This is a genomic window from Moorena sp. SIO4A1 (genome assembly GCF_010672065.1).
Lineage (GTDB): Bacteria > Cyanobacteriota > Cyanobacteriia > Cyanobacteriales > Coleofasciculaceae > Moorena.
Genome location: NZ_JAAHHX010000024.1, coordinates 1 through 115,343, shown reverse-complemented (window position 1 = coordinate 115,343; position 115,343 = coordinate 1). Strand labels below are relative to the sequence as shown.

101 protein-coding genes, 1 tRNA gene and 1 pseudogene are annotated in these 115,343 nt (G+C 43.1%); 53 read left to right on the top strand and 50 right to left on the bottom strand.

All coding sequences use genetic code 11. The features are described from left to right. Positions 1-79: 79 nt before the first annotated feature. The 5 genes from glk to F6K53_RS17645 form a co-directional block, all read right to left on the bottom strand. Positions 80-1,057: a glucokinase gene (glk, locus tag F6K53_RS17665; RefSeq protein WP_293045807.1), complete on the bottom strand. Its 978-nt coding sequence runs from the start codon at positions 1,055-1,057 to the stop codon at positions 80-82. A gap of 317 nt (positions 1,058-1,374) precedes the next feature. Then, on the bottom strand, positions 1,375-2,424 hold the full coding sequence (locus tag F6K53_RS17660; protein ID WP_293045803.1) for a zinc-binding dehydrogenase: 1,050 nt from the start codon (positions 2,422-2,424) through the stop codon (positions 1,375-1,377). A 730-nt stretch (positions 2,425-3,154) separates the two neighbouring features. Next, positions 3,155-3,823: a hexitol phosphatase HxpB gene (gene hxpB, locus F6K53_RS17655; protein ID WP_293020654.1), complete on the bottom strand. Its 669-nt coding sequence runs from the start codon at positions 3,821-3,823 to the stop codon at positions 3,155-3,157. Positions 3,824-3,834: 11 nt separating this feature from the next. Beyond that, entirely contained in the window at positions 3,835-4,812 is a 978-nt protein-coding gene (locus F6K53_RS17650; protein WP_293081483.1) for an alcohol dehydrogenase catalytic domain-containing protein, read from the bottom strand. Beyond that, entirely contained in the window at positions 4,812-6,353 is a 1,542-nt protein-coding gene (locus F6K53_RS17645; RefSeq protein WP_293045796.1) for an aspartate aminotransferase family protein, read from the bottom strand. The genes F6K53_RS17650 and F6K53_RS17645 overlap by 1 nt, the downstream gene beginning before the upstream one ends. Positions 6,354-6,776: 423 nt before the next feature. Here F6K53_RS17645 and F6K53_RS17640 point away from each other — a divergent pair, with 423 nt between their 5' ends. From F6K53_RS17640 to F6K53_RS17625, 4 genes are all read left to right on the top strand, one after another. Continuing rightward, positions 6,777-7,496 carry a class I SAM-dependent methyltransferase gene (locus tag F6K53_RS17640; protein ID WP_366511354.1) on the top strand — a complete coding sequence of 240 codons (720 nt, stop codon included), beginning with the start codon at positions 6,777-6,779 and terminating at the stop codon, positions 7,494-7,496. 399 nt (positions 7,497-7,895) lie between these two features. Continuing rightward, positions 7,896-8,105 (top strand): hypothetical protein, encoded by a 210-nt coding sequence (locus F6K53_RS17635; protein ID WP_293066401.1) that lies wholly within the window; start codon positions 7,896-7,898, stop codon positions 8,103-8,105. Between the two features lie 875 nt (positions 8,106-8,980). Beyond that, positions 8,981-9,361 (top strand): hypothetical protein, encoded by a 381-nt coding sequence (locus F6K53_RS17630; protein WP_293081480.1) that lies wholly within the window; start codon positions 8,981-8,983, stop codon positions 9,359-9,361. 2 nt (positions 9,362-9,363) lie between these two features. Then, positions 9,364-14,793: a non-ribosomal peptide synthetase gene (locus tag F6K53_RS17625; RefSeq protein ID WP_293081477.1), complete on the top strand. Its 5,430-nt coding sequence runs from the start codon at positions 9,364-9,366 to the stop codon at positions 14,791-14,793. 51 nt (positions 14,794-14,844) lie between these two features. Here the strand turns inward: F6K53_RS17625 and F6K53_RS17620 are convergent, their stop codons facing one another. The 5 genes from F6K53_RS17620 to dxs all read right to left on the bottom strand — a co-directional run bounded on the left by F6K53_RS17620 (position 14,845) and on the right by dxs (position 21,203). Further along, positions 14,845-16,263: a cytochrome c biogenesis protein gene (locus F6K53_RS17620; protein ID WP_293081474.1), complete on the bottom strand. Its 1,419-nt coding sequence runs from the start codon at positions 16,261-16,263 to the stop codon at positions 14,845-14,847. 62 nt (positions 16,264-16,325) lie between these two features. Next, complete coding sequence (locus F6K53_RS17615) at positions 16,326-17,066, bottom strand: cytochrome c biogenesis protein CcdA (protein ID WP_293020632.1); 741 nt, start codon at positions 17,064-17,066, stop codon at positions 16,326-16,328. Positions 17,067-17,432: 366 nt separating this feature from the next. After that, positions 17,433-18,050 carry a L,D-transpeptidase gene (locus F6K53_RS17610; RefSeq protein WP_293041402.1) on the bottom strand — a complete coding sequence of 206 codons (618 nt, stop codon included), beginning with the start codon at positions 18,048-18,050 and terminating at the stop codon, positions 17,433-17,435. A 90-nt stretch (positions 18,051-18,140) separates the two neighbouring features. After that, positions 18,141-19,202, bottom strand: coding sequence for an S-methyl-5-thioribose-1-phosphate isomerase (mtnA, locus tag F6K53_RS17605; protein ID WP_293020624.1), 1,062 nt, complete (start codon positions 19,200-19,202; stop codon positions 18,141-18,143). A gap of 93 nt (positions 19,203-19,295) precedes the next feature. Then, positions 19,296-21,203: a 1-deoxy-D-xylulose-5-phosphate synthase gene (gene dxs, locus F6K53_RS17600; RefSeq protein WP_293020622.1), complete on the bottom strand. Its 1,908-nt coding sequence runs from the start codon at positions 21,201-21,203 to the stop codon at positions 19,296-19,298. A gap of 89 nt (positions 21,204-21,292) precedes the next feature. On the opposite strand from dxs, the gene F6K53_RS17595 reads away from it, so the two are divergent. The 4 genes from F6K53_RS17595 (at position 21,293) to F6K53_RS17580 (ending at position 28,000) form a co-directional block, all read left to right on the top strand. Next, positions 21,293-22,888 (top strand): histidine kinase dimerization/phosphoacceptor domain -containing protein, encoded by a 1,596-nt coding sequence (locus F6K53_RS17595; RefSeq protein ID WP_293081471.1) that lies wholly within the window; start codon positions 21,293-21,295, stop codon positions 22,886-22,888. Continuing rightward, the gene (locus F6K53_RS17590) at positions 22,888-24,450 is read left to right on the top strand and encodes an ATP-binding protein (protein ID WP_293081468.1); all 1,563 of its coding nucleotides are present in this window, start codon (positions 22,888-22,890) and stop codon (positions 24,448-24,450) included. The genes F6K53_RS17595 and F6K53_RS17590 overlap by 1 nt, the downstream gene beginning before the upstream one ends. A 110-nt stretch (positions 24,451-24,560) precedes the next feature. Next, positions 24,561-26,171: a DUF2079 domain-containing protein gene (locus F6K53_RS17585; RefSeq protein WP_293081465.1), complete on the top strand. Its 1,611-nt coding sequence runs from the start codon at positions 24,561-24,563 to the stop codon at positions 26,169-26,171. A 197-nt stretch (positions 26,172-26,368) separates the two neighbouring features. Continuing rightward, positions 26,369-28,000, top strand: coding sequence for an Hsp70 family protein (locus F6K53_RS17580; protein WP_293081462.1), 1,632 nt, complete (start codon positions 26,369-26,371; stop codon positions 27,998-28,000). Positions 28,001-28,220: 220 nt separating this feature from the next. Here F6K53_RS17580 and F6K53_RS17575 read toward each other — a convergent pair whose 3' ends face one another. Both F6K53_RS17575 and F6K53_RS17570 read right to left on the bottom strand, forming a co-directional pair. Next, positions 28,221-28,454 (bottom strand): DUF433 domain-containing protein, encoded by a 234-nt coding sequence (locus F6K53_RS17575; protein WP_293058233.1) that lies wholly within the window; start codon positions 28,452-28,454, stop codon positions 28,221-28,223. A gap of 56 nt (positions 28,455-28,510) precedes the next feature. After that, positions 28,511-28,726, bottom strand: coding sequence for a hypothetical protein (locus F6K53_RS17570; RefSeq protein ID WP_293081458.1), 216 nt, complete (start codon positions 28,724-28,726; stop codon positions 28,511-28,513). A gap of 241 nt (positions 28,727-28,967) precedes the next feature. Between F6K53_RS17570 and F6K53_RS17565 the strand changes: the two genes are divergently transcribed. Further along, on the top strand, positions 28,968-29,579 hold the full coding sequence (locus F6K53_RS17565; protein ID WP_293081504.1) for a Uma2 family endonuclease: 612 nt from the start codon (positions 28,968-28,970) through the stop codon (positions 29,577-29,579). Between the two features lie 34 nt (positions 29,580-29,613). Continuing rightward, complete coding sequence (locus tag F6K53_RS17560) at positions 29,614-29,748, top strand: hypothetical protein (RefSeq protein WP_293081455.1); 135 nt, start codon at positions 29,614-29,616, stop codon at positions 29,746-29,748. Between the two features lie 45 nt (positions 29,749-29,793). On the opposite strand, the gene F6K53_RS17555 is transcribed toward F6K53_RS17560, so the two are convergent. Together F6K53_RS17555 and F6K53_RS17550 are read right to left on the bottom strand one after the other, a co-directional pair. After that, positions 29,794-30,837, bottom strand: coding sequence for a hypothetical protein (locus F6K53_RS17555; protein WP_293068528.1), 1,044 nt, complete (start codon positions 30,835-30,837; stop codon positions 29,794-29,796). Positions 30,838-30,868: 31 nt separating this feature from the next. Beyond that, on the bottom strand, positions 30,869-32,890 hold the full coding sequence (locus tag F6K53_RS17550; RefSeq protein ID WP_293081452.1) for a pentapeptide repeat-containing protein: 2,022 nt from the start codon (positions 32,888-32,890) through the stop codon (positions 30,869-30,871). A 460-nt stretch (positions 32,891-33,350) separates the two neighbouring features. Between F6K53_RS17550 and F6K53_RS17545 the strand changes: the two genes are divergently transcribed. After that, positions 33,351-33,494, top strand: coding sequence for a hypothetical protein (locus tag F6K53_RS17545; RefSeq protein WP_293081449.1), 144 nt, complete (start codon positions 33,351-33,353; stop codon positions 33,492-33,494). A 61-nt stretch (positions 33,495-33,555) separates the two neighbouring features. Here the strand turns inward: F6K53_RS17545 and F6K53_RS17540 are convergent, their stop codons facing one another. After that, positions 33,556-33,687 carry a hypothetical protein gene (locus tag F6K53_RS17540; protein ID WP_293081446.1) on the bottom strand — a complete coding sequence of 44 codons (132 nt, stop codon included), beginning with the start codon at positions 33,685-33,687 and terminating at the stop codon, positions 33,556-33,558. A gap of 147 nt (positions 33,688-33,834) precedes the next feature. On the opposite strand from F6K53_RS17540, the gene F6K53_RS17535 reads away from it, so the two are divergent. Together F6K53_RS17535 and F6K53_RS17530 are read left to right on the top strand one after the other, a co-directional pair. Then, positions 33,835-34,107 (top strand): type II toxin-antitoxin system Phd/YefM family antitoxin, encoded by a 273-nt coding sequence (locus F6K53_RS17535; protein ID WP_293058220.1) that lies wholly within the window; start codon positions 33,835-33,837, stop codon positions 34,105-34,107. Between the two features lie 43 nt (positions 34,108-34,150). Beyond that, a pseudogene (locus F6K53_RS17530) lies at positions 34,151-34,360 on the top strand (Txe/YoeB family addiction module toxin); the annotation flags it as partial. Between the two features lie 481 nt (positions 34,361-34,841). Here the strand turns inward: F6K53_RS17530 and F6K53_RS17525 are convergent. Then, complete coding sequence (locus tag F6K53_RS17525; RefSeq protein ID WP_075904992.1) at positions 34,842-35,051, bottom strand: hypothetical protein; 210 nt, start codon at positions 35,049-35,051, stop codon at positions 34,842-34,844. A gap of 362 nt (positions 35,052-35,413) precedes the next feature. Here F6K53_RS17525 and F6K53_RS17520 point away from each other — a divergent pair, with 362 nt between their 5' ends. Together F6K53_RS17520 and F6K53_RS17515 are read left to right on the top strand one after the other, a co-directional pair. Next, complete coding sequence (locus F6K53_RS17520; RefSeq protein WP_293081444.1) at positions 35,414-36,133, top strand: Uma2 family endonuclease; 720 nt, start codon at positions 35,414-35,416, stop codon at positions 36,131-36,133. A 19-nt stretch (positions 36,134-36,152) separates the two neighbouring features. Further along, positions 36,153-36,296: a hypothetical protein gene (locus tag F6K53_RS17515; RefSeq protein WP_293036800.1), complete on the top strand. Its 144-nt coding sequence runs from the start codon at positions 36,153-36,155 to the stop codon at positions 36,294-36,296. On the opposite strand, the gene F6K53_RS17510 is transcribed toward F6K53_RS17515, so the two are convergent. Continuing rightward, the gene (locus F6K53_RS17510; protein WP_293081441.1) at positions 36,266-38,071 is read right to left on the bottom strand and encodes an ABC transporter ATP-binding protein; all 1,806 of its coding nucleotides are present in this window, start codon (positions 38,069-38,071) and stop codon (positions 36,266-36,268) included. The genes F6K53_RS17515 and F6K53_RS17510 overlap by 31 nt on opposite strands. A 667-nt stretch (positions 38,072-38,738) precedes the next feature. Beyond that, positions 38,739-39,809: an ABC transporter permease gene (locus F6K53_RS17505; protein WP_293081439.1), complete on the bottom strand. Its 1,071-nt coding sequence runs from the start codon at positions 39,807-39,809 to the stop codon at positions 38,739-38,741. Between the two features lie 253 nt (positions 39,810-40,062). On the opposite strand from F6K53_RS17505, the gene F6K53_RS17500 reads away from it, so the two are divergent. Next, the gene (locus tag F6K53_RS17500) at positions 40,063-40,218 is read left to right on the top strand and encodes a hypothetical protein (RefSeq protein WP_293068544.1); all 156 of its coding nucleotides are present in this window, start codon (positions 40,063-40,065) and stop codon (positions 40,216-40,218) included. Here F6K53_RS17500 and F6K53_RS17495 read toward each other — a convergent pair. Next, positions 40,176-41,051, bottom strand: a complete 876-nt coding sequence (locus F6K53_RS17495) for an Npun_R2479 family HD domain-containing metalloprotein (RefSeq protein WP_293020595.1) — start codon at positions 41,049-41,051, stop codon at positions 40,176-40,178. The two genes, F6K53_RS17500 and F6K53_RS17495, sit on opposite strands and share 43 nt — an antisense overlap. Positions 41,052-41,466: 415 nt before the next feature. On the opposite strand from F6K53_RS17495, the gene F6K53_RS17490 reads away from it, so the two are divergent. Next, positions 41,467-41,538, top strand: a tRNA-Gly gene (locus F6K53_RS17490). A gap of 13 nt (positions 41,539-41,551) precedes the next feature. Here the strand turns inward: F6K53_RS17490 and F6K53_RS17485 are convergent. Both F6K53_RS17485 and F6K53_RS17480 read right to left on the bottom strand, forming a co-directional pair. Then, entirely contained in the window at positions 41,552-42,637 is a 1,086-nt protein-coding gene (locus tag F6K53_RS17485) for a glycerate kinase (RefSeq protein WP_293020593.1), read from the bottom strand. 89 nt (positions 42,638-42,726) lie between these two features. After that, the gene (locus F6K53_RS17480) at positions 42,727-43,077 is read right to left on the bottom strand and encodes a DUF565 domain-containing protein (protein ID WP_293020591.1); all 351 of its coding nucleotides are present in this window, start codon (positions 43,075-43,077) and stop codon (positions 42,727-42,729) included. A 101-nt stretch (positions 43,078-43,178) separates the two neighbouring features. Between F6K53_RS17480 and F6K53_RS17475 the strand changes: the two genes are divergently transcribed. Then, positions 43,179-45,140: a glycosyltransferase family 39 protein gene (locus F6K53_RS17475; protein ID WP_293081435.1), complete on the top strand. Its 1,962-nt coding sequence runs from the start codon at positions 43,179-43,181 to the stop codon at positions 45,138-45,140. Positions 45,141-45,249: 109 nt separating this feature from the next. Here F6K53_RS17475 and F6K53_RS17470 read toward each other — a convergent pair whose 3' ends face one another. Then, a complete protein-coding gene (locus F6K53_RS17470; protein WP_293068550.1) occupies positions 45,250-46,287 on the bottom strand; it encodes a DUF2235 domain-containing protein in 1,038 nt (345 codons plus the stop codon). A gap of 685 nt (positions 46,288-46,972) precedes the next feature. Beyond that, on the bottom strand, positions 46,973-50,635 hold the full coding sequence (locus tag F6K53_RS17465) for an ATP-binding protein (RefSeq protein WP_293068553.1): 3,663 nt from the start codon (positions 50,633-50,635) through the stop codon (positions 46,973-46,975). A gap of 316 nt (positions 50,636-50,951) precedes the next feature. On the opposite strand from F6K53_RS17465, the gene F6K53_RS17460 reads away from it, so the two are divergent. The 4 genes from F6K53_RS17460 (at position 50,952) to F6K53_RS17445 (ending at position 55,194) form a co-directional block, all read left to right on the top strand. Beyond that, the gene (locus tag F6K53_RS17460) at positions 50,952-51,872 is read left to right on the top strand and encodes a circadian clock protein KaiA (RefSeq protein WP_081431403.1); all 921 of its coding nucleotides are present in this window, start codon (positions 50,952-50,954) and stop codon (positions 51,870-51,872) included. A gap of 127 nt (positions 51,873-51,999) precedes the next feature. Continuing rightward, positions 52,000-52,314, top strand: a complete 315-nt coding sequence (kaiB, locus tag F6K53_RS17455) for a circadian clock protein KaiB (RefSeq protein ID WP_008182352.1) — start codon at positions 52,000-52,002, stop codon at positions 52,312-52,314. Between the two features lie 103 nt (positions 52,315-52,417). Beyond that, positions 52,418-53,977 carry a circadian clock protein KaiC gene (gene kaiC, locus F6K53_RS17450; protein ID WP_143727893.1) on the top strand — a complete coding sequence of 520 codons (1,560 nt, stop codon included), beginning with the start codon at positions 52,418-52,420 and terminating at the stop codon, positions 53,975-53,977. A gap of 149 nt (positions 53,978-54,126) precedes the next feature. Further along, a complete protein-coding gene (locus F6K53_RS17445; protein ID WP_075904972.1) occupies positions 54,127-55,194 on the top strand; it encodes an LOG family protein in 1,068 nt (355 codons plus the stop codon). A 105-nt stretch (positions 55,195-55,299) separates the two neighbouring features. Here F6K53_RS17445 and F6K53_RS17440 read toward each other — a convergent pair whose 3' ends face one another. Continuing rightward, complete coding sequence (locus F6K53_RS17440) at positions 55,300-56,199, bottom strand: DUF928 domain-containing protein (protein ID WP_293058143.1); 900 nt, start codon at positions 56,197-56,199, stop codon at positions 55,300-55,302. Between the two features lie 396 nt (positions 56,200-56,595). Between F6K53_RS17440 and F6K53_RS17435 the strand changes: the two genes are divergently transcribed. Both F6K53_RS17435 and bioF read left to right on the top strand, forming a co-directional pair. Next, positions 56,596-57,039 carry a hypothetical protein gene (locus F6K53_RS17435; protein ID WP_293020574.1) on the top strand — a complete coding sequence of 148 codons (444 nt, stop codon included), beginning with the start codon at positions 56,596-56,598 and terminating at the stop codon, positions 57,037-57,039. A gap of 8 nt (positions 57,040-57,047) precedes the next feature. Further along, entirely contained in the window at positions 57,048-58,217 is a 1,170-nt protein-coding gene (gene bioF, locus F6K53_RS17430; protein WP_293068563.1) for an 8-amino-7-oxononanoate synthase, read from the top strand. Between the two features lie 19 nt (positions 58,218-58,236). Here the strand turns inward: bioF and F6K53_RS17425 are convergent, their stop codons facing one another. Continuing rightward, entirely contained in the window at positions 58,237-59,910 is a 1,674-nt protein-coding gene (locus F6K53_RS17425) for a CocE/NonD family hydrolase (RefSeq protein ID WP_293068606.1), read from the bottom strand. A 37-nt stretch (positions 59,911-59,947) separates the two neighbouring features. On the opposite strand from F6K53_RS17425, the gene F6K53_RS17420 reads away from it, so the two are divergent. Further along, a complete protein-coding gene (locus F6K53_RS17420; protein WP_293068566.1) occupies positions 59,948-60,169 on the top strand; it encodes a hypothetical protein in 222 nt (73 codons plus the stop codon). A gap of 7 nt (positions 60,170-60,176) precedes the next feature. Here the strand turns inward: F6K53_RS17420 and F6K53_RS17415 are convergent, their stop codons facing one another. The 5 genes from F6K53_RS17415 to F6K53_RS17395 form a co-directional block, all read right to left on the bottom strand. Then, complete coding sequence (locus tag F6K53_RS17415) at positions 60,177-61,667, bottom strand: SLC13 family permease (protein ID WP_293068569.1); 1,491 nt, start codon at positions 61,665-61,667, stop codon at positions 60,177-60,179. 193 nt (positions 61,668-61,860) lie between these two features. After that, positions 61,861-62,313, bottom strand: a complete 453-nt coding sequence (locus tag F6K53_RS17410) for a cupin domain-containing protein (protein WP_293020568.1) — start codon at positions 62,311-62,313, stop codon at positions 61,861-61,863. A gap of 683 nt (positions 62,314-62,996) precedes the next feature. After that, the gene (locus F6K53_RS17405) at positions 62,997-63,416 is read right to left on the bottom strand and encodes a S16 family serine protease (RefSeq protein ID WP_293068575.1); all 420 of its coding nucleotides are present in this window, start codon (positions 63,414-63,416) and stop codon (positions 62,997-62,999) included. A gap of 70 nt (positions 63,417-63,486) precedes the next feature. Further along, a complete protein-coding gene (locus F6K53_RS17400) occupies positions 63,487-63,963 on the bottom strand; it encodes a nucleoside deaminase (RefSeq protein WP_075904737.1) in 477 nt (158 codons plus the stop codon). Positions 63,964-64,121: 158 nt separating this feature from the next. Next, positions 64,122-64,265, bottom strand: a complete 144-nt coding sequence (locus F6K53_RS17395; protein WP_293027367.1) for a hypothetical protein — start codon at positions 64,263-64,265, stop codon at positions 64,122-64,124. A 406-nt stretch (positions 64,266-64,671) separates the two neighbouring features. On the opposite strand from F6K53_RS17395, the gene F6K53_RS17390 reads away from it, so the two are divergent. From F6K53_RS17390 to F6K53_RS17380, 3 genes are all read left to right on the top strand, one after another. After that, positions 64,672-65,298 (top strand): Uma2 family endonuclease, encoded by a 627-nt coding sequence (locus tag F6K53_RS17390; protein WP_293027370.1) that lies wholly within the window; start codon positions 64,672-64,674, stop codon positions 65,296-65,298. A gap of 218 nt (positions 65,299-65,516) precedes the next feature. Beyond that, the gene (murD, locus tag F6K53_RS17385) at positions 65,517-66,974 is read left to right on the top strand and encodes a UDP-N-acetylmuramoyl-L-alanine--D-glutamate ligase (RefSeq protein WP_293068582.1); all 1,458 of its coding nucleotides are present in this window, start codon (positions 65,517-65,519) and stop codon (positions 66,972-66,974) included. A gap of 120 nt (positions 66,975-67,094) precedes the next feature. After that, on the top strand, positions 67,095-70,403 hold the full coding sequence (locus F6K53_RS17380) for a patatin-like protein (RefSeq protein WP_293068585.1): 3,309 nt from the start codon (positions 67,095-67,097) through the stop codon (positions 70,401-70,403). On the opposite strand, the gene F6K53_RS17375 is transcribed toward F6K53_RS17380, so the two are convergent. The 4 genes from F6K53_RS17375 to F6K53_RS17360 all read right to left on the bottom strand — a co-directional run bounded on the left by F6K53_RS17375 (position 70,400) and on the right by F6K53_RS17360 (position 73,063). Continuing rightward, the gene (locus tag F6K53_RS17375; protein ID WP_293081432.1) at positions 70,400-70,555 is read right to left on the bottom strand and encodes a hypothetical protein; all 156 of its coding nucleotides are present in this window, start codon (positions 70,553-70,555) and stop codon (positions 70,400-70,402) included. The two genes, F6K53_RS17380 and F6K53_RS17375, sit on opposite strands and share 4 nt — an antisense overlap. Before the next feature lie 212 nt (positions 70,556-70,767). Beyond that, a complete protein-coding gene (locus F6K53_RS17370) occupies positions 70,768-71,175 on the bottom strand; it encodes a metalloregulator ArsR/SmtB family transcription factor (RefSeq protein WP_293068588.1) in 408 nt (135 codons plus the stop codon). A gap of 917 nt (positions 71,176-72,092) precedes the next feature. Beyond that, positions 72,093-72,398, bottom strand: a complete 306-nt coding sequence (locus F6K53_RS17365; RefSeq protein WP_293027385.1) for a hypothetical protein — start codon at positions 72,396-72,398, stop codon at positions 72,093-72,095. A gap of 161 nt (positions 72,399-72,559) precedes the next feature. Beyond that, the gene (locus F6K53_RS17360; RefSeq protein WP_293027387.1) at positions 72,560-73,063 is read right to left on the bottom strand and encodes an RNase A-like domain-containing protein; all 504 of its coding nucleotides are present in this window, start codon (positions 73,061-73,063) and stop codon (positions 72,560-72,562) included. A gap of 190 nt (positions 73,064-73,253) precedes the next feature. Here F6K53_RS17360 and F6K53_RS17355 point away from each other — a divergent pair, with 190 nt between their 5' ends. Continuing rightward, on the top strand, positions 73,254-73,637 hold the full coding sequence (locus F6K53_RS17355; RefSeq protein ID WP_293027390.1) for a pentapeptide repeat-containing protein: 384 nt from the start codon (positions 73,254-73,256) through the stop codon (positions 73,635-73,637). 9 nt (positions 73,638-73,646) lie between these two features. After that, positions 73,647-74,828 (top strand): endonuclease/exonuclease/phosphatase family protein, encoded by a 1,182-nt coding sequence (locus tag F6K53_RS17350; protein WP_293068593.1) that lies wholly within the window; start codon positions 73,647-73,649, stop codon positions 74,826-74,828. On the opposite strand, the gene F6K53_RS17345 is transcribed toward F6K53_RS17350, so the two are convergent. After that, complete coding sequence (locus tag F6K53_RS17345) at positions 74,761-75,027, bottom strand: hypothetical protein (RefSeq protein ID WP_293068596.1); 267 nt, start codon at positions 75,025-75,027, stop codon at positions 74,761-74,763. The genes F6K53_RS17350 and F6K53_RS17345 overlap by 68 nt on opposite strands. Before the next feature lie 110 nt (positions 75,028-75,137). Here F6K53_RS17345 and F6K53_RS17340 point away from each other — a divergent pair, with 110 nt between their 5' ends. After that, positions 75,138-75,281, top strand: coding sequence for a hypothetical protein (locus F6K53_RS17340; RefSeq protein WP_293041350.1), 144 nt, complete (start codon positions 75,138-75,140; stop codon positions 75,279-75,281). Between the two features lie 434 nt (positions 75,282-75,715). On the opposite strand, the gene F6K53_RS17335 is transcribed toward F6K53_RS17340, so the two are convergent. Further along, positions 75,716-76,288 carry a PEP-CTERM sorting domain-containing protein gene (locus F6K53_RS17335; RefSeq protein ID WP_293068598.1) on the bottom strand — a complete coding sequence of 191 codons (573 nt, stop codon included), beginning with the start codon at positions 76,286-76,288 and terminating at the stop codon, positions 75,716-75,718. A gap of 732 nt (positions 76,289-77,020) precedes the next feature. Here F6K53_RS17335 and F6K53_RS17330 point away from each other — a divergent pair. The 3 genes from F6K53_RS17330 to F6K53_RS17320 all read left to right on the top strand — a co-directional run bounded on the left by F6K53_RS17330 (position 77,021) and on the right by F6K53_RS17320 (position 80,450). Then, positions 77,021-78,730 carry a GspE/PulE family protein gene (locus tag F6K53_RS17330; RefSeq protein WP_293068601.1) on the top strand — a complete coding sequence of 570 codons (1,710 nt, stop codon included), beginning with the start codon at positions 77,021-77,023 and terminating at the stop codon, positions 78,728-78,730. 418 nt (positions 78,731-79,148) lie between these two features. Next, on the top strand, positions 79,149-79,367 hold the full coding sequence (locus F6K53_RS17325; protein ID WP_293041359.1) for a hypothetical protein: 219 nt from the start codon (positions 79,149-79,151) through the stop codon (positions 79,365-79,367). A 15-nt stretch (positions 79,368-79,382) separates the two neighbouring features. Then, positions 79,383-80,450, top strand: coding sequence for an adenosylhomocysteinase (locus tag F6K53_RS17320; RefSeq protein WP_293081428.1), 1,068 nt, complete (start codon positions 79,383-79,385; stop codon positions 80,448-80,450). Here F6K53_RS17320 and F6K53_RS17315 read toward each other — a convergent pair. The 3 genes from F6K53_RS17315 to F6K53_RS17305 form a co-directional block, all read right to left on the bottom strand. Continuing rightward, entirely contained in the window at positions 80,374-80,583 is a 210-nt protein-coding gene (locus F6K53_RS17315; protein WP_293081425.1) for a hypothetical protein, read from the bottom strand. The two genes, F6K53_RS17320 and F6K53_RS17315, sit on opposite strands and share 77 nt — an antisense overlap. Before the next feature lie 115 nt (positions 80,584-80,698). Further along, on the bottom strand, positions 80,699-80,848 hold the full coding sequence (locus F6K53_RS17310; protein WP_293029632.1) for a hypothetical protein: 150 nt from the start codon (positions 80,846-80,848) through the stop codon (positions 80,699-80,701). Positions 80,849-81,475: 627 nt separating this feature from the next. Then, on the bottom strand, positions 81,476-82,498 hold the full coding sequence (locus tag F6K53_RS17305; RefSeq protein ID WP_293072011.1) for a glycosyltransferase: 1,023 nt from the start codon (positions 82,496-82,498) through the stop codon (positions 81,476-81,478). Positions 82,499-83,136: 638 nt separating this feature from the next. Here F6K53_RS17305 and F6K53_RS17300 point away from each other — a divergent pair. The 8 genes from F6K53_RS17300 (at position 83,137) to F6K53_RS17265 (ending at position 93,230) form a co-directional block, all read left to right on the top strand. Further along, positions 83,137-84,417, top strand: coding sequence for a transposase (locus F6K53_RS17300; RefSeq protein ID WP_293081423.1), 1,281 nt, complete (start codon positions 83,137-83,139; stop codon positions 84,415-84,417). A gap of 104 nt (positions 84,418-84,521) precedes the next feature. Further along, complete coding sequence (locus tag F6K53_RS17295; RefSeq protein ID WP_293072009.1) at positions 84,522-87,446, top strand: tetratricopeptide repeat protein; 2,925 nt, start codon at positions 84,522-84,524, stop codon at positions 87,444-87,446. A gap of 327 nt (positions 87,447-87,773) precedes the next feature. Further along, positions 87,774-88,298 carry a hypothetical protein gene (locus tag F6K53_RS17290; protein ID WP_293025465.1) on the top strand — a complete coding sequence of 175 codons (525 nt, stop codon included), beginning with the start codon at positions 87,774-87,776 and terminating at the stop codon, positions 88,296-88,298. Between the two features lie 275 nt (positions 88,299-88,573). Beyond that, the gene (locus tag F6K53_RS17285; RefSeq protein WP_293072008.1) at positions 88,574-90,031 is read left to right on the top strand and encodes a tetratricopeptide repeat protein; all 1,458 of its coding nucleotides are present in this window, start codon (positions 88,574-88,576) and stop codon (positions 90,029-90,031) included. Positions 90,032-90,039: 8 nt separating this feature from the next. Next, positions 90,040-91,689, top strand: a complete 1,650-nt coding sequence (locus F6K53_RS17280) for a tetratricopeptide repeat-containing sulfotransferase family protein (RefSeq protein ID WP_293081420.1) — start codon at positions 90,040-90,042, stop codon at positions 91,687-91,689. A 308-nt stretch (positions 91,690-91,997) separates the two neighbouring features. Then, entirely contained in the window at positions 91,998-92,576 is a 579-nt protein-coding gene (locus tag F6K53_RS17275) for a Uma2 family endonuclease (RefSeq protein WP_293081418.1), read from the top strand. Positions 92,577-92,663: 87 nt separating this feature from the next. Further along, positions 92,664-92,798 (top strand): hypothetical protein, encoded by a 135-nt coding sequence (locus F6K53_RS17270; RefSeq protein WP_293081415.1) that lies wholly within the window; start codon positions 92,664-92,666, stop codon positions 92,796-92,798. Between the two features lie 207 nt (positions 92,799-93,005). After that, positions 93,006-93,230, top strand: a complete 225-nt coding sequence (locus F6K53_RS17265; RefSeq protein ID WP_293081413.1) for a hypothetical protein — start codon at positions 93,006-93,008, stop codon at positions 93,228-93,230. A 223-nt stretch (positions 93,231-93,453) separates the two neighbouring features. Here F6K53_RS17265 and F6K53_RS17260 read toward each other — a convergent pair whose 3' ends face one another. After that, positions 93,454-93,795 (bottom strand): helix-turn-helix transcriptional regulator, encoded by a 342-nt coding sequence (locus F6K53_RS17260; RefSeq protein ID WP_293072130.1) that lies wholly within the window; start codon positions 93,793-93,795, stop codon positions 93,454-93,456. 64 nt (positions 93,796-93,859) lie between these two features. On the opposite strand from F6K53_RS17260, the gene F6K53_RS17255 reads away from it, so the two are divergent. After that, positions 93,860-94,003, top strand: a complete 144-nt coding sequence (locus tag F6K53_RS17255) for a hypothetical protein (RefSeq protein WP_293072131.1) — start codon at positions 93,860-93,862, stop codon at positions 94,001-94,003. Here the strand turns inward: F6K53_RS17255 and F6K53_RS17250 are convergent. After that, the gene (locus F6K53_RS17250) at positions 93,989-94,408 is read right to left on the bottom strand and encodes a DUF29 domain-containing protein (RefSeq protein WP_293025475.1); all 420 of its coding nucleotides are present in this window, start codon (positions 94,406-94,408) and stop codon (positions 93,989-93,991) included. The genes F6K53_RS17255 and F6K53_RS17250 overlap by 15 nt on opposite strands. Positions 94,409-95,031: 623 nt before the next feature. Here F6K53_RS17250 and F6K53_RS17245 point away from each other — a divergent pair. The 4 genes from F6K53_RS17245 to F6K53_RS17230 are packed head-to-tail and all read left to right on the top strand — an operon-like array spanning position 95,032 to position 99,775. Beyond that, on the top strand, positions 95,032-95,145 hold the full coding sequence (locus F6K53_RS17245) for a helix-turn-helix domain-containing protein (protein ID WP_293072134.1): 114 nt from the start codon (positions 95,032-95,034) through the stop codon (positions 95,143-95,145). Then, complete coding sequence (locus tag F6K53_RS17240) at positions 95,096-97,687, top strand: dynamin family protein (protein WP_293072132.1); 2,592 nt, start codon at positions 95,096-95,098, stop codon at positions 97,685-97,687. The genes F6K53_RS17245 and F6K53_RS17240 overlap by 50 nt, the downstream gene beginning before the upstream one ends. After that, positions 97,680-98,744 carry a diguanylate cyclase regulator RdcB family protein gene (locus F6K53_RS17235; protein ID WP_293040999.1) on the top strand — a complete coding sequence of 355 codons (1,065 nt, stop codon included), beginning with the start codon at positions 97,680-97,682 and terminating at the stop codon, positions 98,742-98,744. Before F6K53_RS17240 ends, F6K53_RS17235 begins: the two co-directional genes overlap by 8 nt. A gap of 5 nt (positions 98,745-98,749) precedes the next feature. Further along, the gene (locus F6K53_RS17230) at positions 98,750-99,775 is read left to right on the top strand and encodes a patatin-like phospholipase family protein (protein WP_293072133.1); all 1,026 of its coding nucleotides are present in this window, start codon (positions 98,750-98,752) and stop codon (positions 99,773-99,775) included. Between the two features lie 128 nt (positions 99,776-99,903). On the opposite strand, the gene petA is transcribed toward F6K53_RS17230, so the two are convergent. Both petA and petC read right to left on the bottom strand, forming a co-directional pair. After that, positions 99,904-100,893 carry a cytochrome f gene (gene petA / locus F6K53_RS17225; RefSeq protein WP_293072135.1) on the bottom strand — a complete coding sequence of 330 codons (990 nt, stop codon included), beginning with the start codon at positions 100,891-100,893 and terminating at the stop codon, positions 99,904-99,906. A 114-nt stretch (positions 100,894-101,007) separates the two neighbouring features. Continuing rightward, positions 101,008-101,550: a cytochrome b6-f complex iron-sulfur subunit gene (petC, locus tag F6K53_RS17220; RefSeq protein ID WP_293025481.1), complete on the bottom strand. Its 543-nt coding sequence runs from the start codon at positions 101,548-101,550 to the stop codon at positions 101,008-101,010. A 239-nt stretch (positions 101,551-101,789) separates the two neighbouring features. Between petC and F6K53_RS17215 the strand changes: the two genes are divergently transcribed. Then, on the top strand, positions 101,790-102,107 hold the full coding sequence (locus F6K53_RS17215; RefSeq protein WP_293057168.1) for a DUF3067 family protein: 318 nt from the start codon (positions 101,790-101,792) through the stop codon (positions 102,105-102,107). Positions 102,108-102,298: 191 nt separating this feature from the next. On the opposite strand, the gene F6K53_RS17210 is transcribed toward F6K53_RS17215, so the two are convergent. Further along, positions 102,299-102,463, bottom strand: a complete 165-nt coding sequence (locus tag F6K53_RS17210) for a hypothetical protein (RefSeq protein ID WP_293025485.1) — start codon at positions 102,461-102,463, stop codon at positions 102,299-102,301. A gap of 1 nt (position 102,464) precedes the next feature. Here F6K53_RS17210 and F6K53_RS17205 point away from each other — a divergent pair, with 1 nt between their 5' ends. Beyond that, complete coding sequence (locus tag F6K53_RS17205) at positions 102,465-102,596, top strand: hypothetical protein (RefSeq protein ID WP_293081409.1); 132 nt, start codon at positions 102,465-102,467, stop codon at positions 102,594-102,596. Between the two features lie 63 nt (positions 102,597-102,659). Here F6K53_RS17205 and F6K53_RS17200 read toward each other — a convergent pair whose 3' ends face one another. Continuing rightward, entirely contained in the window at positions 102,660-108,593 is a 5,934-nt protein-coding gene (locus F6K53_RS17200) for a translocation/assembly module TamB domain-containing protein (RefSeq protein WP_293081406.1), read from the bottom strand. Between F6K53_RS17200 and F6K53_RS17195 the strand changes: the two genes are divergently transcribed. Next, a complete protein-coding gene (locus F6K53_RS17195; protein WP_293025491.1) occupies positions 108,586-108,936 on the top strand; it encodes a hypothetical protein in 351 nt (116 codons plus the stop codon). The genes F6K53_RS17200 and F6K53_RS17195 overlap by 8 nt on opposite strands. A 40-nt stretch (positions 108,937-108,976) precedes the next feature. Here the strand turns inward: F6K53_RS17195 and F6K53_RS17190 are convergent, their stop codons facing one another. The 3 genes from F6K53_RS17190 to F6K53_RS17180 form a co-directional block, all read right to left on the bottom strand. Beyond that, the gene (locus F6K53_RS17190; protein WP_293071708.1) at positions 108,977-110,656 is read right to left on the bottom strand and encodes a glycosyltransferase family 39 protein; all 1,680 of its coding nucleotides are present in this window, start codon (positions 110,654-110,656) and stop codon (positions 108,977-108,979) included. Positions 110,657-110,670: 14 nt separating this feature from the next. Then, complete coding sequence (locus F6K53_RS17185; protein ID WP_293025493.1) at positions 110,671-110,811, bottom strand: hypothetical protein; 141 nt, start codon at positions 110,809-110,811, stop codon at positions 110,671-110,673. Between the two features lie 275 nt (positions 110,812-111,086). After that, entirely contained in the window at positions 111,087-112,022 is a 936-nt protein-coding gene (locus tag F6K53_RS17180) for a phosphorylase (RefSeq protein ID WP_293040986.1), read from the bottom strand. Positions 112,023-112,525: 503 nt separating this feature from the next. On the opposite strand from F6K53_RS17180, the gene F6K53_RS17175 reads away from it, so the two are divergent. Both F6K53_RS17175 and F6K53_RS17170 read left to right on the top strand, forming a co-directional pair. Further along, the gene (locus F6K53_RS17175) at positions 112,526-113,173 is read left to right on the top strand and encodes a Uma2 family endonuclease (RefSeq protein ID WP_293047990.1); all 648 of its coding nucleotides are present in this window, start codon (positions 112,526-112,528) and stop codon (positions 113,171-113,173) included. A 347-nt stretch (positions 113,174-113,520) separates the two neighbouring features. Beyond that, a complete protein-coding gene (locus F6K53_RS17170; protein ID WP_293047995.1) occupies positions 113,521-114,438 on the top strand; it encodes a Uma2 family endonuclease in 918 nt (305 codons plus the stop codon). On the opposite strand, the gene F6K53_RS17165 is transcribed toward F6K53_RS17170, so the two are convergent. Next, on the bottom strand, positions 114,410-114,586 hold the full coding sequence (locus F6K53_RS17165) for a hypothetical protein (RefSeq protein ID WP_293047998.1): 177 nt from the start codon (positions 114,584-114,586) through the stop codon (positions 114,410-114,412). The genes F6K53_RS17170 and F6K53_RS17165 overlap by 29 nt on opposite strands. Between F6K53_RS17165 and F6K53_RS17160 the strand changes: the two genes are divergently transcribed. Beyond that, positions 114,574-114,828: a hypothetical protein gene (locus F6K53_RS17160; protein WP_293081404.1), complete on the top strand. Its 255-nt coding sequence runs from the start codon at positions 114,574-114,576 to the stop codon at positions 114,826-114,828. The two genes, F6K53_RS17165 and F6K53_RS17160, sit on opposite strands and share 13 nt — an antisense overlap. Here F6K53_RS17160 and cutA read toward each other — a convergent pair. Further along, entirely contained in the window at positions 114,818-115,138 is a 321-nt protein-coding gene (gene cutA, locus F6K53_RS17155; RefSeq protein WP_293026556.1) for a divalent-cation tolerance protein CutA, read from the bottom strand. The genes F6K53_RS17160 and cutA overlap by 11 nt on opposite strands. Positions 115,139-115,343: the final 205 nt, after the last annotated feature.

Here is a 115,343-nt window from a genome sequence, read left to right as displayed (position 1 = left end):
TAATTGGTAATTGGTATAGCAGTTCTCAATCCAGTGAGAACTGCTATAACATACTTACATACTAATAAATAAAGATTAGTTATGTTGAAGATAGACTTCTATGAGCATACCAAGCAGCACCCTGCAAAGCGGCCTGGTCATTAAGAATCACATAGATAGGAATAGACTTCAGCAAATCAACCATCTTATCCTTATTAATAAAATGTTCCATAAACAGAGGTTCATGCAGCTTATCCAGAATGCGAGGGGGAATTCCTCCACCAAGATAAACACCCCCAGTTGCGAAAAACTTAAGAGCAGCATTTCCGGCTTCAGATGCCAAAATTGAGACAAACATCTCTAAAGCTTGCACACAAAGGGGACATTTATTGGCCAGAGCTGCATTACTAATTGCTGCGGCTGGCTCTCCTTTGCTCATTTCTTCTGCTAACCATTCAGGGGTGTTGCCATGACCGCTATCCCGCAAATAATTATACATACGAACCAAGCCAGGACCTCCTAGAAGAATCTCGTAGCTAACCCGTTTGTATTCTTGCTGAACATAACGCATCAGTCCCACTTGAAGCTCATCTAAAGGACCAAAGTCAGTACTCCCACCTTCAGATGCGATCGCATGAACTCGACCTTCCACCTCAATGCTTGCTGCTTCTCCCAAGCCAGTACCAGGTGATACTACTGCTCGATTTCCCCCTGGTATTTTAGTGCCGACATTAAGAGTAACTAAGTCATCATCCTTTAGGGTTTCTATGCCATAAGCATTGGCTTCTACATCGTTGAGCAAGCTAACCGGAACACCGGTAACTGAAACTAATTTAGCGGCTTCTACTTTATCCCAGGGTAAATTAGTCAATTTACACACACCTTCCTGGATTGGACCAGGTAAGCCGAAACAAGCAATTTTAATGGGATGCTCACAGCTTTTAACGAAAGCCCCAACCATATCTTCAAAACTATGATAGTCTTTACACTTATAAGTGCTTTTTTGGACTATAGAGAGGTTCTCGTCAAATACTGCTAATCGGCAATTTGTTCCGCCTAAGTCACCTGCTAATATCATAAGTAATTCAAAATTACAAATAAAAAAATGCTATCAACGTTTTAAGTTAATTATACCTTAATCAGTAAGCATTCAGCCGTGAGCCAAAGGCTCACGCTACTTGAGGTGCCGTCAGCCGTCAGCTTTTAGCTCACGCTACTTGAGGTGCTTAAAATAAATCTAGAACGATAGAATTTAATAGTTCCAGAGTAATGAGAATTGAAAGTCTGGGAAAAATCCATGACTCGTGGCACAGACTTTGACGCTGATAGCTGATAGCTGATAGCACCTCAAGTAGCGTGCGCGTAGCGCTAATCGCTGTTCGCTGATAGCTTACCTTAATCAACCTCTGCAAAATCAATTACTAAGGCTCGGCAATGCGGTTGATTGTGAATATCAACTGCTTCTGTTGTTAATTTTGAAAAGGGAACAGTATTGGTAATAATCGGTTGTAGATCAATCTTCTTTGTGCAAATTAGTTCTATGGCCTGACGAAAATGCTCTGGAGTATATCGATAGCTACCATAAATCTTGAGGGAACGATAATGAATTAAATTAGGATTGCCCGGAAACTCAGTTCCCGGGGGTGTTCCACCAAACCCAACTGCGGTACCGCCACACCTGAGCAGGGTTAATGCCTGTTCATAGGTTTCCCCAGAGCCAACGGCTTCAATAACGACATCAGCACCATAACCGTCGGTTTGGGCCATAACTATGTCTTTGAGAGACTCTCGGGTAACATTAACGGTACGATCAGCACCCAAGGCTGATGCCTGTTCCAGAGAATCATCATGTTTGCCAGCTAGAATAATTTTGGTAGCACCTCTCAAGCGCGCTAGCTGAAGGAAGCTCAGTCCGACACCGCCATCACCAATAACTACCACACAATCGGACAAACCAATATTAGATAAGTCAATACCCTGAAGGATACAGGCTAGTGTTTCTGTAAAGGCAGCAAACTCGTAGGGAATTGATGAGGGCAGCTCAACGATTCCGCTAGCCAGGGAAGCCGGAACGCATACAAATTCAGCCATGCCACCGGGTTGTAACTTAGTTGGGTTGAGGCAATGGCCTAATGCTCCTCGCTGACAGTAAAAACACTCTCCACAGGGTTTTTCTGGGTTGACGGTAACGCGCATCCCTGGTTTGACTTTGGTAACACCCTCCCCTACAGCAACAACATCTCCCGCCAGCATCCTACCAAAAATGACTGGAGGATTATGTTTGGCGTGTCCCACTAATACCGCCCGTGCGTGCATCGCACAAAAGAAACACTTCTGAACCTGTATCAAAACTTCCCCTGGGCTAGGTTCAGGTCGGTCTATTTTTTCTAAGCGAAAGTTCTCACGTCCTGGACCATACCAGACCGCAGCCTGCATGGTTGTCATAATCTCTTGCTCCAATGTTGTTTACCAAAAAGTTTGGGTCATTAGCCCCGTCCTTCGCTGGATAGAAACCTTAGACAGGGTCGCCAAAATCGGCAAAGAAAGTTTTAACCCTTATATGCATAGCCTGCCAACCATCAAGGCTCCACTGTCTTACGGTAACTTGGCCATAGGCCACGCCAAAGGCGAACGCGAACAACGGACGGCTTTTCCAGCCGATGTGATAGAATAAAAGCATAAGCAATAAACTTGCATGTCAGATAGGTACTATCTAATCATAAGTAGACAACGTAAAAAATATGTATGAGATACGTATTGCGTAATTTGGTCTAACGACTACAACGTCTATGAAAAACTTAGATAAAAAAGTATCTGTCCCAAAATAAAAATAAAAAAGGTACGGTGGGGCACACCGAAACCTAGATCTATGATCAATCACGCTTGGGGAGATTTGTCCTCTACTTTTCCTGGTTCCGGCCTGGTTTAGCAAGACGAGTCGTAGATCCAAGAATCCCCGTTCTTCCTTCGGCGGGGAGTGTCAATGTGAGTGCATCTCATTAACGCTGTTTGACCCTGTGGTGCGTTAGGGGCAGCAACCTAACTCTGGCTACCGAGAAAATTAGTGCTCCCGTAACACACCCTACGCAACTGTGGTGCGTTAGGGGCAGCAACCTAACTCTGGCTACCGAGAAAATTAGAACCCCCCTAACGCACCCTACGCAACTAACTTCTTTTACCGGTCAGCTAAAAACGTTTTCAGCCAAGGCTCCGTGATTTGTTCTAGTGATTTAAGGGTGACATCTGCGATCGCAAACCGTTCATCCTCTAGATTTTCTGGTGGTGGAACTGCAATACATGCCATGCTGGCAGCTTTGGCACTAATCACGCCACGAACCGAATCCTCTAAGGCAACACACTTTGTTGGTTCTATACCCAGACGACGGCTAGCGGTGAGATATACTGCTGGATGGGGTTTACCAAATTCCTCCGCTTCTGCTGATGTAATCACATCAAAGGCATCCTTTAAATCGAGCCGTTTGAGTACTGTATCAATTAGACCGATGGGAGATGAAGTGGCTAGGGCTAGGGGTAAGTTTAATTCCCGACACAACTTTACGGCTTCAATTGCACCTGGCATCGGTTGTCCCATGGTCATCAATAGCTCACTCATCCGAGCGATCATTCTTCGACATACCTCAGCTTGGCTCATACCAGTCCAAGGAAATCGAGCATACCAATACTTGACCACCTCATCGTTTCGCAAACCCATTGTTTGAGAAGACATACTCTCGTTCATGGGAATGCCAAGGTCATTGAAGACTTCGATTTCTACCTTCGACCAAAACGGCTCACTATCAATTAGTAAACCATCCATATCAAAGATCACAGCTACATCCTGCATCAGAATCTTCCTCAAGCGTCGAGATCTACAACAGTTCGGGTTCCAGGCTGTGGACTCCAATTAGTCAATTCTATAGGAAGCTTCTCAAGAGGGATAAACCGACCCAACAGTTGTTCAAAGAATGCCTCGTCGCCCTTGATGGATGCGATCGCAGCCGCAATGGTTTCGTCTGTAGCACCAGCAAAAGATGTTATTACCGCAATCTCTCGCATAAATAACTCATGGGGAGAAATCGGTAAAGAAATCCCTGGTTTAGGAACACCATAGATACAGACTAAACCGCCTTTACGAACAAGATCCAGTGCTGTAGCCAGACCCCCTGGTGAACCGGAACATTCCACCACCACGTGTGCCTGGTTTGGTTCTGGAACTTGGATCCGTTCAATTCCCAATCTGTTTAGCCAAGGGAGCGGCTCTTTGGTGATATCATAGACTTTAATCTCTCCCTTAAAATTGGGGGAATGATTTAGGAGGTAGGTAATTAGAGTACCTGAAATACCTCCCCCAATCACCAGGACTTTAGGGTGTGAAGTAGCTAATAAATTAACACCAGCTAAAATCCGTTTTACTCCCCTTACTGCACAACTTAAAGGCTCAATCAGCACCCCTAAAGCTGGATTGGATAATTCAAAAGGATGTAGGGAATTTATAGGAGCACAAATTTGATCAGCATATCCTCCATGTTCATTTACTCCAAGTTCTTGGAGATTGATGCAATGACTAGTTAATCCCTCTAAACAATAACTACATTTTCCACAGGAAATCTCATTATTGAGGGCAAAATGACCTTTTTGATTAGGCAGGCTACAGACTACTTCATGACCAAGAATACAATCTTTATCTAAGCCTGCTGCGGTTAGTTGCTGGTCTGTTTTACAGACTCCCACAAATTCCACCTTAGCAATTACTTCATTATCTTGAGTTTTGCTAGGCTCAGGAAACTCGCGAATTTCTACTTGATTGGCTTTGGATAAAACTGCTGCTCTCATCAAATAGCTCCTGCGGTTTCAGCGGTTGGACATAATAGGATATCAAGCTTTTGTAGGACTTGATCTAAAACACCAATAGTGCAATCAATTTCTTCGTAGCTGATATCAAGATAAGGAGCAAATTTCAAAACGTTCAGGTCGTATCCTCCGGTTTGGAGAATCATGCGCCAACTCTGGTCTTTCCAAATAAAATCATTATCCTGAGCAATGCTTGCTGCTAGTTTGGCAGACCCTTTGTAAGGTATACCCTTTTCATCAGCAAAAACCATGTTAAGTATAAGTCCGAGTCCATCTACGCTATAGACACAGGAATGACGGGCTTGGAGTTCTTTTAGTTTGGTCAAAAAGTACAAACCTTTTGCTGGTACTGATCTTTCGTAGTCTTGTGCCAGCATATAACGCCATGTTGCTAAAGCAGCAGCAGTTCCGAGAGGATGGTTAGCAAAGTTGCTATGGGCGTGTCCAGGAGTGAAAAAGTCTGGTGCTACTAGGTCTTCTCGTGCCCAGACTAAGCTAACTGGACTCAAACCATTGGTGAAGGATTTGCTCAACGTAATAATATCTGGGACAAACCCAAAATGTTCGAAGGCAAATAATTTACCAGTACGGTACATACCAACTTGAATTTCGTCATCAAAGACAAGAAGTCCGTGCTTTTGTCGTAACTCACTGATAAACCCTTTAAAGAAATCCCTGGGTGGGATGGTGTAGCCTCGTCCTTGACAAGGTTCTACAACTATGGCACCCACTTCTGAACTAGTTTCACTTGCGATGCCATAAAATTCGTTGGAGAATGCCTTGCGAATCATGCGCTCGCAGTATAAGTCACAGGTTTCTCGTTCCTTTTCATAGAAACACTGAGCGCAGTTAGCAAACGGCAACATAACTGCCCGTTCTGAGAACTCATTAAAATACTGTCGATATCGATGACTACTCGAAAGGTTGAGAGTACCAAGAGAGCGACCATGATAACCACCCATCATCACAGCTACTTTATTCTTGCGGGTGTTTTTACGAATAATCTTTAGGGCATCTTCCACCACAAGTGCGCCGCCCACATTAAAAGATACTCGGCCTTTGACACCGGTTCTTTCATACATCGCATCTACTACTTGTTTCGCGATTAATAATTTTTCACGATGTAGAAAGTCGCCATTGGCTTGAGGTAATGTATGGAGTTGTTTAGTAACCTCTGATTCAATCTCTGGATTGCGATACCCAAAGTTACAACTTGAGTGCCACATTCCCGTATCGATATAGGATTTGCCTTCATCGTCGAAAACCAATCCCCCCTTACAACCAGTTACAATGATTGGTCGCTCTTGATAGTGAACCGTATCCCCCCAACAGAGGTATTCCTGATCAATTTGGCGAAGAGCCTGGCTGTCGAGTGTAGTTGGTGAATCTAGTATTTCCTTATCTAAGACCGATTTTTTTTTGATGCCTTGGGGCAAGGACATTTCTGTACTAGCGCCACACCAGTCATTACCAGTTTTTGAGATTATTACCTGATCTAGACTTTCTTGATTAATTTCGGTCATGAGGTAACTCTTTATCTTCTCTTTACTTTTTGTTTACCATTTCTTTACCCAGGTTTAATTATCACATGATGTTCAAATAATCGCGATTTCAAGGGGAAAGATTTTGTAAAACTTAACAAAACAAGTTTCCTTGCCAAGATACTTGACAAAAATTGATATATGTGTAGTAAAGGGGTTTTTAATTCGGTAAGGTACAAAGTTCTGGGTTTTAGGTAGCTTCGGAGCTTCTGAGCTTCTGAGCTTTGGAGCTTCAAAGCTGGGAAAAAATCCTGTATACCTAATAGTGATTTTTTTTAATTACAATTATCATTATACTTATTCAGTTATTTATATTATTAGATTTATTGACAAAATGCACATTTTAAAGTAAAAGGAATGGTGAAAAGTTAGATTAAATTATGTTAACTTAAAAATTAAAATAAAATTAAGCTGTCACTTCATTGTTTACCAGAAGAATACAAGGCGTTTGTCCTCTCTTATATTTCTCCTGGTATGGAGGTTTTAGAATTAGCTTCCGGTTCGGGACGGTTCAGCATTAACCTGCTGGAAAAAGGAGCTCAAGTCACAGGGATTGAAATTGATGCAGGAATGCTCAATCAGGCACGAGTTAAGCTCAGTGACTGGTTAAAAAAAGGACAGCTTGAACTGATTCATGGGGATATCCGTCGTTTTGAACTGAAACGGCAATTTGATTTTGCTTTCTTATCAGGGGAAGTTTTGGGTGAGATATCAGAAGTAGAGGATCGCTACCGCGCATTTCAATGTATCTCAACACATTTGAAACCTGGAGCACGTCTTTTAATTATTACTGATAATCCTGGTTATTATCTGCAAGGGGGATATCGTCGAACGATTACCCGTAGCCGTCAGTTACCTGATGGAAACCTTGTAAAAATGACTGAGGATCGAAGCTACGACCCGATCGGAATGTATCAGATGACAATACTGCAATATTTGGTCTCATCAAAGGAGAGTTGTTTTCACTTTAGTCATCCTAGAAAAACAGGAATTGTCCTACCCAATGAAATCCGCTTACAAGCTCATTTGACTGGCTTTCGACTGGTAGCAGAATATGGTAACTATCAGCGTGATGAATTGCTTCCTTCATCTCCAAGAGCTATTTATATCTTAGAAAAGTCTTGAATTTAATCATTGTAAGACCTGGGGGGGCGACTTGTTGCCCCCCTCAGTATATTCTCAAAGATTTAGCCAGAGATGCACCCTGTTTCCTATTCCATTTGTTATTAGATTGACGGTAATAGCGTGCCTCCGCAAGCTCTTTGAATTAGCCGATTTTTCAACAGCAATGCTCTGAAAGAACCGCTACGCGATTGACCTGCATGTCACGCTACGCGAACGCATAAATTTAGCGATGGTCTGAAAGAACCGCTACGCGATTGACCTGCATGTCACGCTACGGGAAGGATTTTTTGAAATTCATTCTCAAATTACATTACCAAAAAAAATTTATTTATCAAAACCCTTTAAAAAAATCTATAATAATTACAATAATTAATATAAACGTAATTAATTTTTTTAGTCATGTCTACAGAATTTATTCCGAATCAAGACAATAACCCAAAAAAACAACGTATTAAGTACATTAAGGGCTCTCCTGAAGCAGTAACCAATACTATTTACGGCCTTTATGCACTGGGGTATGCAGATGTTTCCGACTGGAGCCCTTTGCAGCCGACGGGAATTCCTGGGGAAGTAATTAGTTTTGCAACCAAGTATTCGACTTGGGGTTAATAGGTTAAATTTCTGGGGGGGTTTCCCCCCCGGTCTGGTCCGGTAGGATTACATCCGGATTGATTCGGAAACTGATAGACAAGACAATTGCGTTTGCAGCACTGAAATAGCCGTGGATATTATTTCTACGGCTATTTTTTTTGCTTTTAATTGAATGCAATTGGCAAGCTATCGATTGTTGTTTTTTCGGGAAATATTATTGGATAATTAAATATTATCTGATCCCAACAATTAACATCCGTTACCAGGATTAAAAAATGCCATAATCGGCGGCATCAACTAATCGAAAAACTACCTGGTATTTAACCCCATCATAGTTACCTGAGGAATGGAGTTTTTCTAGTATCATCAGATGCTCCTCCCAGTCTTACCAATCCTTCGTTGTTTTAACTAACATGACGGCATAGTTAAGTCCGGAAGAGCCCTATAAATATCGGAAAAATGGGCGGGATTTTGTAAATTTTTGTTTCAAAAATTCACACCTGTCCCAGAGATATATAGTATAATAACTATGGTTTTACCACAACTTGGCAATCAGGGCGATCGCAGAACACGAAAACTAGGGATTTGCCACCCAACCGCCTGATCGCTGAAAGCATTATTGGTCGATTAACTTGCCTGATCGTGTGGTCTTACTATATAACCCTGATCGAGGCTCTCACTTTCAAAGCACAATCACTCACTTATCGCGCTTAGTAAGGTGGGAATACCCTGACCTAATAAGCACCTGGCTCGAGCACAAACTCAGGCTAGTTAAGAGCCGTGAGTAAGCGTTGAAATTCAACTAGTTCTTTGGCTTGACTGTGGACTGACAACTTGATTAAAGAATTATTGGTATCTGACTTTTTTGAACTGCTTGTTTTGGGAGTAGCAGAGTGGCGAGTTGTGTAAATTATTTCCCCAATGGGGAGTCGAAATTCTTGAGTTTAGTTGATTTATTAGGCGAAAGAGCGCAAGCTATGCCTAATCAGCAAGCCTATATCTTTCTGCAAAACGGAGAAACCGAATCAGGGAGTCTTACCTATGGGGAATTAGATAGACAAGCAACAGCGATGTTCCTTTGGAACCGCTTCGCGAACGCATCTCATCTCCAGCAATGGCAAGGAGAACGAGTTTTACTGTTATACCCTTCTGGATTAGAGTTGATTAGCGCTTTTATGGGCTTTAAGAATGTAACTGAGTATCTAGAGGTAGATCATAGAGTATTACAAGTTCCAGATAATCTGGCAATAGATGAAGAAATAATAGAGATTTAATTATGAATAACAACCAGGTAAATATAGTTGAATTTATATCTTGGCTTCACAACCAGGGGATTAATATCTCAACCAACGGTGAAAAACTCCTTTGTCGTGTTAATAAAGGAACTATAACCCCTGCGCTACGCCAACAAATAGCTGAACGTCAAGCAGAAATTATAGTTTTTTTGCAACAAAATGGTCAAGGTTATAATACTAATTACCCACCAATTAAAGCTATTCCTAGAGACAAAAAAATACCCCTATCTTTTAGTCAAGAACGACTGTGGTTTATTGATAAACTTGAAGGTTCAAAAGCTCCTTATATTGAGCACGGTGCTTTACAAATCACCGGTAACCTAAATGTGTTAGCCCTAGAACAAGCCTTATCAGAAATAGTTTTTCGTCACGAAGTATTACGGACAAGTTTCCCCACTCTCAATGGCACACCAACACAGGTAATTCACCCCGACAGCACCATTAACATCAATGTGGTGGACTTACAACAATACCCAGAACCAGAACGGGAGACTATCTTAAAGCAAGAAGTACAACGTGAAGCAACAACTCCCTTTGACTTAGAGGTAGCACCATTAATCCGCTGTAAATTATGGCAACTAGACAGCAGTGAGTATGTGTTAGTGCTGACCATGCACCACATTGTATCGGATGGTTGGTCGATGGGAATATTAATCGAAGAACTATCAAGTTTATATCAAGCTTTTTGTGTAGGAGCTCCATCCCCCTTACCGGAATTACCGATTCAATATGCTGACTTTGCCCTTTGGCAAAGACAATGGTTAAGTGGAGAAATACTAGAAACCCAACTTAATTACTGGAAACAGAAATTAGAGGGTGCTCCCAAATTATTACAGTTAGCTACTGACTACCCTCGCCCAACTGCGCCAACTTATCAGGGTCGGACTGAAAGTTTTAGTTTAAATACTGAATTAACCCAGAAGTTGCAAACCCTGTCTCGAGATAGTGGTACTACCTTATTTATGACTCTGTTAGCGGCGTTTGGGACTTTACTATATCGTTACAGCGGTCAAGAAGATATTTTAATTGGTACACCTATAGCCAATCGCAATCGCCGTGACATAGATCCACTAATTGGCTTCTTTGTCAATACCCTGGTATTGAGAACCCATTTTGACGATAATCCCAGTTTTTCTCAGTTGCTTACACAAGTCAGGGACACCACACTCAAAGCTTATGAACATCAGGATGTACCGTTTGAACAGGTAGTATCCGCATTGCAACCCCAACGGTCTTTGAGTCATTCCCCCCTGTTCCAGGTGATGTTTGTGCTGCAGAATGCACCGATGGGGAAATTAGAGTTACCAGGTCTGAGTTTGAGTCAGTTCAATCAACACAGTACTACCTCTAAGTTTGATTTGACCCTGTCAATGACGGAAACAGAGCTTGGATTGGTGGGGACATGGGAGTACAACACAGACTTATTTGATGGGTCTACTATTAAACGGATGGCAACTCATTTCCAGAACTTGTTGTCAGCAATTGTGGACAATCCCCAACAGGTAGTCTCAGAGTTACCTTTGTTGAGTGCAGAGGAACGTCATCAACTGTTGGTGGAGTGGAATGATACTGCCAGTGAATATCCCAAAGATAAATGTATTCATCAGTTAGTTGAGGAGCAGGTCGAGAAAACACCAGATGCTGTGGCCGTGGTGTTTGAACAAGAGCAGTTGACTTATCAGCAATTAAATCAAAGGGCGAACCAACTCGCACATCACCTACAAAACTTAGGAGTAAAACCAGAAGTATTGGTGGGGATTTGTGTGGAACGTTCTGTACAGATGGTGGTAGGACTGTTGGGGATACTCAAGGCTGGTGGTGCTTATGTACCCCTGGATCCTAATTATCCCTCAGAACGACTGAGTTATATGTTAGAAGATTCAGGTGTGGAAGTATTGTTGACTCAACAGTCTCTAGTAGAATCTTTGCCCTCACATAACACACAGATGGTTTATTTGGATAGTGAATGGGGAGCAATTGAGGAATATAGTCAAGATAATCTTGAAGTTGGGGTTGACTCGGATAATTTGGCTTATGTGATTTATACTTCTGGTTCTACTGGTAAACCAAAGGGTGTACAAATTAACCACAAAGCATTGGTGAACTTTATTGAATCAATGCAGCAAAAACCAGGATTAGAATCAACGGATATTTTTCTATCAGTTACTACCTTATCTTTTGATATTGCTGGATTAGAATTATATCTTCCCTTAATTACCGGTGCACGCTTAGTTGTTATAAGCCTAGAAATTGCCACAGATGGAATGCTTTTAGCACAAAGTCTAGACAACTACCAAGTAACTACAATGCAAGCAACTCCGGCAACTTGGAGATTATTGTTAACTGCAGGATGGAAAGGAAACAAACAATTAAAAATTCTATGTGGTGGAGAAGCATTAGATAAAACGCTTGCCGGTGAATTACTTAAAAATAGCAAACATTTATGGAATTTATATGGTCCGACAGAAGCAACTATTTGGTCTACATTAGCTCAATTAGAGCATAATTTTAGTGGTTATTTTGTTCCTATTGGAAAAGCCATTAATAATACTCAAATCTACATCCTAGATGGCCATCTCCAACCAGTACCCATAGGAGTACCTGGAGAATTATACATAGGAGGTAATGGACTAGCCCGAGGATACCTCAATCGCCCAGAACTAACGAAAGAAAAATTCATTACCAACCCCTTCTGTAGTTCCAAAACAGAACGACTCTACAAAACAGGAGACCTGGCGAGATACCTACCAGACGGTAACATTGAATTTCTCGGTCGGATCGATAACCAAGTCAAAATTCGAGGCTTCCGTATTGAACTCGGAGAAATCGAAGCAGTCCTGTCCACCCACCCCCACATCCAACAAGCTGCAGTCATTGCCCGAGAAGATATTCCTGGTAACAAACGCTTAGTTGCTTATGTAGTTTGTGAGCAAAACAATCAATCCATTGTCGAAAATCCATTACAATCATCACAGATTGAGCAATGGCAAGGAATATATAATAATATCTACAGTGACGCAGTAGAAATTAAACAAACCAGTTACAACACTCTAGGTTGGAAAAGCAGCTATACAGGTAACCAAATCCCTAAGGAGCAAATGCGTCAATGGGTAGATTCCACTGTTGAAAAAATTATCTTTTGGCAACCCAAACATGTGTTGGAGATCGGTTGTGGCACAGGCATGTTGCTGTTCCAGATTGCTCCTCATTGTTTGAGTTACCATGGTACCGATTTTAGTAAGGTAGCTTTAGATTATGTTCAGCAGCAAATCCAGCCGTTGGAAGATAGCTATTCACATGTAAGCCTAAGCCAAAAACTGGCTGATGATTTTACAGGCATTGAAAAAGGCCGATTCGATGCTGTTATCCTTAACTCAGTTGTGCAGTATTTTCCAAGCATCGATTACCTGATAGAAGTTTTGAAAGGTGCAGTAAATAGTTTAACGAAAGGAGGTTTCCTATTTGTCGGTGATGTTCGCAGCTTGCCATTATTAGAAACGTTTCATACCGCAACTAAGTTTGATCGCGCCTCAGATTCATTAACCATAGACAAATTGAGGCAGCAGGTAAAAACAGCTGTTAAGCAAGAAGAAGAATTGGTGATCGACCCAGCCTTCTTTCTAGCTTTAAGGGAATATATCCCAGAAATAAAACAAGTTCAAATCCAGTTGAAACCTGGGGATTATCAGAATGAGCTAACTAAGTTCCGTTACGATGTAATTCTTCATGTTGGCCAGGAAGTATGTGCCACAGTCACCCCCGAATGGCTTGACTATGATCAAGAGGGTTTAAACTTATCAGCTATCAAACGAATTTTACTAGATAAGAAGCCAGAGGTGGTTGGTATTAAGCACATCCCTAATGCTCGTTTGCAAGAAGAAGTCACACTTGTTCAAGAGCTTGATGACTTCAGGAAACTCGAAACTGTAGGTCAATTGCGTAAGATTTTGCAGGAGAAAAAACACATAGGGGTAGAGCCGGACAATTTATGGAATTTGAAGGATGAATTACCTTATTCGGTACATATTACTTGGTCTGGTACTGGCGGCAATGGTTGCTATGATGCCATCTTTATACGTAATGAATCGGCCTGTGACTCCCAAAGGGTAATTCCAAACTTGGAAGCAACTGTTCCAATCAAAGCCTGGAGTGCTTATGCCAACAATCCCTTAAAGCAAGAATCGAATCGCCATCTGGTTTCACAATTATCTAGCTTCCTCAAAACGAAATTACCAGAATACATGGTGCCCAGTGCCTTAGTGATTTTGGAGACTCTACCGTTGACACCAAACGGCAAAGTAGACCGATTTGCCCTACCCGCACCTGATGGGAAAATTACCCGAGAACATAAATACGTCGCACCACGTACAACCATAGAACTTCAACTGACTCAAATCTGGTCAGAAGTTTTGAATCTCACCTCTGTCGGAGTACAAGATAACTTCTTTGAACTGGGCGGTCATTCCCTTCTAGCTGTCCGTCTGATGTCAAAAATTCAACAACAATTCCAAATCAATTTACCTTTAGCCACCCTTTTCCAAAGTCCCACCATTGAACAACTAGCCAGCCTTCTGGGTTCTTCAGTAAATACACAAAATCCCATCTTAGTGGGCATTAAAACCAGTGGAAACCAACCTCCATTATTCTGTATTCACCCGGTTGGTGGCAATGTCCTGTGTTATGCAGAGTTAGCTCGTCATTTAGCTCAAGATTATCCAGTATATGGTTTACAATCTCTTGGTTTAGATGGGCAACAGCAACCCTTAACTTCTGTTGAGGAGATGGCATCCCATTATATTGAGGCAATAAAACCAATTCAACCCCAAGGACCATTACACCTCATTGGCTGGTCTATGGGAGGTGTAATTGCTTATGAGATGGCACAACAATTACAGGCTAAAAATACTCCAGTGGCTCTTCTAACTTTAATAGACAGTTATGCACCCACTGTAATGCGGAAACCTTCAGAAATAGATCAAGCCATGATAGTAAATCAATTGGCTCAAGATTTGGGAGGTCTCTATGGTCAAGAGTTAGATATATCCCATGAAACACTTAGACAACTTGAACATCCGATGCAAGTCAAGCATCTATTTGAGCAAGGCAAACAGCAAGGGATATTCCCATCAGACATAGAAATAGAGCAAATGCGTTCTTTATGGGAAGTTTTTCAAGCAAATATGATGGCAAACTCTCATTATCAACCAAAAGCTTATCCAGGTTCACTTCTCCTTATAAATGCTAGTCAAACTTCCCCAGCAGTAATTGAAGACCCAACCCATGGCTGGGGTTCTCTAGTTCTAGGTGATATCCAAACTCACACTATTACTGGAGACCATTACACTATTATGAAAGCCCCTCAAGTTGAGGGTCTAACTGCAGAATTGAACAACTATCTATTGAACAACTAGCACGTCTTGGCCGCACTGGCTCCCCTGTTCGGAAGCTGCATCGCTAAATACTTAAGCAGATTTTGCGAGTAAAGGTTCTACGGTCTGGGATGATTCACCGACCTGCTCTAAAATCTCAATCAATTCCCGTTCAAAGGTGACCAAAGCACGATTGGTTTTCCCACCAATATAAAAGCGATCGCCTTTTTGTAATGCCCAAATCTGAGAGTGGGAGACATAACTCATCAGTACCCCTAACATCAGTAAGCCAAAGCCAGTGTAAACAAAGGGAATACCGGGGTCCGCTTTAATTTGTAAGCCAGTGCTGCCGATGACATCTTTAATTTTAAGTATTACCCCATTGACCTTAATCCCCATACCAGAACGAACAGTTGAAACGAGATTACCGGTTCCATCATAAACAAACAGGGTTCCCTGCAAATCCCTAGCTAAAAGGGATACCCCTTCACTTAAATCAGGTTTTGTCGGAACCCAAGTGCCCCAAATCCGCCCCTCACCATTAGTGGGAAGTTGTGCCATGGGAAGCTGGAAAATTGGACTATTATTCAACTGCACCTGAATCCCAGCAATCCCCCAATCGGTTTGGTAAAAGGTGACACCTCGATATCTGAGAGGCTTATTCACATAAATAGTTTCTTGGTCAATGTCTTCACCTTGACTATCCAAAACTGACAGATTGGAGTAAAATTGATCAATATCCCCGGACGGAGTGTAATCTATCCAGAAGCGATTCACCCGCACTGACAAATCTTTGGGGATTTGGGGCCAAGCAAACGGACCGGCATCAATAATGTTTCTAACTTGGAATGTATTGCCACTGGTAACCATTTCCTGAGCGGTAAACCCTGTCATTGACCCCCAAATTGACCCTCCCAGGATAATCAACATACTGGCATGTACTACAATTGGACCAATCCGTCCGATAATTCCTTTACGGGCGTAGATAGTATCCCCCTCTTGGAATACCTTGTAACGCCGCTTCTCTAACAACTCAGTCAGGGAAGTAAAAGAGCCCTTGTCCAACTCTACACTCAAGGCAAGTTTCCCAAACTGGCGGGGTTCTTTATAAAACTTCCAATTCCGGGCTGCTTTTAAAGCCGGAAATTGACGAGTGAAGGTACAAGCGGTCAGACTACTACCGAATAACACTAATAAGGACAAAAACCACCAAGTCCGGTAGACATGATCTAACCCTAGGAGCAACAACACCTTCCAGCTGAGGAAACCAAACAAAGCTGGGTCTTCAGGATAATTGGCTTGGTAAAACGCCAGAGATTCCCCCTGTTCAATCACTGTACCGCTGATGCTAAATAATGCGATCGCAAGCAGCAAGATAATCGCTAACCGTAAGTTAGCCAGCACTGATACTAACCGACGCCACAACCGACTGCCACTCATCAATGATGAGTTTTCTGATAAGTTATCTGATGAATTTTCTGATGAGTTATCTGATGAGTTTTCTCTAGTCATATTAAGTCTAGTTAATTACTTGCTTTCTTGATAGTACGACGCACTCAGCACTCAGTACTCACTCAAAAAATTCCCACTGGAATCCGAGACAACAACGAAAACACACCAAATCCCACCAATAGCGCACCACTTACTGGTGTAATCCAAGCCGACCACTGTCGCAATTCTAATAATCGTTTAATTGAAGCAGTAAACGTACCTGCCAAGATCAAGGGTGCCACATAACCAGCTGTGTAAGACAACAGCAAGGCACCACCTAACACTAAATCTTTAGTTGAGACAACCCAAGCCAGTAACGTTGCTAATACCGGTGTACTGCAAGGAGAAGCGACTAAACCGAAGGTCAAACCAATGAGATAAGAGCGTAACCCTTTCGGCCATTCCTGGGAAATCCAATCCATACCACCCCAACTTGGAAACTGTAGCGGTAGTGCTTCTAGTAAATTCAACCCCATAATAATGGCGATTACGCTGACAATAATCGGTAAGCCAACACCGATTTGACCATAGACTCGCCCGATAGATGCTGCGATAATTCCTAATGCAGCTAAGGTTGTGGCTAAGCCTAAGGCAAACCATACCGATTGGGTAGCAGCTTGCAGCCGTCCTTGATTTTCATAACCACCGATGTAGCCCATCGTGATCGGTAGCATTGATAGCATACAGGGGGTTAGGCTAGTCAGCAACCCAGCAGCAAAGATGATGGCTATGCTGACTAGGCTCAGGTGAGTCAGTTGGCTGTCAACCAGGTTATTAGCGAATTGTTGGAGTTGATAGAGTTGAGTCGAGAATGTGTCAAGCATAGGGAATCTAAACACCCAGTTTGCTTGAATTGTAGCGTATTTAACCCCTCAAGTACGGTGAGCAAATGCCAGGGATATATACCAACAAGCTTGAATCACCATCGTTTGCCAACCCTACCCTAATACTAATATCAAGTCCGGTTGAATACCCATAATAAAAGTTTGGGGAGGGTGGGGAGATGGGGAGATGGGGAGATGGAGATGGGGGAGATTTTATTAAGGGTAATTATCCGGAAATCATATAAGTTTCTATCGGCAGTGCGATCGCGTTATCAGGGGTAGGTTGCTGAGTCTCAGGTTCCCTGAGGAACCTGCCTCAATCCCCAGCACGAGGATTACTCGCGCCGGGGGAGTTGTCAAAAATAACTATTCCTGTACCTTTACAGAAGTTCCCAAAGCCACTCTGTTATACAAAGCTTTGACATCATCATTACGCATCCGGATGCAACCGTGAGACACTGCTTCTCCCACCAGTTCCTCAGCATTGGTACCATGGAAGCCGATGTAGTTTGTTCCATCACTCCAAAATGCCATCCACCTTGGACCAAGAGGGTTTTCTGGTCCTGGAGCAACGATTTCACCAGTTATAGGATGCTTCCAAACTGGATTTTGAACCATCTGTGTCACTTGGAAATTGCCTGTAGGGGTTTCCCAACCAGGCTGACCGATGGCAACTGGATAACTGGCTTCGAGTTTATCTCCTCGATAAACATAAACACGACGCTCACTTAGTTTAATCACTAAACGAGGGGTATTATTAAAGAAATCTTCCTCTTGCCGCAGATAGTGATTGACTTCTTCGAGAGGAGACAATTCTGGTGTTTCAACCCTTGGCAAAAAGCTTTCATAGCGAATTTCTTTCCAGTTAGTGAAACTAGTATTGGTTAGATCAGCGGCGGCGGTGGCTACCTCTGCGTATAATAACGGGATAGCTACACTTAAGCCACACACAATTAAGCGTTGGGTGGACAGTTTTCCGTTCACGATTTCCTCTTAGCTATTTGATATTTTATGTTATTTTAATTGATCATTTTAGTTACCCCTACTCCCTACTCCCTAAAACCAAGATAGATGTCACACTGATTGCTTAATGTTAAGTTGTGACAGCTCACTGGGGGCAACTGCACCTTTTTCAGTAATAATGGCAGTAATTAACTCCGCCGGAGTCACATCAAAAGCTGGGTTATAAAATTCCACTTTAGGGGGACAAATCACTGTCTCCCCAATCTGATAAATTTCTGAGGGGTGACGTTCTTCAATGGGAATCTCTTGGCCTGTAGATAGCTGAAAATCAATGGTTGAGATCGGAGCAGCCACAAAGAAGGGTATCTGATGAGCTTGAGCAATCAGGGCTAAACTATAGGTACCAATTTTGTTAGCCGTATCCCCATTGGCAGCAATTCGATCAGCTCCCACTACAACCGCATCAATTAGCCCTTGTTTCATACAATGGGCGGCCATGCTATCGGTAATTAAAGTAACGGGAATACCTTCTTCGACGCATTCCCAGGTCGTTAACCTAGCACCTTGCAAGCGGGGGCGGGTTTCGCCAGCATATAATCTGGCTAATCGCCCATCCCGCCACGCCGAACGCACCACTCCCAAGGAAGTACCATACCCAGCGGTTGCCAACGCTCCTGCATTACAATGGGTCAGAAGACACAGTTTGTCGGGGGTTTTCGGTAATACCTCTAATCCGCGATCGCCTATGGCTTGACAGGTTTGTAAATCCTCCAGCTGAATTTGTTTAGCTGTTTCAAGTAAGGAAGCTTTAATCTCTTCTACTGTCCCGATCGTTTCATAGGCATTTTTAAGCATCCGCATGATTGCCCAAAACAAATTCACGGCTGTAGGACGAGTTTGCCGCAACTGCTGCGCTACAACTTCAAGCTGTTCAAGGAAAGCCTTACGTTCTTGAGTTTTAATCTCTCTTGCGCCAAGGTAAATGCCATAAGCCGCTGCTACCCCAATAGCTGGTGCTCCCCGAACAATCATAGTTTTAATCGCCTCAACCATATCTTCACAGCGACTGATTTCTACAATGGCATATTTTTTGGGTAAGCTGTTTTGGTCAATAAGGATAACTCGGTCGTTTTCCCAAACAACGGGATACACTTGGTATGTGGATGAATTCATCGAAAATCTGTATATTGTTAATTTCTATATTGTTAACGGTTAACGGTTCCGTTAACCGTTAACCGTTAACTGTCAACTGTTAACATTCATAGATTAACTAACACCAGAGGGCTGTCTATTAAAGAATGCTTCCCTGATCTGTTCAGCAATTTGAGAGCCAGTTAGCCCCAAATCAGCTTTTGATTCATCGGGCTTGGCATGATCCACTAATTGATCCGGTACACCAAAGCGCTTGAGGGGAACTAATATATCATTATCCATCAGTGCTTCTGCCACCGCTGAACCAAAGCCACCCATTAAGCACCCTTCTTCTAGGGTAACTACACGACCAATTTTCTGAGCCAAGGGGAAGATTAATTCTGTATCTAGGGGCTTGACAAAACGAGCATTAATCACCGTTGTTTCAATACCATGCTCGCTAAGAATTTCAGCGGCTTGCATGGCGGTGTAAACCATACTGCCGTACCCTAGCATTAACAGGTCGTCACCATTACGCAAGAGTTCTGCTTTACCAATGGGTAGGGCTTCCCAACCATCTTCCATCAGGGGAACGCCATAACCACTACCCCGAGGATAGCGCATGGCAATCGGACCATCGGTGTGGTTTACTCCTGTAACTACCATACGTTGCAGTTCAGCTTCGTCTTTGGGAGCCATAATTACCATATTGGGAATGCATCGCAAATAGGCGATATCATACATCCCTTGGTGAGTAGGGCCATCAGCACCCACAATTCCCGCACGGTCGAGGCAGAAAAAGACCGGTAGGTTTTGGATACAAACGTCGTGAATGATTTGGTCGTAAGCCCGTTGTAAGAAGGTGGAGTAAATAGCTGCAACTGGCCGCATTCCTTCACAGGCTAGGCCAGCCGCTAGGGTGACCGCGTGTTGTTCCGCAATCCCCACATCAATGTATTGGTTAGGGAGTTTTTCTTGCAATTTATTCAACCCTGTCCCAGTAGCCATAGCTGCCGTGATGCCAATGATTTTGGGATTATTCTGAGCTAGTGTGACCAGGGTGTGGGCAAACACTTTGGAATAGCCGGGGGGTTTGGGTTTTTTAGCGGGAAGCGCTTTACCCGTAGCTAGGTTGAAGGGACTTTGGGCATGGTAACCCACTTTGTCCGCTTCTGCGATCGCATACCCCTTGCCCTTCGTAGTTGCCACATGCACCAGCACTGGTCCATCTAGCTTGTGGGCGTTGGTAAAGGTGGAAATTAACTCCTCTAGATTGTGACCATCCACCGGTCCGATGTAAGTAAAGCCAAGTTCTTCAAATACTGCTCCGACCTTAGGTACAGCTAAACGCTTCATCCCTTCCTTGAGCCGTTGCAAGTCTGGGGATAAAGACTCACCGACAAAGGGGAGATGTTTGAACTGTTCCTCCAAATTGTCAGTAATAAACTGCATTGGCTCAGAAAGCCGCACTTTGTTGAGGTAACGAGGAATAGCCCCCACATTGGGGGAGATGGACATCTCATTGTCATTGAGCACCACCAGGAGTTTAGTATGGGGTAAATGTCCTGCATGATTGATGGCTTCCAAGGCCATGCCACCGGTCAGAGCACCATCACCAATAACTGCTGCAACTTTGAAATTTTCCCCTCTGCGGTCTCGGGCGAGGGCCATACCCAAAGCAGAAGAAATACTGGTGGACGCATGACCTGCTCCAAAGTGATCAAACTTATTCTCGCAGCGCTTTAGATAACCAGCAATACCATCTTTCTGCCGTAGGGTATGGAATCGGTTATAGCGCCCCGTGAGCATTTTGTGGGGATAAGCTTGGTGTCCCACATCCCAGACTACCTTATCATAGTCAAGGTCAAGTGTTTGATACAGAGCTAGGGTTAATTCTACCACTCCCAAGCCTGGCCCTAAGTGACCACCACTAGTAGCTATGGTTTGGAGATGTTTCTCGCGAATTTGACGGGCAATTTCCTCTAGTTGACGAATCGATAGACCGTGCAACTGATTTGGATGAGTAATTTCACTGAGATGCATACCGTCTCTTTGAATTGCTACTGGATTGTGTTAATGTTTATCTTTCGACTCCCTAAAAGTATCCAATAATTTGGCGCTTCAAGGGTTATATGGAAGCTAAAGATTACCTGAAAAATGGCATTTCTGGTCAATTTTCCATTGTAAATTTTCCTGGCGACCAGCAGCCCCTCACCATTGCTCCCGATACTCCAGTAACGGAAGCGATCGCTACGATGAATCAAACTGGAAGGAGCTATGTGCTGGTAGTACAGCACCAGAAATTGGTAGGAATTTTTACAGAACGGGATGTGGTCAAAGTAGCAACAGCTGGAATGGTACACTCAGGGGTTTCCATTGCTGATGTGATGACTCAAGAGTTAATTACCTTGCCCATCATACCGACACCGGACATTTTCTTGGTAGAGTCCCAATTACGTCAACACCAGATTCGTCACCTACCCCTAGTGGATGAGCAAGGTCAAGTAGTACGTGTGGTGACCCCCCACACCATGGCAGCAATCCTCTCTGCTATCGTGACTAAGGTCGAAGACTTACAGCAACAGTTGACTCAAAAAGAAAGGGAATTAGTGGCAGCTAATCAGCGATGGCAGCAGGAAGTTGCTGTCAATCAGCAGTTTGAGGAGGAATTGGGGGAAAATGAACATGCTTGGCAGTTGAGCCAAGAACGTCTTGAGAGTATTCTGGCTGACCTAGAAGCAGTGGTATGGTCTTTTGATCCTTCGATTGACAAACTGCTTTATCTTAACAGTGCTACCGAGCAAGTCTATGGTCGCAGTATCACTGAGTTCTTCGGAAACTTACGCCTGTGGGAATCAGTGGTTCACCCAGAGGATCTCGAAACCTATCAACTGGCAGAGCAAACCCTGCTGTCAACTGGTGCCAAAGATATTGACTACAGAATTTTGCGACCGGATGGAGCTGTGAGTTGGATTCGCCATCGTGCTCACCTCCTCAAGGATGCTAATAACACTCCCACTCGGATCTATAACATAGCCATCGACATCACACAGCTCAAACAGGTCGAGGAAAACCTCAAAGCTACCCTAGTTGAGAAAGAGGTGCTGCTCCAAGAAATTCACCATCGGGTCAAAAACAACTTACAAATTGTTTCTGGCTTGCTACACTTGCAATCTGTGACAATAGATGAACCCCAAACCCGACTACACCTGTCGGAAGCTCGCCATCGCCTTGAAGCCATGGCTCTCATTCATAAGAAACTTTATGGTGCCTCAGTGATAGGCAACCTGGATGTAGTCGATTATATCCAGAACCTAGCCGTGAACTTACTGGTAGCTTATCAAATAACTAGCGATAGGATTCAGTTGCACACCACTATTGAACCCATTCCGCTCAGTATTGATCAGGCCATCCCTTGCGGTCTAATCATCAATGAACTGGTATCCAATTCCCTGAAGTACGGGTTTCCCAATGGACGCTCTGGTGAGATTCACATTGAATTGCACCGTAGCGGGGACGATGACGTTGAATTGATTGTCCGAGATAATGGAGTTGGTTTACCAGAACAGTTAGATTGGCGTAATACCCAGTCTTTAGGATTATCGTTAGTTTATGACCTGGCAACGGAGCAACTAGAGGGGAGTATGTTTCAGGGCCATAGCGAGGGCACAGCTTTCAGAATATTATTCTCAACACCAACAATTGTAGAGGCAATAGGACAACAATAGTGGTTACCAGGGTGTTAGTTGTAGAAGACGAAGTTATTGTTGCTAAGACAATTGCTAGCCAGCTTAAGCAACTGGGGTATATGGTATCAGCTACTGCTTCATCTGGCTCTCAAGCCATTACCAAAGCCGCTCAAACTAAGCCTGACTTAGTGCTGATGGACATTTTCCTCAAAGGCAAGATGGATGGTATTACTGCTGCTAGGCAAATCCGTGAACATTTACGTATTCCTATCGTCTATTTAACTGCCTATGGGGATGAAGATACCTTGCAAGGGGCTAAAGTTACCCAACCCTTTGGTTATGTGACCAAACCCTTTAACGACAGAGACTTGCGGGTTGCTATTGAAATTGCTCTCCAGCAATACCAGATGGAGCAGTCGTTGCAGAGCAGCCAAGCTCAGTTGTCATCCATTTTAAACTCTATCGATGATGCAGTTATTGCTACCACGACCCAAGGTATCATTACCTTTATGAATGCTCCCGCTGAAGCTCTGACTGGCTGGAACCAATCCGAGGTATGGGGGCGAGATCTGACCTCAGTGTTGCCAATTGTTAATGATCTGACTGGTAATCTAGTCAAGTATCCCCTAGATAAAGTAATCAAGACCGGACAAGTTGTCTATCTGGGCGAGCATAACGCTTTGATTACAAAGGATGGTGGTCGAATTGCCGTTGGTAATAGTGCTTCACCCCTAAAAGACCAACTGGGAAACGTGAATGGAGTAGTGCTCGCGTTTTGGGATATCAGCGAGGATCCTCAGACAGAAATGTTAGAGCAGGTGTTGGAAAAAGAGCAAGAAATCCAAGATTTCCGCTCCCAGTTCGTCTCCACCGTTTGCCACGAATTCCGTAATCCCCTCAGTGTGATCCTAACTGCCGCTGAATTACTTAAGCGCTATGGTAATCTGGCCACTCAGGAGCAAAAGCACCGTTATCTAAAACGAATTACTATTTCAGTAGAGCGCATGACTGAGTTGATGGAAGAGGTGTTGCTAATCGGTCAAGCTGAAGTAGGTCGGCTAGAATTTATTCCAACTCCGATGAACTTAGAGCAATTCTGCCAGGATTTAATTGCAGAACTATGCCTAGATGAAGCCAGCCGCAACCGGATTGTTTTTACCTCTGACGGGGCCTATACAGAAGTCTGTATGGATGATAAACTCATACATTACATTATAACTAATCTGCTTACTAATGCTCTAAAGTATTCTCCTTCTCATGAAATCGTGACCTTTCACCTAACCTGTGATCTGAAACAGCAGTTGGTTGTGTTCCGCATCCAGGATAAAGGAATTGGAATTGCTGAAGCAGACCAAAATCAAATTTTCGAGTCTTTTTATCGAGCAAAAAATGTGGGAACAATTCAAGGGACTGGTCTGGGATTATCGATTGTGAAACGCTGTGTGGAACAGCATCAGGGAGAGATTGAACTGACTAGTCAATTGGGCGTTGGGACAACATTTACGATTAAAATTCCCATAGTAAGTAATGGGGAAGTCAGATGTCAGACGTGTGACGTGAGAAGTGCTGATTGGCAAGGGCTCGGGAGTAGTAGCAATTAGCAATTACCTTTGTAGGGATTTAGTTCGGGTGTGTTTAAAACAAGAGTAGTTTTCAAAAAGCGAAACTTTATGTATGGAGCTTAATACCAAGGACAAATGACAAAGGACAAATGACAAAAAAACCTGGTTTAAAACTTGTTATTACTGCGGCGATCGCATTTTTTTTATTCACCTTAGTTTTTACTCTACATCGACATTATACTTTTTATTCGTCTTACGACCAAGGAATTTTTAATCAAGTCTTCTGGAATGGCAGTCACGGTCGTGTCTTTCAGAGTACTCTTTCATCCCAACTGTCTACTAATGTAGTTCATAATGGGGAAGTTCCAAATGTATATTACCACCGATTAGGGCAACACTTTACTCCTGCGCTATTACTTTGGTTACCGTTATATGCTTTGTTCCCATTTCCCGCTACCCTAACGGTTTTGCAGGTAACCTTGGTAACAGCTGCTGGTGTTGTTTTGTATATCCTGGCCAGACAGTATCTGCAACCGATGTTAGCAGCAATGATTACGGTTAGCTTTTACTGTGCTAATGCTATTCTTGGTCCGACCTTAGCCAACTTCCATGACATCTGCCAAATTCCGCTGTTTGTGTTTGGGCTACTGCTAGCTATGGAAAAACGCTGGTGGTGGCTGTTTTGGTTGCTGGCAATTTTGATTTTAGCTGTACGGGAAGATTCCGGCATAGGTTTGTTTGGTGTGGGATTCTATTTAATTGTCAGTCGGCGCTACCCTCGCATTGGTCTGGCAGTTTGTACCCTCAGTTTCGGTTACATACTTGTCTTGACCAATCTAATTATGCCTATATTTTCGGAAGATATTTCTCAACGGTTCATGATCGAGCGTTTTGGTCAGTACGCTGATGGGGATGAGGCGTCTACCCTGGAGATTATTAAGGGTATGGTGACCAATCCCTGGCTTTTACTAGTAGAACTGTTTACTCCCTTTTTTGGCACCATTCAGTATTTATTAGGTCAATGGTTACCATTAGCATTTATACCAGCTATTGCTCCCGCTTCTTGGTCTATCGCAGCATTTCCTTTGCTAAAACTCCTGTTGGGTAAAGGTCAATCAGTGCTTGCGATTAATATCCGCTATGCGATGACCGTAGTACCTGGGCTATTTTATGGCGCGATACTTTGGTGGTCAGCTCATCCCCAATTTAGTCAAGCTGTGATCTCGGCTAGGTCTAAGTTTCGGCGCTTTTGGATTTTTTGTCTAACCCTTGCGGTAGTGTTGACCATTACCTCTAGCCCAAATCGAACCTTTTATTTCCTGCTTCCGGATTCTTACCAACCCTTCGTGTATGTGCCCTTAACCCAACAGTGGTCTCGTGTGGGGTCGATCCGGTCATTACTGGCTCAGATTCCTGCAAATGCTAGTGTCTCAGCTACTACCTATCTAGTCCCTCATCTGTCAGGACGTCGGGAAGTCATCCGCTTAGGGGATTTACAGTTGCGCAATGATAATGGCGAGGTGGTGAAGGTGGATTATGCGATCGCAGATTTATGGCGGTTACAACGCTATCAAATTGCCTTTAAGCATGATGGTCAGCGGTTGCGCTCCTTAGTTAACATGATTGACCGGGTCACCAAGGCTAACGACTATGGCATCATTGATTTTAAAGATGGTGTGATTTTGATGCAAAAAGGCGTAGCATCTAATCCAGAGGCGATGGCAGCATGGCTAAGCTTTAGGCAAGAGTTAGATGTCTAAAGGGAATCGGGAGTAGGGAATCGGGAATCGGGAATCGGGAATCGGGAATCGGGAAGATGGCATCAAAAATTATCACAATTCCGACAAGGATTGCTAAAGCGTCTTCCTGGGTACAGGTCTTGGCTATTGAGTGGTTCAGCCATAAACTGATATTTAATAATAAAGAATATCAATAAGATCAGTTCAATAAACATTAAATGCCTAGCACCAGTACTACGTCCTACGCTATTGACTTTGGCACGAGCAATACGGTAATCACTCGCTGGAACCCAGTCACGGAAAAGCCAGAAACCATCACCTTACCAGGACTTGCTCTGCAACTTAGTCAAAATCCTCCCTTAATTCCCAGTTTGGTGTATGTGGAAGATGCTGCTCAGGGTAAGGTTATGGTTGGACAGGCAGTACGCGATCGCGGATTGGACCTTACCAGTGACCCTCGATTCTTCCGCAGCTTCAAACGGGGAATTGGTGCTGAGGTTCAGGGATTTCTGCCAGAACTGGATGGGATCGGGATCACCTTTGAACAAGTTGGGGAATGGTTCCTCAACCAAATTATTGAAAACTTATCAGCCCTCCAGTCCGAGGCGGGGGATTCTGCGATTGAATCGGTGATTCTGACTGTGCCTGTGGATAGCTTTGAAGCTTACCGCCATTGGCTTAGTGGAATCTGCCAATCCTTGCCAGTGGAACAGGTGAGGATGCTGGATGAACCGACAGCGGCTGCCTTGGGCTATGGTATTGCGGAAGGGGATACTCTGCTAGTCATAGACTTTGGTGGTGGCACCCTGGATTTATCTCTGGTGCAGCTGAATCAGGAGGCTCAAGGGAATAAAAAACCCCTCGGGTTTATTCTTAAGTGGGGGCAAAAGTCCTTTGGTGAAGGGTCTAGCCAGAAGGTGAAAATTGCCCGTGTGCTGGCGAAAGTGGGACAAAATTTGGGTGGGACAGATATTGATAACTGGCTGGTGGATTATTTTGTGGAAACTCAAGGGTTAATGCGATCGCCTTTGACTACTCGACTAGCAGAACGCCTGAAAATTCAACTGTCTGAGCAGTCTGAAGCTACAGAAGTCTATTTTAATGATGAAACCTTCGAGAGTTACGAACTAAAACTAGACCGGGAGACGTTTGAAACTATTCTCAAAGAACACCAGTTTTTTGATACCCTTGATGATAGGATGACGGAAGTGCTGCAACAAGCAAGACGCAGCGGTATAGAAGTGCCAGATATAGATGGTGTCTTGTTAGTGGGTGGCACGGTGAACATCCCAGCAGTTCAGACATGGGTAAACCAGTATTTCGACTCAAGCAAGGTTCGTTGCCAAAAACCCTTTGAAGCGATCGCAACTGGCGCACTTCAGCTCAGCCAAGGTATCGAAGTCCAAGATTTCCTCTACCATAGCTACGGAATTCGCTATTGGGATAGACGGTTAAAGCGTCACAACTGGCACTCAATCATTAGAGAAGGACAGCCTTACCCCATGAGTGAGCCAGTAGAACTATTCTTAGGAGCATCGGTAGATAATCAACCGAGTATAGAGCTAATTTTAGGAGAGTTAGGCTCCCAAACTGGTGGCACAGAGATTTATTTTGAAGGCGATCGCTTGATTACTCGTCAGTTAGGCCAGGGTCAATCTGCTGTGCAACCCCTCAATGACAGGGATGGGGCAAGAAGTGTGGCTAACTTAACCCCCCTGGGCAATCCCGGAAGCGATCGCATTAAACTCCAGTTTCAAGTTGATGCTGAACGTTACTTGAGAGTTACTGTTGATGATTTACTTACCAATGAAACCTTATTAGCAAATCAGGTAGTGGCTCAATTAAGTTAATTGGTCATATCATGTTCGGTTGAACACAATAGTAGGGAACAGGGAACAGGGAACAGGGAACAGGGAACAGGGGATCAGTGCGTCGTGCGTAGGGTGCGTTAGGAGCGGGCTTGCCCTCATGTTCAACACCGAGCGCTACTGTTGGAACAGCCCGCTCCGTAACGCACCACCCAAAGGCTCGCTGCTAATGTTGGAGGCAGTTGAGCATCAATCCAAATCTTCATGCTGTCAGTCTGGGGAAATCAGTGCGTCGTGCAGCAAAAAGCAGACAAGCTTGAATATCTGCCAGTTCCAAATCGGGGAAATCTTTTAAAATTTCAGTAACACTAACATTTTCAGCCAACATTTCTAAAATATCCGTAACTCGAATTCGCATCCCTCGAATGCAGGGACGACCACCACACTGACCAGGGGTTTGAGTAATGCGAGCGATCAAGCTGGTTTTTGAATTCATGAGGGTGTCTACAAGTTGCTTTGTTTGTCTCCATTTTAGTTGCCGCTATTCCTGAATCAATCGTTTAATTCAGCGATCACATCATCAACTGTACCTCGGAAGACTTTACCTTCTTGATAGTCTTGGTGAGCTTTAGTAATATTAACAGCGATTTCTTCTCTTCTTTGTTCAATTTGTCTATGTCTAATAATATTAATTAAATCGTTCTGTTCATCTAAAGAAAGAGCGTCAATCATTTCTAAAATTTGATTGAAGTGACTTGTTTGCATCATTTTTGACTCTCTTAACCTACGGGCGTTCGGATTATAAGTCCGATAAAGTTATTGTAACTCACAATAAAAGATAAAATATTAGGGTAACAAGTGTAAAAATTAAGGGTTTTGGGTGCTGCCTTCCTTATAATCAATCGGTTGAAGCAGCAGATGTTGATTACTTTGAGCGCACCCTACAATAGGCTAAGCACTATTGCCTCTTATCTGTTCCCTGTTCCCTGTTCCCTGTTCCCTGTTCCCTATGATTCTATCAGCAACCAAAACCGGTATCAGTCCAGAAGAATTTATTGCTCAGTATGGAGACGATCAACGCTACGAACTGATTGATGGAGAGCTAATTGAGATAGAACCAACTGGCCCCCACGAGCAAGTCGTGGCGTTGATTAGCCGAAAGCTTAATGTAGAAATAGATCGTTTAAATGTACCTTATTTTATCCCACACCGTTGCTTAATTCAGCCCTTGGAAACCTTCAACGCTTTCAGACCAGATCTGGTTGTGCTTGATGAAGGAGAACTAATCAACGAACCACTTTGGGCAAGGGAACCAGTGATAACTCTGGGTACTACTGTAAAACTTGTGGTTGAAGTCGTTAGTACAAACTGGCAGAATGATTATGCTCGTAAGTATGAAGATTACGAAACTTTGGGAATTCCAGAATACTGGATTGTAGATTATCTCGGTATTGGCGGAAAATACTTTATTGGTAGCCCCAAACAACCGACGGTAACGGTCTGCTGTATGGTGAATGATCAATATCAGAAAGTAATGTTCCGTAGAGGGGATTGTCTCAAATCTTCCCTTTTTCCTAACCTTAAGTTATCTACAGATCAATTATTTACAGGGTTGCGCTGAGGCAAGGGGGAAGGATCTCTAGTTTGACCCGGTGGTGCGTTACGGGCCGGGCTATCTCAACCGATATCAACAGGGAGAAAATCAAGGGGAGCCCGTCCCTAACACACCCTACGCCAATATTGCCTCTTATCTCTTCCCTGTTCCCTGTTCCCTGTTCCCTGTTCCCTAAAATTTGTACCTTACTTAATTAAAAAATTTGTAAATTAGATAGCTTCTAGTTTTCCGGAATAACCGGCAAATTCGGTAACTCAGTCTTGATATAACCTCTGTAATAAGAACTCTCCAAATAGGATTTAAATTGCAGCATATCTATCTGGTTGACTTCTAGTGGAACTCCACCAAAATCAATAATGGCTTCTATCGGTACATCCTTAATCAAGCTGTTTTTTACATAACCACTACGATTACTACTGAATGTACCCAATTTAACTTTTGTAGCTACATATTCTTTCCCTTGCTGAAATAGTCTACTTCTTGCAGAAGAATTGCGATTAGAATATAAACGCAACTGAACATTTTCTTTGGTACTTGTAATTAATATAGCACAACTTATTGATTGAGTACTTGAATTTATATTGGGAGATTTTTGGCAATTTTTAAATTGATATATAATACCTTTACGTTCAAATATTTTAGGTTTATCTTGAGTAATTATAGTGGGTGGAACTGTCGGAGTTGGTGAAATTTCTGGAGAAGGAACAACAGGAGGTGGACTGGTTTCTATTTTAGCGATTTTAGCATTTAATTCTTGATTTATATTCTCTAGTTTATCATTTTGTATTTCTATTTTTTTTAGTTCATATTGGAGATTTTTTAATTGTATATTAATCTCATCATCCTTAGTAATTTTAATTCCTACTAATTCGGGAAACTTTGTCACAATAAATTTTCGGACTTTATACCCTCCAAAGGCAAATAATGGTGCTGTAACAATGATTAGGATTAAGGCAAACTTAAAAGAGTTTTGCCATGTCTGCGTTTTCGATTCTCTATCCATTGGTTCACACACCTCATCAATATCATTTTCAATAAGTAGATCAGATAGTTCTAAGTCCGTTAAAATATCCATCACCGCTGTAATGGGGATTCTTCCATGCAGCTCATTTTTACGTTTGGAAAGCCGTTTTACTAATTCTTCTAATTGCTCTTGGGTTAAGCTATTATTTTTGGTAATTCTTCCCTCCAGCTTATCTTTCCGTTTGGAAAGCAGTTGTATTAATTCTTGGCATTGCTCTTGGGTTAAGCTATTTTTGCTCATCTGATTGACCTTAAATTTAGTTTTTTTATAGCTAAGCCTCTCTCCATCCCTCAATGAGAGCCATAAAAATATCAACTAAGGGATGGTCTATCGCTTGCTTAAAAGCTTCTTTTCCTCCTGATTCGAGGGCATGAATTACCTTAGATTTCAGGGTTGGGTTATTCTTTATTTCCTCAGCAGCCCTTGCTACAATTGTTAACTTCTCAATCTCAGTACTACTCGGATTACTCTGAGATAGTTGGTTTAGGAGTTCCTGAATTTCTGCTGCTGCTTCCGTTAGGTTTTTGTCAGGTTTTTCGTAGATATTTTGCTGAGCATTGCTTTCCTGACTACTAACAGAATCAGCTTTTTCGACATAGTTAGCACCAATGGTAAACTTGGCATTAGATTGATCACGCATATCAATATTAATATTTTCTTTATCTGCCATTTTTTGAGTTATTATTAGTAATTTACTATTTTGTTTACGTGTATATTTTACGTCTTCAGATAAAAAATTGATTGTTTCATCTTTAGCATCTAACATTGGCTTGTATTTTGCCCAAAATTTTCGCTCGTATTCAGCTTCATCAACATTTTCAGGGACTTTTACACGAATAACAAAAGCACCATCGCCTTTATTTTCCATGGTCTGTATTACTGGTCGCTCTTCTGTGTCGTTTTCCACTCGAAGCTCCTGAAAGGTTGTCAGAAAAGTCTGCCAGTCGATACCATCTTGAAAAACTAAATCGACAGTATGAGGAATTCTCTGAGCTAATTTAGCAAATTCCCCTGGTTCAAAATTTCTCTCTTGGTCAGCAGGACGACGTTTAGGGTCTGGATCATTTTGAGTAGGTAGTTTCAGGAAAATATAATCGCATTGAATTTCAAGTAGTTTAGTAGTATTGCTGATTCCCCAATCTTCGATATATGCTCCTGTTAAGGTGGCTCCGGTTAAATCTGCTCCTTCTAGTAACGTTTGAACTAACTTAGCTCTGGATAAATTAGCATTTTCTAAGTTAGCTCGGTTTAAGTCTGTTCCAATGAAGCTAGCATCTTTTAGATTAGCTCCCTTTAAATTAATACCTCTTAAGTCAAGGCGATTAAAGTTTTGATTTTGTCCCTCTCCAGTTATGAGTAATTGTCTAACATTTTGATTTTGAAGGTAGCTTGTTGCTAGTCTAGCTTGGTCAAGCTTAGTAGTATTTTTCCAACAACTACGAGTGAGAGTAGCCTTTGTTAAATCTGTACTGTTCAGGATAGCTCTCGTAAAATCGGCATCAGTTAGGTTAGCTTCGTAAAAACTGGTTCCTGCTGTAGCAACAAAACCAATCACAAGATTACGAATCCAAGCATTCTTGGGATCGTCCTTTAGAGCACGCCAGCCCAAGTACATGGTAAGTAAAACGAACGCTAAAGCTAAGGCTAAAGCTAAGGCTTCAGCTATATCGAATGCTACAGCTGCAGCTTCCGCTCCAGCTACAGCTACCGCTTCGGCTATGGCTACCGCTATGGCTAGGGCTACGGATCCACCTAGAGCTTCGGCCATGGCGAAGGATCCAACTACCACTACAACTTCGACTACGGCCAAGGTTCCAGCTACAGCGAATGCTACAGCTACACCTCCGGCAAAGGGTACGGCTATAGCTGCAGCTACCGCTACCGCTACGGCTAGGGCTACGGCTCCTTTGATATTTTGACGAATGATAACAGCAAATAAGACAACTATTACAATCAAAGCTATCCAGCTGTAGACTTGCTCTGCTATGCCGCTAGAGCGAACTATTAATACTACTAACGCCCCACCAAAGAAGGAGCACATTCCAGATAGTCCTGATATGATCCATGAAAGCAACAGAAGAACAATTACCAATCGTCTTTGTAATCCTGCCTTCGCCTTACAGAACTTAGTTCCTGTTAAATTAGCCTTCTTAAAATTTGCCCCTCTAATATCAGCTTCACTAAAATCTGCTCCTGAAAGGTCTTCCTCCTGAAATGACTGACCTCTAAGATTTTTACAGCAGAAATTTCTTTCCCCTGCTGCATACATTTCCAGAACTTTTTTAGCTTCCATCAGCCAGAATTATATATAGCGGTTTTCAATTAGGTTAGGTACTTTCGTTATGGATTAATGGCAACAGAGAGCAGGAAACAGGGAATATATAAAAAATCCTGAGGTGCTACCCGTGGCACATTTAATCTGCCTGCTAATCTTCCAAAGGAAAGGGCACCTATGTACCTGATAGTTATGAAAAACGCTGTATATAGGAAATGGAACTGGGAGTAGGAAACAAAAATTCTCACAATTCATTTGATTTTAAGGTAAATGCTGCCTCGCTTCTTATATAAACTATTTAGATCTGGGATGTCAACACACTTATTGCGGTAAAAGTCATGCAGGCAAGATGCAGAAGGGAATAGAGAAAAAAAAGCAAAAATTTTATTTGATAAGAGAAAAAAATCTTAGTTTTCTTTGATAAGAAAAAAACTCCTAGGTTTACATCATAGTGAGCACATACCCTCTACTCATAACCTTGCCGCCATGCCACCGTTGCGATGCTCGTTTGGAGCCGCTAAATCCGATTGGCCGTAGGCCACGCTACGCGATGAAGCAAAGCTTCCGCGCTTGTGCGATCGCATCTATACTAGAGAAGTTTAGTTATAGTGCTTTACTATAATAAATACTTATTGTCAAAAATTTTGAAATAATTCTTAATAAACCCTGCCTTATTGTGTTGATTAACCTACAGACTGTTTCATACATACATCCAGAAATAGGTTGTTGTAGCTGAAACCGATTTCTACCGTTGCAATGCTCCGTTCGCGTAGCGTGGCCAACGACCAAGGAGCCGCTAAAAGCGATCGCACCATTCCCTTGAAACCTTATTCTTTTACTTCAGCAAAGCTGCCTTCGATAAACTTTTATTATCGGTATTCAACCGGACTTGAGATAAATGCTTACAAGCAACTCAAGGAAATATTAACCTGCTATACTTAAGTATAAATGAGGAAAAAACCGTGAACTCTATTCCTATCAAGCAATTTAAGACTAACATTCAAGACTTTATTAAACAAGTCATTAATCAACATACTCCCCTCAAAATCACCGATCCCAATCAGGGAGACTTTATTATTATTAGTGCCGAAGATTGGGAACAACAACAAGAAACATTGTATGTATTACAAAATAGCCATTTAATGGAACAGATTAACCATTCTCAAGCTACCCATACCAAAAATAAAGGCTACTCTCCCAATCAACAAGAACTAGATGAGATACTTAGTATTTGAGGGCAAAACTTGGGAAATTTACGAATAACTTCGTAAAAAAGACAAAAAACTCCATCAAACCCTTTGTAAAATCATCAAAGAAATGCTGAGAGACGATCCCGCTAAAGGAATGGGAAAACCTGAACCGTTAAAACATAATTTATCGGGGTTGTGGTCAAGAATAATTTCTCAAAAAGATCGCCTTATTTACAAATTTGATGATAACTATGTTTATATTTTTGCAATAGGTGGTCATTACGATCAATTTAATTAATTTTAGTTGATGTAGGGTGGGCAGTGCTTAATACAGATCAGCTGACAAAACCCGTTACTAGGCACTGCCCACCATAGGTGTAGCCCCAATCATACAGCCGTTTTCAGATGAATTGACCTCACTACCTTTAGCTGCAAGCCCCCTAAATCCCCGACTATCAAAAAGCGAAGCATCCGCTAATTCCCCCCAAAATTGGGGGGTTAGGGGGGCGGGGGACTTTAACTCAATTTCCCCCCAAATTTGGGGGGCTAGGGGGGCAAAATTTGCTGTAAGCCGATAGCTGTTCGCGTAGCGCATTAGCTGATAGCTGATAGCTGATAGCTGATAGCTAAATGCTTACAAAAAAAATAGCCGTAGAAATAATATCCACGGCTATTTCAATACTGTAAACGTTATGTCATGTCTATCAGTTTCCGAATCAATCCGGATGTGATCCTAGCGGACCAGACCGGGGGGGAAACCCCCCCATAAATTTAACCTATTAACGCCAAGTTTGATACTTGGTTGCAAAACTAATTACTTGCCCCGGAATGCCGGTTGCTTGCAAAGGGCTCCAGTCGGAAACCGACCCATACCCCAGTGCAGAAAGGCCGTAAATAGTCTTAATTACTGCTTCAGGAGAGCCCTTAATGTACTTAATACGTTGTTTTTTTAGATTATTGTCGTGATTCGGAATAAAGTCTGTAGACATGAGTAAAAAACTAAATTTCGGTTACAATGATTATTGTAATGATTATATTTATAATTTTCAAGGGTTTTTCTAAATTGTTTTTCCGGGAGTAATTTTAGGATAAAAAAAAAAGCGAATGCTAAATTATCAGCATTCAGCATTCAGCTATAGCAAAGGAAACAGGTGTAGCTGATAGTGAAGAAAAACGCTGTAATCATTTATTAGCTTAATAATGGTTGGCGTTGCTCCATTATTAAGCAACGCCTAATGGTTAAGAGTCAGAGATTGATAATTTTTCAACTTTGTTCAGATATTACTTGACTGGATATAATGATGATAATCTAGACTAATAAGTACCACCTACTTATTAGACCCTAGCCGCGATGTCTTTGACCCAAGAATTAAAAACTGCAACAGAAATTGCAACAACTGTACCGGAAGATGTTATATTTCCCCCTAGGGATTTACTCAGTGACGAACCACCTTTGGAAACTGATCTACATCGACTACAAATGACCCTACTCATCCAATGCCTAGAGTGGTTGTGGGATGAGCGTGATGATTTCTATGTCTCGGGAAATCTGACTATTTATTACAGTCCTCGACAACGTAAGTCTGAAGAATTTCGTGGGCCTGACTTTTTTGTGGTGCTGGGAACTGAGCGCAAACCTCGGAATAGTTGGGTAGTGTGGCAAGAAGAGGGGAAGTATCCTAATGTGATTGTAGAAATTATTTCCCCGACCACGGCAGATACGGACCGAGGATTAAAGAAACAAATCTACCAGGATACATTCCGTACTCCCGACTATTTCTGGTTTGACCCCAACACCCTGGAATTGAAGGGCTTCCACTTGGTAGATGGTTGTTATCTCGAACTTGAGCCTAATCAAGAAGGTTGGTTGTGGAGTCAACAGTTGGCACTATATTTGGGAATTTATGACTCAAAATTACGTTGGTTTACCGCAGAAGGACAACTAGTTCCCACCCCTACTGAAGCAGCCGAACAAGAATGTCAGCAAAAGGAACAAGCTCAGGAGCAATTAGCTCAAATGGAGTCATTGTTAGCTCGTTATCGAGAAGAGTTCGGTGATTTGCCTGAGTGATATAGCATTTCTCATAGCTATGAGATACACAGGATTTTTTACCTGTTCCCTGTTCCCTTTTCCTTGTACCCTTTTCACTGTTCCCTGTTCCCTAAAACCCGTAATGAAAGTACCTCACCCCATTGATAACTGCTATATCTGTAATGAATGTAATTGTGTATAAGTTCCATCTTTTTCCAGCAGTTGAGCGTGATTGCCAACTTCTACAATATGCCCTCGTTCCATAACTACAATCCGGTCAGCTTTCCGAATCGTTGACAGGCGATGAGCTACCACAAACGTTGTGCGGTTTTCCATCAAGTGTTCCAAAGCGTCCTGAATCAAAGCTTCCGAAGCAGTATCTAGAGACGATGTTGCTTCATCGAGAACTAACACCCGTGGATTACGAATTAAAGCACGAGCAATCGCTAATCGTTGCCGTTGACCACCAGAAAGTTTTGCCCCATTTTCCCCAATTAGAGTATCAAGTCCCGAGGGCAATTCCTGAATAAATTCTAAAGCATTGGCATCCTGAATCGCCTTGATTAACTGTTCTTCATCCAATTGTTTACTGCCATACACAATATTCTCTCGTACCGTACCTTCAAATAAGATAGTCTCCTGGGAAACCACTGATAGGAATTTCCGATAGGTCTGTAGGTCGAGGCTACTCATATCTGTACCATCTAGTAAAACTCTTCCGGTCGTGGGAGCCATGAAACCAATAATTAAACTTAATAAGGTCGATTTTCCGGCTCCGGATGGTCCGACGATGGCAATGGTTTCCCCAGGATTGACCTGTAGACAAAAGTCTTGAATGGCAAACTGTTCCGTATCGGGATACTTATAACTAACCGACTCAAAGGTGAATTCACCACGCACCTGTTGCAGAGCTATCTTACCAGGATTGCGCTCTAGGTCAGGACACTCGATAATTTCACCCACTGAGCGAATGGATTCAAAACCTTTGCCAATCTGTGGCAATACAGCTAAAATTTGCACTATCGAGCTAGTCAGGGAATCAAAATAACCAGTCAGTAACACCACATCCCCCACTGTGATTGCCCATTGCTTGGTATAGACTAACCAGGCTGAGGTGATCAAGCAAACCAGACTGAATAACCGTAGGGTTACCCAAGAAGAAGAATCGGTGATGGCGTTAATCGAGTCAAGTCGCACCGCTGCCTGTTTGACCGTCACTAACTTGCCATCAATCCGTTCTATCTCAGTCTGTTGAGCACCATGAGCTCGTGTGACTGGGATTAGCTGAATCATCTCGATTAAGCTAGCTGCCATTTCTTCTAGTTGTTGTCGGAAAGCAGAATTGCGATCGCGAATCGGTCCTCTGAGTACCGAGATCAAAATCACAGCCGCTGGGACAGTTCCCAGGAAGAACAGCAGGAACCAAGGAGCACGAATAGCAGTAGCGACAATTGCTACTAAGATAGTTAGCATAGCTGCAGGGACAAACTGGAACAGGGTTGTTGCCAACCCTTGAATTTGTTCCACATCCCGCAAGAGTTTGGTTTGTAGTGCTCCCTTGCTGTTATTTTTGTAGAACCCAATTGAAAGCAGTTGCAGCTGCTGGGTGATTAGTGAGCGCAGATTCGACTCCATGTTGCGAGTCGCGAGACTCATAAACCGGATGTGTAAGTAATGGGTGGGGATATTTTGCACTACAGAAATCCCTAAGATAGCCCCATTAATCCATAACTCCGACAGTGGGTGAGTGCTTGGGTTGGCAATAATATCAATTACATTAGCAATCACCAATGGTCTGATCCATTCCGGACTGTGTTTGATCACATACACCGCCATCGACAGTCCGATTTTACCTAGGTCTTGGCGGTAGAGATAAAGTAGTGTCCGGAAGGGATACTCACTCCGATACTCTTGAGGAGGTGACTCCTTGGGTAGATTAGATGGTGCCGTAACACTTGCCACTGATAATGCTTTCATGTCCCCAGTCTGTATGTCTCTTCTAACTGCTACTGTCTTGCCACATGGACTGTAAAGAAACAGACAAGGAATTGTCGATGATTATAAAGAAACAAAAAATATTTTTTTTATCGAAACTAGGTCTTTTTTACAGTATTTATCGTTGCCAAAAATAGTACTATGTTAAAATTAATTGGAGCGCAAAATGATAACAGCCACTAGCCAGATTTACTATTGTTTAATTGCCGTGATATTCTTCTTTGCTCTGGATTGGGTTTGTATTTTAGGTTCTTCAGTACCTTTTATGCTAAATTTCAACTTAAAAAACTCATAAAGCTTACTGTATAAGGAAAATGAGGCTATTTAACTAACAAAATTTTCTGAATACGGCCTCTTTACACTACTCCCTGCTCCCTTAGCTAAAGTGTTTATTTAGCATAACAAGTACGGAAGATCCGTATTTTATATATTATTGTCTGAGCCAGTAAGTATTTGATAATGGGTAAACACAGCCACAAAACATTCTATTTATAATATTATTGTTCCCTGAGATTTTTTGTTAAAACTGAAGTCTGTGGACTATTGTGGTAAGGGCTAGCGCTCAAGGAGAGCAAGGCTGATGATTGAACCCAGAAAAAAAGGCTTTTTCCAAACTCGACCCATCCTTCCCCCTTGAGTATTAAAATAGCTAGCGCTGTAAACTTCTAGGATCGAGAGCATCCCGCAACCCATCCCCAAGTAAATTAAACGCCAACACCGTCAGAATAATCAGCAGTGCTGGGGGCCAAATCAACCAAGGCTGTAGCACGATGATTGAGGCATTGGTTGCCAAAGACAACAAATTTCCCCAGGACGGGTCCGGTTGCTGAATTCCCAACCCAATTAAACTCAGTACCGACTCGGCCACAATGAAACCAGGAACTGCCAAGGTTGCTGATATAATCACATAGGAAGCTGTCTGGGGCAGAACGTGCCGTACAATGATATAAAAGGGATTCGCCCCCATAGTTTTGGCAGCTTGGACAAATTCCCGCTCCTTAATCGATAACACCTGTCCTCGGATCACTCGTGCTAAGCCAGACCAGCTAATAAACGAGGTAATCAAAACAATTAACAAAAACCGTTGGGCACTAGTTAAACCAGGTGGTAGCACAGCAGCTAAGGCGACGAGTAGGTAAATACCAGGAATAGTCATCAAAACTTCTACCAGACGCATGATGATCCCATCTACCCAGCCGCCGAAATAGCCAGAAATTCCCCCAATGATTAGACCAAGGGGAAAGGAGATCGCAATTCCCACTAGACCAATACTAAGACTAATCCGACCCCCATACACCAAGCGACTAAACTGATCACGAGCTTGCTCATCGGTACCTAATAGATTAATCTTACCCTCACCCACTGTACCGAACAGGTGACGGTTGAAGGGAATCGCTCTAAACAACTTATACTCCGGAACTGGAACAAATAGACCCACTGGCGAAGGCTTTTGCCAGTCTACAATCAGTTTGCGATCGCCTGTCTCTAAATCCGTTGGTCCTTGGGTTGTGGGATAGACATGGGGACCAATAAACTTTTTGGTTTGCTGGTTACGCCAGTAGATCTTGGTAGGTGGTAGCAGGGAACCATCTGGCTGAGACACATAAGGATCATAGGGAGCAACAACATCTGCTGCAATGACAATTAGATAAAACGTCAATAATAGCAATGCCCCAAAACGGGCGAGAGGGTTCTTGGTAAGTTTTTGCCACCAGTTCATAGGATTCTGACTAGGATTCTGACTCCGGAAGGGCGAAAAGCACCTCGCGTTTACTTAGTATGGGTCTTATTAGTATGGGTCTTATTAGTATGGGCGTGTCTTGGATTAGCTATGTTTTACCCATACCCCATACTAATAAGATGGTATCGAAATCTGGTGCAACCATCCTTGAGCCAACACCCTTGACCCAACACCGTTCACCCTTAAGCCTTCACCTTTAATAGCTTCTGGTTATATAGCGCTTATCATATTAATGAGGTACACAGGATTTTTTCCCTATTCCCTATTCCCTATTCCCTATTCCCTATTCCCTATTACCTGTTCCCTAAAACCCGGGATTAAAGTACCTCAACAGATTGGTAACTGCTATACATTAACCTTTTGTGTCATTTTCACCATTCCATTTTGATTTTCTGAGTGTTCAACCACAAACACATTGGAGAAGAGATTAGCCGTAATTTGTTTACCTTCCTGAGTTAAGGATAGGTAACGCAAGGCATCCTGAATATAAGGATATACCCCATTCCAGTAAAACTTAGAGTAGCCTTCCCGCAGATCTCCAGGATGGCGGTAGCCAATGGCTTTGTTAAATCCAGTTTCTTCAAACTCGTAGAACAAAGCACTAGTTTTTTTGAGATAGCGTGGGTCACTCAGTTGACCAATCAAGTCAGAGGCGCGAATTAATCCAGGATAGTTACCTGTATCTTGATGATCCCCTTGCTTCGGCACAGGGAAACGAGTCAGTTCAATGTTGCGCTTGATAAACTCGGCATCAATCAGGTTGTGACCACCAAAGCGCTCATCAATAAATAATTTTGCCCGATCGACATGATAAGGAGTCAGAGCAGCATCGGTAGACCCTTGGCGTAAATGAACCATCTCCCCATTTTGACCAGTAGCGTAGAGTCGTTCATTTTCTCGGTCTTGGCGACATACTCCTTTAACATAGCCAATATCATGACATGCCAAAGAAATGATAAAGTGTAACCAATCATGAGGAGTTACACCACCTTCACGGATATGTTTGCCTCGCAAAATCTCTTGTCCGACGAGGGTAACTAGGATGGAGTGTTCCACATTGTGATAGAGGGCATCACTGTTGGCAATATTTTCCATGGCCATGCTGCCAGCCCAAGCAATTATATCTTCGTTGTCAGGTTTGAGTCCCCCGTAAGTTCGGCGGTAGCCTTCCCGGAGTCTTATAACAAAGGCGTTAATTAGAATTTCAGTGGTGTTAAACATGATTTTTGATTGACTTAAATGCTAAGACAAAGTCCAGTATTCCCATGACACTGGCTTAGTTTTACTAGTTTGGTAGATTTAAATTTTTGGTAGTTTAACCTTTTGTATAGCTCCCTTAGGGTTAACACCTCAAAGCTAAACTGGGTGCTCCTTGGGCGCTATACTAGAAGCAATGGGGAAGGCTAATCTTTGTCTACAGCTTACCAAAAAGCCAAGCTGAAGGCCCTGATCAGATCCTGTCCGGGTAATTAACCTTAATAAAAATCTGCCCCATCTCCCTATCAATCTTCTTTATGATGGGTATTATTGCGCAGTTGATCTAGCAATTCTCAATCGGGTGAAGTACCTGACCCAATTAAGAACTGCTATAATACCAATACTTGTTAAATATTAGTTAAAGATTAGTTAAAGGATTGCGGGTGTAATTCAGTGGTAGAATGTCAGCTTCCCAAGCTGAACGTCGTCGGTTCGAGTCCGATCACCCGCTTGTTGGATCCATGCTAACCAGTATACCCTGGTGAATAAATCACACCAGGTGTGTGGTCAGGATTAATTTTAACCACCAAGTCTACTAGATTTGGGTTTCTAGTCAGGGGTGTAATGAATAATTCTGGATGGAGAGCTTTCCAAAAATAGTTGACAAAATCTCTAATTTGTGCATCTCCCATCCCGGACTTCCCCTGAGCAATCATCTGTTTCTCTGCCTGTAGTCGCCATTGCTGACTGAGGCGGTAGTCAGTAGGGTAGAGTACCATCAATCGGTCTAATCGTTCCCACAGCGGTACATAAAGCCTCAGTTGCTGATTCATATCCCGAGCAAACTCTCGGTCTTCCAGGGTCTGAATCGGTTCTGGAAGGGAGCCATCAAACACCTCTGGCTCAATGGGTCGAACCCCAACAAACCACCCTTCAAACAATACAATATCAATACTTTCGACCACCTCTGGAGTGATTCGGTCTCCAGCCCCCCCAAAAGCTGACTTATCAAACCGAGGCACGAGGATTTCTGCGGTAGGGGAAGGGGATCGTAATTGGTCTAATAGCTGTAAACCCAGCTCAACATCATGAGTGCCAGGGGGACCACGCCAGATCAGCCTGGGGTCTTGTTCTTGAAGCTGTTGTCGCTCCTTGTAGGTTTTGTAGAGGTCATCGATAGACAGGGTGAGAGTGCGTTCGCCTAATTTGTGGATAATCACACTTAAGACTGCCGCTAGAGTCGTTTTCCCAGTGCCCTGCCCTCCTAATATGCCTTGAATCAAAGGACGTCCCAGCTGTTTACGACAGGATACCAACGCCATGGCTAAAGGAAGCCAGAGGTTCCAAAGGGATAAGAGAGTCTTTTGCTGTGTTTCAGGAGTAGTTTCAAAATACGGTAGAGCGAGAATATCTGGGTAGACTATCTCAAACAAATGCGATCGCATTTGGATTACCTGTTCACCATTATCCTCTGTGATGCCAAACGCCTTTGCCTTTAGGTGATCAGCCAGTTCCTCAGCCAACAGTTGCTGACATTCCAGGGGATTTGGTGTTTGTCCTGATACCCACTGCTCGAGAATTTGACCAACGCTCTTGGTGTCTCTTTTCATTTATCGTTTGTCGGTCAGTAGTTGCATGGGAAATATCGCTTCTGAGGACTCAGCAGTGATTACTAACTGATTAATAACTGATTACTATTTCAAGAGCCAAGCTTGAAGGCTTCTAAATACATACTGTATACCAGACCAATCTTAAAAGCATTGACTAGATCTGCCAACCATGAAACCCGGTCAACGGTTTGATTTGATTTACCTTTTGGAAATTTACCGCTATAAATCAACCAGCTAAGTGGTTCTGTAAAAATAATCAACATCCCAGATAGTATCAATTCCTGGCCAGTTCCTGCTGTAGTACACAGGCCTTGTCCTACCAAGAAGCCACACAGAAAGCTAATCAGGATCATGGACAGGCGTCGCCAGGGATTAGCAAACCATAGCCCCAGCCGCGTCGATAAAAAATCAACTAAATTATTAAGACGGGTATTCTGCATCTACTACACTCATTTAAACAAGAATAACACACCTGTAGACCATGCTATCCCTTTTGGACTCATGATAGCCTGCTAGACCTCAATCACCCCCTAGCCCATTGATGAAGTTTAAATTAACTAATAGGTTTAAAAATTGGTGGCAATCTTGGCAACAGCATCCCACCACCCTATGGACACTTTCTATTCTGTGGTTACTCCTGATCAGCTGGCTAGCTTTTTTGTGGAATTTGGGCAACATCGGTTTAGTAGATGAAACTGAACCCTTGTTTGCTGAGGCCGCTCGCCAGATGACGGTTACAGGTGACTGGATTACCCCTTATTTCAATGGTGAGACTCGCTTTGATAAACCACCCCTAATCTACTGGTTGATGGCAATTGGTTACCGGTTGATTGGGGTGAATGAATGGGCAGTAAGACTGCCGTCAGCCCTGAGTGCGATCGCATTAACTGGATTAGCCTTTTACACCCTACGATATTATGGTGTTTCCCGTCCTGGTGCCTTTACCCCTGATCTAGATTCTAGTCAGCACAGGGATAGCAAAATCAACCCTTCCTATCTCCAGCGGCAGTTGTGGCTCTGTACCTGGATTGGTTCGACCCTGATGGCAGTGAATCTTCAAACCATTATCTGGGCAAGAACCGGCGTCTCAGATATGTTACTCAGCGCCTGTGTGGGTGGTGCATTACTAAGCTTTTTTCTAGGGTATGCCCATCGAAACCAGAGGAGCACAGGAGCACAGGAGCTCGGAAGCAGCGAAAAAACTGTTCCTAAAAGCCCCTCACCCCCTCACAAATACCCTTGCCGTTGGTACCTAGCCTGTTATGTGCTAATTGCTCTAGCTATCCTTACCAAAGGACCAGTCGGTATCGTTCTACCCACAGTAATTATTGGTGGTTTTCTGCTTTACCTGGGAAATGGCAGGGAAGTATTGCAGGAAATGTGCTTATTTAGAGGCATTTTGATTATTTTGGCTCTGACACTACCTTGGTATCTATTAGTAACCCTAGCCAATGGGCAAGCCTATATCGACTCGTTTTTTGGATATCACAATATTCAACGCTTTACTCGCACCGTTAACCGCCACGCTGGGCCTTGGTATTTTTATTTTCCAGTAGTACTGATAGCTTTTGCTCCTTGGTCGAGCTACTTGCCCTTTGCGATCGCACGACTAAAATTTTGGCGGCGGGTGCGGTGGCGTAACTCACCCCGTTCTACTCATTTAGGTTTATTTGCTCTGTTCTGGTTTGTAGGGATTTTCGGCTTTTTTACCATTGCTGCCACTAAACTACCCAGCTATGTCCTACCCCTAATTCCAGCTGCCGCCATTCTTTTGGCTTTATTGTGGAGTGACCAACTCACCTATACTAGTACCCTTTCCTGGTCTAGCCCTCTGCCCCTTTCCCCATCCATGGTACTCAGTAGCCTATTTAACCTCTTGTTGTTAATTGCCCTTGCCACTGCCATTTTCTTGGCTCCGGAATATATCGGTAGTGGACCAGCAGCACCCAACTTACCGGAGCAGTTGCAAGAATCCGGCTTAATGGTGAGGGGAGGTATTATTTGGAGTTTAACTGCTATTGTAGCAGCACTATTGCTGTGGCGACGTTGGTTGTTTGGGGTATGGATAGTCAACCTAGTGGGATTTTTAGCCTTTCTTATTTTCGTGTTGACCCCGACTTTCTTATTAGTGGATCAAGTGCGTCAATTACCCCTACGGCAATTATCTGCCATTGCTGTTCAAGAAAAGCAATCCTCAGAAGAATTGATTATGATTGGTTTCAAAAAACCCAGTGTGGTTTTTTACACCCAGCAACCCGTCACCTACATGAGCAAAGGCAAAAAAGCACGAAATTACATGAAAGAAATAGCAGTGACTCAGCCTTCACCTCCCTCAGTTTTGATGTTAGCTAGGAATAAAAGGCTAAAGAAAGCCAAGCTAAAACCTGACCAATATACTACCTTAGCTAGTCTTGGTCCCTATAAACTGATTCGGGTTTCAAAACAAATTTTTGTTGATAACTCTAAAATTAAAAATTTAAAATTAAGTTGTCACACTTCATAATTCATACTTCATACTTCATGCTTCATGCTTCATAATTCACAATTTTATTCAAATAACAAATTACTAATTATTAGCTGTTGACTAGTCAACCAAAATTGACATCATTATTTTACTTCTGTTGCTTCTGTTCTAATAGTTGATTGAGTCTGGAGACGTGCTTTTTAGGCAGATTGCTCGGTCGATAATCTGGCCGCCTCAGCCAGCGTTCTCTTACACTCTCGTGAAGGTCATTAAAGTTATCAGAAATAATCTCTCTTTGCTTGCGCCGTGTGAACTTAAATAGACCCAGATCATTGTTGAAATCAATTTCATAGTCAATGTTGATACCAGTAGGAATTGCGCTTGGGTCAAACTCAAGACCAAGACCGATCTTGGCGATTGAGTCCATCATCCACTGCAGTGCGCAGTCGGACAAGCCGCTCTGCTCCTGGGAGCCACCACCGACGGAGCCGTGAACCCCTGGAAACCATACTTCAAGAACCTTAAGGTCGCTTTTGTCCATTGGAGTCACGTCAAACACTTTGCGCTGCTCATCAATGGATACAGCGTGCAACCCATGCTTAATAATCGGACTCAAAGAGGTATCGTGGAATCTATACTTTTCGTTGACCTTTTTGTCAAACCGCAAAAAGGGGGATAAATTAGGGATACCAAGGGAACCAACGGTATCCCAGCAGCCAAGCAAGGTAATGGGAACACGTTCTCCGTATTTTTCGCGGAATGCTACCATTTGTTGGTGATTGGGCTTGATATCCCGAGAGCGGTACAGTTCGTAGGCTTCCGGAGCTTTACGGATCTCGGAACGGGATAGCAAGCCTGAGTTATAAATCATTCCAGCGAGACTGCGCACGGTGTAAGCCCCACGACTGAAACCGAACAGGTAGATTTCGTCACCAGGGACGTAGTTCAAGCAAAGAAAGCGATAAGCATCCTGGATATTGCTATCAATCCCTCTTCCAAAAGCGCCACCGAAAAGCTTGCTCTTCAGAGAGTCTTCTGTGCCAATTCCCTCATCGTAGAATACGATTTGTAGAATTCCGTCACTACCCAGTGGTTTAACTGCCTGAGCAATCTTAACCACATTGGTTGGGTAAGTACTTGATAAATCTTGCCATGTTCCATCACAACATACCACAAGACGTTTCATGGTCTACCTCCTTTAAAAAACTTACTTACTCTTACTTACTATTTGAAACTATTTCAATTAATTAAAGTAAATACTTTCGAGCAACTCAGATGATAGAGCGATCGCTCTATTCATTAACCATAAGCCATATTAGATATTTGCACTTATTTTTGTAAAAAGTATTACTTTTTAATCATCCTTTTTTCAACCGTTTATAGTTTTTTGGTTTGCCGTTGCAATTTTTAGTTTTATTATTGTTAATTAGTTTTACAAAAAATTAATTAACAATAATAAAACTAATTAACGATTACGGTATTAATTAGCAACAAATATTAACTGTGATTAACTATAAATGCTAAGGGAAACGTGATCAAAATCCAAATAACTTTGGGTGGATAGGAGCTGTCTTATCCATATTAGCTTTAATTTCGAAAGAAGGCTCACGCCATAATCGTTGATTTGCGGTGGGATGAATTGCGACCAACCAACACATTGGGCGCAGGGCATCCTTATGGTAAACTATCATGATCAGATAGTTAGGAATTGCTTTTGTTTGTACTTGAATGCAAAAGAGGGAGGTTAACAAAACAGTTTGCCATAATTGACTAGATGATCCCCACGGCTGGCTTTGTTCGCAACAAGTGTCTCCAAGACTGGATGGATAATCACGGTGTCAGATAATATGACCGACTTGCATCCCACTCCTTTAAAGGGTTGGGTTCATGACCTGCTTAATCTGTTTCAATAACTGGGTCATTGACTGAGAATTCCAGTGTACAATCTGAGTAGCAATTTTCTCAAGCAGCAACTCCAACTGAGAATTCAAGTTACTACTGTTACTACTCTGGATTACTGGATCGTGCTGCTTAGGGTCTAATCGATGATCCAAAACCAGAATGGGTGGTTGCTCTGGCAATTGAGCAAGAGTTATCAATCCTTTTGAATGTTCTGAAGGATTAGTGAGATCTGTTAATCGAATCAGCAGCAAGTCCACACTTTTTCCCTGAATTTGACGGTATACTTCTGCCCAAGAACAGGCGAGTAAGCTGCAATAACCAGCAGTTTGTAAGTATTGAATCAGTGCCTGTAGCCAAGATGTTGATGATTTTCCAGCCATTGACAACCCGTAGGATAAGTCAGACGATTCAACGTTCAATCTGTTAACCTGTAACGGATTACCCCTAAACTTTGTCCTCTGCTCCCCCGTGTCCATCACTAAAATGGTAGGCTTGCAACTGATTCCAGCTGCCACTTGAATGACTTGCAGTATGGCAGCCATCTTTTGTTGATTATTTGGTGCTAAACAGGGATAGACCGAAAGACCAGTTACTTGATTAGCTGCTTCTGTAGTTTGGTGATCCAGGGTTACTAGTGGTAAACTACTCAAGCCAGGATATGATGAAAACTGATTCAAGTAGATGAAAGGGTCTATCAGTCGAGCACCATTTAATACAATCACATCTGGATTCCAAACCCGGCTCAATAACTCAGCTTGATCGAAATCATCGGCTTCGAGTACCCGATAATTGAGGTCTAAGTGTTCTAGACTCAATAGTGAAGTTAACTCATAAGTCAGTTCAGACGAGTCAGGGTTCTGGTAAGATTCTACAGAATAGCCTTTTCGTCCATCACCAGGATTGAGATAGAGAATCGTTAGCACACTACTGGTATTACTCTCGTCTTTAGCCAGACGAGAAAGGTTTTCTCGTAATGCTTCCTCTTGTACCGGCAAACTTAAGAAACCATCAGCTTTGTTGTGGGTTGCCTGCTGTTTTTCAGCCTGGGTTGCTGTTACCAAAACCGGAATGTGATTAGTTTGGGCATCGGACTTTAGCAGTGTTAGGACATCCCAACCAGAAAGTTTTGGTAGTAGGGGATTGAGTAAGATAGCATAGGGTTGTAAACGACGGGCTTTTTCGATTGCTTCCGTACCAGAGCGGGCAACCACTACCCAATAGCCTAAACTCTTGAGCTGTTCCGTCAATCCTTCCAGGTAACGAGGTACAGCTTCCACAATTAACACTAAACGGTTGGGCGTCGAAGATGGGGGGTGAGAAGTTGCCGTCGGGGCAATCCCTGATAGTTGCTCATCCCAATTGTCCAATTGATCAGAGGAAGCCTGGGGAGGACAAGGGGGGAAGAGTAAGGTAAACTGACTACCGACCCCTGCCTTGGAAATAAACGAGACATCTCCACCATGCAAGTGAGCTAGATGTTGTGTTAAGACTAATCCCAGACCCGTCCCCTCAAAGCTACGAGTGAGAGGCTTTTCCAGCTGTTGGAATTTCTGAAAGATCAAGTGCTGTTTATCAGCGGGAATACCAATGCCAGTGTCCCAGACCGTGAAAGCAATCCAACCTTGCCACCAATTGACCTTCAGACCAATTTCACCACTGCCATCGGTAAACTTAAGGGCATTAGAAAACAGATGCACCAACATTTGCCGTAAGCGCAACTCGTCAGCAATCAGCATTTCTAAACCCGGTTCAATCTCTAGGGTGAATTTTGTGGGATAATCTCGATTGTTGTCCTCGGAGTGTTTTGAGTCTATCTCAGAGCGAGCTTGGTCATAAGCGCGATCGCATACAGTCCGAATTTGCACCGGTTCGACGGTAAGTTTCAGCTGACCAGTCTCCATACGGGTCAAATCCAGAATATCGTTGACCACAGCCATTAGCTTACGTCCACTCTGATAAATTAACTGCGCATAACGGGATTGACGTTGATTGAGTTCCCCTAGGGCTTGGTCTTTCAACAAAGTTGACAAACCCAAAATCGCAGTTATAGGTGTTTTCAGTTCGTGGCTAATGCAAGCTAAAAACTCATCTTTGAGTCGGTTGAGTTGCACTAAATCAGCATTTTTCGCTGCCAGTTCTTGGGCAAAGAGTCGTTGCTCTGTGGTATCTTGAGCCAAGACTAGGTATAATTTAGAGTTGGGTGACTCAGACCTAGAGATTGGAGATCTCGAATAGTCAAAAGCGACCTTAGGCTCGCAACTGTCAGTTTCTAGTCCTCCTTCCCAAAGAGCAGCGATAGCAGGTGACAGAGGAATTTTGACAAACGAGAATACCCGCTCCTGGCTGTTTGAAAGAGTTGGATCAGTTGGCGCAGCGGTTTCCTGGCAGGGGGTATGGTTTCCCCTGGTTTTCTTGACTGGTGATGAAAAGAGCAGCACGCGCTCGTGAATAGTGGTTGCTGCTTGATAGGGAGTATCAAGAGCACAGTATTGCCCAAGCGCAGCTTGTTCAGAGGTTTTGTCTCCCTGGTCAGAAACATTGCCCACAGATAATGGCCATTGTCCTGGAGAGGTCGGAGCAGATTGGTCATGAAAGGTTGGGGAATTCTGGGTATCAGGCTGACGCCACTGGAAGTCTGATGTCAAGGGCTCTTCCATCGATTGCTTCAAACCTTCCTTACTGACTTCCCTGGAGACATCATTGGATAACAGACGATTGTAAGAAGAACGGTAGGGTATCTTTTCCCTAGCTCCAGGGTTTTTCTGGGCAGAGGTACTATTCTTAGTGCCTGTGGTGCTACTATTTCCCGGATTCCCCTGGGATGATGTCTCAATCTGCTCACGCCAGGTCAGATTCTCGGCTAAAACTTTTCCCGTCGAGGTTTGTATGCTTAGGGGTAATGGCAGTTGTTCTAACAGTTGGACTAATGGGTTAATGCCCTTGAACTGGGGAGTTTTAGTTAGGGCTTCCTCCTGAGTTTTCAGTCCTGAGTTGATTCGAGATGATAATCCTAGGGAATTGACCCAAGAACTCTTGGCTGTTAATCGATAGTCTGGGTGGTGAGTCCTGAGGGGATTAGGGTTCAGTCCCTTGGGTTGAGTACGCTTTACTATCGATTCAGAACGTTGTTGGGTGAATGTGGATGCTAATGATTTTAACAGCAGCCAACTGTTAAGGAGTCCGATAAATTTCTGGTCCCCATCTACTAATGCCCAGTGTTCCTGATCTCGGATGGGGAATTGGTTAAATTCTCTATCCCAGTTGCTGCCCAACTCCCCTAACCCCCCCTCCCTACTTCCATGGTCTTGTAGGTAGTACCAGAATTGGTTTAGACTCAGCTTACCTGGTAGGATGGTTATGGGTTCAATGATGTTTGGCTCTAGCCAAGATAGTGGTTTGTGAAGAAAACCAGTTGTCATTGTTGTTCCTGAGCTACATACCTTAGCTAAGGAGAGCAGGTGAGGCATGATCTGCCTTAGCTTCACTACTCCCACAGGATATTGGTGTTCGCTGACTACCACAATCGAGTCATGCCTTGAACCATTAAAAATATCTAGCAGAGTAGCCAACTCAGAGGTCCTTTGACAAACAGGAACTAGCTGGGCAAATTTTTGGATACTGGGAGTAGGCATGGACATAACCAATCTAGCTTCAACAGCGGTTGAGCGCTACAGTAGCAACACATCCTCCTAAAGTAGCAACAAAGGAATTCACTCAAGCCCAACAGGGCTAGACTATCCCCTAATGCTTGAAGAGCAAGTACTTTTCAATATACTGCTCAACACTGGGGATATAGTGAGGCGCGAAATCAAAATTAATTTCAATTATCAGACTGTTTCAATTTAATTTAATTTATATTAAGCCCATTGTTAAAAAAAATGTTAAAATCTTACTGGTTTAAGCACTCTTATATAGTAAGAGTAACCAGTTTGATATTCGGGACCTGTTGTGTTGCTTTCCCAACTAACCATATGTACGCTGATCAGTTCTGATGCCCTAGCTCAATCCCTTTCTCAGGTTTTGGGTAGCGAGCAATATATTGTACACTCTACTAGCTCAGAATCTGAGTTTTTCGAGGTGGTTGAGCAACATAAACAGGATCTTGATTGTTTGGTATTGCAGGATACCGACACACTTCCCCAGGTGATCCAGTACTTGTACCTGCAAGGAACCACCTTACCTGCAGTATTTTTGCGGTCGGACTCCCCAGAAATTCCCCCTAGGGTTGACAGAAATCAACAGCTCGGCTCTAACCAGACGACCCATAAATTCACCACCAGATCCAGGGCTTATCTGTTCCATCCGGCAGAAGTCGAACTTAGTATTCACCAATTACCTGAAATTGGCGATTTCATCCAAAAGGCGATCACCGGGTTTTTGTCCCTGGCTCCCGCCTGTAACTTACCCAGGTCATCTGACCCGGTTTATCCTACCCTCGCAGTAGCTAATTACAGTTTCTTGAGTAAGCAGCAGCATCGGTTAGCTGAAAAGCTCAGGGAAAGACTTGGATACCTTGGTGTGTACTACAAGAGAAATCCTCGGCTTTTTTTTCGTAATCTATCTCTCAACGACAGGGATGAGCTGTTAGAACACTTAAGATCAGAGTATCGTCAAATTGTTCTACAGTACTTTGCACCGGGAGATACCCTAAACCAAGACATTGATCATTTTGTAGAACAAGTGTTTTTTGCGGATATTTCTATATCTAAGATTGTAGAAATTCATATGGAACTGATGGATGAATTTTCCAAACAGTTGCAGCTGGAAGGCCGTAGAGAGGATATACTGCTTGACTATCGCCTGACGTTAATCGACGTGATTGCTCACTTAGGTGAAATGTATCGCCGTTCCATCCCCAGAGAACTGTAAGATCAGCAGAATCGGATCAACATTGAGTAGTAAGCTTGATGGGAGGCTCTCCTAAAAAACCGTTTCCTTGAGTTCCTTGATCCCTTGTATTGACCTTTAACCCATCTTCTCCTAAACTTACGAGCCTATGAGTTCCTATAAAAAAACCTATGTTCTCAAGCTTTATGTAGCTGGGAACACCCCCAACTCCGTCAGGGCTTTGAGAACACTGAAAACTATTCTCGAACAGGAATTCCAAGGGGTTTACGCTCTCAAAGTAATTGATGTTCTTAAGAGCCCCCAACTAGCTGAGGAAGATAAAATTTTGGCAACACCAACCTTGGCAAAAGTTTTACCGCCTCCTGTGCGAAAAATCATTGGGGACCTCTCGGATCGGGAAAAAGTCTTGATCGGCTTAGATTTGCTCTATGAAGAACTCCGTGAAGGAGATTTGGATTTCTAAATAGATTATACCATTTTAGATTAAAGCGTGAAAATTTAGCAAGTCAGCAACACCATTAAACTAAACTTTTTTTTTTGATTAAGAACATTTACTTACGACCAATATGAATCAATTGAATCAAAATGAACAATATCAAAACTCAGTAACAACGGTCGGTGTCCAGAAAATACGGACAATGATCGAAGGATTCGATGAGATCTCTCATGGCGGTTTACCATCTGGTAGAACCACCCTGGTCAGTGGAACGTCTGGCACGGGAAAAACTCTATTAGCCGTTCAATTTCTTTACAACGGCATTAGCAATTTTGATGAAGCTGGTGTGTTTGTTACATTTGAAGAATCACCCACAGATATCACCAAAAATGCATCGAGCTTTGGTTGGGAGCTAAATAAACTAGTTAATGAAGGCAAGCTATTTATTCTGGATGCTTCCCCGGATCCAGAAGGACAGGACATTGTCGGCAACTTCGACCTGTCTGCTCTGATCGAGCGTATTCAGTACGCCATTCACAAATACAAAGCCAAGCGAGTTTCCATTGACTCAATCACTGCCATCTTTCAGCAGTACGATGCTGCTTCGGTGGTACGGCGAGAAATTTTTCGCCTAGTGGCACGCCTGAAAAACATTGGTGTAACCACCATTATGACCACAGAGCGAGTTGAAGAGTATGGACCAGTAGCTAGATTCGGGGTGGAAGAGTTTGTCTCAGATAATGTGGTCATTGTCCGTAATGTCCTGGAAGGGGAACGCCGACGCCGCACTATAGAAATTCTCAAGCTGCGGGGTACCACCCATATGAAAGGAGAATACCCCTTTACTATTACCGATCAAGGGATCAACATCTTCCCCTTAGGAGCAATGCGACTGACTCAACGGTCTTCCATGGCCAGAGTGTCTTCGGGAATCAAAACTCTTGATGTGATGTGTGGTGGTGGTTTCTTCAAGGATTCCATTATCCTGGCAACGGGTGCCACAGGTACTGGCAAAACCTTGTTAGTGAGCAAGTTTATCGAAAATGCTTGCATACAAGGTGATCGCGCCATCCTGTTTGCTTATGAAGAATCTCGGGCTCAGCTATCTCGTAATGCATCGTCTTGGGGCATTAATTTTGAGGAAATGGAACAAAAGGGTTTATTAAAAATTCTTTGTTCTTATCCAGAATCAGCGGGCTTAGAAGACCACTTACAACGGATTAAAACAGAAATTGCTGAATTTAAGCCCTCTCGGATTGCCATCGACTCTCTTTCTGCTTTAGCACGGGGAGTCAGCAACAATGCCTTTCGGCAGTTTGTGATTGGTGTGACGGGCTATGCCAAGCAAGAAGAAATAACTGGCTTTTTTACCAATACCACCGATAAATTTCTGGGCTCTGACTCCATTACCGATTCCCATATTTCCACAATTACTGACACAATTATAATGTTACAGTATGTGGAAATTCGTGGTGAAATGTCCCGTGCTATCAATGTGTTTAAGATGCGTGGCTCTTGGCATGATACAGGGATCAGAGAGTACACTATTAGTAAGGATGGACCAGAAATTAAGGATTCCTTCCGCAATTACGAACGAATTATCAGTGGTTCTCCCACTCGTATTCCCGTCGATGAAAAAAGCGAACTCTCTCGGATTTTTAAAGGCGTTCGTGATAAGTCGGTGGAATAATCTTGAGTCCGCTTAATCACTTCGTATTCAGGAAAATCGTTAATTGTTAATTGTTAATTGTTAATGGCTCCTTGACTATTGACAATTTTTAATTTTCAATTTTAAATTGATGAAAAACCTTTAATGATAAGTAGTCAACTGGATACGATATGACTCTATCTCCTTCTGCGGATGGCTTCAAGTCACTGTCAAACGATTTAGCAACACTGATTGACCAGCTACCTAATCTGGAAAATCGTAAATTGATCAAACGGTCTCTTGCAGTGCTAGTGCGACTAACTGGGGAAGAAATTGACCGTCTAGATTGGAAAATAATCACCGCTTCTCTAGAAGATATGGAGCGGGCATTTCAAGTTTTTTATCCCTATCGTCATGTCCGGAAAGTTACCATTTTCGGTTCATCGCGCCTTGCTCCAAATACTCCTGAATATCAGCTGGCAGCTGAATTTGCTCATCATTTAACCCAGCAGGGATTTATGGTAATGACTGGTGCTGGTCCTGGCATTATGGAGGCAGGAAACAAAGGTGCTGGCTCTAAGCATTCGTTTGGTCTGAATATTCAACTACCGTTTGAGAACGACGCAAATTCGTTTATTGCAGGGGATCCCAAGCTGATTGAGTTCAAGTATTTTTTCACTCGCAAGCTATTTTTTATCAAGGAAACTGATGCGCTTACCTTATTTCCTGGTGGCTTTGGTACTCAGGATGAAGCCTTTGAGTCTTTAACCCTTTGTCAAACAGGACGATTAGAACCAACTCCTTTAGTACTGATTGATAAACCTGGTGGCACCTACTGGAAAGATTGGGATGCTTATATTCAAAAGCACCTCATGCAACGGGGTTTGATCAGTCCAGAGGATTCCAGTCTCTATACCATCACAGATAACTTAGATGTGGCTTACGAAACAATTAATCGGTTTTACCGGGTTTATCACTCTAGCCGCTATGTCAGAGATCAATTCGTCATTCGCCTCAAATCTGAGTTGTCAGATCCTGAGGTTGAACAGCTAAATCAGGATTTTAGCGATATCTTGGTTCAGGGACGGATTGAGAAAAGTCAGGTTTTACCAGAAGAACTACCTGATGAAACTGCTGAACTTCCCCGTCTGGTTTTCTACTTCAATCGACGAGATGTTAGCCGTCTTTACCAGCTACTCGCTACTATTAATCACATGGGTGTTTCTCAAGAGAGTACAACTCATCCGGAACTGAAATAAGGCTTGGATGCTTGCATCCTTAAAATACACAGCAGGCTCGACCAATGACCAATAACGGTAAATGACCCACTCGAGTGCTGGTAATGGAATTAGACGGACTTGATCTTAAAATTCCAGAAGGGGTGCAAGCGCGATCGCATCTAAGTCAACAGACTGCAATAATTTCACCCAATCCTTGATTAGCAGGTCATTGTCAGAATTTTGCTGACGTAGCTTAGCTAGAGCATTAAGGGTATCATACCACAGCCCTGATCTGGCATAGATAATCGCTTTCTGTTCTAATGTCCCTTGGTCTAACTGATTTTTGAGGGATGGGTTGAGTGACATCCGTTTTACCCACCCTGTCACTACAGGAGACCCCAGTGGCTCACATTGAACCACAAAGTACCAACGATACTGTTTACCAACCTCAAGGGAGGCGACTGTTGATGGAAGTTCGATGCCTACTACACTTGGTGAGGATGATGAGGCAACAAATTTAGTCCAGTAGATTTCGTTATGGTTTTCATCTTGTAGCACAAACTCCAAAGGCAAGTCCGGTGTCAGGGCATAGGGAACATAAAACCAGAAGGTGGGATGAGAAACAACGGTTAAGCCGAAAACCGATTCTGTTCGCGTAGCGTGACCTACGGTCAATGAAATTTGACCCTCACTGGCAATGGTGGTAGTAGCAGGGACCAAGGCAGTCAAAGGTTCTTTGACTTGTGGACATCGCCCACGCCTTGCGGCTGCTTTTCGTTTACCGGGTACGCCTCGTTCCGGTACATCTGGTGGCATCCAAGCTAGACTGATGGGTAATGGCTGTGAAGTTCTTGAAGTCCTTAGCTCTTGCTCTCGGTGGTTGTGAGCCACTTCTGCTGTTGGGGAACGTTGAGCTGAATCCAACCGGGAATTGTTAGTATTAGCTGTTGAAATACGTGGCAAGGCAATACTGCTACTAAAGCTGACAATTGCTAATGTAATTCCTAAGATTGGCGGTGCTAACGGTAGTTTTATCTTGCTCATGATTCATAAAGAGTAATTTTCAAGGAATGTTTCCTTGTGATTGGTCAGGTTATTGGTCAGTTGTTACTTCCTATCCCTAGTTTTTTGGATCTCGTTGCTACTCTCATTATCACTCAATTGAATGAACTATCTAATTTTTTCTACTGACCAGTGATTATTTTCTATATCTAGTTTGATATACAATCTGGTAATTGACTAATCCAGAATTGAAACATAGTTCATTTTCAGGACTTACGTAGCTACTCTACCTGGTGAATTTAGACTATTTCGTAGCAAAAAAATATTATTGTGTCAACTACCTTTTGATAGGGATGGAGAGTTAACAGTTCTGGCAATTCATCACCAACTGCAATCTATAATTTAATTGGGGATAAATGAGTCAATACCATTAGGATCGTGATTAGTTTAGTACCAGACGTGAAAAATTACCAAAAATCTTTTTTTAATCAAAAACTGTTTATCATTGTCTTGTTGCTCAGTGTGGGAGTAACATTACTCAGTAGCTGCTCCCCTAACAAAATGGAGAAGTGCAAGCTGATTGAGGTTGAACCCAGGGAAGTTGAGCTAGACATCAAAGACACTGATATTGAAGGATGGGAATTGGAGGTACTTTGTGGTGACCAACTTTGGGACATCCCATGGTCAGAGATTAATCGCCACTTTAAGATTGACCTCAAGAAGTATTATTCGAAGAATCCACAAGCAGCTCAACGGCAGCTGCAACGACTGGAGCAACGACTAGTTTTCTATAAACAAGACAACAAGAGGGGAAATATCCTATACGGTTCTTTGGATAGTAATCCAGAGTTAGTTGGGGTGAAGGCGAAAAAAGATGATTAGCACAAATAATGCCTACTGACCCTTATGCTTGGCTAAAGCCATCCCTGGCCACGATTGAGAAAGCCAGTTGGTATCGTTCTGTACAAACTGTACAAAGTATGCCTGGTGCTGTGGTGCAACTGGAAGGGCGAGAGGTGATTAACTTTGCTAGTAATGACTATCTGGGACTGGCGGGCTCACCTCCCTTAATTGCAGCCGCAGTTAGTGCTACTAAGGACTATGGTACTGGTAGCACTGGTTCGAGATTACTCACTGGACACCGGGAACTGCATAGACAATTGGAAAATGCGATCGCATCTCTCAAACAAACTGAAGATGCGATAGTCTATAGCTCTGGGTATTTAGCGAATATAGGCACGATTGCAGCGTTAGTAGGGAAACGGGATTTAATCCTAGGGGATCAATACAACCACTCCAGCCTCAAAAATGGGGCAATTTTGAGCGGTGCCCAGGTAATCGATTATGAGCACTGCAATATGGCTTCTTTGCAGGGTAAACTGATTGAATACCGACAACAGTACCGGCGCTGCTTAATTGTTACTGATAGCGTCTTTAGCATGGATGGTGATTTATGCCCCTTGCCTGAGCTATTAGGGTTAGCAAACCAATTTAATTGTATGCTTCTGGTGGATGAAGCCCATGCTACCGGAGTTTTGGGCGCTACAGGCGCTGGGTGTGTCGAACATTTTGGCTGTACTGGAGAAACGATTATTCAAGTGGGCACCCTCAGTAAAGCTTTGGGGAGTTTGGGAGGGTATGTTGCGGGTTCAGCGGTTTTAATTGATTTCCTCCGAAATCGTTCTCCTAGCTGGATTTACACCACTGCCTTATCTCCAGCAGATACAGCAGCAGCATTGGCAGCAATCCAAATTGTCCAACAAGAACCAGAACGGTGCGCTCAACTGAGGAATAATGTAGAGACTCTCAAACAGTTAATTACTCAGCAGTTGCCTAATCTCAACTGTTTGCCTTCTGAGTCGCCTATCCTGTGCATTTCCATAAATAGTGCTACTGAGGCTCTTACTGTTGGCGAAACCTTGAAAGCAGCTGGTATCTTTGCCCCTGCTATTCGTCCTCCTACAGTGCCTACCAGTCGAATTCGGATCTCAGTTATGGCAACTCATACACTGGATCATTTCCAGCAGTTAGTTGCTGCTTTGGGGACCTGTCAGCTATAGCGCTTACTTATAATGGCGCTCATTGTTGGTCAGACCTAAAAATAGGTAATAAAACACGAGTTGGATAATCCTCTCCACAACTCACCTTCAAAGTAATAATCTGAGCATCCATCAATCGACTTTCACTAGGGAAAGCCCCGGTGCCGGAATTGACTGGATAAGCCGGAAAACAAGCCCCACTTAAGCTCAAGCGCAACTGATTTCCTTTGGCAATACGCACACAAGTTGCCTGCAATCTAATCCGCCACGGATTAGTAGTATTGTCCCCAGGATTGACCCGTCTATATCCCTGAGTGACATGGGTTACCCTGCCATCGGGATGGACTTCTGACAACACTGCACAGATATCAAAACTCGGAGTATCAGCGGTGCAAAACACCTCAAATACGACATCCCCTACCAAATGTAAATCTTCTGCTAAGGGTTCAGAGGTGTAGGTTAAAACATCTGTGCGACAATCTATGGCAGTGCGATCGCATGAACCGACTGGCATCCCTGCATGACCCCCCATTGCTGGAACTGGACGCCAAGGGTCATGAACTAATAAGTCACAGGATAGATCACAGGTATGCTGGATTTGGGATACTCCCTCTGTCTGCGATCGCTGTTGCATTTCTTGAGACTCTTCTGGGACTAATTTTCCAGAATCTTCCCTGACACTGGCTAAACCGGAAGTTACCAGATAATAAGATTTTTGATTGCCATCAGGCCAACGATCAAAATAACGCCACCGATTAGTTCCCATCTCAAATAGACAAACAGGCGGTTGCTCAACCACGTTGGTATCAATTCCCTTTAGGAACTGGTCAAACCAACGCACTTGCAAGGCATCAACCGGACTATTCGCCTGGGGACCGTAATCCACTGCTCCCACTTTACGCCCCCAAGGCAGGTGCGCCCAAGGTCCAATGATCAGATGCTGGGGCGAACTGCCATGAGATGCCATATCCTTATATAAATGAAGTGTCCCTCGCAAAAATGGGTCAAACCATCCCCCAATGTGTAACATGGGCATGTCTACATCCTGCATCATTCCCTTGGGAGATAGTTTTTGCCAGTATTCATCTGGGTGAGGATGGTCTAACCAGTCGTGATAAAAAGAGTCTGGTGCTAAGTCTTGGAGAATTTGAGGGCGAGCGGGAATTGGGTCATACAGGGGTAAATTCCGAGATGCTGCATACAGCAGTTGATAGGCTTGCTGATCTGACCGCAATCGTGCCGTTTCTGTTGCTAATTGTATCCCCCAACCCAGATTAGCTTGTAAACAAAACGCTCCTCCCTCATAGGCCCAATCGCCATATAAATCATAGCCAATCATCGCTGGACAGATCGTTTTCAGAGCGCTGGGATAGCTGGCAGCAGCGTACAGTTGAGTCATCCCCTGATAGGAAAAGCCATACATGCCCACATCCCCAGTGCTACCGGGTAAAGTTGCTGCCCAGTTCACACTATCAAAGCCATCTTCTACTTCGTGGGCAAACAAATCAAACTTACCCTCTGAAGTGCCCCTCCCCCTGACATCTTGAATCACTACAATGTAACCCTGGGCAGCATACCAAGTGGGATGAGCATAGACTACCGTAGATGCGATCGCTCTGCCATAGGGTTGCCGCATCAGCAACACCGGACACTCACCGGCGCTATCGGGACGGTAGATATCCGCATCCAGCCGCACTCCATCCCGTGTTACCATTGATGCCGTTTCTTGTTTTACCTTCAACCTTCCAACCTTGGCCAAAAGGCCACGCTACGCGAACAACCTTCCAACCTTGGCCAAAAGGCCACGCTACGCGAACAACCTTCCAACCTTGGCCAAAAGGCCACGCTACGCGAACAACCTTCCAACCTTGGCCAAAAGGCCACGCTACGCGAACAACCTTCCAACCTTGGCCAAAAGGCCACGCTACGCGAACAACCTTCCAACTTTCAACCTTCTAACCTTCAACTTGTAACTTCTAGTCACCCCAACATGGGGATAGCTACAAAATTCATCAACAAACTTACTAGAATTACCCCCACGATATTTAAAACTAATCCTACCTTAGCCATGGTATAAATTGGGAAATACTCTTGAGAGTAAACAATGGCATTGGGAGCAGTTGCGACTGGCAGCATAAACGAGAAGGAAGCAGAAATTGCTGCGGGCCACATCAACAAAGCAGGTGATACATTTATAATCGGTGCAGCAGTAGCTAAAATAGGCATAATCAGAGCTGTGGTTGCTGTATTCGAGGTCACTTCTGTCAAAAAGGTCATAAATACACAGATGCAAACCACCATCAAAACCGTTGAAAGTCCCTGCAATCCAATTTGTAAATTATACCCTAGGAATTGAGACAACCCTGACGCAGCAAACCCTTTAGAAATTGCAATTCCACCACCAAATAGCAGCAATATTCCCCAAGGAATTTTGACAGCGGTTTCCCAGTCTAGGAGGTTAATTTTATCCCCCGTCTCTGTTTTTACAGGAACTATAAACATGATCACAGCAATTAGGGCAGCCACACTGGTATCATGAACAAAGTTAGCCACGCCCAGATAGGTTGCCCAACCCGTTAATGTAAAGGAACCGATGGTGATATCTGCCCGAAAAATCCACAACAATGCCATTAACCCAAATAAAATAGCAACGTATTTTTCTCCCTGAGACATTTTCTCCAGTTTCTGGACTTCTTTGTCTGAAATATTAAAATAGTCTGAGGATAAACTGTTATTATCAAGCTTGACTATTATTTTAGTTAAATAGATCCAAGTTAACAATATAAATATCAAAACAGCTGGCACTCCCACCATCATCCATTGAAAAAACGTAATGGCGGTATTGTCTGGAAAGTTTTCTTTTAATTGTGCCAGAAATATCAGGTTAGGTGGAGTCCCGATCGGGGTTCCAATCCCACCAATATTAGCAGCGTAGGCAATTCCAAGCATTAGGGAAGTTCCCAGAGTTTTCCCTACATCAATATTGGGATTAGCAAGAGCCGTTTGTTCGATAATAGAGATAGCTATTGGCAGCATCATCAAGGTGATAGCTGTATTCGATATCCACATCGACAATACTGCTGTTGCTAGCATAAACCCCAAAATTAACCTGGTCGGTTTGGTACCAACAACGCTAATAATGTGGAAAGCAATCCGCTGATGTAGGTTATATTTTTCAACCGCTTTAGCAATAAAAAAAACTGCCATCAATAACAATACTACATCAGAAGCATAGGCGGAAGCAACCTCTTCAGCAGAAACAATTCCTAAAAAGGGAAATAAACCCAAGGGAATTATCGAGGTGGCGGCAATCGGGATAGTTTCAGCAATCCAAAAAACTGCCATGAGAAGCGTTGCTCCTAGCATTATCACAGCAGTTGGTGGTAAATTTTCAGGGAGTAATGCTGGAAAACATGAAAGGAGCCAGCATAGGGTAAAAATACTAACTCCTAGGTAAAAGCTTTTTTTCATCAACAGGACTTACGCAGTAACTCTACTTGTAGTAGTAAGGTGCTTTATTAACGAAGCCTACACTATAAGTGAGTTTAGAGTCGAGTTTTGCGTAAGTCCTGTTATTGCTGGATTTAACAGGTTTGGGATTTACTCTGGGATTTTATTAAATAGAAAGTGATGAACAGTCCCAGATATCCAGCTATTCAATTATTCAACAGGCTACCAACACATCTTGACCCCCAAGCACTCTCATATCCTCTTGATCGAATTCAACCGGTGTACCACTGCGAACTAGTTCAGCAAAGTCGTCATTAGGCACCATCCAGCACAGGGTATACAAACGCTCAGTCCCAGTATTTCTAATTTCATGAATTCCTGTAGGCGGCACTAATAACGTATCTCCAGTCCGCAGCTGAACGATTTTGCCATCGCAGCTAGCTAAGCCTTGACCCTTGAGGATATAGAACATTTCTACTCCAATTTGATGATAATGGAGCGGAGTCTTTCCTCCTGGCTCAAAAATCTCTACACAAAATGTTATTGAAGCATTAGCACTGTCTGGATCGAAGACAATGGCTAAGCGATTTTTATCCTGGGGACTAATACGATAAGCTTGGTAGTCTTTGGGAGACCTAACTACGGGAATCATGCAACGATTATCCATGGTTGATTTATTACTGTTGAGGGTTGACTTTTGATAATTTAATTTATCACTTAATTAGTTAAGTGCTTTGAGAGTTGTCGGAGCATCTTTGACCAACTCAAAGCCAAGCATTGGTTAGAATTGTAAATGGTAACTTGTAGTGAGTAATGTTCGTCAATCATCTAGTAAGATAGTGGCACCATAGTCTTTGAATAGCTGTAGTTTACTTTATCTACCAATTCCTAGCTATTAAATTTAATATTATCTAAATTTTTTTGGGACGATTCACTTACATTCGGTAGAGTTTGTAAAGAAATATGAAATAGTCCTTGAATTCCCCTAAACCTCACAGCCTATACTCCACATTTTTTTGGGGGCGATTGACTTAATCCGTAACAGTTTGTAAAGAAATATGAAATCGCCCTTGAATTTCCCTAAACCCCATAGCCTAGACTCCACCTCAACCAGCAATCTCTATTTGTTTCTAGGTAGGTAATAAATAGGAGTAGATATCTAATTGCTAGGGGGTTGACAAAATTACCTTTTACCTGATCGCTTTTCTGGTTTTCCATGGCCTCGAATCAGATCATCCAAGATTCGGTCTAATCTTTCCACAGCAGCATTAGTCGAAACCTGTTGCGCGCGCTACTTGTTCTTGTAGAGCCGTGAATCGTTCGATACTTGGAGTAAGCGATCGCTTTAATTCAATTACTAAACATCTGAAACAGTTTAGTTATCTTGTGATGACCATCCCGTGCATCTTGCTGAGATTTGACTTCCTGTTGGTGGAGTAGGGCATTCTCCAACACTTGTTCAATGCGATCGCATAAAATAAATTCCATTTGGTTACGCACATCGTCCGGCACGTCAACTAGGTCTTTCTGATTCTGTTGCGGTAATAGCACTCGTGTGATACCAGACCGGTGCGCTGCTAACACCTTTTCTCGCACTCCACCAATGGGGAGTACTTCACCACTGAGGTTTATTTCTCCCGTCATGGCAGTATCCGTGCGTACCGATTGATTCATCAACAGGGATGCGATCGCTGTTACCATAGTTACCCCTGCAGAGGGTCCATCTTTGGGAATTGCACCGGCAAGTGTCGAAAGCTCGTAAGAGAACAACCAGGAAGCCGAAGAAGTGATTCATTGGAAGCGATCACCATAATCTTTGATTTGGTGTAGGAGGATGTCACTAATACTCTACCTTATCGGTTTTATCTTGCCATTCTTGGAAAGCTCTTAAGGCTTCATCCCGCATCAATTGAATTATTGGAAGTTTGCGATCGCTTATGGGCAAGTCCAATTCCTCGTAAATGAACTGGTCATCAAATCCAATTTGAGCCGCATCAGCTTTAGTATTGGCATAGTAAACCTTGTCCAGCCTAGCCCAGTAGATCGCCCCGAGGCACATCGGGCATGGCTCACAGCTAGTATAGAGTTCGCAACCGGTCAGTTGAAAATTCTGTAAGACCTTGCAGGCATCACGGATAGCTACAATTTCAGCATGTGCCGTAGGATCATTCGTGGAGGTGACTTGATTATGAGCTTTGGCAATAATCTCTCCATCCTTGACAACCACTGCTCCAAACGGACCTCCCTTTCCAGACCTAACGCTGATCACAGATAGAGCAATGGCCTCGTTCATAAACCGACTGTTGGGCTGTGTCATGAATTTCCATGGTTTAGAATTCTCGCTTCGCCATGATAGCTCAGTGGTCAGGTGCGCAATTTGAAGAAGGTGGGTTACGGCGCTTCCCAAGACTGATTGATAATCTCTCAAATCTTTCCCGCGCCTAACCCACCCTACGGAATATCTAGGGCTTTGCCTTAACCTAGGGTCATTTTGATGTGCTCCATAATTTTCTGCTTCCTAGCCTCTGAATATAAGGAAGGCTGCTGCTGAGGCAGTTGGGTAGTTTTCTCCAGGTGCTCCATGATTTTCTGTTTGCGTTGTTCTTCTGAAGTAGCCATAGTTAATATGTTTAGAAATATTGCATTACATTAACTTATGTTAAGATTCCTCGGCTCAGATGGCAAGGTCAAATCCCCATATTCCCCTCAGGCTTAAAGCTGCTGGAGTTTTTGGGGTGCTAAACCCAGCATCTGTTGATATTTGTTTATTTTTGATATAATTAAAGTCTTTAAATGCAATCCCAAAGTTCTTCTCAATCAGCTGGTGGTTGCGATTGCGTTCGCGAAGCGGTTCTTTTGGAACATTGAATTGTCCACAATCCCTGTCAAAAAATTTTTTTCTCAGCTTGATATAGAGGATGCTTAGCAGTTATCAGCACTTTGTAACTTACCCAATTGATAACTGCTATAGAGAGTAATTCTATACTAAAAAAATGACCTATTATTAGCTTCGGAGATAAAACTAATGGTAGTGACGAAACCGAGAGCAGATCGGGTGGTTTTACATAACATTTCCTGGAAACAGTTTGAAAATCTGCTGCTAGATTTAGGTGACCATCGATCTGCTCGTTTAGCCTATGATTATGGTACCCTTGAGATTATGACTCCTTTAGCTGAACATGAATATTATAAAGAGGTGATTGGTGACCTAGTTAAGGAGCTGGCAGATGAACTAGATTTCGACTACGAAAGTTTAGGGTCAACAACCTGGCGGCGAGAGAGTAGCTTAGCTGGGGTAGAAGCAGATAATTGTTTTTATATCCAAAATGAAGCCGCGATTCGAGGCAGGTTGGACTTAGATCTCAACCAAGATCCCCCCCCAGATCTCGCTCTAGAAATTGATGTAACTAGTAAATCACTGCCTCGTTTGCCAATCTATTCTCGCTTGGGAGTCCCAGAAATCTGGTGCTATGATGCTGGCAAACTAACAATTTACTTACTGCAAGAGGGTGAGTATGTAGAACAAGCCAAGAGTAGGGTTTTTCCTGAGTTACCGATTCAAGAGCTTCCTAGTTTAATTGAGCGCCATCGGGCTAATGGGAGGCGGGCAATTCGGCGAGCAGTGCGAGATTGGGCAAGGAACTATTTTTAAAATATTCGATATTTTTGGATAATATTTAAGTCCTATTAATGTCAAGTAATAAAGAATTATAGCGTTGATAATACTTATAAAGTAAAGTCAAATTTATTCCCCCTACTCCCTACTCCCTACTCCCTACTCCCAAAAAGTAAGTAACTTATCCAATTCAAAACCGCTATAACTGCTATAGTTATAAACGGCAAACCATCAGATGCACTACCAATCAAAGTATGCCTAAGGCTGATGTTATTGGATTAGGACGCTCAGGTCTTGCAGCCGCAAGACTTCTAAGAAAAGAAGGTTGGGATGTCACTCTCAGCGATGCTGCTAGCCCTGAACGCATCGCTGTACGTTATACCCCAGAAGACTGGCAACACCAACAACAACAGCTTGCCAGAGACGGAATTAATCTTAAACTGGGTTATTCCCTAACCCTAGACTCTTCAGACTTACCCCAGCTGATTGTAGTTAGTCCTGGTGTTCCCTGGGATATACCAGTGTTAGTTGCGGCCAGGACCCAAGGCATTGAAACCATAGGGGAAATTGAACTAGCTTGGCGTTATCTCCAATCCTGTCCATGGGTAGGTGTTACTGGTACTAACGGCAAAACTACTACCACCTCCCTGATTGCTGCTATTTTTCAAGAAGCTGGTTTCCATGCCCCCGCCTGCGGTAACATTGGTTATGCCGCTTGCGAACTCCTCCTAGCACCAGAAATCACGGGTAAACCCCAGGAAACATCCCCAATCGATTGGGTAATTGGGGAAATCAGCAGTTACCAAATCGAATCTTCCAAAGACCTTGCCCCTCGTATTGGTGTCTTGACAACCTTGACTCCTGACCACCTCAGCCGTCACAAAACCCTGGAAAACTATTATGACATCAAGGCATCTTTACTGCGTCGCTCCCAGTTACAAGTTATCAATGGGGATGACCCTTACCTGGGTAATTTGGGAGTAAACTATTGGCCCGATGCCTATTGGATTAGTATCACAGCTGGTCAGGGGGACAGGAATTTTAAACCTTGGGCCTACATCCAAGATGACTGGGTGATAGCAGACTCAGAACCGATCTTGCCAGTGAAATCCTTACAGATGGTTGGAGATCACAATCGACAAAATTTATTAATGGCAGTGGCAACAGCACGATTGGCAGGAATTGATAAAAATGCGATCGCATCCGCCATTGCCAAGTTTCCTGGTGTTCCCCATCGCCTAGAAAAGGTGATTACCTGGCAGGGGATAGACTTCATCAATGATAGTAAAGCCACCAACTATGATGCGGCTCAAGTCGGTTTAGCCTCAGTAGCTGCACCCACTATTCTAATTGCTGGTGGTGAAGCCAAAGCTGGTGATGATACCAGTTGGATTGAGACCATTAAACTCAAAGCAGCGGTTGTCTTACTCATTGGTGAAGCTGCACCTGCTTTTGCGGCACGCCTTAAGGAAGCTAGCTATTCCAGTTACGAAATTGTGGAAACTATGGCGAAAGCGGTACCAAGAGCAGCAGAACTAGCTCAACAGTATAATTCTAGTGTTGTCCTGCTTTCTCCTGCCTGTGCTAGCTTTGACCAATACCAAAGCTTTGAACATCGCGGGGATGATTTCCGCAGGTTGTGTCAGCAGCACCTTACTACTATAGCAAAGGGAACAGGGAACAGGGAGCAGGGAACAGGAACCCACCCCTAACCCCTCCCAGGAGGGGAACGGGAGTAGGGAATATGGCATCAAAAATTATCACAATTCCTACACGGATTGCTATATTTAGCCAGTAATTAACGGTAACGTCCATAATTGGAGAGCCATATTATGTCTAGCCAAAACTTTCGCAAGCCAGAATTTAGCAGAGAACTGCGCTTAGGACTAGTGGTTTATGGTGGAGTCTCTCTAGCCATTTATATGAACGGTGTTTGCCGCGAATTTTATAATGCAGTTCGCGGTAGAGGTATCTATAAACTAGTTAAAGCTCTTACTGATTCTGATATTATTGTTGATATTCTCTCAGGCACGTCAGCAGGAGGAATTAATGGGGTTCTGCTTAGCTACGCTTTGACCAATAGTAGTCAGGATGAAGTTATAGATTTTGAAAACTTTGCCCAAATTTGGCGGGAAAATGGCAACATCCGCAAGCTCATGCATAAACCTAGCATTAGTCAAGGTAAAAATGATGGGGAATCTATTTTAGATGGCAAGGGCTACTATCAAGATGCACTAGCTAAAGCCTTTGAGCAAGGGCAGAGTAATAAAAAGAAAGCACCCTCCGACGAGTGGGTATCTTCGTTTAATGAATTAGATTTATTTGTGACAGGAACTGATGTTGTAGGACGGGTTGATACCGTTTTTGATGATACCGGACGGGTGATTGATCTTAAAGACCACCGCACTATCTTTCATCTCAAGCACCGTCAAGGTCGCAAAGAGCCCTTTAATCCCAATTTTAACCCAAACAATTCAACGGTTCAAGATACCTATCAAGCTCTGGCAAAACTGTGTCGTATTACATCGTGTTTTCCAGTTGCTTTCCCTGTGGTTACCGTTGAGTTAGATAATCCTAGCAATCAGGTCGATGCCAAGTTAGTAGAATGGGGAATCCTGAAGAATCGCAAGTTACCGGAAACCCCTCCAACGGGTGGGTATCAATTGCACTTTGTGGATGGAGGGGTGCTAGATAATCGGCCTTTCAGTTACACCATCAAAGAAATGTATTATCGTGCCGACTATTATCCAGTTGAGCGCAAGTTATTTTATATCGATCCCAGTCCAGATAATTTTGCTGGCAGCCAAAAGTTTAATCAGATGGCAAAGCCTGATGTCTGGGAGGTAATCCAGGAGTCGTTGTTAGGAATGCCGACCTATGAAAGTATTAGTAATGATTTGGGGTTAATCAAAGACCGTAACCATAAAATCCAGCGCTACCAGTCTCTGCTAGAAGATGCGGAATCCCCCTTATTTGCCAAGGCTGACAACTCCCAACAGAAAACCCTCCCAGTGGAGACGGGAATTTATTGGCGTAGTCGTCTGATTAGCTTACGCGATCGCACATTACCTCTAGTCTTGAGAATGTCTCAAGTCAGTAGCACCAAATCTTACCAAGAAACCTTAAACAAGCAAGTCCTTTTGGAGAAAATAGCTAAGCTACTGACCCAAGACATTACTGAACCGGAAAAACTGGAAAATCACGACATTATTCTCCAAGACCCTAGTCAACAGATTAGCAATATCGATATCGAATATGCCTTAAGGAAGCACTTCTATATCGTTAAAAAAGTTTGTCAGTTGATGAATCAGGAGCAATCATTATCTGAGTATAAAACCCTCCAATACCTAGCTTTAAGGCTAGGTCGTCATATTAAACTCCTAGAAGTCATTAAAATAGCATTAACTAAGCTGTTAACTCATCCCCATATTAGTCAATACTTCTATGACCTGATATCATCCTTTCAAACTAATCAAAGTTCCGAGTCTAAAGATAATCAACTGCATCCTACTCAGATTTATAACCGTCTAATTCGGTTATACCGTTTCTTGCTCGATGCTGAGGGGCTAGCAGAATTTGTACCACAAAACCATCAGCAATCTTATTTAGAAAAAGTCCCAGCCTATTTCTTGCAAAAATTACCAGAAGAAGCAGCAGAACAATTAGCCGCTAACTCTGAAACCCAGACAGTTGGAAAAACCACCATTGACTGGTTGCCCCAGCGGCGAATTTCCAGCATTTTTGAACAATTTAAGCAAAAAGTTAATCAAGTAGAGCAAGAACCAAATCAACTTCAAAAAATCTGGCATGCTGAAAAATTAAAAAATAACGATACGGAAAATAATGGAGAACAATACTCCTCCGTTTTGTGTAAGATAGAGGAAGCATCAGAGAAATTCATTGAACTAAGTGGGGTAAATCAGTCTGAAGAACTCTTGACTCGTTTTAAACGATTTCGAGAACTCGATAAAGTTCTGTATCCCTTTGAGTATCTATCTGAAATTGAGGAAAAAAATCTGATCGAGACGATTCGGATTAGTCCAGATGATGCTCAGCTGGGTTTTGGTAAAGGGCAAAAGTTAGATAGTAAACTGGCGGGAAATACCTTAAATGCTTTTGGCGGTTTCTTTAAGAAGTCGTGGCGTTCTAATGATATTATGTGGGGGCGCTTAGACGGATTAAACCGGATAGTTGAAGCTTTACTTACTCCTGAGGGGATTGCTAAGTTTCCTAAGTTTTTGAAACGACAAGCTCAAGAATATAACATTCCTGAAGCGGGAGAAGAATTTGATCAGTTTAAAGAACAGTACTTAGATTTTTTAATTCAAGAGTCTTTCCCTAACGCTACCGCTGATCACCAGGATAAAATTAAAGGTCATCTACGTAAGCTGGCGACTCCTAATCCAGATCTTTCTGAGGCTGATATCAAAACAATACTGGATGATTTAGTGTTGGAAGGACATCGTGATATTCTCAGCACTGACCTACAGAATGTGATTGAAGATGAAATTTCTGAACAACTAGAGTGGAGTAACCAGCGAGTTCAACCTGCTGCTCCTAACGATAGTCAAACCACAAATCTAACCACAAGTCTAACCACCAAACCCCAGTATAGTCTAGTTGAGGGTAGTTTTAGTGAAACGATTAGTCTACTAGCAGCTCAGGAATTAGCTAGGAAAAGCATTGACTCCTTACCCCAGGGTAAAGAAACGTTCTTTCTCAACCATTACCAGGTGGGTTCAGAGACATTCTCAAATGATATTCCCACTACTATCCTAACAAATCTCGCTACCCGAGCTGCCCTGATTGTGCGAGATATGCTGATCACTGTATTAAGCGATCGCACTCCAGGCTTCGGTAGTAGTTTGATCTATCAAGTCTTGAATAAATCCTTACAACTATTTTATTGGTGGCAACAGATTACCCAATCATCAGGGATTAAAAAGGGTGATGGTAGTCGCCAGAAGTTGATTTCCCTGGTAGTGCAAGTAGCCTTGTTGCTGATTGCTGTCCTGTCTGTGGTTATTATCATATATCGGTCATGGATATGGTTTGCGATCGCATTTCTGACTGGCCTGTTGTCTTGGCTTTTAGGGAATCCTTGGAAAGCTATAAAAGAACGATTAATTATCAAGGATTAATTATCAAGTATGTGTGCGTTGACGTAGCGATTCTCCTTTGGAGACACTACGTCAACCGATAGCTGTTTGCCCCATCTCCCGCTAACCATTTCGGGCAAAGCCCGACGCTGCGCGAACGGGTATACAGCGGTTTGCAATTCAATTAGGTACAAAGTTCTGGGTTTTTAGGGAGCAGGGACTGAGGCCGTGGGCCACGCGGGGCGCGTTCGGAGCAGGGAGCAGGTAAGAGGGAATAGGGAATAGGGAAAAAATTCAGTGTACTTGATAGTTATGCAAAGCGCCGTAACGGGAGGGGAATTGGAGTTGAATGATGGGCAATAGTTCGGGACTAATCACAATTACCAATTACCAATTACCAAGATCACTAAAAAGATTGCTGCATCGCTTTGAGTTGCTCTAGCTGTTGATGTTGTTGCTTTATTTGCAGTGACAGGGAATCACACACTAGCTCACATAGCTCAAAGATAAAGGGATTAGCTATTTGGTAAAAGACATTGATTCCTTGTTGATTGCGAGTGACAATCCCTGCTTTAGCCAGGATTTTTAAATGCTTGGATACATTGGCTTGACCTAAGCCTGTTTCTTCGATAATTTGACTAACATTTTTGGAGCCTGACTTCAGACAACAGATAATTTGCAAGCGACTTACTTCAGATAAGACTTTAAAGAAATCAGCGATCAGAGTCAAGGAAGTAGGGGATAACTGGGATATCTCACAGTCTGGAGGTTGCTCAGTCCTCAGAGATGATTTTGCCAAAGAACTTTTAAGCATAATAGATTGGCTGACAGTGGTAATCAGGGCTAGGCTTTATCTATTATATTATTATACGGTAGTTTTAGGGCTGATTGACTGACAAAACTCCTAAAACCCTTGATTTTATCTAAAACCATTACCAGGGTTGGGTTTCACTACTGATTTGCTCGCTTGTCTAACCACAAAACTTGGTCGAGCCAGCGAGCTTTGATAAACCGCTTCTGCAAATCCGATAGATCAATCGCATCAATCAACCCACCTATCTCTTCTTTAAATTTTTCCCGATAAGACCGTTTTTTTTACATGATTCACTCGTCCTGTTTACTTTAGAGGATGCCCCAGAACTATACCCCACTGTTATGGAAAAAAACACCTTGACAATGGCTAGATATAGCACTAGGCATTAAGGTGTTTGACATTGAGAAAAGCTGAAAAGCACTTTTAGTAAACTTTTAGGTGCGACCCGTGGCGAATTTAATTCGCCAAGGTCAAGCGCACCTTTGCCTTTTGCCTTTAGCATGCATGGCTTTTGCCTTGCGCGTAGCGCTATACATGTATGGATTGTGTTTGGGGATTCATCACCCCAGTTATAACCGGGAATTAAGACAACGTGGGTAAGGAGAAATTCTCAAGTTTCGAGTATAGTTTAATCGGGGAAATAATACCCTTTTTTTCATAGTGGTCATGGGAATTTGGCGGAAGCGAGCCAAGCAGCGCACTACCTCACAGGCTAGAAGCCTGTGCCACGCTACTTGAGGTGCTACCAGCTTAAGCGCTACGCGCACGCTACGCGAACAGCTAAAGTCTAGCGGTTTTTATCCTAATGAGGTACACATAATTTTTGTCCTGTTCCCTCTTCTGATTTCCCTGTTCGCTGTTCCCTATTCCCTAAAACCAGAAACTCTGTACCTCACCACATTAAAAGCCGCTAGACTTTACTCTCCTCCGGATACTTTATCAAGGCAACTTTCCAACAGGTCGAGCATTTCTGTTAGCCATTTTCTAGCACTTTCTTCAGTTTCAAAATAGCGATTGGCATAGTCACCCACATCTTTCCAGGGAAAGGAGCGAGAAGCCAAAGCAACCCTTCCTTCGGTAATTATGGTACGATGCCACTTGGCAAGTTCTGGATTGTTGCAGCCAAGAACTACCTCTTCATCACTTTTACCTTCAAAATCAGCTTCAGCAAACTCCCCAGCAAGAAAACTGTAGAGATTTTCGTAGTTAGGTTTTTGGCTCATGGGTAGATTTTTAGTGTATATTTAATTGCTAATGTTGAGTAATGACTAAATATTAGATAATTAGAGACTGAAGATTCAATAAATACAAGATATTATAGTTTAAGCAAGGGTCAGTCTAAACTATAATATCTACACTATAAAATCTACAATCCCCTGAGCAGTTATCTAGCGGGATATGACGTAAGAAGTAAGCAATCTCCCTTTGCTGTTTTTTCCATAACCACACGCAACTTCCTACTATTAGAAATATTGCTCAGAGAAGCAGGACGGCTAGCCACACGACCAACTACGTCCCTAGCCCTATAGTTAACAGCTCGCTTCTCACCTATACCAGCATCAAGAACCCAACTATTTAATCTATTCCGGTTGGCTCTCAAAGCAGCTTTAATATTAGTGGCAGCAGTTTCCAAATCGGGATAGGTGCTAGCTGCGCTGATTCTGGGAGCATTAATTAATCGGTCTACTAGTTGTTGATCACTTTTACCAACATGGCGATCAATGGTGTGACCACCAAGGTACTCCTGTCGTTGTAACCAGTCGGAGGTAAAATTACTCGGCACGCATTGCGCAGAAGCTGATTGACTCACGCAGAAACCCTGTACAACAGTCAAAACAGCCAAGAATCCAGCACTCTTGGCTAGGGATTTTTTCCAATGGGTAAGCATTTTATAATCTTTGTTTTTACCTACTATTCCCAGCAGCTTTTTAATTGTAACATCCTGAGCGACTGCATCAAGACAATGAAAGGAGGGTGAATTGGCGACTGACTGTATCAGGGATGAGCTGATTGCCCTCAAAGCTGTATAGAGTAAAATTTTGATAATTATTATATACTAATTTTGGTCAAGTCAACCGATGTCTGATCAAGAAATTCGGCCAGAAGCGCAACCGTTAATCGATCGCTGTATAGATGGGAAAACTAAGGACTTTTTGGAGATAGGGAGAATTGCTGGTCTTAATACAACATCCGATTGTGCAGGCGCTGATCTCAGCGGTGCTAATTTGAGTAATGTTAACCTCAGCAGTGTCAATTTGAGTGGTGCTAACCTTAGCCTTGCTAAACTCAACGGGGCTAATTTATATGGTGCTAATTTATTGGGAGCTAACTTGTTCCGTACTGACCTGAATGATGCTAATCTTAGTGATGCTAATCTTAGTGATGCTAATCTCAGCGAGGCTATCCTCAGTCGTGCTATTCTCAGCAGTACCAATCTCAGTTCAAATAAAAATACTATATAAGTTCTGATTATGTCTGAATTTACTCCAGAAGAATGGGGAAAAATCCGAGAAACTTTGGCTGACGATCCCACTAAGTATGGATTGCCTAAACGGGAATATGGCTCGGTGGTGTTGGGGTCATTTAATATCAGAAAACTGGGGAGGGTAACTAACCGCAGTCCTGAAACCTGGGATTTTTTGGCTCATGTGTGTAAGCACTTTGATTTGCTGGCTATCCAAGAAATTATGGATAACCTGAATGGTTTCCAGGAGTTGAAGGGGCGGATGGGGTCAGAGTTTGGTACGATTGTGTCTGATCGAACTGGGGTGTTTCCTAATGAACCAGGATTAGGGGAAAGACTGGGATTTATATATAATTGGTCGATGGTTCAGCGGGGTGAAGTGGTCTCAGATATTTCTTTTGACCGTACTAAGGTGTTAGAAACCTTGGCTCGTAACTATGATCAGATCAATCAGGCTATCTTACCCTATGTGGACTATCTAAAAGAACTGGATCAGTGGAACTCAAATCAGTTAGGAAAACGCCCTCAGAAGCCGAATGTTAAGATGCCAGTGTTTCTAACCTTTGCTCGCCAACCGTTCTGTGTCAGCTTTAGAATTGTTGGTCATCCTGGTACTAACCCCTATGAGTTTATGGCGGTTAATGCTCATCTGTATTTTGGTAACTATATCTCAGATCGCCGTCAGGAATTTGATGCACTGATGGCATGGATATTAGGACGGTTTATCGAACATGATCGAGCGTATTATCCCAATTTTATCTTATTAGGAGATCTGAATTTAGATTTTGATAATCCTACTACAGACCGTGACCGGATTGAAAAGCATATCAAGATGTTTAATGCTAAGGTAAAAGGGGAAGCAAATGTTAATTTTCCGTTCTTAGACCCCCATCCAAAGACAAAGCAATTCTTGCGCACCAATGCTAGATTTACGGAAACTTTTGACCAAATTGGTTTGTTTAATTGGGATCAGCGTCTTCCTAATTATAAGGAAAATTCCTCTATGGGGGAAAACCCACGAGGACCGGATTATGGTGTCTTTAATTTTGTTGAATTGTTTAGTGATGCGTTGTACAACCGAGGGGTTAGTGAGTTATCACTATCCGAGAAGAAGGCATTTTTTAGACGGTTTGAACATGAGGTAAGTGACCATTTACCGTTGTGGTTACGACTGCCTTTGCCGGATTGAGGTTGCTGATCATTTCGCTAGTTTGCTTAATCAATGCTTTTAAACAGCAGATTTTATCTTCGGCAAACTGCCCTTTGGTGAGTTCAGGAGTAATGTTAATGGCAAAATCAACAATATGACTAGGGATTTCTGGGGGTAAATTACCAACTAGGTCACGATTGTCTATCAGTGAATCCCGTCTGTTGTTATGGTAGGTCATGATTATTGATACGATTCTTAGTTTGTGTTACTAAGCTAATTAATAGTTAACTATAGTAAAACCGTATTTTTAACTAAGTTAGGGAACGGGGATTGGGGAAGTTTTAGGAAATGGGGAGATGGGGAGATAGGGAGATGGGGAGATGGGGAGATGGGGAGATAGGGAGATGGGGAGATGGGGAGATGGAGGAAATTTTGATGAGGAAGATGACTAGAAATTTGCCATTATTCTGGCGTTGCTTAGAGGATATCTGAAAAGTTTTTTGATACTGAATTTTGCCCCCCTAGCCCCCCAAATTTGGGGGGAACAAGAATCAATTTGATGGTAAAAGTCCCCCAAAATTGGGGGACCCACGGGGGCTTGGATGTAGTAAATGAGACTTCTCAGACAACCTCTTAATAATGGAATGATTTTAAGAGTAGGTGCGCTTTCCAATGGGTGAGTAAATCGCCCTTGGGTCGCACCTGTGGAATGGGCATCAGGCGTGGAACTGGCATCTTGCCAGTTTCAATATATTTTCGGGCAGGCAGGATGCCCACCCCACTCATATTCATTCTTTGATTCAGCAATGCCATTATTCTAGCTATTAAGGGTTGAGTATTAACGGTCAACTGTCAATACTCAACCTTTAACACTCAACCGTCAACGTTCAACACTCAACGTTCAACTTTCAACTCTCAAAACTCTTCTAAGCCTTTTGAGAGGATCCCTTCTTTTTACCCAGCAGCAAGCTAGCACCGAGGACACTTAACCCTAAAATAGTAGCAGGCTCGGGCACTTTACCCGCTTTAGTGTAGGTGACACTACCGTCTCCAGAACCGATGAATAAATCACCATAGGTAAAGAAGTCGCCTCCTATGCGGTCATCGTCTTGGTCACGGATTTCAAAGGGAAAATCGAAAACGAAGAAATTGGGAGCAAAATTCAATCCCAAAAGCTCTCCATCCTGAAAATCAACGTAGGGACCTACAGGAAACAAGAAATCATCTTCTTCAGTGTAGGTGACACCATTAAAGTCGAAGACTACCGATAGGTCATCGTTTCGAGAGTTGAATCTTTCAAATCCGCTGTCAAATTGGAAGGTGTCATCATAGGTAAAATACCCCTGATAAGAGTTGCCAGCTAAATTCCCTGTCTCTACATCTACGGTAAAATCATACTTGATAGTTGCAGCAGAGACGGGTTGGGTTGGCATTACAGCTAGACCCAAAGCCACACTAGCGGCTGCCAAAACCCCTGATTTATGGAAGATATCAGCCATTATAAAATTCTCCTTGTTTCAACCTGGTAGAGCGTCTTGAATCAAGCGCTAGTCTTTTAAAACTCTATTAATCTCTCTTTAGATAAAGAGGTTAATATTAGTTTAATTGTGAACAAATTCATGATTAGTTTAAGAGCTGACAGTATACTTTCACAAAAAATTGAGATACTAGTAATTCATTAACCACTTCTTAACGTAAAATTAACGTTTTGTTGGACTTACTTTCATGATTTACTCCTAGACTATTTAGCGCGCTATCCAACAACCTTGGACAACACTGTGTGTTTACCGTCGCTGCCAATGGCGACCTATTCCTCTGTGAAGATGGTTCAGCAAACCCAATTCATCGTCATAGTTACTCAGGAAGGTCAGCTCTACAAGTTCGGTGCTAACGCCCTCAATAAGCATTAGTTTGGTGGAGCCTGGGTATCGCCAGACTGTTGTTACTTGTTTGTCAATGTTTAGAAAGGCTATATAATCATTGTAAAAAACTAGGTAAGTCTATTTAGCTAAGCCTAGGTTTTGTGAAAGGAAAAAGGTAACGTTATATATAAAGATTAGATAAAGATTTATAGTATTACCTTGATCTATCACTCCAATATCAACCAAGCGTAATACCAATTAATCAAAAACTGCTATAGTCAATAAGCACCCAGGTATTTGGGATAATTAAAACTGGAAATTAATCTACAAAAACTGTTTAATTTAGTTTAATATAGTGGGGGGTAAATCATGCAAACGGGCGTTAGAACTTCATCGGCTTGGAGGAAGTTGATAAAAGGTGAAATTAACTGTGAAACAGCCCTTAAACTGTTGGTTAACCCACAAGGAGAACTAAACGTTAACCTACTGGATCGGGAAGTCAGTTCCCGGTTCTTTAAGCCATTCCCCAATCGCCAAGATTTACCCCCGGTGATTCCGCTGCTACTGTGGCGCAACTGTTATTACCTGGGTACCCCAGTCCAGTTATCCCCAGAGCAGATCAAAACATTAAGCGATCGCACTTTCAGCCAAATCAAAATTATTCCCATTGCACCCAAAAGTTACAAGCGATGGTACCACAGGGAAAACAATAATGCCAAATCTATCAGTTCGGTCGCCTTTGTCAATCCCCTTACTGGTGAGGTGGAACAAGAAGACATTACCGAAACCACAGAATTGTATCTTTCCCAAGCGGCTGACCAGATTGAGCGGATTAAAACCATTATCTCTGGAGCTCTGCGTAACCGCGCCAGTGATATTCACCTGGAACCGATGACTGATGGCTTAAGAGTCCGCTATCGCATTGACGGGATTCTTAGGGATATAACTACCTTACCGTCAGACTTGGGACGAGCAGTGGTGGTTGCTCTCAAAGTCATGTCTGATATGGACATTGCTGAAAGCCGCCGTCCTCAAGATGGTCGGATTGGGGAAAACTATGCTACTGGGGAGGAGGCAGAACTTGGGTTAGATCTGCGGGTGAGTACCCTCCCTTGTGTGGGGGGAGAGAAAGCAGTGATTCGCTTATTACCAAGAGAAAACCCCTTTTCTGGCTTGGAAGAGTTAGGCTTTTCTGACGAAGAGCTTAAAATCTATAAAGGTTGGTTGCAGCAACCCCAAGGAATGGTTATTATCACCGGTCCGACTGGTTCTGGTAAAACTAGTACGCTATATAATTCCCTGCAAGGGTTAGCCACAGAACATGTGAATGTAGTAACGGTGGAAGACCCAGTGGAGTATGTCTTACCTCGGATTACCCAGACCCAAGTGAATGAGGCAGCGGGGATGACCTTTGCGGCAGGGATGAGGGCAATTTTACGCCAAGACCCGGACATCATTATGGTGGGGGAAATTCGGGATGCTGAAACCGCTGAAACAGGGATTCGAGCTGCTTTGACCGGTCACTTAGTATTGACCACTCTCCACACCAATGATGCAGTTAGTGCTATTCCTCGTATTAAAGATATTGGTCCGGAACCGGGTTTAATCAGTGATGCCCTATTGGGAATAGTGGCACAGCGTTTGGTGCGCAAAGTATGTCCCCACTGTCAAGAACCTTATACCCCGACTTCTGAGGATTTGCGGAAGCTGAGTTTGAGGCCAGAGGAAGCTAATCTCAAAGGTTGGCGCAAAGGAAAGGGTTGCGCCAAGTGCTACAATTCCGGCTATTTAGGACGGGAAGCTATTGTGGAGTTACTGGATGTAGATGATACCGTACGCCAGTTGATTTATGAGGGAACTATGACTCAGTTGCACCGTTACCTGGATAAAATCAGTTTTTATTCCTTCCGGAAGGCAGCGATTGAAAAGGTAACCAAAGGGGTAACCACCCTAACCGAAATCTTACGAGTTCTACCCCACAGTGCTTTGTCCTGTAAGTCTCACGGTCAATTGGATAAGCCAAGAGCTGCTAAAGTGAAATCCCTAGATAAGATGGCTCCAAATAGGAGATACGGTTGATTGGCAACATTGCTGGGTAGGGAGTAGGGAAAGAGAGGGAAGTGTGGGAGGTGTGGGAGGTGTGGGAGGTGTGGGGAGATGGGGAGATGGGGAGATGGGGAGATGGGGAGTCAGAACCCAAACCACTCGGGCTTTGTATCAAGACAGGGGTTGTGAAAATTGAATGTACTTCATTAATATGAGCACCGCCATACCAATAGCAAAAGATCTGCTGTAGGACTTACGCAAAAGTGCAAAAGTCCTGAATGTGCGAATATAAACAAGGATATTGAATTTTTCTGCCATGGTGCCAGTGGGCAGATTGTCTAGCTAAACCACACTGCTCAACCCATTGAATTGGTGGGATTCACCATTATCGAGAGAGTCAATTAAGGTAGTTGCATATTACTGGGGGAACTAATCATAAGAGATTTCTACTGTGAAAGTAGAGACCGTTGGAAATCCGCAGATAATGTTTGACTTAACCTTTACTCGTAATTTAAGCGCTACACTAATTGTTGTGACTCTGCTTAGCGTGAGTTTATCTACCGTGCGTCATCATCCCCAAACCATGACGAAACAAAAACGATTCACTCCAATTGGAAACGCGATGAGAATGGGTTTAGTCATCAAGGGTCAACAACTTCGCTACCGTTAATTGGGTGTATCATAAATGATTAATTTTAAGGTCTTTGAACAAGCACGGCAAAAACATCCCCGCTCTGAAGCTATGCCATTTATGGCTGAGCTGAGACAACAGATGCGTTCCCATCAGCCTTATCAAGGATTAAGACTATTACATCATATCCACTTGACCATAGAAACTGTCTTTAAAGTTGAACCTTTGCTGTTGGCTGGTGCTGAGCTTACCGTGTCTTGCCCTAATTTTATCAAGCCTAACCCAGAAGCGGTGGAAATTTTACTCAGTGCTAATGTTGAGGTTAATCTTGAAGGTAATTTTGAGGATAACTATGATATTTGTTTAGATCTTTATGGAGAGTTACCCACACTAATCACCCCTAGCCAGGGAGTGGTAGAGCTAACTAAACTCGATAACGATATCTATCAATCCTTAGATATTCCCTATCCCTTAATTTCTGTGGATGACAGTTCCTTAAAAAATATCGAAACGTTCTATGGCACTAGTAAGGCATTTGTCAAAGCCTTCCACCAGTTAACCAACGAGTCATTAGTGGATAAAAAATTAATAATTTTTGGTTGTGGAAAAGTTGGAAAAGGACTCGTTAATGAATTATTAGGCTTAACCAAGGAGCTGGTGGTTGTCGAGAAAAATCCTAAGATTTTGGAACAGCTGAAAGCTAGAGGAATCAAAGGGTTACAAGCTGACGACCTGGATGGCATTAGGGCAGCACTCAAGGAGGCTTTTTGTGTTGTAACCTGTACGGGAGTTAATGGAGTACTTTCTAAGGAGTATGACTTAGACAAGGAAGATTTTAGTGGTAAGTATCTTGCCAACATTGGCGCAGAAGATGAATTTGGTGATAACTTCTCAGAGGCAGAAGTGCTTTTCAAAAAAGCTCCGATCAATTTTTCCTTAGCAGAACCTACTCCAGTTCAGACTCTCGATCCAGTGTTCTATGCCCATAACATAGCGATTGACTTAATTTTATCGAATAAATTGGAACCCGGTTACCATTCATTCCCTAGTCATCTTGCCCAGGAAATAATAGAGAAATGGGGAAACTATCATGATCAAGATATAGCCTTTTTAAGGGAGTAGGGAGTAGGGAGTAGGGAGTAGGGAGTAGGGAGTAGGGAGTAGGGAGTAGGGAGTAGGGAGTAGGGAGTAGGGAGTAGGGAGTAGGGAGTAGGGAGTAGGGAGTAGGGAGTAGCGGATCTGGGAACGTAAGCATTCAGCTGACGGCACCTCAAGTAGCGTGAGCTTTTAGCTCACGGCTGACGGCACCTCAAGCAGCGTGCGCGTAGCGCATATGCTTACCTATAGTCTTTTAAAAATTAATCCCGCCATCACCAGTTGCGATAATGTTCATAGTCCCAACAGTCTCCCTGTTCCCAAGCTCTTCCCGTTGCTTGACAGTTGTAGGAGTCATTAATCCAAGGAATACTGGTTGGGTGGGCGGCCAAAAATTTATTTTTAACAATAAATAAAGTTATCATTTTTATTAGGTGTTGTTGTCTGAATTATATCTTTGATAAATCAAGCTGATGGGAATAATCCAAATAGGTAAAATTTAATACTTAAAAATGAAAACTTCAAGACTAAGCTTGAAGTCAGGTTAATCACTAAGATTTTTTTTTGGTTAATTGGATTTTTCAAAATCCGCTCACCGTGAAGCTGATAAATATATTTATAAACCATAAATAAGAGTTTAGGTTTTTTTCGGGGAAATCAGCGTAGCAATTATCGGTTTGCCAACAGGTTTGCGTTAATGTATAACTTCTGTATGTTATGTATAACTTTTGTTGACGTTTGACCCTTGAAAGTAATCACCATAAGCATTTCAGTGATTCCACCTACAGATGATGGCAAAATGGCAAAATTGTGAAATGGAGAGATGGGAAGATGAGATTTAGTGGGTCATTACTATGTAGCAAGATTTTTCGCAATTGCTACAAAGCTGATACACATTTAACTAGCACAATATAAGCAATTGATATAATGTCCAGGAGCATCAGTTGCTCATGGGTAATAGTTAAGTAGTAATAGTTAAGTAGTAATAGTTAAGTAGAATTACTCCCGAGCCATGACCCATGACCCATTACCAACTGATGCAGTAGTTTCAGTTAGTACAAGCTAGACCCACCTACCAACATCGTCTCTCTAGCCTGAGCCATCACCCATTGCATCAACTCCTGCCACTCCGGTGACTTCCCCAACCCATCAGCATCAAACTCCCCGCCCCAATTCCTGGAAAACTCGGCAAAATTCTCTGCCCAATGTACTACTGTCTCCATCGGTAAATAAGGACTATAGCCCCAAGCCTGTTGTAAATACTTGATCATTTCCCTGGGATGTCCTGTATTATATAAATACCAAGCAATCCATACTAGGGTTCCATAGCGCACCTGATTTTCTAATAGACGGACTGCTTGTGGTAAATCAGTCTGTTGGAAGAAGTTGTCAATGGCTGCCGACAGGGAGCGAGCTTGAGGCAATCCTTTGTGCATAGCACTTTGGTGATGCTGCCGATAGCCTACGGTTACCTGACGCAACCAAGCGGCAGGACAACCCTTGAGGGCTAACCGTAACACTATTTCTGTATCTTCAGCGGGTGGAAACCTGGGGTCAAACCCGCCAACGGACTCTAGCCAATGGCGACTGAACATCATCGCACTAGGCAGAACTGGCTTCCACAGTAGCCAACTTTCTAAGTTTAATTCTGGTACTTTCTCCCATGGACGCACTGTCATCAGTAGCTTACCCTGGGAATCGACACGATACCAACCACTATGGACAATTCCCAGATGGGGTTGTGCTTCAAAAACTGCTAACTGGGCAGCTAACTTACCTGGCAGGAAAAAGTCATCGGCATCGAGGAATGCGACAAATTCACCCAAGGCTAATTTAATGCCATGGTTGCGGGCAAGGGAGACTCCTTGGTTTTCTTGATAAATGTAACGAATGCGTCCGCTATAGGGTTGCAACACTGATCGAGTCTGGTCTGTTGAACCATCATCAATTACCACTACCTCATAGGAACAGGCTTCTTGATTCAGCACACTTTCCACTGCTTCAGTAATATAGCGATCGCAATTATAGGCGGGAATAATTACACTGACTTGTGGTATCATTTCATACCCTCCCATCACCCCATTGAGCACTGCTATAGCTTTATATAGCAAAGGGAACAGGGAACAGGGAACAGGGAACAGGGAACAGGGAACAGGGAACTTCGGGACAAAAATTCTCAGAATTCCTACACTGATCCCTATAGTTATTAGCCATTTTTATGAAACAGATATGAAGATTTAATGATCACAATGTAAAAAGTTTGCAAAAGAAGTTTGTTTATAAAAAAAATATAGCGAAATAGTATTATGTAAAATAACAACAAAAAATTCTAAAACTGTGAAAATTAACTTTTTTTGTTTCCTGCTATATACTGGTCTAGGTAATCTCGTAGTGTAGGTAATGAGTAATAGGGAATGACAACTAAAAAATTCCTAATAACCAGTTAGCAATTTAGTGTTATTTGTTACGGTTATCTGAACTCGTTTTAACTAGACGTTAATAATCACAACTCTAACGGCTGAAAACCGCGATGCTGGCTGAACGCGGGGGACAGTTCAACTATCCATCAAAAACTCCAAGGGGACTCCCGTTATACCAGTAGGGTTAGCGGGAGACGGGGCGTATAAAGTGCGGACGCAGGTGACCCACACAGCCCCTTGGAAATTGGAGACTAGATTACTTGCACTTTTTAAATATTTCCTCTAGAATAACTATGTTGTTAGCGGAGGACTGGATGCTAACTCAAGTTAATAACCTGCGTTTAGACGAACAGCAGATATTAGCTCTCAAGCAGATGTGTCACTTGAGCAAGAACATGTTCAACGTGGGACTCTACAATGTCCGTCAGTATTTCTTTCAAGAACGTAAACATTTGCGATACGAAAGGAATTATTATCATTCCAAAGAAAATGATAATTATAAACTGTTGCCGACGGATATTGCGCAACAAACATTGAAGATTGTTGATAGGTCTTTCAAGTCTTTCTTCGGGTTGTTAAAGCTTAAGTCTAGTGGAGGGTATCAGGAAAAGATTAGACTTCCACAGTACCTCCCAAAAGATGGACATTTTCTCTTAGTTATCCCGATCAGGAAGCGTGACTGGGAAAAATTACCAGGAAAAGACTGGCTGTTCACTGTTCCAATGTCTTGTAAATTCAAACGAGAGCATGGGGCAGTTCAGTTTGCTGTTCCTGAAAGACTTAGAACTAAAACAGTCAAAGAAATCCGTATTATCCCTAAGTATGGGGCAAGATACTTTGATGTTTGTTATTGTTACGAGGATGAATCTGAAGAACAGGTCGAACAGACTGGCGAAATCTTAGGTATCGACTTAGGACTTGAGAATTTTGCCACATGTGTCAGTACTACTCAAAAGTCGTTCATTATTGATGGTAAGCGAATAAAGTCTGACAATCAGTACAATAAACGCAACTCCAAACTTCAGTCTATCAAAGACTTACAAGGCATTAAAGCCTTGACGAATCGACAGGCTAAGTTACTAAGAAAGCGGAATCACAAAGTCAGAGATTTCACTAACAAAGCAGCTCGGTATGTTGTAGATTGGTGCAGAAATAATAAGATCAGCAAGATTGTTATTGGTTACAACCCCGACCTAAAACAAAAGGTCAATCTAGGGAAACGAAACAATCAAAAGTTCACCCAGATTCCGATATATACATTCAAGGACAAGCTGGAAAGCCTCTGTCAACGATATGGCATCGAAATGATCGAACAGGAAGAATCTTACACCAGTAAAGCATCTAGCTTGGATAAAGATGAATTGCCTGTGTGGAATGCTGACAACCCAAAATCCTACAAGTTCAGTGGTAAGAGAATCAAACGTGGATTATACCGAACTAGCAAAGGTTGGTTGATTAACGCTGATTGCAACGGAGCGCTAAATATAATTCGCAAGCACACAAGTAACCCCAATGATTGTATCGGAGGGTTTAGAGGTTGTTTGGCTCAACCAGTAAGAGTTTTATGCTCTTAAGAATCCCCCGCTATAATCGTCCGGCTTAGCCGACGCGGGGCGCGTTCGATTTAGCGGTGGGAGCAGTCAACTGCCCAAGCTAGTTCTAACCCGATAGCTGCCTAATGATCAAGGTTGAACCAAGTTACCAACAAGTCAAGGCTTATTTAGCCAACAAGCAATGGGGTCAAGCCGTTGCTTCTTGTAGGCAAGCCTTGAGACGGCAGCCTGATTCTGAGGAATTCAATGTTTTACTAGGCTTTGCCCTAGCTGCTCAGGAAAAGCGGAGGGAGGCAATTTATGCCTATAGTAAAGCGCTGCAACTCCAACCGGAGCAAGCTCAAACTCATGCTTGCCTAGGTGAGTTATATAGTCAACTCCAGGAGCTCACAACAGCAGCATGGCATTATCAACAAGCGGTTTGGCTACAGCCGGATCAGGGTGAGTACCATTACAATCTAGGAATCACGAGGCACAAGCTGTGGGAGTGGGATGCTGCCAAAGAAAGCTATCAGCAAGCGATCGCACTTAACCCCAAGGATGCCAAAGCCCACTATCACCTAGGAGTGTTGTATGGTCAACGGGGTCAGTTAGAGGAAGCCAGCAACAGTTATCGCCAAGCCATTACCAACCAGCCAGATTACCTCAGCGCTTATAATAACTTGGGCTGTGTTCTCTTTGAGCTAAAACAATTCGAGGCAGCAAAGGCAGTCTATCAACAAGGTATCGACCAACAAGGTATCGACCATAATCCTAAGTGTGGGACTCTGTATAATAACCTGGGTAAGGTGCTGCAAGCACAAGGTAAGGCAGGTCAAGCTCTGGTGGCATACAGTAGTGCGATTGAGTTAAACCCAGAGCTAAAATCAGCTTACTTAAATCTGGGTCGGTTATGGCAACAGAAGGGGAATTATCCGATAGCAGTGCAGTATTTTGAAAGGCTGCTGAGGCTGGATCCAGAACAGATATTGACCTACAGTGAATGCGCCAACGCCTTGATGGCTCAGGGGAAACTAGCCCTAGCCTTTGACTATTTACGAAAAGCGATCGCATTGCAACCAGCTTTTGTGGAGGCTTATTGCCAACGTGCTAAAGGTTTACCAGGCCAGGACATACTTGAGCGATCGCAAATTTATTGTTCTGGATTTCTTGAGGCACTACGGAACAAAGAAGATACTTTCCAAGTCTGCCTATATCTGTGGCAGACTTATTTGTATTTAGGGGATACCTTGTTTGAGTATGGTGCAGCAAAGCAGGCGGAAAAGTATTACCAGAAAGCGTTACAGATTCAGCCAGACCAGGTTGAGTTGTATATACGCTTAGGGGATTGTTTAGCCGAGCAGCAGCGACTGGATGCAGCAGTGATGACTTATCACATGGGTTTAGCCTTGCAACCAGCTCATCCTCAGATTTATCTACGGTTAGGGCAAGTCTTGAGCAAACAAAAGCGGTTCCAGCAAGCCCTTGAATACTACCAATCCCTCTGGCATCAGCACTTAGAAGAGGGCAAGGTGAGCGGTAACCTTGGTAGTCTCGGAGTCTTGCCTATAGATAACGTGCCGAGAAATAACTATAGTGCTAAGCCGAAAGATAACTATAGTGCTAAGCCTCTTACCTCCCAACCCCCTCACCCGACCAAGGGCATTTATGAAGCGACTAGAGAGTGGTATATAAACACAGAGTGCCATGGCTGCTACTACATAGAGGTACCTTGGTCAACCATCGACAAGGATTGGCAATATACGGGATCGAGGGAAATTGAAGGTTCTGTGAACCATTGTTCCCAGGGCAATGGTTTCCCAAACGATATCAACACCATGTCCATGGTAGCGCCGCCAGTTTCTGCCCTGGCTCCTATATCTGTTGAAGGCAGCAAGTCTCAGTCCCAGTCTCAGTCCCAGTCTCAGTCCCAGCCTCAATGTGGCGGTGTTACCTGTAATCGATGTATGAGACGACTGTGTAACCAGTTTCAGTCGATTCATCTCGGCAAGAGGGTCTATCAGTGTCAGCCACCGCAAACACTTTCTGTGGATTCCCCTACTGTCTTTGTGGCGACTATCCCAAAAGGACGGGCTTGGATTGCCCCCCAAAGCAGTTACTGGAAGATTTGTCATAGCATCGCCATCATTACTCCAGATGATTATTTGCTATCTGACCTCTCTCGAAATTACCCATGGTATTTACCTGGATGTGAGCATTACGACCCCAGAAACCATAGAATATTTAGTCTGGATCAGATGCCGCCTTTAGAGTACATTGATGGCACAGTAGCGGTTCTATCGGGACTGTCTGGACATGGCTACTACCACTGGATGTTTGATGTCCTGCCTAGAATTGAAATCCTGCGCCGCAGTGGGATAGATTTCCTTAAGATTGATTGGTTTTTGATCAATACGCCACAGCAACCCTTTCAACAAGAAACCCTCAATTACTTAGGCATTCCTGCTAACAAAATTATCTCCAGCGATCGCTACCCCCATATTCAAGCCCAGGAGTTAGTCTTACCCTCCTTTCCCGGACATTTTGATTGGGTACCGCAGGGTACTATTAACTTTCTCAGACAGAGGTTTCTACCGCAAACTCTGGAATTAAGATACCCAGAGCGGATCTACATTTCTAGAGCGCAAGCCAGACATCGACAAGTTATCAATGAAACTGAGGTCAAGGAGCTGCTATCCCAATTTGGTTTTATTACCATTGCCCTAGAAAGCCTATCTGTGAAGGAACAAGTTGCTTTATTTGCTTCTGTTAAAGCAATTGTTGCTCCCCATGGCGCTGGTCTGACCAATACGGTATTTTGTCGCCCTGGCACTCAAATTATAGAACTAGTTTCACCGAATTATGTGAGAACAGATTACTGGATTATTAGCCAACAAATGGGACTAAAACATTATTATGTAAAAGGAGAGAATTTTGACTGTCAACCGATTCGCAAACTTATGTATACTAGCTCACTAACAGAAGATATATTAGTTAACCTAGATTCCCTTTACTCAGTAATGAAAATTACTGGCCTAAATCAGCTATGCTCAAGGGTGCATAACCAATAAGGAGGCAAAGGATGCCATGGATTCAGTAAAACTATTTGGGCTCTACCGAACTTGCTGTGTAACAATCTTAGGCAATAATTGCTATAAATAATAATTATTGGGCGATTGGGCGGGACTTTTAGTTTTTCAGAGAATGTTTTTTGATAAATAACCAGTCCGATCAGACCTAGTGGTCAATAAGCGCGTTTTTATACACACTATCTTCGGTAGAAATACTAACTATTTGAGAATACAAAAAAACTAATCTTGTTTGTGGCGAAAAAATCTGTAATAAATTATAGTTGATAGGTGGTAATATCAACTAGGATAAAGAAGGAGTTATAGTAGATGTCTTCTATGTTTGCTGACCCAGATCTTGAAGTTATCCCAAATGATGAAGACGGCTTCGTTATCTTAGGACCAGACGATGAACGAAGTAATATTAGGGGGAGCGATGGTCTAGATATTATTCAGACTGGTAATCAAAACGATGAGATTAGCGGTGGTGACGGGAATGATGTGCTCTTGGGGCAAGCAGGGGATGACCAAATCACTGGCGGTGAAGGCGATGATGTGGTGCTGGGTGGAGAAGGAGATGATAACCTGATCATAGGACCAGGCACTGATGTGGCGATCGGGGGTCCTGGAGAGGATACATTTACCTTCGAGTTCTTTGACGATCAGCCGGATATTATTACTGAGTTTAAGTCTGGAGAAGATCGGATCGTGATTCCAGGGGTTGATGACCAGACTATCGTAACTTACGACTCGATCACTGGTCAGCTAAAAGTGGATGGGGAAACCATTGCTCAATTGAGTTCAGGTTTGGATGTTGAAATTAATAAAACTGATGATGGTTTTGAGATACTTTAGTAGGTCAGTAATCAGCAATCAGCAATCAGCAATCAGCTGATAGGCTATTGGTTAGGTCACAGCGTGCCACGATACTGCTAGAAGCCTGTGCCGCGATACTTGAGGTGCCAAAGGCCAAGGGCTGACCGCTGACCACTGACCGCTGAATGCTTGATTTGAGTTGTGAACATGTTTTATGAAGGAAAGGCAACAGGCAAAAGTTAATCAAGTAGCGCTGCTCCCTGCTCCCTGCTCCCTGTTCCCTTTTCCCTGTTCCCCGTTCCCTGTTCCCTCTCATGTACACTTACTTAACTGAAGCAATTGCCGCTTGTGAGCAAGCGTTGGAAAGTCCATCTCCAAATCGACCTGATTTTGCCTCGACTTGCCGAGTTTTAGGCAATATCTTGCAAGGGATGGGTCGGTTTGATGATGCAATTTTCTGGCACTCTAGAGTGTTCGATGACAAACCGAATTTAGTGCAAGTCTATGCTAAAATAGGAAATATATACAGCAGTCAACAACAGTGGCAGGCAGCGATCGCATCCTACTATCATGCTATACGCCTCCAGCCAGATTTTGCTGAGGCTTACTGGAGTTTGGCAGAAATCTATTCTCAGCTGGGGAAAAAAGACGAGGAAATTGAGTGTTGGTATCAGACTCTGAGCCTGAAACCCAAATCAGCCAATGCTCAGGGACATTATAAACTAGGGAAAGCGTTCCTGGCTCAGGGTAAACCGGATCGAGCCATTGCTTGTTTCCAAAATGCGATTGAGCGTGACTCCACCCTATGGGCAGCTTACTACGAGTTAGGAGACTGTTTGATAGCCCAGGGGAAGTGGGAGAATGCGATCGCATGTTATCGTCAGTTAATCGACCTTGACCCAAATCAAGCTAAGGCCCACTATAAAATTGCTGGGATTTGGCTCAAACAAGGAATGGTGGACACAGCGATTGCAGCATTTCGCCGCTCGATTGAGGTTGATCCAAATTTTCCTGGAGCTTATCGGGAACTGATCCAACTGTTGATTCAACAGCAGAAGTGGGATGAAGCGATTGTCTCATGCCGTGCGGTCATTGCGACAGTGGGTGACTATCCCTGGACTTATGTTAAACTCGGGGATGCTTTGGTAAAAAAAGGTGAGTTGACCGAAGCCTACACTTGTTATCAACAAGCTGCTCAATTGCGGGGTTGGGATCAGTGTGCTCAGAAGGATTATCGATTCACCCAGGATAGGTTTACCTTTAAAATTCCGGTCTGGGAAAAACACTTGCAGCCCCTAGCTGGTGTCGCGGATGCTCAGTGTCTGGAAATTGGGAGTTTTCAAGGCAATTCCGCTTGCTGGTTACTTGATAAAATCCTGACTAACTCTTCAGCTCGATTAACTTGTGTTTCGCCACACTTTCAGGAAGAGTTTGCTGGAAATATAGCTAAAACTGGAGCAGCGGAAAAGGTGACTAGGTTAGAGGGAAAACCTGAGCAGTTGCTTAATTCCCTTGATGGCAATTGCTACGATTTAGCTAACATTCGCGACAGGCGTCACAAAGCTACCATTGCTGAGCAAAATGCTTTACTTTGTTGGAAGCTACTCAAGGTGGGAGGGCTGATGATCGTTAATAACTATGGATGGAGCAATCCGGCTAAACCACAAGAAGCGCCTAAAATTGGGATTAATAGGTTTCTAGATTCAGTTAAGGGTCAGTTTGAGATTCTGCATCAGGCTCGCATAGTGATTGTTAAAAAAATAGCGTCTTAACGGTAACGATGTCAAGGGATATCAAGCAATCTTCGGGTCATGACCACGACTCTGTTGACCAAACCCAGGGCCAGCTCAAGGTGGTGAAAATTCAAGTAAAGTTGGCTAAAGACCATGCTAATCGGGGGAGTCTGTATGCTCAACAGCAACAGTGGCCCGAAGCGATCGCATGTTACGAAAAAGCGATCGCAATTGACCCGAAATTTGCTGGAGCTTACCGTAACTTGGCTCGGGTTTTCGCTAAGACTGGTCAACAGGACGAGGCTACGGAGTGTTGGTATCAGGCTCTAACCCTAGAGCCAAATTGGGCTAAAGCCGAGGAGCATGTTAAGTTGGGCAACAGGCTCTGGTCTCTGGGAAAACCAGACCAAGGCATAACCTGTTATCGACAAGCGATTGAGTTAAAGCCCAATTTACTCCAAGTTTACTATCGTCTCGGGGAGATACTCCAATCCCAGGGAAAGATGGAAGATGCGATCGCATTTTATCAACAGGCGGTCGAGAATAATCCCCGAAATCACCAAGCCATGAACTACTATCGACAAGTGGTCGATAGTAATCCCAATTCTAGCGCTAAAGATTATCATCAGTTGGGTCAACTGCTCAGAGGGCAAAGTCGATTCAAAGAAGCCATAGAGTCTTATCAAAAAGCGATTGAGCTTGACCCCTGTTTTAAGCGAGCTTATGTAGACCTACAGTACACCTGGATTGAATCAGAGCAGTTAGAGCAACTTATCACCTTTTATCGACAGTGCATCCAACGGCAACCAGATTTTCCTCTGGCTTGGGGGAATTTAGGGGATGTGCTAACCGAGCAAGGGCAACTTCAGGAGGCGATTAGCTGTTACCAAACTAGCTCTTACAAAAAAGCAGTTGCATCTAATCCCAAACTTGCCGAGGTTCACTGGAAACCTAAAAAAGAGCATGGTCCAGACTTCGTTATTATTGGAGCGGCTAGATGTGGGACATCTTCATTATATATGTATCTGAGTCGTTATCCACAAATTATCTCCCCTCATAAAAAAGAGTTAAATTTTTTCAGTAAATATTTTAATCAAGGGATTGATTGGTATCTCGCCCATTTTCCATCTATTACCGACTATCCTAATTTCTTAGCTGGGGAAGCAAGCCCTAATTATTTTGACTGCACTGAATCTGCCCAACGGATGTTTCAGTTTTTTCCCAAGGTTAAGCTCATTGTTTTATTGAGAAATCCCGTTGATCGCGCTATCTCTTGTTACTATCACAATTTTTATCATGGTCGAGAAAATCGCAGTCTAGAAGATGCCCTAGCTCTAGAGAAGCAACGACTGGAAAGTTTGACAGAATCGGAGCTATTACAGATTGGGTATCGACACCCAAATAATTTATTAGGAAGTCTTTACGTCTATAAGTTAAAACGATGGATGGAGATTTTTACGAGAGAACAATTTTTAATAGTGAAGAGTGAAGACTTCTATAGCAATCCCAAGACTGTTATGAGTACCATCATTGAATTTTTGGGATTATCTGATCAGACGTTTTTTCAATATCCCAAATGCAATGGTAGGTCTTACACTCCCATTAGTCAAGACTTGAGACAAACCTTAAGTGACTTCTTTCGAGCTCATAATCAGAGGTTGGAAGAGTATTTAGGAATGTCACTTAATTGGGATTAGAATCAAAAAAGCGGTGTTGCTCATTATGCGTATGGTTTTGCCCCCCTAGGGCGTGTTTTAAACGTTTTCCACAAGATTATGATCCCCCCCAGCCCCCCTTGAAAAAGGGGGGAGCCATACTCAAAGTCCCCCTTTTTTAAGGGGGATTTAGGGGGATCTCCGAGGTAATAAGACACGCCCTAGACCCCCAATCATGGGGTATTTAGGGGGCTTTAAGAAAACCAAATGATCGCGCATTAATTTATTAATTCAGCAACGCCTATTTCCTACTGTTCCCTGTTCCCTGTTCCCTGTTCCCTAAAATTACCATGGTTAAAACCACCTCCAAACTCACTTTTGAGGAATACCTGGAATACGATGATGGCACAGATAACCGTTATGAGCTGTTTGATGGGGAGTTAGTAGAATTGCCGCCTGAGAGTGAACCAAATAATTGGAGGGTAATGTGGCTAATGCTCCAATTAGTCAAGCTAATTAACCCCCGCTTAATTAAGACGCACAATTGTGAATTACAAGTTCCAGGAAATCCTCAAAACCGCTATCCAGATTTGGTAGTAATTAGAGAAGAACATCTGATCCAAACGGAAAAACGCTTAACTATCACCCTTGATATGCTTCCCCCACAGTTTGTGGCTGAGGTAGTTAGCCCCTACAAAAACCAAAGGGATGAAAACTACCGACGTGATTATGTAGAGAAGGTAAAACAATACCAAGAAAGGGCTATTCCTGAATATTGGATTATTGACCCCCAAGAGCAGTTAGTAACTGTGCTGGTGTTAAACAATGGTAGTTATGAAAAACAAGAATTTCGGGGTAATCAGCAGATTGTTTCCCAGACTTTCGGTGATTTTAAGTTTACGGCTTTACAGGTGATAAGTGCTAATTGATGGGTAAGTTGTCAGCTATAGCAAAGGGAACAGGGAACAGGGAATAGGGAATAGGGAGTAGGGAGTAGGGAGTAGGGAGTAAGAAATATGGCATCAAAATTTTATCAATTCTTACATGGATTGCTATATCAGCTTATGCGCTACGCGCACGCTACGCTAACAGTTAGTAGCTGTCAGCTTAAGCGCTACGCGCACGCTACGCGAACAGCAAAATATATCTAATCATACGACGGGAAAAGCTTTTGAATAAAATAACCTGACAGCTGACAGCTGACAGCTGACGGCTGACAGCTGACGGCTGAATGCTGACGGATAAATCCTGACATTCATTCTCAAATTACCTCCCCAAAAAAAAATTATAAAAACCCTTGACAAATAAATATATAATCATTACAATAATCATTATAAACATAATTCAGGTTTTTAGCCATGTCTCAAAACTTTATGCCGAATCAAAACAATAATTCTGATGAATCTAACCAAAAGAAACAACGTATTAAGTACATTAAAGGATCTCCTGAAGGAGTCACCAAGACTATTTACTCCCTTTCTGCACTCGGGTATGGGTCGGTTTCCGACTGGAGCCCTTTGCAGCCAACCGGAATTCCAGGGCAAGTAATTAGTTTTGCAACCAAGTATTCGACTTGGCGTTAATAGGTTAAACTTCTGGGGGGGTTTCCCCCCGGCAAAGGCTCCGGTCTTTTGGCGTAGCGTGACCTTTGCCCAATGAAATAGGATCACATCCGGATTGATTCGGAAAGTGAGAGACATGACATAGTGTTTACAGCACTGAAATAGCCGTGGATATTATTTCTACGGCTATTTTTTTTTTTGCTTTTTAAAAATATGAAATGCACCCCCTACTGCTCCCTACTCCCTACTCCCTGCTCCCTGCTCCCTGTTCCCTTTGGTATTGTATGCTCCCACTAGATACAGTTTCCGGTTTTGGACTGACCATAATGTCTATATTTTGACCTAATGCTACCAGAAAATATAATAGTTTTTCCAAGGGGAAACCCTGCAAGCGACCATTTTTTAAATCTGTGACTTTAGGAATATCAATTTTAAAAATTAGAGCAACCTCTGAATCAGATAACTGTCTCTCATCAAGAATATCGGAAATGAGTGAAGCTAGTTTAACCTTAGCTAACTTTTCTTGAGCATTACTAAATCCTAAATCCCTAAAAATATTTTCTGAGCTTACAGTATAGTCTGGCATTTTGTCTAGATCGTGGTGCTATCTAAAAAATAGCTTATGTTCCACTTTTACAACCACTGGCAAGATGCCAGTTCCACTTTTACCACCACTGGCAAGATGCCAGTTCCACTTTTACCACCACTGGCAAGATGCCAGTTCCACTTTTACCACCACTGGCAAGATGCCAGTTCCACTTTTACCACCACGCTTCAGGTCAATCTTGATCTAAAATATCAGAAGTGAAAGGACAATTCTGGGGGAAACTAACAGATGGATAATTCCTGCTCACCTTTTTCAGTGGATATCTGTAGCAATCGGAAAAGACCGATTCAAGATAAGGCTTGAGGCTAGGAGATTCAGACAACAGAAGATTAATCTGTTCTCTTTGTTCATCGATAGTATTTTCCCAGCCTCGATAATCAGGCTCTGAATCTACGTACTGCCTTTTTAGCAAATGTTCCATCAAAACCTTAAGTCGGCTCTGAAGCTCTCGTCTATCGGATCGTCCCAAGGATGCTATCTCCTCAATTAAATTGTCTATATCCAACTCATCAAAGTTTTTTGTTTTGAGTTGCTGGCAAGTTGTCTCAGTCCACAGAACGAAATCCTGATCATACAAGTCATGATTACTCATTGCTGGTTCATCCTTTTCTATTTTTTTTGTAACGATCAGAGCCTCTCCCGTTTTCAGGTAAAACTGCCTGCAAAAAATAACGCTACTCTTGAGGCTTTCAGAGAATAAATCAACAGCATAGAGTCAACTAATCAAGGGGCATCTCATAGTTGAAATATTCTCCTTTTTTATCCTATATCATGTCGGGATAATTACCCTTAATAAAAATATCCCTATCTCCCCATCTCCCCATCTCCCCACACTTCCCACACTTACCACTTTCCCTCTAATTATGGGTATTCAACCAAACTTGATATGAGGGGGTTTGGGCTTTGGGGGAGCTATAAAACCCCTGGGCTTAAGGAAGCTTAGCGGGGGATATAGGCTTTACAAATGAGTTGTAAAACTAGATTATAATTTTTTATAATCAAAACAAACGCTGTATTCCTTACTAAGGCTACCATATCCAGATTTTTATGTTCCCTAAAGCGTTTCATCCTATGTTTACATCTCAAATAAAAATGCTATACATGGACTCCCCCAAGTTAAGTTAAGTTACTCAATGTAACTTAACTTAACAATTAAAAGTGTTTAGCTTACCAATAAATAGTGTATAATATCTGCATACAGCTTTTCAACTGTAAATACTACTAACACTCAACTACCGCTACCGACTCTACCCCGATGCTACTCAACAGCAAAGGGTGATTGAGTGGATGGAAATCTATCGGACGACCTACAACTATGGGTGGCGATAGATTAAAGATTGGTGTAACAGTCGGCAAGAAAAAAACGACTCCCATAGCTTTGGATGTTTTTGGTTCATCTGTTATTAATGTGACGCAAGGAGCAGAGGTAGAAGCAATGTATTCTGGAGACTTGAAGCCTGATATTGAGGGTTTACAACAAGACGTTATTACACGACTGAAGGAAATCAGTGACCTGATGACGGATGCTAGTGAAATACTAGGAGAGGAGGGTTCAGGGAATAATTACACCCAATTGAAGCAGAAAGTAGATACTGCCAAACAGCAGGTGGAAAATCTGGAATTAGTCATGTCGATTATCGCGCCCATGAAGGCAGGTAAGTCTACAGCTATCAATGCGATTGTTGGGCGGAAACTTCTGCCTAGCCGCAGTGATGCCATGACCACACTCCCTACAGAAGTTGTCTTTAAAGCTGAATTAGAACAGCCAATTTTGAAGTTGAGTGAACCAGTAGTTTCTGTGTTTAGCAAGACAATTGAGGCTTTGCAGAGCAATCTTCAAGAGTTGGACACTGACGAAATGGAAAGTATGATGGCTAAGTATAGGCATCTGAATGACTTAGTTGAAAAAATCAAAAAACAGCCTTTAGCCTCACTAGTCCCTAAACAGGAAACCTTTGGCTTTAATAATATCCGGAAAACCCTGACTGCTTTGAATGACATTATCCGTTTGTGCAGCCTGAATGAAGTTGACGATCCTATTGGTAAACTTCTCTGTCTTAATCTTAAGTCTCCGCGCATTGAAACTCCCTTTTGGCAAGAAGAAGATGCTGATAAAACTGCAAAAATCGGTAATCTAGTAATTATTGATACCCCTGGAGGTACTGAAGCTGGACAAGAGCAGAAACTAAAGGCTGTAGTCACAAAGCAGCTCACAAAAAGTGCAGTTGTTTTGATTATGCTCAATTTTGGCGCAATGGGCAGAACTGCTGACAATAAAGTTGAAAGTGAAGTTGAAGAAATAAGAAATTTACAAGATAGTGAGAAGGATAACCTATACGTTTTGGTAAACCAGATTGACAGACGTGGTAAAAATTCCAGGACTCCTGAGGAAGTCAAGGACTTTGTCAAAGAGGCATATGGCATAGGTGATTCTGGCGAGAACAAAGATACAAATAGAGTTTTTGAAATATCAGCTCACTGGGCACTGTTCTCTGCTAATTTCTTTCTTCGAAAACTAGATAAAAATGAAGATGCAGCTAAAAATGATATCAAAATCCAACCAGATATTGCCAGAGATTTACTAGGAGCAGAGTGGGAAGACGATATTGAACATGCCTCCTTGGAGGAACTGAAACGTAAAGTTAGGAAGCTGCGAGAAAGATCAGGTTTTGATGATTTTATTAAGAAGGCAATGGAGGAGTTAATGCTCTCAGCAGCGCCTGAATCCATGAAGGCAGCACTTAAAGAAATTTGCAGCTACTTAAAGCATATCCCAAAGGATGTAGAACTTCAGATAAAAGCTATTAACCAAAAGGCAGCAGAAATAAAAAAGCAAAAAGATGCCTTACAATCTAAAATAAATGGTCTTGAGGATTGTCGCCATCGTCTGAAAGAACGAATAGAGGAAAAACAGGAACAACTTAATCAGAAGCTAGAGGCAATTCGTATTCCCCTAAAAAAAGCAGCAGAAGTGACTATTGACGATTATTTTTCACAGTCTCCAACCGACGCTTTACAAAAATGGGAAACATTTGCAAGTCAAATGGGTGTAGCAAAAAAGATTGTAGAAAAGAGAATCCAAGAGTTTATTTCTTTTGATGACTGGATTAAAAATTATTCAATTTTACAGTTCAAGTGGAATACTGATTATTCAGTTGAATTATCAAGTAAAGCAGATGCAGAAGAATTTCGTAGACTGGCAGTTAATTACGCAACTGTAAGAACAGAAAAGTTATTTGACAGTATTCGTGAAGCGACTGAAGAAGAACTAAAAAACTCCCGTGAAGAGCTGACATTATTATTAGATAGTGAGACAAAGCCAATAATTGAGGAGGCGAGGGAGCAACTGTCAAAAGGCTTCGATGTGGAAATTCCACCCCCACCGCCAGAACCAGACATAGACCTAAATTCTATTCAACCTTCAGTAGATGAGTTACCAGAGTATGGATACGAAGAAGTAGATGAAAACTACAGGCCATGGTATTTTTTTGGGTGGCTTGAAAGAACAAGGACAGTGATTAAAAATGTACAAGTAGGTAACAAATATATTGTCAACCTGAATGATTTAATTACTAAAATGAATGAAGTAATTAAGGAAAAAATTGATATAAACTATCAGGGAAGTCAAGAGTACATTGTTCAGCAATTTGAAAAGGATACTGAAACCTTTTTTCAAAATCTTCAACAGTACTTAGGTGGATACAAAGACCAGATGAAGGAGTCCCTGAGGAAGCAGGGATCTGAGGAAAAGCAAAAAACAGTGGTAGAAAACCTCAAGAATAAGTTAGCAGATGATGCTCGAGAACAAATCAAAAAGGTAGATATTATTCTCCAACGTATAGAATACTTCTTATCTCTAAATAATGGATAATTATAATATAACACATCTTCAAGAACTAGAGTCTCATCTTAAAGAACTAGACTCTCAGTATCAAGTCCCCATCCTGAGGGATAAAGCTCTGATTGACCTAATAAATGGTATTCAGGTCAACCGCGACCTCATCAGCTATGGTAAGAAGCAAAGGAGTCTGGGCCGCCTGTGGGACTTACTAACTGGCAGCGACTCCCAGCGCCAATCCCTCTTAGGTGAAAACCTAGTCGCTGGTCAAAATACACTGTACCAATGGGCATTAGAACTCACTTCTTCCGAAGATATTAGTCAAGTAGCACTGGCTGTTACCCAGGAAAAATTGCTGGAAGCCCGTGAGGCTATTCGCCGTCAGCAACAAAGGCTAAATATTCAACACCAAGAACTAAGAACTCTGCTGCAAGGTTTGACTAAAGAGATTGACTCACGTTTCCAGAAACTGGATGAAAAGATAAATAACCTAGAAGTAAGTACGGCTGCTCATCAGGAATTTGAGAGCATAATAACTTTCTGGGAAGCAAAGAGTACTTACACAAAGCTACCTTGGGTAGTACAGGTAGCCTTTTTAGCACGGCAAGTTTTCAGTGGTGCAGTTGCTAGCTATGAACTGAAATCTAATGATAAAAAACTTTATCGTGAGTGGTTCGTCAATCGAGTTGTCAAGTCTCCCAGAAGCCAAGAGATCCCGGACCCCCAAATGACTCCTCATAACCCATTCTGTTCCCTTGCAGACCTTCTAGAGAAAACTAGGTTAGACATGGCAGACAATGGCCGCACATTAGAATTCGCAGCAGCGTTGTTGGAGGTTCGGTCAGTGCCGCGAGAGCGTCTTTTAAAGACTCCTTTGCTATTCACTATTGGTACAACTCTGGAACTGGCCGCCCTCCCTCCTGAAGATATACCGCCAAAGCCCGCACATTGTGCAATTGAGCTATGTCGCGCTCACATTCAACACATCGACCAAACCACAGATCGAAGACAATTTGTCGAAACCATTGTGCATGAAACCGCTAATGACTGTATGGCAATCATGGCAACCCGTCCTACTATCACAAGTTGAGCTCTATGGAACACACAAACCCCAAATTTGGACTTGTACTAGCTGGTGGTGGTGCTAAAGGAGCATATCAGGCCGGTGTATGTAAATATCTTGCCGAAATTGGACTAGAGCCACAAATTATTGCTGGCACTAGCATCGGCACCCTTAATGGCGCTGTTCTCGCATCCAGTGAATCATTTGCGGAAGGTGTCAAGCGATTGAATAAACTTTGGGATCAATTAGGTCAAAAACAGGTTATCCGTCCCAATAAGAGTGCAGTTCTTAAAACATTAAGCTATGGTGCTAAAGCTTTTATCCCAAATCTGAGAACGTGGTGGTTTGATTTCTTAGTAAAGATAGGATTGCCCGAAGACCACAACGCAATCTTTGACCCTGAACCTGTAGAAACTCTATTACGCGAAGCCGTAGACCCGGCTAAGCTGCGAAAAGGTATTGAGTTATGGGCAACAGTATTTCCAGCACTGAAAATACCAGACTTAGACTACGATTTACTGATGCCCTTAGTCGATCTTTTGCGAGCCCAAGCTGGTACATCCGCCCGCTGGCTTCGGGTGCAGGATTGCCAAGATGATGAAACTCTCTATAATTTACTCCTTGCTAGTGCTGCCATTCCCTTGGCATTTCCTCAACGAGAAGTTAATGGTCAGTTCTATGTAGACGGTGCTTTGGGAGATAATATCCCCTTGGGAGCATTAGCCGATCGTGGATGTACTTTCGCCATTGTAATTCACTTAGATAACGGAGAAACCTGGAGCCGCCACGACTTTCCAGAGCAAGCCATCATTGAAATTAGACCAGAACAACAAATCAATAAATCGAATAGGCCAGTTATCGGTTTCATTGATAGTTTGCTAGACTTCAGCCCTGAACGCATCAAAGAACTCAAAGAGCGTGGTTATGAAGATGCCCAGCGTTGCTTGCAGCCAATTCTCGAAACCTTTATAGCGATTAGAGCCATGCGTGGTTCTCAGGAAAAACTGGTCAAACAGACATGGGAGTTGCACAATGACCGACCACTATTGGATGATTAAGGGTTGTGATAAATAAAGGTTGACCATTGATATAGTCAAGAGAAACAACCATGTACCCCAAGACGATCAACTGTCAACCTTTAACCAATAACTATTGCAATAGTGACTTCTAAACCAGCCACTTAAGACTAGAAATTCATTTCAGCAGCTTGGACTTTCTCAACTTGCTTCTTCTTAATAACTAGCAAGACTTGAGATAGCATAATCGCGCCGATGAATAGCATCAACCACTTAATCCGAGCTGGGTCTTGGAGGACCACTTCCACATCCCTTTGACCAAATCCACCAACATTAGGATCAGTACTCAGAGCTTGTCCTGATACTACCTTATCTCCTTCAGCAACCAGTAACTCTGGGCCAGGGGGAACCGTATCAACTACAGTCTCGCCGTCTGGGGTCTTGATAGTGACGTCGTAGCCAACATACTCTTCAAAGGTAATTTTGGTAATTTCACCAGTGGCAGAGGCATTGAAGGCATTATTATTGCTAAGGTTACCAGCGGGGTAAACCTGACCCCGTCCCCGGTTACCACCAACATGAAGCTGGTATTTACCAAAATAGATATTTTTCTCAGTTCTGGGGTCAGGAGAGAGAACTGGGAACACAATTTCTTGATACTCCTCACCTGGTAGAGGACCAACGAGTACTATATTTTCCTGCTCTTCGCTGTAAGGTTGGTAGTACATGTTTTCGGTTTCTTCTTGCATTTCCTCCGGAATCCGGTCAGGAGGAGCAATCTTGAAACCTTCCGGTAACATCACCACGGCACCGACCTGTAAGCCACCTTTAGAACCATCACCATAGACCTCTTGTGCTTCTAGGTCATAGGGGATTTTAACCACAGCTTCAAATACAGTATCTGGCAGTACCGATTGGGGAATTTCAACTTCTGTCGGTTTCTCTGCTAGGTGACAATTAGCACAAACTATCTTGCCAGTGGCTTCACGAGGGGTTTCTGGTGCAGTTTGCTGTGCCCAGAAGGGATAGGCAGCAGCTGACTGGGGAACTGCCAGGTCGCTGGCAAAGAAAAGGGCGACAGCTGCCACAACCAAAACGATAGCTCTGGCAATCATCCCCTTGCCACGGTTAACCATCACCGATACATCAGGTGTTCTCATCACTAAGCCAAAAAACTCAAAAATTGGTAATTTAAAAATTGCAACTTGTTAATTGCTAATGGTTGATTAGCACTAGTCAATTAACTAAAAACTAAGGACTAAGGACTAGAGCAATTAACTCCACCAGGGGTTTTCACCAGTGCGGAAATCAGTTTCTTTCCAGGTGCTGAAGACTAGGGTGTCGTTTTCTGTTACCGTGGCGTGTGCCAAAGCTAGAGACAAAGGCGCTGGTCCACGTACTACCTTGCCAGTATTGTCATACTGGGATCCATGGCAAGGACAGATGAACCGGTTCTTGCTAGCATTCCAAGGTACAACACAGCCTAAGTGAGTGCAAACCGCGTTGAGACCGTAAGCCTCAAGACCTTGATCTTCAGTAACAATCACATAGGTGGGGTCCCCTTTGAGACCTTGAGTCAGGGTGCGATCGCCTACATTGTGACTAGCTAAAAACTCGCTGACCTTGATGTCATTGCCCAAAGCATCTTTAGCTGTGACACCACCACCAGCCCCACCACTGGATGGGGGGATAAAATACTTAACGATTGGGTAGAGAGCTCCAACAAATGTGCCGGTAATTGTCCCAAACGCCAAGAGGTTCATAAATTGGCGACGCCCCATATCTGGAACGTCTGGAGAGCCAGAAGCTTGAGCCATAACTGAACGCCTAAAGGTATACTTTTTTTACAATTCTGGGAAAATTACCAGAATTTTTTGAACCCTGTTTTTATAACTGTAGTGTAATTTAACCACTGGACAGGGTTGCCCAAATCCCTGCAATATAAGGATTCACGGCTTGAACTATAAGTATTATTACATTCTTTTACGCTTTATCATAAAGTTAAGAAGCGTTGTATTTGTAACAAAATGTAAACATTAAGTTAGGGCAACAGGCTATGACAGGACAGGACTTGCACCAACTCCTGCTCAATAAGTGGGGACGCTCCTATGACATCCAGATTCGGAGGACTCAAGGGAAAATCTTTGTTCAGGTGATGTGGAAGTATCTGGAGCAGCAATCCTTCCCCCTTTCTGAAGCTGAGTACCTAGAGCATTTAGATACAGTAGCCAACTATATCCGAGGTTGGGGAGGAGCCAGCCAGGTGCAACAGTTCATTAACAACACCCGTGAGCGTCCACGACTAGGCAAAGTGGTCAGTATTCCCATAGAACTAGGTGAGCGGTCCTCAGAATGGATGCTAGAGGATTTTTAGGGAGTAGGGAGTAGGGAGTAGGGTGTGGGGTGTGGGGTGTGGGTAGTAGGGAGGTGTGGGTAGTTTAGACAACGGCCAAAAATCTCGAACTATTAAATTCTACCGTTCGCGTAGCGTGGCCATAGGCCAAAGAAGTTTATGTTAAGCTGACGGCTTGGTCTGAGGGGATTGGTGCTGTATTGGGAGCTAGATCAGGGATGAGCTTTTTGGGCTTGGGGGATGCGATCGCATTTCATAGAATTGTCTGGCCGATTAGTCTCAGTCTTAGAGTTCCCCCCACTGTTGGTCAGAGGAACACCTGTGATCAACGGGTGCATCTGATTAAAGCTGTTTGACCCGGTGGGTGGAACAGGCATCTTGCCTGTTGCAATTTTCCGGCGGGCTGTCTCAACGCCTCTTACCCCGATTCCCGATTCCCGATTCCCGATTCCCGATTCCCGATTCCCGATTCCCGATTCCCGATTCCCGATTCCCAATTCTAAATTCTAAATTCTTAATTCTAAATTCTTAATTCTAAATTCTTAATTCTTAATTCTTAATTCTTAATTCTAATTAAAATCGATTTTCATACTCGACAATTATCTTAGTATCATCTGAAAAATTTGTAGCGCCGCGTAGCAAAACTTCTTCATTAACTCGATAGCGCAAGTTGTACTGAATTGGCTGATCATTAGTTAACACTTTTAACAACGAAAATGATAAATTATTAGTAATATTAATTCCTGCTTCAGCACCTAGCTCTAAGCTATCAGTGCGTCTATTATCATCTGTAACTGTAGTAGGGAAAATGCGAAACTCATCTAATCCTGCGGCATCACCAATCAGGTTGCTGACATTACTCAGTAGTGCTGAGCCAGCCAGGTTTGCCAAACCCAAGGTAGTATTGCCTCGACCCAAGGTATCCACAAAGCCACCCCCTAATAGAGCAACAATTTCCCCTTCACTACGTTTTGGCATACTATTAAGTTCCACTCGGTCAAAGAGCTGACTTGCTCGCCCTTTTACTTTTGCTTGAACCCGAATAGTTTCTGTAGTGCCAAAATTAGTTGGGCTATCGCTAATTTCATTAGCAAAGGTTTCACTGGTAATGGGTTGTTTCCTAGACTCAATTACTGATGCCACCATCTGCACATCTAACTCTGGGTCTCTGCCAAGAGTGGCTACAAATCGAGCGTTGTTGTTGTAATTTTTATCAAGACGAAACTGAGTGGTAAAGAGATTGACCTGACCGCGCAGCAGCTGAATGGTTCCTTCTGGTCTAATATCGCTCATGTCCCCATTAATTAGAAGGGTACCGCTGGCGAGAAAATCTAATACTGGTAGCTGTCGAACTAGGATATTTTTACCTAAGGTTAACTGTAAGTTATTGAACTCGATTAGTTCGTCACCAGCCGATCCGCTACTCCCGATCGGGGCAGTTTGAGATTCAGAAATCGGTACTCGACCATCAAACAATTCGATGTAACCACCAATTCTAGGATTAAACAGAGTCCCAGTAATGATGGTCTGACCTTGAACACCACCACTGTAAATCCCTTTGAGATTGATGGCTAGTTGATTCAGGTCAACGGTGAGGGGATTCTCTAATGGTCTAGCTAGGTCTCGCAATGGCAAATTCCCTACCGCTACTAATTTACCACCACCAAAATTCCCTTGTAAGGTGTCTACAATTTCCATCCGGTTGAAGTTAAACCGGATTTTGCCATTAACTTCTGTCAGGGGTTCCGGTAAGGCTTGGGCAGCAATGGTAGCGTCTTGTACATTAATGTTACCAATAACGGTAAGTTGCTCCAGTTGCTCTCGCCAATCTTGGTCTTGGTCAAAGGTACCGGAAATATCTAAATCTACTTGTCCTTTACCATCAACCCAAGTGATTTGTTGATTGGTAAGCATGTTCAATCGGGCAAGTCCTTCGTTTTGAACCGTCAGTTGTACACTAACTTGCCGATTTTCTGGCTCTACTTCGGCAAAGGGTAACTTGTAGGGGATTTTGGCATTTACAGTTAGGGGTTCAGACTCTTTGGTCAGAAAACTTTGGGCAAAGACGTTCAACCGCGCATTGTTGTAACTAAAGCTGCCTTTGATGGATTCGAGGGGTGTTCGGTTTAGGCTGGCATCCACTACAGATATTGCTCCCCTAGCTTGGGGATTGCTTAGACTTCCATAAAAGTCCGCTGTGGCATCAACAAATCCTCCGTAACCAACAGAAGCTGGAAATTTGAACACTTCTCTAATCAGGGAAACCGGGACGTTCTTTAGCTTGAGCTGACCCGATGGACCTTGTTCACCGATACTACCGGACAAGGTGGCTAGGCTCTGACCCGATTGAATCCGCACAGGTAAAAGATTCAGTACCCCTTCTTCAAAATTCCCTTGGGCAATAATTGTCTCAGCTTTATAGGAACCCCACTGCCAGTTTTCCCCTTGGAAATTAAATTTGGCACGGATGCCATCTTTGACTGAACCTTCCATACTGATACTGCCAGTAAAACCACCATTGATCTCGGTAAGCTCTGGTAACAGAAAGCTCTCTTGACGCTGCTGGCGTTGCTTCTCTAGGAGGGTGACTATTTCTGACATCCGCCGCAGAGGTTGTTTGAGCTTATTTTGTGGGTTACCTACTCCAGTAACGGCAAGATCAGCGGCTGTGCCGTAGACGGGCGCTTGCAAGCCTCGACCTAGGTCAGTGATCTCAAATAGTTGTAGGGTAGTCAGAACATCCTGGATTTCTCCGAGCTTAGCCTGGAGTTCTCCTTTAAATTCTGGTCCGTTGGGGGTTTGGGTGACGTTGGCAGCAAATAAGTATTGACTATCACCTTTTTTACCTTTTTCAAACAAGCCATTGGTCAGAGTCATCGTCCCTTGCTGGTATTGGAAAAAGCCTTGTAACAGCTTACCTCTGAGGTTGTCAAAGATGGGATTTTCGATCGCAATTTTACCGGATGACCCAAAGGTCTTGAGGTTGAGACCAATCTGCCCAGATATCTCTCCCGCCAAGGGTTTGCTTAACCATGGTTCGAGGTTTTTCCCGTCTACCATACCACTACTCAAAGCCAGACTCTTAATGGTATTGATGGGGAAATTCTTTACGGTCATTTGTAGCTCATCCCCTGACCGAATCCCAGTAGCAGTTTTGTTCTGATACTGCAGCAAAAAGGATACGGGTTGGTAATTGGGGTTTAGCACCACCTCCAGTTTGTCTTGATTACCTGCTAGCTGGAGATTTACCCCTGACTTTGGTGCTATACTCACTCGACCTGTCAGTAAGGATTCAAACTCCAGGGGACCAGCAAAAAAGTACCGCAGTCTTAAGTCACCGTTAATTGTCGGAGCTTGAGGAGTACCAGCAATGCGACCGTTAAAACCGACTAAGCCTCCTAAATTGAACGCATCAGGCAGGTCAGCCGGTAATCGTTGCAAATTCAAATCCTGTGCTTGTACCTGGAAATCAAAGGTCTTAATTGCTTGTAAGCCCTGACTGCCTGGGTTTAGATTGACAAAACCATTAGCATTGAATCCCTCGGCTGTGGCTTCTTTAATCTCTAGCTTTTGACCATTCCAGTCAAAGGATGTGGCTAGGGAACGCTCAAGTATAGAAATGCCTTCACTAAAATTCAGCTTACCCTTAGCTTGGATTGCTGACAGAGCTGTATCTGGTGTCAATAGCAACGGAGCAGAAATATTGACACTGCCATTGAGACGTCCTCGTAAATCAGGATTAATCTCCCACAACTTGAGATTAGTAGGCTGGAAAACTCCCTGAAATTTACCATTGCTAAACTCAGCTGTTCCTAGTAATTGACCACCAGCAACCTTGAGTTGTCCAGACCCTTTGCCCTTAATGGCGTCAATGGTTAAATTAGTTAGATTACCAGAGACAGTGACATTCCCGGAAAGAGGGCCATTGAATTGGGGCGGGACCGGAGCAAGAGCACCCAAGTCGAGCTTAGAGGTTTGTACCTTGGCCTGGAAGTTACCATTGGCAATATCGATTTGAGAAGCCTGAATTCTACCCCCTTCCACATCTAAAGTACCAGACCCACTAGCAGTAATACTGCTAGGACTTACCGAATCTAGATTCCCTGAGATGGTAAACTCTCCGGACGCTGGACCGTCGAATTGCGATGGTATTGGTCCGAGACGACCTAACTGGAGATTGGATGCTACGACTTGAGCTTTGAAGTTGCCTTTAGCGATATCGACAGCATCAGCTTTAATGGTTCCTCCTGCTAGGTCTAAACTGCCAGACCCACTAGCAGTAATGGTGCTAGGACTGACCGAATCCACATTCCCTGAGATGGTAAACTCCCCGGAAGCTGGACCGTCGAATTGCGGAGGTATTGGTGCGAGACGACCTAACTTGACCTTGGATGCAACTACTTGAGCTTTGAAGTTGCCTTTAGCGATATCGACAGCATCAGCTTTAATGGTTCCTCCTGCTACATCTAAACTACCAGACCCACTAGCGGTAATGGTACTAGGACTGACCGAATCCACATTCCCTGAGATGGTAAACTCCCCGGACGCTGGACCGTTGAATTGCGGTGGTATTGGTGCGAGACGACCTAACTTGAGATTGGATGCGACTACTTGAGCTTGGAACTGGCCTTTAGCGATCGCGATCGCATCAGCTTTAATAGTCCCTGCTGCGACATCTAAACTACCAGACCCACTAGCGGTAATCGTGCTAGGACTAAAAGACTTGACATTCCCTGAGATAGTCAACTCCCCTGAGATGGGACCTTTAAATTCAGAGGGTACTGGTGCTAAGGCTTCTAGAGGAAGATCAGAGGCTTGGACTAGGGTAGAAAAACCACCATTGATCAGTTTTACATTAGTAGCACGCAAGGTACCACCATCAACCGTCACGCTGCCGTAACCGCTGGCACGGAGGGTTTCTGGTTGGAAAGAATCAAGGCGACCGGACAGATTAAATTGACCATTGAACGGTCCGGAGAATTGTGGCGGTAGAGATTGTGCAGGCAAGGTTTTTAGGATTGGTGCCACGGAAATATTCTTAGCTTCTACTAACCCCTGCCAGCGCCCAGCCCCCACTTGAAAATTAGTAGCTCTGAGAACACCATCACCGATGGGCAGATTAGCATAACCAGTGGCACGAAAATTCTCGGGCTTGTCAAGGGGAGAAAAGATCTGGGTTCTGCCATAAATTCGACCCAGAGGAATGGGTAGATTAAATCCATACTGTTTTGCGATCGCATTCGCTGGCACATTCACAGCTTTGAGATCAAATACTGCCCCCCCCTGATCCATAAATTTGATATCCCCCTTGCCTGTGACTAAGCCACCCACTGTTGGTTTTGCCTGCAAGTTTCTAATGGCCAGCTCAGTATTAATAACGGTAAAGTCAGCAGTAATATAGCTGAAGTTCACCTGGTCAAGGGTGGCGGCAGTGGTGGTAAACGCCTCTCCAATCACAATCGGGTTGTCGATAGCTCCAGTGACCTTAAACGTAGCCTGTGCTTTACCTAAAGTAGTTACTGGTAGCTCTTTGATGCCAAAGGTCTGTGCATACTGCTGTATCTGAACCGGTTCGCTTGTTGCTCTGAGCTTGTACCCTGACTCAATATCCAGCATTCCCCCAATTTGGGCAGGTACTTGACCGAATCGGGAAGTTATGTTATTGAGCCAAATCTGACTCCCTCGAAAGCTCAGCTTACCTTTGCTTTCAGTGAACAGTTGGGGCAAGGGTTCTAAGCGGGCGGTGGTGTCGGAAAAGTTAATCGTACCCCAATACTGCCAAGGCTGTTCAGCATTATTCCGTTGTATTCTCAGGTTGCCACCCAGTTTACCCCCTTGAAGCTTCAGGGGAATCAGAAGTACTTTACTAACCTCTGCCGCACTCACGTTATCGACATCAAGGTGCAAGTCAGTTTTTTCTTGAGAGAGGCGGTAATCTCCCTTAACCTTTAAATTTCCCCCAGTTAACGGCTGACTATTTACATCAAAGCGAATCAGCTGACCTCCGTCGAGAAATTTACTTTTCCCCCGAACCTCAGTAAATCTCATCGGTGGTTCTTTGATGCCCACTTGAGATCTTGGCACCACCACCACATCCGCATCCCGCCACCGCACCACCTTTGGGTCTACCTTAAACGCAGAATCTTGGGCAGTTTGTGTAAATGCTGTAGACACCCAGTTTAAATCTTTGTCCTGTTCAACATATATATTAGGTTCAACTAGGGTTACATCTAGTTCTAGGGTTCTGGTAAACAGCAGTTTAACGGGGTTATAGCTTACCTTCACTGCCTCGGTAACAAGATGATCGGGATCCGTAGGGGTAGCTGGTATTTCCGAAGAACCAAACCTTACACCATTTAGGGAAAAGCCCTCCACTGGTCCGACATTGACTTTCCGGTTAAGAAAGCTAGATAAATTTTTCTCTACCGTTGGTGCTAATTGCTTCTGGATGAAATACCAAGCAAAAAGGCTTCCGCCCCCTATCCCAGAAACTAGAATCATGACCATAAGCATGAAGACCGGACGTAGCAGCCTCTGCCAAAAACCTGTACTTACCGTAGGTTCTGGAGTATTTTCCGGAGTAGGCTCTGGTAGATTACCAGGATTGGGAGAGTTACTCATCTTGATTGGTTTGCACCTTACAACTGGAGTTCCGAGGGAATATGGGGGCATCGTCATCTTAATTTATCAGGGAAATACAGGGAGTAGGGGTATCAGTTATAGGTGCCGAATACCAAGTGCTTTTCAAGAGGATCTCACCATTCCCAATCATGATTGGGAAGAAGGGGAAGAGGGGGAGGAGATGGAAGAAGGTGCTGTGTCCCAATGGTGTGAATGCAACTCGGGATAAGGCAGATAATACTACTACTTTTTTGATCTGACGAAGATCCCTATCTTGATAGTTTCCAGAGCCAAGATTGATCGGTAGGTTTAACGCTATACTTATAGGTGGTTTCAATTCCCTGGCGCAATTCCTCTGACGGTCGATAAAGTAAAACATTTTCGAAACCCTCCGGAATCTCCGGGATGTTGGTAGAGCTATTGGATTTATCCAATAACATCAGCTGTACATCCGGACGAAGTAGATGACACAGAGATAGAACCCTACCGGGAATTTCATTACTGATCAAGAGTGGTTGTGGGATTTGATTAATCCAAGCTGCTACCGGGGGATTATTGCGACTCTTCGCATAGCTCTTGTGCCACCAAACTGGCAGTTGAGAGCTGACTATACAGGAGAGTATGCCGCTAAATGCCAGAGCAATTGCTATAGACTTCCAAGTTTTAGGATTTTGTCGGGTTTTTACCATGGGCACTATGTCATGGTCACCCCTTACTTGCTGATTTTGCCTATCTTCGGGATTTGCTAAATTTCCATCAATCATTCCCTTGGTATATTTTCCTGAGTTTTTGGCTTCGGTTGTCAGGAAATAAGCAATAGCTAACTGAATGCCTAGATAACAGGGAATAGCATAGCGAGTAATGCTAGAACGGCGACCACCTAATAGCACATCTGGACCGATTAGAGCAATTCCTGTCACTCCAATTAAGGTAATAATAAATACCCAAGCATGCTGAGGAGCTTGACGACAAAGATAGTAGAGGGCGTAGCCTGCTAAAAATAAACTTAGATAGTGGAGGGGACTCAAAGGATGGATGCCTTGGTTAACATCAAAGAAAATCCGACTGAGGTTTAAGGTCCAAAATAGGGGTAAGAAGCCTGAACGACTATGATTAACTGAGTCAGTATTAGCGATAAATTTGGATAAATTAGTGATAACAATGATTAGCCAAGGTGAGAATAGCAGTATTCCTCCTAAGGAGGCTAGTAAATAGCTAGTTACCCGCTTACTCCACCGACCACCTTCGGTAATTAATACATACAATCCCTGTCCAATTAAAACAAAGGCTGAGAAAGGGTGAGTATAAAGTGCTAAGGCAACAGTAAAGCTATAGATAATCCATCGATAATTTTTTTTGATGAATTGCTTTCTCCTATAATAATTCATTGCCCATAATAGGACTGCACTAGAAAGCAAAATGGTAACGGTCCATAAACTATATTCTCGGGCTTCTTGGGCATACAAAACATGAAAGGGAGAAATAGCAATTATGGCAACAGCTACCCAGCCGATTAATTTTGAACCAAATAGTTCTAAGCACAGCCAGTAAGCACAGGGCAATGCTAATAAGCTAATTATTACTGATAGCAGTCTGATCGTTCCTACGGAATTGCCAAAGGTTTGTAACCATAACCTAGCCATTAGGTAGTAAAGGGGAGAATGTTCGGGATTACCGGCTAGGGAATTAATAGTGTCATTGATATCTCTTTCAGTATTAGGAAATTGGTACTGTTTCAACAATTTTTCTACGCTGATAATCTGACCATCGAAAATTGTTTCTACTAGTTCGGTTCGAGTGTGACCAGAAATTCTAATGGAGGTCATTGTCTCGTCGTACCAGTAAACTTTACGGTCTAGGTTGTAAAATCTAAAGACTACTCCCAGTACGATTACGATGATCAGTAAATTTCTGAACCAGATAGAATCAAGAGTAATTTTATTGATCATGCTAACTACGATAATTAGGGGATAATTGAAACTATAGCAAAGGGAACAGGGAATAGGGAACAGGGAACAGGGAGTAGGGAGTAGGGAGTAGGGAGCAGGGAGCAGGCAGAAATAGGAAAGAGATCCAAATAGTTTTTGATGTTATGAGCAATCATCAAGATTGCTCATGATATATTTATAATAGCTATAGTAAAGATGGTTTTAAGGGAATTAGCATCAAAGATGACTGTACCTCATAACTGCGATCAACGCACTGTATAACTATAAAAATACTAATTTTAAATTAATACTTAACAATTGGGTATTATAGCGTTTTTCATCATGATGAGATACATTCAAGTTTCTTCCCCCTACTCCCTACTCCCTACTCCCTACTCCCTACTCCCTACTCCCTACTCCCTACTCCCTATTCCCTATTCCCTTTCCTTAATTACCAATTAACGGCAACGTTTCTCAAAATTGTCATGGGACCATGGTCTTTCAGACGTTTCATTTGCTCTTGGTTTCGGACTAGGAGAGCTCCGGCAAATCCGAGGGAGTTGACACCAATTGACTGGAAATCTGCTTGAGAACGGGGTAAAAGCAACATCCATTGCCTTGTGGCGAGGAGATTGTAGGCACCGGATTGCTTGTTACCATTGGCATTATTCCATGGCAAGCCGACTGCACTAAGTAATCTATGGTACAACTTGAGGGTGGCTTGAGCAGCATCCCACGGGGATTTTACCCAACTAGGGTCAAGCTGAACAATAGCATGGATGAAGGGTAGGGTTGGGATGGTGCCAACAGAGTCCTGAAAGCTAGCTGATGCGATCGCATTTTCGATCGGGATGTTAACTCCTTCAGGGGCTAGGGGCAGAGGAACTAGTTGCAAGTGCTTGTGTCGTTGACTCGCACCACCAATCTTTCCAGCATTATAGAATGCCAAGCCATCAATTTCGGCAAGACATGCCCACATAGCAGCAAAATCCTGCAAAGTCAGCCAAGTATCTTGCTCCTCGAAAGCACGGGTTATGATCAGCAGGTGATGGTCAACTACGTTGTATTTGTTCAACAGACACAGGTGGGTGTCGGAAAGGTCTGCTACAAATAAATCTTGTTCGTAGGGAAGAAAAGGGTTGAAATCCTTGGATGAAGTAGCTGTTTTTTCCTCTTGCTTCTTTTTGGCTTTGTCTTTCCGTACCAGATTAGACAAAATCCGCACCAGGAAGCGAATACCCTCCTGTTCTACGAATTCGTATTCTGTCGCTATGGAGTGGAGTGCTTTACATTCAATAGCGTGTTCAGTTTGTGCTTTCAGTTTCGGCCACAATGTACCTGGTTCTAGTACTAGTGTTCCTTCGGCAATTGGTTGTTCCTGAGTCATAGCGATCGCATTTCCTTCAGCTTCTATGGCAATTTTAAATCATTTGTCAAAAAGCAAGCCTATGCGCTACGCGCACGCTGCTTGAGGTGCCGTCAGCTGTCAGCTGTCAGCTAAATGCTTAAACTAAACCTCGAATAGGGAGCAGGGACTTCGGAGCAGGGACTTCGGAGCAGGGGGAAGAAAGTTGACTGTACCTATTTAGAATAATAAACGCTATTATCTTATTGATTAACGTAAAAAAAAATAACCCTATAAATTTAAAATAAAGTAACTATTTAAAAATATAAACTACCATATTTAGTTGAAACAAAATGTAAAATTAATTTATAATAAAAAAAACTGACCCCTTTGCTACTACTCCCTACTCCCTACTCCCTACTCCCTACTCCCTACTCCCTACTCCCTACTCCCTACTCCCTACTCCCTAAAACCCAGTAAAAAGTCCCTCAACCAATTGAGCACTGCTATATATAAAAGTAATCCTAAAGAGGTAATCCCATCCCATGATCACAGGAAATTATGAACTGGCTGAACAGCGGGTAATTTGCAACAATGTCAGTTGGCATATCTTTGAACAATTACTCACAGAATTAGGAGAAGACCGCTCCACTCGCTTGGCTTACGATGACGGAAGATTAGAAATTATGACTCCCTTAGGCCCCCATGAAAATAATAACCGCTTTATTGAACGCTTGATTGGTGCGATCGCTGATGAATTAAATCTAACTATCAAAACCTTTGGCTCCTTGACTCTTAAGCGAGAAACACGGTTAAAAGGTGCAGAACCTGACTCCTGTTACTATCTCCAAAATGAGCCATTGGTAAGACATAAGCAAACCATTAATTTAGATCATGACCCACCGCCTGATTTAGTCTTAGAAGTCGATATCACCAGTGGTTCTTTAGATAAGCGTCCTATTTATGCAGCGCTTGGTGTCCCTGAATTGTGGCGTTATAATGGACAAAAATTAGAAGTTTTTGTGCTACAACAACCGATTTTAATTTATAATCAAGTAAATCAGAGTCCAACCTTCCCTTGGATGCCTTTGAATGCTATTCCTAGGTTTATTAACCAAAGTTTAGTCGATGGCGAAACAGCAACATTACGGGCGTTTAGGGCTTGGGTTAGAAAACAAAATAATTTGGATTGAAGTTTTATAGTAGTTATCAATTGGGTGAGGTATACAATTTCTGGATTTTAGGGAACAGGGAACAGGGAACAGGGAGCAGGGAGCAGGGAGCAGGGGGAAGAAAATTGAATGTACCTGATCAGGATAATAAACGTTATAATATTAGCGATTAACATTCAAAAAATAAGACTATAAATTGAAATTACAACAAATAAATTATAATAAATTTATGTTCAATAATTTTTTATAATAAAAACAACTCTGATATCTTTCCTACTATTCCCGATTCCCTACTCCCTACTCCCGATTCCCGATTCCCTACTCCCTACTCCCTACTCCCGATTCCCTACTCCCTACTCCCTAAAAAAATGACTAAAAACTTGATTCCCCAAAGTGAAGCTCCTGCCTCTCCTAAAGAAACGCTACCTAGCATGTATGACCTGCCAAGTGAGAATCCGGAGGAACCTGGTTTGGCAGACGAATTTCACGATTTACAACCAGAATTATTAAGTCGCACCTTTCGTTGTCAGTATTACCCTTCTGAGGAAGTATTTATTGGTACAGATTTAAATCTTTACTATGATGTGCGCCATCCTCAATGGTATAAACGCCCGGATTGGTTTTTAGTAGTGGGAGTTCCCCGTTTATACGAAGGCACTGATATTAGATCTAGCTATGTAATTTGGCAAGAAGGAGTTAATCCCTTTATAATTGTAGAATTGCTATCACCGACAACTGCAAAAGACGACTTGGGGGATAACCTAGATCAAGAATCTCAAGCATCTATAAGAGTTGATGGAAATAGTGATAAGATTAAACTACAAGATAGTAATAAAACTAGTAATAGTAGCAGTGAGCGTACCCATCAAACTATTCCTTCCAAGTGGGAAGTCTATGAGCAACGATTACGGGTACCTTATTATCTCGTGTTTAGTCGCTATACCAACCAAATTCGGTTTTTCAAATTAATCGGAGCTGGTTACCAAGAGCAAGGGATTTTAGCTGACCCACCCCAGATTTGGATTCCAGAACTAGACATAGGTGTGGGATTGTGGTGGGGAGAGTATGCTGGCATAACTCGTAATTGGTTGCGCTGGTGTGATGGTTCGGGAAATTGGCTTCTGACTGATACCGAACAGGAACGGGAAGCAAAAGAACAAGCCCAGCAACAAGTGAAACAGATTATAGTCAATCTGTTGCAATCAGGGATGGATGTTGAACAAGTTGCTAATATCACTGGAGTTGATCGGGAGGAAATTAGATCATGTTCAGATAATCAGTTATAAAAACATAGCTTCCTTCTGCTAGGGAATCGGGAATCGGGAATCGGGAATCGGGAATCGGGAATAAGGATATAATTATAACTATGGCGTTGCTTAATAATGGAAGGATTTTAATAGTTTTGTGGAATGGGCATCTTGGTGGAACTGGCATCTTGTGTAGAACTGGCATCTTGTGTAGAACTGGCATCTTGTGTAGAACTGGCATCTTGTGTAGAACTGGCATCTTGTGTAGAACTGGCATCTTGTGTAGAACTGGCATCTTGTGTAGAACTGGCATCTTGCCAGTTTCCTCCTTATTTTCGCGCGGGCAGGATGCCCACTCTACTCCTATTCATTCGAAGACTGACGCAACGCCCCAACTATTGCCAGAAATTACCGGATTTTAGGCAATAGCGACATTATTAATCAGCCAAGCTGCATACTGTTCGTTGACATGCTGTGTACTTAGTACCACAAATTCAGGGGTATCGTAGGGATGATAATTAGTTACAGTCTGCTCTGCTTTAGAGATCAGCTCCGTAGTTGTTTTGATTACTAGCAGCACTTCAGAAGAGGACTCAACCTCACCCTCCCACCAATAAACTGAAGAGATCCCGGGAATAATGTTCACACATGCTGCCTCTCTACGCTGGAGAAGCTGATTAGACAGATCATGGGCAACAGCATTATCAGGACAGGTGACAAGGATTAAAACGATGTTCATGCTTTTGCTCAATTTTTTTTGACCCGGGAATATATTAAACCAGATTCCGCACTTTAAAATGTTTTACACAGAAAACGGGTGAACTACCACGACCTACTTTGTAGAGGTCGTGGCTTCCAACTTCACGGAAGAATGCCTTAACTTGGACGGGCGTCCACGTCTTGGTCTTACTTCTTCTCCATTGGCGTTAACCTCCCCCGTCCCA

What these genes read in the sequence shown, in the direction of transcription:
- F6K53_RS17290 (WP_293025465.1), top strand. Translation starts at nt 87,774, where the DNA reads ATGTCTTCTATGTTTGCTGACCCAGATCTTGAAGTTATCCCAAATGAT.
- F6K53_RS17230 (WP_293072133.1), top strand. Translation starts at nt 98,750, where the DNA reads ATGGAACACACAAACCCCAAATTTGGACTTGTACTAGCTGGTGGTGGT.
- F6K53_RS17235 (WP_293040999.1), top strand. Translation starts at nt 97,680, where the DNA reads ATGGATAATTATAATATAACACATCTTCAAGAACTAGAGTCTCATCTT.
- F6K53_RS17620 (WP_293081474.1), bottom strand. Translation starts at nt 16,263, where the DNA reads ATGACTAGAGAAAACTCATCAGATAACTCATCAGAAAATTCATCAGAT.
- cutA (WP_293026556.1), bottom strand. Translation starts at nt 115,138, where the DNA reads ATGAACATCGTTTTAATCCTTGTCACCTGTCCTGATAATGCTGTTGCC.
- kaiB (WP_008182352.1), top strand. Translation starts at nt 52,000, where the DNA reads ATGAGTTCCTATAAAAAAACCTATGTTCTCAAGCTTTATGTAGCTGGG.
- F6K53_RS17200 (WP_293081406.1), bottom strand. Translation starts at nt 108,593, where the DNA reads ATGGTCATGATTCTAGTTTCTGGGATAGGGGGCGGAAGCCTTTTTGCT.
- F6K53_RS17515 (WP_293036800.1), top strand. Translation starts at nt 36,153, where the DNA reads ATGAGATACACAGGATTTTTTACCTGTTCCCTGTTCCCTTTTCCTTGT.
- F6K53_RS17275 (WP_293081418.1), top strand. Translation starts at nt 91,998, where the DNA reads ATGGTTAAAACCACCTCCAAACTCACTTTTGAGGAATACCTGGAATAC.
- F6K53_RS17570 (WP_293081458.1), bottom strand. Translation starts at nt 28,726, where the DNA reads ATGATGCAAACAAGTCACTTCAATCAAATTTTAGAAATGATTGACGCT.
- petA (WP_293072135.1), bottom strand. Translation starts at nt 100,893, where the DNA reads ATGAGAACACCTGATGTATCGGTGATGGTTAACCGTGGCAAGGGGATG.
- F6K53_RS17410 (WP_293020568.1), bottom strand. Translation starts at nt 62,313, where the DNA reads ATGGATAATCGTTGCATGATTCCCGTAGTTAGGTCTCCCAAAGACTAC.
- F6K53_RS17170 (WP_293047995.1), top strand. Translation starts at nt 113,521, where the DNA reads ATGACTAAAAACTTGATTCCCCAAAGTGAAGCTCCTGCCTCTCCTAAA.
- F6K53_RS17500 (WP_293068544.1), top strand. Translation starts at nt 40,063, where the DNA reads ATGAGGTACACAGGATTTTTTCCCTATTCCCTATTCCCTATTCCCTAT.
- F6K53_RS17165 (WP_293047998.1), bottom strand. Translation starts at nt 114,586, where the DNA reads ATGCCAGTTCCACCAAGATGCCCATTCCACAAAACTATTAAAATCCTT.
- F6K53_RS17270 (WP_293081415.1), top strand. Translation starts at nt 92,664, where the DNA reads ATGGCATCAAAATTTTATCAATTCTTACATGGATTGCTATATCAGCTT.
- F6K53_RS17400 (WP_075904737.1), bottom strand. Translation starts at nt 63,963, where the DNA reads ATGACACAGCCCAACAGTCGGTTTATGAACGAGGCCATTGCTCTATCT.
- F6K53_RS17525 (WP_075904992.1), bottom strand. Translation starts at nt 35,051, where the DNA reads ATGTCTACAGACTTTATTCCGAATCACGACAATAATCTAAAAAAACAA.
- F6K53_RS17595 (WP_293081471.1), top strand. Translation starts at nt 21,293, where the DNA reads ATGGAAGCTAAAGATTACCTGAAAAATGGCATTTCTGGTCAATTTTCC.
- F6K53_RS17425 (WP_293068606.1), bottom strand. Translation starts at nt 59,910, where the DNA reads ATGGTAACACGGGATGGAGTGCGGCTGGATGCGGATATCTACCGTCCC.
- F6K53_RS17345 (WP_293068596.1), bottom strand. Translation starts at nt 75,027, where the DNA reads ATGACCTACCATAACAACAGACGGGATTCACTGATAGACAATCGTGAC.
- F6K53_RS17520 (WP_293081444.1), top strand. Translation starts at nt 35,414, where the DNA reads ATGTCTTTGACCCAAGAATTAAAAACTGCAACAGAAATTGCAACAACT.
- F6K53_RS17645 (WP_293045796.1), bottom strand. Translation starts at nt 6,353, where the DNA reads ATGACCGAAATTAATCAAGAAAGTCTAGATCAGGTAATAATCTCAAAA.
- F6K53_RS17550 (WP_293081452.1), bottom strand. Translation starts at nt 32,890, where the DNA reads ATGGAAGCTAAAAAAGTTCTGGAAATGTATGCAGCAGGGGAAAGAAAT.
- F6K53_RS17625 (WP_293081477.1), top strand. Translation starts at nt 9,364, where the DNA reads ATGAATAACAACCAGGTAAATATAGTTGAATTTATATCTTGGCTTCAC.
- F6K53_RS17295 (WP_293072009.1), top strand. Translation starts at nt 84,522, where the DNA reads ATGATCAAGGTTGAACCAAGTTACCAACAAGTCAAGGCTTATTTAGCC.
- F6K53_RS17465 (WP_293068553.1), bottom strand. Translation starts at nt 50,635, where the DNA reads ATGCCTACTCCCAGTATCCAAAAATTTGCCCAGCTAGTTCCTGTTTGT.
- F6K53_RS17215 (WP_293057168.1), top strand. Translation starts at nt 101,790, where the DNA reads ATGACAGGACAGGACTTGCACCAACTCCTGCTCAATAAGTGGGGACGC.
- F6K53_RS17355 (WP_293027390.1), top strand. Translation starts at nt 73,254, where the DNA reads ATGTCTGATCAAGAAATTCGGCCAGAAGCGCAACCGTTAATCGATCGC.
- kaiC (WP_143727893.1), top strand. Translation starts at nt 52,418, where the DNA reads ATGAATCAATTGAATCAAAATGAACAATATCAAAACTCAGTAACAACG.
- F6K53_RS17475 (WP_293081435.1), top strand. Translation starts at nt 43,179, where the DNA reads ATGAAGTTTAAATTAACTAATAGGTTTAAAAATTGGTGGCAATCTTGG.
- F6K53_RS17260 (WP_293072130.1), bottom strand. Translation starts at nt 93,795, where the DNA reads ATGCCAGACTATACTGTAAGCTCAGAAAATATTTTTAGGGATTTAGGA.
- murD (WP_293068582.1), top strand. Translation starts at nt 65,517, where the DNA reads ATGCCTAAGGCTGATGTTATTGGATTAGGACGCTCAGGTCTTGCAGCC.
- F6K53_RS17580 (WP_293081462.1), top strand. Translation starts at nt 26,369, where the DNA reads ATGCCTAGCACCAGTACTACGTCCTACGCTATTGACTTTGGCACGAGC.
- F6K53_RS17305 (WP_293072011.1), bottom strand. Translation starts at nt 82,498, where the DNA reads ATGGGAGGGTATGAAATGATACCACAAGTCAGTGTAATTATTCCCGCC.
- F6K53_RS17480 (WP_293020591.1), bottom strand. Translation starts at nt 43,077, where the DNA reads ATGCAGAATACCCGTCTTAATAATTTAGTTGATTTTTTATCGACGCGG.
- F6K53_RS17255 (WP_293072131.1), top strand. Translation starts at nt 93,860, where the DNA reads ATGCCAGTTCCACTTTTACCACCACTGGCAAGATGCCAGTTCCACTTT.
- F6K53_RS17300 (WP_293081423.1), top strand. Translation starts at nt 83,137, where the DNA reads ATGTTGTTAGCGGAGGACTGGATGCTAACTCAAGTTAATAACCTGCGT.
- F6K53_RS17635 (WP_293066401.1), top strand. Translation starts at nt 7,896, where the DNA reads ATGTCTACAGAATTTATTCCGAATCAAGACAATAACCCAAAAAAACAA.
- F6K53_RS17615 (WP_293020632.1), bottom strand. Translation starts at nt 17,066, where the DNA reads ATGCTTGACACATTCTCGACTCAACTCTATCAACTCCAACAATTCGCT.
- F6K53_RS17185 (WP_293025493.1), bottom strand. Translation starts at nt 110,811, where the DNA reads ATGATTGCTCATAACATCAAAAACTATTTGGATCTCTTTCCTATTTCT.
- F6K53_RS17650 (WP_293081483.1), bottom strand. Translation starts at nt 4,812, where the DNA reads ATGAGAGCAGCAGTTTTATCCAAAGCCAATCAAGTAGAAATTCGCGAG.
- F6K53_RS17470 (WP_293068550.1), bottom strand. Translation starts at nt 46,287, where the DNA reads ATGAAACGTCTTGTGGTATGTTGTGATGGAACATGGCAAGATTTATCA.
- F6K53_RS17485 (WP_293020593.1), bottom strand. Translation starts at nt 42,637, where the DNA reads ATGAAAAGAGACACCAAGAGCGTTGGTCAAATTCTCGAGCAGTGGGTA.
- F6K53_RS17555 (WP_293068528.1), bottom strand. Translation starts at nt 30,837, where the DNA reads ATGAGCAAAAATAGCTTAACCCAAGAGCAATGCCAAGAATTAATACAA.
- glk (WP_293045807.1), bottom strand. Translation starts at nt 1,057, where the DNA reads ATGATATTAGCAGGTGACTTAGGCGGAACAAATTGCCGATTAGCAGTA.
- F6K53_RS17575 (WP_293058233.1), bottom strand. Translation starts at nt 28,454, where the DNA reads ATGAATTCAAAAACCAGCTTGATCGCTCGCATTACTCAAACCCCTGGT.
- F6K53_RS17210 (WP_293025485.1), bottom strand. Translation starts at nt 102,463, where the DNA reads ATGCCTGTTCCACCCACCGGGTCAAACAGCTTTAATCAGATGCACCCG.
- F6K53_RS17440 (WP_293058143.1), bottom strand. Translation starts at nt 56,199, where the DNA reads ATGAGCAAGATAAAACTACCGTTAGCACCGCCAATCTTAGGAATTACA.
- hxpB (WP_293020654.1), bottom strand. Translation starts at nt 3,823, where the DNA reads ATGCAGGATGTAGCTGTGATCTTTGATATGGATGGTTTACTAATTGAT.
- mtnA (WP_293020624.1), bottom strand. Translation starts at nt 19,202, where the DNA reads ATGAATTCATCCACATACCAAGTGTATCCCGTTGTTTGGGAAAACGAC.
- F6K53_RS17285 (WP_293072008.1), top strand. Translation starts at nt 88,574, where the DNA reads ATGTACACTTACTTAACTGAAGCAATTGCCGCTTGTGAGCAAGCGTTG.
- F6K53_RS17390 (WP_293027370.1), top strand. Translation starts at nt 64,672, where the DNA reads ATGGTAGTGACGAAACCGAGAGCAGATCGGGTGGTTTTACATAACATT.
- F6K53_RS17315 (WP_293081425.1), bottom strand. Translation starts at nt 80,583, where the DNA reads ATGCTTACGTTCCCAGATCCGCTACTCCCTACTCCCTACTCCCTACTC.
- F6K53_RS17660 (WP_293045803.1), bottom strand. Translation starts at nt 2,424, where the DNA reads ATGACAACCATGCAGGCTGCGGTCTGGTATGGTCCAGGACGTGAGAAC.
- F6K53_RS17585 (WP_293081465.1), top strand. Translation starts at nt 24,561, where the DNA reads ATGACAAAAAAACCTGGTTTAAAACTTGTTATTACTGCGGCGATCGCA.
- F6K53_RS17540 (WP_293081446.1), bottom strand. Translation starts at nt 33,687, where the DNA reads ATGGTGCGATCGCTTTTAGCGGCTCCTTGGTCGTTGGCCACGCTACGC.
- F6K53_RS17505 (WP_293081439.1), bottom strand. Translation starts at nt 39,809, where the DNA reads ATGAACTGGTGGCAAAAACTTACCAAGAACCCTCTCGCCCGTTTTGGG.
- F6K53_RS17350 (WP_293068593.1), top strand. Translation starts at nt 73,647, where the DNA reads ATGTCTGAATTTACTCCAGAAGAATGGGGAAAAATCCGAGAAACTTTG.
- F6K53_RS17175 (WP_293047990.1), top strand. Translation starts at nt 112,526, where the DNA reads ATGATCACAGGAAATTATGAACTGGCTGAACAGCGGGTAATTTGCAAC.
- F6K53_RS17265 (WP_293081413.1), top strand. Translation starts at nt 93,006, where the DNA reads ATGTCTCAAAACTTTATGCCGAATCAAAACAATAATTCTGATGAATCT.
- F6K53_RS17565 (WP_293081504.1), top strand. Translation starts at nt 28,968, where the DNA reads ATGATTCTATCAGCAACCAAAACCGGTATCAGTCCAGAAGAATTTATT.
- F6K53_RS17510 (WP_293081441.1), bottom strand. Translation starts at nt 38,071, where the DNA reads ATGAAAGCATTATCAGTGGCAAGTGTTACGGCACCATCTAATCTACCC.
- F6K53_RS17340 (WP_293041350.1), top strand. Translation starts at nt 75,138, where the DNA reads ATGGGGAGATGGGGAGATAGGGAGATGGGGAGATGGGGAGATGGGGAG.
- F6K53_RS17310 (WP_293029632.1), bottom strand. Translation starts at nt 80,848, where the DNA reads ATGATAACTTTATTTATTGTTAAAAATAAATTTTTGGCCGCCCACCCA.
- F6K53_RS17380 (WP_293068585.1), top strand. Translation starts at nt 67,095, where the DNA reads ATGTCTAGCCAAAACTTTCGCAAGCCAGAATTTAGCAGAGAACTGCGC.
- F6K53_RS17180 (WP_293040986.1), bottom strand. Translation starts at nt 112,022, where the DNA reads ATGACTCAGGAACAACCAATTGCCGAAGGAACACTAGTACTAGAACCA.
- F6K53_RS17320 (WP_293081428.1), top strand. Translation starts at nt 79,383, where the DNA reads ATGATTAATTTTAAGGTCTTTGAACAAGCACGGCAAAAACATCCCCGC.
- F6K53_RS17495 (WP_293020595.1), bottom strand. Translation starts at nt 41,051, where the DNA reads ATGTTTAACACCACTGAAATTCTAATTAACGCCTTTGTTATAAGACTC.
- F6K53_RS17195 (WP_293025491.1), top strand. Translation starts at nt 108,586, where the DNA reads ATGACCATAAGCATGAAGACCGGACGTAGCAGCCTCTGCCAAAAACCT.
- F6K53_RS17365 (WP_293027385.1), bottom strand. Translation starts at nt 72,398, where the DNA reads ATGAGCCAAAAACCTAACTACGAAAATCTCTACAGTTTTCTTGCTGGG.
- F6K53_RS17335 (WP_293068598.1), bottom strand. Translation starts at nt 76,288, where the DNA reads ATGGCTGATATCTTCCATAAATCAGGGGTTTTGGCAGCCGCTAGTGTG.
- F6K53_RS17330 (WP_293068601.1), top strand. Translation starts at nt 77,021, where the DNA reads ATGCAAACGGGCGTTAGAACTTCATCGGCTTGGAGGAAGTTGATAAAA.
- F6K53_RS17250 (WP_293025475.1), bottom strand. Translation starts at nt 94,408, where the DNA reads ATGAGTAATCATGACTTGTATGATCAGGATTTCGTTCTGTGGACTGAG.
- F6K53_RS17370 (WP_293068588.1), bottom strand. Translation starts at nt 71,175, where the DNA reads ATGCTTAAAAGTTCTTTGGCAAAATCATCTCTGAGGACTGAGCAACCT.
- F6K53_RS17280 (WP_293081420.1), top strand. Translation starts at nt 90,040, where the DNA reads ATGTCAAGGGATATCAAGCAATCTTCGGGTCATGACCACGACTCTGTT.
- F6K53_RS17415 (WP_293068569.1), bottom strand. Translation starts at nt 61,667, where the DNA reads ATGAAAAAAAGCTTTTACCTAGGAGTTAGTATTTTTACCCTATGCTGG.
- F6K53_RS17395 (WP_293027367.1), bottom strand. Translation starts at nt 64,265, where the DNA reads ATGGCTACTTCAGAAGAACAACGCAAACAGAAAATCATGGAGCACCTG.
- F6K53_RS17190 (WP_293071708.1), bottom strand. Translation starts at nt 110,656, where the DNA reads ATGATCAATAAAATTACTCTTGATTCTATCTGGTTCAGAAATTTACTG.
- dxs (WP_293020622.1), bottom strand. Translation starts at nt 21,203, where the DNA reads ATGCATCTCAGTGAAATTACTCATCCAAATCAGTTGCACGGTCTATCG.
- petC (WP_293025481.1), bottom strand. Translation starts at nt 101,550, where the DNA reads ATGGCTCAAGCTTCTGGCTCTCCAGACGTTCCAGATATGGGGCGTCGC.
- bioF (WP_293068563.1), top strand. Translation starts at nt 57,048, where the DNA reads ATGCCTACTGACCCTTATGCTTGGCTAAAGCCATCCCTGGCCACGATT.
- F6K53_RS17445 (WP_075904972.1), top strand. Translation starts at nt 54,127, where the DNA reads ATGACTCTATCTCCTTCTGCGGATGGCTTCAAGTCACTGTCAAACGAT.
- F6K53_RS17360 (WP_293027387.1), bottom strand. Translation starts at nt 73,063, where the DNA reads ATGCTTACCCATTGGAAAAAATCCCTAGCCAAGAGTGCTGGATTCTTG.